Origin of the sequence: Thalassobellus citreus (assembly GCF_044385915.1) — a bacterium.
Taxonomy (GTDB): domain Bacteria; phylum Bacteroidota; class Bacteroidia; order Flavobacteriales; family Flavobacteriaceae; genus Thalassobellus; species Thalassobellus citreus.
On sequence record NZ_JBISCC010000124.1, the window covers coordinates 1 to 115,343 of the forward strand.

At 31.1% G+C, this 115,343-nt stretch carries 96 protein-coding genes, 2 tRNA genes and 1 pseudogene (1 of these 99 running past the window's edge); 61 read left to right on the forward strand and 38 right to left on the reverse strand.

Annotated elements, in window-relative coordinates:
• The 7 genes from ACH5TX_RS08940 to queG all read left to right on the forward strand — a co-directional run.
• Positions 1-1,977, forward strand: a 1,977-nt coding sequence (locus tag ACH5TX_RS08940) for a gliding motility-associated C-terminal domain-containing protein (protein WP_439339162.1), incomplete at its 5' end; no start/stop codon positions are given.
• A 27-nt stretch (positions 1,978-2,004) separates the two neighbouring features.
• Positions 2,005-2,964, forward strand: a complete 960-nt coding sequence (locus tag ACH5TX_RS08945; RefSeq protein WP_439339163.1) for a PorP/SprF family type IX secretion system membrane protein — start codon at positions 2,005-2,007, stop codon at positions 2,962-2,964.
• A gap of 18 nt (positions 2,965-2,982) precedes the next feature.
• Positions 2,983-4,869: an OmpA family protein gene (locus ACH5TX_RS08950; protein ID WP_439339164.1), complete on the forward strand. Its 1,887-nt coding sequence runs from the start codon at positions 2,983-2,985 to the stop codon at positions 4,867-4,869.
• A gap of 178 nt (positions 4,870-5,047) precedes the next feature.
• Positions 5,048-6,070, forward strand: coding sequence for a Holliday junction branch migration DNA helicase RuvB (gene ruvB, locus ACH5TX_RS08955; protein WP_439339426.1), 1,023 nt, complete (start codon positions 5,048-5,050; stop codon positions 6,068-6,070).
• Complete coding sequence (locus tag ACH5TX_RS08960) at positions 6,070-7,407, forward strand: cytochrome P450 (protein WP_439339165.1); 1,338 nt, start codon at positions 6,070-6,072, stop codon at positions 7,405-7,407. The genes ruvB and ACH5TX_RS08960 overlap by 1 nt, the downstream gene beginning before the upstream one ends.
• Positions 7,408-7,592: 185 nt before the next feature.
• Positions 7,593-8,930 carry a cytochrome-c peroxidase gene (locus tag ACH5TX_RS08965; protein WP_439339166.1) on the forward strand — a complete coding sequence of 446 codons (1,338 nt, stop codon included), beginning with the start codon at positions 7,593-7,595 and terminating at the stop codon, positions 8,928-8,930.
• Between the two features lie 63 nt (positions 8,931-8,993).
• Positions 8,994-9,911 (forward strand): tRNA epoxyqueuosine(34) reductase QueG, encoded by a 918-nt coding sequence (gene queG, locus ACH5TX_RS08970; RefSeq protein ID WP_439339167.1) that lies wholly within the window; start codon positions 8,994-8,996, stop codon positions 9,909-9,911.
• Positions 9,912-10,047: 136 nt separating this feature from the next.
• Here queG and ACH5TX_RS08975 read toward each other — a convergent pair whose 3' ends face one another.
• Positions 10,048-11,073, reverse strand: a complete 1,026-nt coding sequence (locus ACH5TX_RS08975) for a LacI family DNA-binding transcriptional regulator (RefSeq protein ID WP_439339168.1) — start codon at positions 11,071-11,073, stop codon at positions 10,048-10,050.
• Between the two features lie 173 nt (positions 11,074-11,246).
• On the opposite strand from ACH5TX_RS08975, the gene ACH5TX_RS08980 reads away from it, so the two are divergent.
• From ACH5TX_RS08980 to tsaB, 28 genes are all read left to right on the forward strand, one after another.
• Positions 11,247-13,880, forward strand: coding sequence for a TonB-dependent receptor (locus ACH5TX_RS08980; RefSeq protein ID WP_439339169.1), 2,634 nt, complete (start codon positions 11,247-11,249; stop codon positions 13,878-13,880).
• A 106-nt stretch (positions 13,881-13,986) separates the two neighbouring features.
• On the forward strand, positions 13,987-14,355 hold the full coding sequence (locus ACH5TX_RS08985; protein ID WP_439339170.1) for a glutaredoxin family protein: 369 nt from the start codon (positions 13,987-13,989) through the stop codon (positions 14,353-14,355).
• Positions 14,342-15,691, forward strand: coding sequence for an MFS transporter (locus tag ACH5TX_RS08990; RefSeq protein ID WP_439339171.1), 1,350 nt, complete (start codon positions 14,342-14,344; stop codon positions 15,689-15,691). Before ACH5TX_RS08985 ends, ACH5TX_RS08990 begins: the two co-directional genes overlap by 14 nt.
• A gap of 44 nt (positions 15,692-15,735) precedes the next feature.
• Entirely contained in the window at positions 15,736-16,674 is a 939-nt protein-coding gene (locus ACH5TX_RS08995) for a carbohydrate kinase family protein (protein WP_439339172.1), read from the forward strand.
• A gap of 12 nt (positions 16,675-16,686) precedes the next feature.
• Positions 16,687-18,420 (forward strand): alpha-amylase family protein, encoded by a 1,734-nt coding sequence (locus tag ACH5TX_RS09000; RefSeq protein WP_439339173.1) that lies wholly within the window; start codon positions 16,687-16,689, stop codon positions 18,418-18,420.
• 145 nt (positions 18,421-18,565) lie between these two features.
• Positions 18,566-20,863, forward strand: coding sequence for an NADP-dependent malic enzyme (locus ACH5TX_RS09005; RefSeq protein WP_439339174.1), 2,298 nt, complete (start codon positions 18,566-18,568; stop codon positions 20,861-20,863).
• Positions 20,864-20,913: 50 nt separating this feature from the next.
• Complete coding sequence (gene ruvA / locus ACH5TX_RS09010; RefSeq protein WP_439339175.1) at positions 20,914-21,495, forward strand: Holliday junction branch migration protein RuvA; 582 nt, start codon at positions 20,914-20,916, stop codon at positions 21,493-21,495.
• 6 nt (positions 21,496-21,501) lie between these two features.
• A complete protein-coding gene (gene sov / locus ACH5TX_RS09015; protein WP_439339176.1) occupies positions 21,502-28,800 on the forward strand; it encodes a T9SS outer membrane translocon Sov/SprA in 7,299 nt (2,432 codons plus the stop codon).
• A gap of 66 nt (positions 28,801-28,866) precedes the next feature.
• Positions 28,867-29,247, forward strand: a complete 381-nt coding sequence (gene gcvH / locus ACH5TX_RS09020; protein ID WP_439339177.1) for a glycine cleavage system protein GcvH — start codon at positions 28,867-28,869, stop codon at positions 29,245-29,247.
• Entirely contained in the window at positions 29,240-29,611 is a 372-nt protein-coding gene (locus ACH5TX_RS09025) for a VanZ family protein (RefSeq protein WP_439339178.1), read from the forward strand. The genes gcvH and ACH5TX_RS09025 overlap by 8 nt, the downstream gene beginning before the upstream one ends.
• Before the next feature lie 70 nt (positions 29,612-29,681).
• Complete coding sequence (locus ACH5TX_RS09030) at positions 29,682-30,404, forward strand: energy transducer TonB (protein ID WP_439339179.1); 723 nt, start codon at positions 29,682-29,684, stop codon at positions 30,402-30,404.
• A 126-nt stretch (positions 30,405-30,530) separates the two neighbouring features.
• Positions 30,531-31,331 carry an energy transducer TonB gene (locus ACH5TX_RS09035; RefSeq protein WP_439339180.1) on the forward strand — a complete coding sequence of 267 codons (801 nt, stop codon included), beginning with the start codon at positions 30,531-30,533 and terminating at the stop codon, positions 31,329-31,331.
• Positions 31,332-31,445: 114 nt separating this feature from the next.
• Positions 31,446-33,545, forward strand: a complete 2,100-nt coding sequence (locus ACH5TX_RS09040) for a gliding motility outer membrane protein RemB (protein WP_439339181.1) — start codon at positions 31,446-31,448, stop codon at positions 33,543-33,545.
• Between the two features lie 14 nt (positions 33,546-33,559).
• Positions 33,560-34,219 carry a hypothetical protein gene (locus ACH5TX_RS09045; protein ID WP_439339182.1) on the forward strand — a complete coding sequence of 220 codons (660 nt, stop codon included), beginning with the start codon at positions 33,560-33,562 and terminating at the stop codon, positions 34,217-34,219.
• Positions 34,220-34,445: 226 nt separating this feature from the next.
• Positions 34,446-35,339: a heme o synthase gene (cyoE, locus tag ACH5TX_RS09050; RefSeq protein ID WP_439339183.1), complete on the forward strand. Its 894-nt coding sequence runs from the start codon at positions 34,446-34,448 to the stop codon at positions 35,337-35,339.
• A gap of 2 nt (positions 35,340-35,341) precedes the next feature.
• Positions 35,342-35,923 carry a cytochrome c oxidase subunit 3 gene (locus ACH5TX_RS09055; protein ID WP_439339184.1) on the forward strand — a complete coding sequence of 194 codons (582 nt, stop codon included), beginning with the start codon at positions 35,342-35,344 and terminating at the stop codon, positions 35,921-35,923.
• Positions 35,924-36,071: 148 nt separating this feature from the next.
• Positions 36,072-37,058 (forward strand): cytochrome c oxidase subunit 3, encoded by a 987-nt coding sequence (locus ACH5TX_RS09060; RefSeq protein ID WP_439339185.1) that lies wholly within the window; start codon positions 36,072-36,074, stop codon positions 37,056-37,058.
• A 53-nt stretch (positions 37,059-37,111) separates the two neighbouring features.
• The gene (locus ACH5TX_RS09065; RefSeq protein ID WP_439339186.1) at positions 37,112-37,492 is read left to right on the forward strand and encodes a cytochrome C oxidase subunit IV family protein; all 381 of its coding nucleotides are present in this window, start codon (positions 37,112-37,114) and stop codon (positions 37,490-37,492) included.
• Positions 37,493-37,589: 97 nt separating this feature from the next.
• Complete coding sequence (locus tag ACH5TX_RS09070; protein WP_439339187.1) at positions 37,590-38,309, forward strand: hypothetical protein; 720 nt, start codon at positions 37,590-37,592, stop codon at positions 38,307-38,309.
• 20 nt (positions 38,310-38,329) lie between these two features.
• Complete coding sequence (locus ACH5TX_RS09075; protein ID WP_439339188.1) at positions 38,330-39,076, forward strand: SCO family protein; 747 nt, start codon at positions 38,330-38,332, stop codon at positions 39,074-39,076.
• Positions 39,069-39,596: a DUF420 domain-containing protein gene (locus tag ACH5TX_RS09080; protein ID WP_439339189.1), complete on the forward strand. Its 528-nt coding sequence runs from the start codon at positions 39,069-39,071 to the stop codon at positions 39,594-39,596. The genes ACH5TX_RS09075 and ACH5TX_RS09080 overlap by 8 nt, the downstream gene beginning before the upstream one ends.
• Position 39,597: 1 nt before the next feature.
• Complete coding sequence (locus ACH5TX_RS09085) at positions 39,598-39,816, forward strand: hypothetical protein (protein ID WP_439339190.1); 219 nt, start codon at positions 39,598-39,600, stop codon at positions 39,814-39,816.
• 88 nt (positions 39,817-39,904) lie between these two features.
• On the forward strand, positions 39,905-40,606 hold the full coding sequence (locus tag ACH5TX_RS09090; protein WP_439339191.1) for an ABC transporter ATP-binding protein: 702 nt from the start codon (positions 39,905-39,907) through the stop codon (positions 40,604-40,606).
• Positions 40,599-41,828: an ABC transporter permease gene (locus ACH5TX_RS09095; protein WP_439339192.1), complete on the forward strand. Its 1,230-nt coding sequence runs from the start codon at positions 40,599-40,601 to the stop codon at positions 41,826-41,828. Before ACH5TX_RS09090 ends, ACH5TX_RS09095 begins: the two co-directional genes overlap by 8 nt.
• Positions 41,829-41,830: 2 nt before the next feature.
• On the forward strand, positions 41,831-43,075 hold the full coding sequence (locus ACH5TX_RS09100) for an ABC transporter permease (RefSeq protein ID WP_439339193.1): 1,245 nt from the start codon (positions 41,831-41,833) through the stop codon (positions 43,073-43,075).
• A 12-nt stretch (positions 43,076-43,087) separates the two neighbouring features.
• Positions 43,088-44,221, forward strand: coding sequence for an efflux RND transporter periplasmic adaptor subunit (locus tag ACH5TX_RS09105; RefSeq protein ID WP_439339194.1), 1,134 nt, complete (start codon positions 43,088-43,090; stop codon positions 44,219-44,221).
• Positions 44,190-45,566, forward strand: a complete 1,377-nt coding sequence (locus ACH5TX_RS09110; RefSeq protein ID WP_439339195.1) for a TolC family protein — start codon at positions 44,190-44,192, stop codon at positions 45,564-45,566. Before ACH5TX_RS09105 ends, ACH5TX_RS09110 begins: the two co-directional genes overlap by 32 nt.
• Positions 45,567-45,668: 102 nt before the next feature.
• Positions 45,669-46,349 carry a tRNA (adenosine(37)-N6)-threonylcarbamoyltransferase complex dimerization subunit type 1 TsaB gene (tsaB, locus tag ACH5TX_RS09115; RefSeq protein WP_439339196.1) on the forward strand — a complete coding sequence of 227 codons (681 nt, stop codon included), beginning with the start codon at positions 45,669-45,671 and terminating at the stop codon, positions 46,347-46,349.
• On the opposite strand, the gene ACH5TX_RS09120 is transcribed toward tsaB, so the two are convergent.
• From ACH5TX_RS09120 to ACH5TX_RS09140, 5 genes are all read right to left on the reverse strand, one after another.
• Positions 46,346-47,161: a mechanosensitive ion channel family protein gene (locus tag ACH5TX_RS09120; RefSeq protein WP_439339197.1), complete on the reverse strand. Its 816-nt coding sequence runs from the start codon at positions 47,159-47,161 to the stop codon at positions 46,346-46,348. The genes tsaB and ACH5TX_RS09120 overlap by 4 nt on opposite strands.
• An 85-nt stretch (positions 47,162-47,246) precedes the next feature.
• Complete coding sequence (locus ACH5TX_RS09125; RefSeq protein WP_439339198.1) at positions 47,247-47,582, reverse strand: DUF1304 domain-containing protein; 336 nt, start codon at positions 47,580-47,582, stop codon at positions 47,247-47,249.
• The gene (locus tag ACH5TX_RS09130) at positions 47,579-49,615 is read right to left on the reverse strand and encodes a thioredoxin domain-containing protein (RefSeq protein WP_439339427.1); all 2,037 of its coding nucleotides are present in this window, start codon (positions 49,613-49,615) and stop codon (positions 47,579-47,581) included. Before ACH5TX_RS09130 ends, ACH5TX_RS09125 begins: the two co-directional genes overlap by 4 nt.
• Before the next feature lie 144 nt (positions 49,616-49,759).
• The gene (locus ACH5TX_RS09135) at positions 49,760-49,960 is read right to left on the reverse strand and encodes a dodecin family protein (protein ID WP_439339199.1); all 201 of its coding nucleotides are present in this window, start codon (positions 49,958-49,960) and stop codon (positions 49,760-49,762) included.
• Positions 49,961-50,050: 90 nt separating this feature from the next.
• Positions 50,051-50,953: a NifU family protein gene (locus ACH5TX_RS09140; RefSeq protein WP_439339200.1), complete on the reverse strand. Its 903-nt coding sequence runs from the start codon at positions 50,951-50,953 to the stop codon at positions 50,051-50,053.
• Positions 50,954-51,126: 173 nt separating this feature from the next.
• On the opposite strand from ACH5TX_RS09140, the gene ACH5TX_RS09145 reads away from it, so the two are divergent.
• Positions 51,127-52,131, forward strand: a complete 1,005-nt coding sequence (locus ACH5TX_RS09145; RefSeq protein ID WP_439339201.1) for a PorP/SprF family type IX secretion system membrane protein — start codon at positions 51,127-51,129, stop codon at positions 52,129-52,131.
• A 33-nt stretch (positions 52,132-52,164) separates the two neighbouring features.
• Here ACH5TX_RS09145 and ACH5TX_RS09150 read toward each other — a convergent pair whose 3' ends face one another.
• On the reverse strand, positions 52,165-53,322 hold the full coding sequence (locus tag ACH5TX_RS09150; RefSeq protein WP_439339202.1) for a vWA domain-containing protein: 1,158 nt from the start codon (positions 53,320-53,322) through the stop codon (positions 52,165-52,167).
• 206 nt (positions 53,323-53,528) lie between these two features.
• Here ACH5TX_RS09150 and ACH5TX_RS09155 point away from each other — a divergent pair, with 206 nt between their 5' ends.
• From ACH5TX_RS09155 to ACH5TX_RS09165, 3 genes are all read left to right on the forward strand, one after another.
• Positions 53,529-55,691: a tetratricopeptide repeat-containing sensor histidine kinase gene (locus ACH5TX_RS09155; protein WP_439339203.1), complete on the forward strand. Its 2,163-nt coding sequence runs from the start codon at positions 53,529-53,531 to the stop codon at positions 55,689-55,691.
• Positions 55,692-56,426: a LytR/AlgR family response regulator transcription factor gene (locus tag ACH5TX_RS09160; protein WP_439339204.1), complete on the forward strand. Its 735-nt coding sequence runs from the start codon at positions 55,692-55,694 to the stop codon at positions 56,424-56,426.
• A gap of 95 nt (positions 56,427-56,521) precedes the next feature.
• Positions 56,522-57,037: a gamma carbonic anhydrase family protein gene (locus ACH5TX_RS09165; protein WP_439339205.1), complete on the forward strand. Its 516-nt coding sequence runs from the start codon at positions 56,522-56,524 to the stop codon at positions 57,035-57,037.
• 76 nt (positions 57,038-57,113) lie between these two features.
• Here ACH5TX_RS09165 and ACH5TX_RS09170 read toward each other — a convergent pair whose 3' ends face one another.
• The 10 genes from ACH5TX_RS09170 to ACH5TX_RS09215 all read right to left on the reverse strand — a co-directional run bounded on the left by ACH5TX_RS09170 (position 57,114) and on the right by ACH5TX_RS09215 (position 69,998).
• Positions 57,114-60,242 (reverse strand): glycosyl hydrolase 115 family protein, encoded by a 3,129-nt coding sequence (locus tag ACH5TX_RS09170; protein ID WP_439339206.1) that lies wholly within the window; start codon positions 60,240-60,242, stop codon positions 57,114-57,116.
• A 193-nt stretch (positions 60,243-60,435) separates the two neighbouring features.
• Positions 60,436-61,323, reverse strand: a complete 888-nt coding sequence (locus tag ACH5TX_RS09175; protein ID WP_439339207.1) for a T9SS type A sorting domain-containing protein — start codon at positions 61,321-61,323, stop codon at positions 60,436-60,438.
• 301 nt (positions 61,324-61,624) lie between these two features.
• Positions 61,625-62,404 carry a glutamate racemase gene (gene murI / locus ACH5TX_RS09180; protein WP_439339208.1) on the reverse strand — a complete coding sequence of 260 codons (780 nt, stop codon included), beginning with the start codon at positions 62,402-62,404 and terminating at the stop codon, positions 61,625-61,627.
• Between the two features lie 69 nt (positions 62,405-62,473).
• Positions 62,474-62,980 (reverse strand): OmpH/Skp family outer membrane protein, encoded by a 507-nt coding sequence (locus ACH5TX_RS09185; protein ID WP_439339209.1) that lies wholly within the window; start codon positions 62,978-62,980, stop codon positions 62,474-62,476.
• A gap of 39 nt (positions 62,981-63,019) precedes the next feature.
• Positions 63,020-64,129 (reverse strand): OmpH/Skp family outer membrane protein, encoded by a 1,110-nt coding sequence (locus tag ACH5TX_RS09190; protein WP_439339210.1) that lies wholly within the window; start codon positions 64,127-64,129, stop codon positions 63,020-63,022.
• A 213-nt stretch (positions 64,130-64,342) separates the two neighbouring features.
• A complete protein-coding gene (gene bamA / locus ACH5TX_RS09195; protein WP_439339211.1) occupies positions 64,343-66,991 on the reverse strand; it encodes an outer membrane protein assembly factor BamA in 2,649 nt (882 codons plus the stop codon).
• Positions 66,924-67,664 (reverse strand): undecaprenyl pyrophosphate synthase, encoded by a 741-nt coding sequence (gene uppS, locus ACH5TX_RS09200; RefSeq protein WP_439339428.1) that lies wholly within the window; start codon positions 67,662-67,664, stop codon positions 66,924-66,926. Before uppS ends, bamA begins: the two co-directional genes overlap by 68 nt.
• 1 nt (position 67,665) lies before the next feature.
• A complete protein-coding gene (gene porG / locus ACH5TX_RS09205) occupies positions 67,666-68,352 on the reverse strand; it encodes a type IX secretion system protein PorG (RefSeq protein WP_439339212.1) in 687 nt (228 codons plus the stop codon).
• A gap of 99 nt (positions 68,353-68,451) precedes the next feature.
• On the reverse strand, positions 68,452-69,336 hold the full coding sequence (locus ACH5TX_RS09210; RefSeq protein WP_439339429.1) for an NAD kinase: 885 nt from the start codon (positions 69,334-69,336) through the stop codon (positions 68,452-68,454).
• Positions 69,337-69,338: 2 nt separating this feature from the next.
• Positions 69,339-69,998 carry a CBS domain-containing protein gene (locus tag ACH5TX_RS09215; protein ID WP_439339213.1) on the reverse strand — a complete coding sequence of 220 codons (660 nt, stop codon included), beginning with the start codon at positions 69,996-69,998 and terminating at the stop codon, positions 69,339-69,341.
• Between the two features lie 91 nt (positions 69,999-70,089).
• Between ACH5TX_RS09215 and ACH5TX_RS09220 the strand changes: the two genes are divergently transcribed.
• The 7 genes and pseudogenes from ACH5TX_RS09220 to clpX all read left to right on the forward strand — a co-directional run bounded on the left by ACH5TX_RS09220 (position 70,090) and on the right by clpX (position 76,679).
• Positions 70,090-70,803, forward strand: a complete 714-nt coding sequence (locus ACH5TX_RS09220; RefSeq protein WP_439339214.1) for a pyridoxine 5'-phosphate synthase — start codon at positions 70,090-70,092, stop codon at positions 70,801-70,803.
• Positions 70,803-71,564 carry an alpha/beta fold hydrolase gene (locus tag ACH5TX_RS09225; protein ID WP_439339215.1) on the forward strand — a complete coding sequence of 254 codons (762 nt, stop codon included), beginning with the start codon at positions 70,803-70,805 and terminating at the stop codon, positions 71,562-71,564. Before ACH5TX_RS09220 ends, ACH5TX_RS09225 begins: the two co-directional genes overlap by 1 nt.
• Before the next feature lie 68 nt (positions 71,565-71,632).
• A complete protein-coding gene (locus ACH5TX_RS09230; RefSeq protein ID WP_439339216.1) occupies positions 71,633-72,715 on the forward strand; it encodes an energy transducer TonB in 1,083 nt (360 codons plus the stop codon).
• Positions 72,716-72,728: 13 nt separating this feature from the next.
• Positions 72,729-73,075: pseudogene (locus ACH5TX_RS09235) on the forward strand (phage holin family protein).
• 128 nt (positions 73,076-73,203) lie between these two features.
• Positions 73,204-74,535 (forward strand): trigger factor, encoded by a 1,332-nt coding sequence (gene tig / locus ACH5TX_RS09240; protein WP_439339217.1) that lies wholly within the window; start codon positions 73,204-73,206, stop codon positions 74,533-74,535.
• A 163-nt stretch (positions 74,536-74,698) separates the two neighbouring features.
• Complete coding sequence (gene clpP, locus ACH5TX_RS09245; RefSeq protein ID WP_439339218.1) at positions 74,699-75,373, forward strand: ATP-dependent Clp endopeptidase proteolytic subunit ClpP; 675 nt, start codon at positions 74,699-74,701, stop codon at positions 75,371-75,373.
• A gap of 73 nt (positions 75,374-75,446) precedes the next feature.
• Positions 75,447-76,679 carry an ATP-dependent Clp protease ATP-binding subunit ClpX gene (gene clpX / locus ACH5TX_RS09250; RefSeq protein WP_439339219.1) on the forward strand — a complete coding sequence of 411 codons (1,233 nt, stop codon included), beginning with the start codon at positions 75,447-75,449 and terminating at the stop codon, positions 76,677-76,679.
• 305 nt (positions 76,680-76,984) lie between these two features.
• On the opposite strand, the gene ACH5TX_RS09255 is transcribed toward clpX, so the two are convergent.
• Entirely contained in the window at positions 76,985-78,622 is a 1,638-nt protein-coding gene (locus ACH5TX_RS09255; RefSeq protein ID WP_439339220.1) for an OmpA family protein, read from the reverse strand.
• Between the two features lie 141 nt (positions 78,623-78,763).
• The gene (locus ACH5TX_RS09260; RefSeq protein ID WP_439339221.1) at positions 78,764-80,278 is read right to left on the reverse strand and encodes a GH3 auxin-responsive promoter family protein; all 1,515 of its coding nucleotides are present in this window, start codon (positions 80,276-80,278) and stop codon (positions 78,764-78,766) included.
• Between the two features lie 42 nt (positions 80,279-80,320).
• Between ACH5TX_RS09260 and ACH5TX_RS09265 the strand changes: the two genes are divergently transcribed.
• Positions 80,321-81,115: a DUF2797 domain-containing protein gene (locus ACH5TX_RS09265; protein WP_439339222.1), complete on the forward strand. Its 795-nt coding sequence runs from the start codon at positions 80,321-80,323 to the stop codon at positions 81,113-81,115.
• Positions 81,116-81,171: 56 nt separating this feature from the next.
• Here ACH5TX_RS09265 and rpsU read toward each other — a convergent pair whose 3' ends face one another.
• The 3 genes from rpsU to ACH5TX_RS09280 all read right to left on the reverse strand — a co-directional run bounded on the left by rpsU (position 81,172) and on the right by ACH5TX_RS09280 (position 85,044).
• Positions 81,172-81,366 carry a 30S ribosomal protein S21 gene (gene rpsU, locus ACH5TX_RS09270; protein ID WP_439335976.1) on the reverse strand — a complete coding sequence of 65 codons (195 nt, stop codon included), beginning with the start codon at positions 81,364-81,366 and terminating at the stop codon, positions 81,172-81,174.
• A 201-nt stretch (positions 81,367-81,567) separates the two neighbouring features.
• On the reverse strand, positions 81,568-84,249 hold the full coding sequence (locus ACH5TX_RS09275) for an AsmA family protein (protein WP_439339223.1): 2,682 nt from the start codon (positions 84,247-84,249) through the stop codon (positions 81,568-81,570).
• Between the two features lie 90 nt (positions 84,250-84,339).
• Positions 84,340-85,044, reverse strand: a complete 705-nt coding sequence (locus ACH5TX_RS09280; protein ID WP_439339224.1) for a queuosine precursor transporter — start codon at positions 85,042-85,044, stop codon at positions 84,340-84,342.
• 155 nt (positions 85,045-85,199) lie between these two features.
• Here ACH5TX_RS09280 and folK point away from each other — a divergent pair, with 155 nt between their 5' ends.
• The gene (gene folK, locus ACH5TX_RS09285) at positions 85,200-86,327 is read left to right on the forward strand and encodes a 2-amino-4-hydroxy-6-hydroxymethyldihydropteridine diphosphokinase (RefSeq protein ID WP_439339225.1); all 1,128 of its coding nucleotides are present in this window, start codon (positions 85,200-85,202) and stop codon (positions 86,325-86,327) included.
• A complete protein-coding gene (locus tag ACH5TX_RS09290; RefSeq protein ID WP_439339226.1) occupies positions 86,328-86,657 on the forward strand; it encodes a hypothetical protein in 330 nt (109 codons plus the stop codon).
• On the opposite strand, the gene ACH5TX_RS09295 is transcribed toward ACH5TX_RS09290, so the two are convergent.
• Positions 86,654-87,313 (reverse strand): class I SAM-dependent methyltransferase, encoded by a 660-nt coding sequence (locus ACH5TX_RS09295; protein ID WP_439339227.1) that lies wholly within the window; start codon positions 87,311-87,313, stop codon positions 86,654-86,656. The two genes, ACH5TX_RS09290 and ACH5TX_RS09295, sit on opposite strands and share 4 nt — an antisense overlap.
• Before the next feature lie 3 nt (positions 87,314-87,316).
• Positions 87,317-87,811: a DinB family protein gene (locus ACH5TX_RS09300; protein ID WP_439339228.1), complete on the reverse strand. Its 495-nt coding sequence runs from the start codon at positions 87,809-87,811 to the stop codon at positions 87,317-87,319.
• A gap of 240 nt (positions 87,812-88,051) precedes the next feature.
• On the opposite strand from ACH5TX_RS09300, the gene ACH5TX_RS09305 reads away from it, so the two are divergent.
• From ACH5TX_RS09305 to ACH5TX_RS09325, 5 genes are read left to right on the forward strand one after another with little or no spacing between them, the layout of a single operon-like run.
• Complete coding sequence (locus ACH5TX_RS09305) at positions 88,052-88,744, forward strand: RraA family protein (RefSeq protein WP_439335970.1); 693 nt, start codon at positions 88,052-88,054, stop codon at positions 88,742-88,744.
• Between the two features lie 14 nt (positions 88,745-88,758).
• Complete coding sequence (locus ACH5TX_RS09310) at positions 88,759-89,514, forward strand: SDR family NAD(P)-dependent oxidoreductase (protein WP_439339229.1); 756 nt, start codon at positions 88,759-88,761, stop codon at positions 89,512-89,514.
• A 21-nt stretch (positions 89,515-89,535) separates the two neighbouring features.
• Entirely contained in the window at positions 89,536-90,828 is a 1,293-nt protein-coding gene (locus tag ACH5TX_RS09315) for an MFS transporter (protein WP_439339230.1), read from the forward strand.
• 1 nt (position 90,829) lies between these two features.
• Positions 90,830-91,105 (forward strand): UxaA family hydrolase, encoded by a 276-nt coding sequence (locus ACH5TX_RS09320; protein WP_439339231.1) that lies wholly within the window; start codon positions 90,830-90,832, stop codon positions 91,103-91,105.
• A 32-nt stretch (positions 91,106-91,137) separates the two neighbouring features.
• On the forward strand, positions 91,138-92,322 hold the full coding sequence (locus ACH5TX_RS09325; RefSeq protein ID WP_439339232.1) for a UxaA family hydrolase: 1,185 nt from the start codon (positions 91,138-91,140) through the stop codon (positions 92,320-92,322).
• Here ACH5TX_RS09325 and ACH5TX_RS09330 read toward each other — a convergent pair whose 3' ends face one another.
• The 6 genes from ACH5TX_RS09330 to ACH5TX_RS09355 form a co-directional block, all read right to left on the reverse strand.
• Complete coding sequence (locus ACH5TX_RS09330) at positions 92,323-93,468, reverse strand: DNA-binding transcriptional regulator (protein ID WP_439339233.1); 1,146 nt, start codon at positions 93,466-93,468, stop codon at positions 92,323-92,325.
• A gap of 70 nt (positions 93,469-93,538) precedes the next feature.
• Complete coding sequence (locus tag ACH5TX_RS09335; protein WP_439339234.1) at positions 93,539-93,964, reverse strand: cupin domain-containing protein; 426 nt, start codon at positions 93,962-93,964, stop codon at positions 93,539-93,541.
• Between the two features lie 43 nt (positions 93,965-94,007).
• The gene (locus tag ACH5TX_RS09340) at positions 94,008-95,558 is read right to left on the reverse strand and encodes a glycoside hydrolase family 28 protein (RefSeq protein ID WP_439339235.1); all 1,551 of its coding nucleotides are present in this window, start codon (positions 95,556-95,558) and stop codon (positions 94,008-94,010) included.
• Between the two features lie 104 nt (positions 95,559-95,662).
• Positions 95,663-96,706 carry a sialidase family protein gene (locus ACH5TX_RS09345; RefSeq protein WP_439339236.1) on the reverse strand — a complete coding sequence of 348 codons (1,044 nt, stop codon included), beginning with the start codon at positions 96,704-96,706 and terminating at the stop codon, positions 95,663-95,665.
• Between the two features lie 2 nt (positions 96,707-96,708).
• The gene (locus ACH5TX_RS09350; protein WP_439339237.1) at positions 96,709-97,245 is read right to left on the reverse strand and encodes an RNA methyltransferase; all 537 of its coding nucleotides are present in this window, start codon (positions 97,243-97,245) and stop codon (positions 96,709-96,711) included.
• A 68-nt stretch (positions 97,246-97,313) separates the two neighbouring features.
• Complete coding sequence (locus ACH5TX_RS09355; RefSeq protein ID WP_439339238.1) at positions 97,314-97,763, reverse strand: DUF1573 domain-containing protein; 450 nt, start codon at positions 97,761-97,763, stop codon at positions 97,314-97,316.
• 204 nt (positions 97,764-97,967) lie between these two features.
• On the opposite strand from ACH5TX_RS09355, the gene mutS reads away from it, so the two are divergent.
• The 3 genes from mutS (at position 97,968) to ACH5TX_RS09370 (ending at position 100,826) form a co-directional block, all read left to right on the forward strand.
• Complete coding sequence (mutS, locus tag ACH5TX_RS09360; RefSeq protein WP_439339430.1) at positions 97,968-100,532, forward strand: DNA mismatch repair protein MutS; 2,565 nt, start codon at positions 97,968-97,970, stop codon at positions 100,530-100,532.
• A gap of 113 nt (positions 100,533-100,645) precedes the next feature.
• Positions 100,646-100,717 (forward strand) — tRNA-Gly (locus tag ACH5TX_RS09365).
• Positions 100,718-100,742: 25 nt separating this feature from the next.
• Positions 100,743-100,826, forward strand: a tRNA-Leu gene (locus ACH5TX_RS09370).
• A gap of 348 nt (positions 100,827-101,174) precedes the next feature.
• Here the strand turns inward: ACH5TX_RS09370 and ACH5TX_RS09375 are convergent.
• From ACH5TX_RS09375 to ACH5TX_RS09395, 5 genes are all read right to left on the reverse strand, one after another.
• Positions 101,175-102,986 carry a glycoside hydrolase family 2 protein gene (locus tag ACH5TX_RS09375; RefSeq protein ID WP_439339239.1) on the reverse strand — a complete coding sequence of 604 codons (1,812 nt, stop codon included), beginning with the start codon at positions 102,984-102,986 and terminating at the stop codon, positions 101,175-101,177.
• 124 nt (positions 102,987-103,110) lie between these two features.
• Positions 103,111-103,689, reverse strand: a complete 579-nt coding sequence (locus ACH5TX_RS09380) for an SMP-30/gluconolactonase/LRE family protein (protein WP_439339240.1) — start codon at positions 103,687-103,689, stop codon at positions 103,111-103,113.
• Positions 103,690-103,698: 9 nt separating this feature from the next.
• Positions 103,699-103,992 (reverse strand): hypothetical protein, encoded by a 294-nt coding sequence (locus ACH5TX_RS09385; RefSeq protein ID WP_439339241.1) that lies wholly within the window; start codon positions 103,990-103,992, stop codon positions 103,699-103,701.
• 133 nt (positions 103,993-104,125) lie between these two features.
• Positions 104,126-104,521 carry a hypothetical protein gene (locus tag ACH5TX_RS09390; RefSeq protein ID WP_439339242.1) on the reverse strand — a complete coding sequence of 132 codons (396 nt, stop codon included), beginning with the start codon at positions 104,519-104,521 and terminating at the stop codon, positions 104,126-104,128.
• A 90-nt stretch (positions 104,522-104,611) separates the two neighbouring features.
• The gene (locus tag ACH5TX_RS09395; RefSeq protein ID WP_439339243.1) at positions 104,612-105,850 is read right to left on the reverse strand and encodes a 3-deoxy-D-manno-octulosonic acid transferase; all 1,239 of its coding nucleotides are present in this window, start codon (positions 105,848-105,850) and stop codon (positions 104,612-104,614) included.
• Positions 105,851-106,036: 186 nt separating this feature from the next.
• On the opposite strand from ACH5TX_RS09395, the gene ACH5TX_RS09400 reads away from it, so the two are divergent.
• Positions 106,037-107,170 carry a DegT/DnrJ/EryC1/StrS family aminotransferase gene (locus ACH5TX_RS09400; protein WP_439339244.1) on the forward strand — a complete coding sequence of 378 codons (1,134 nt, stop codon included), beginning with the start codon at positions 106,037-106,039 and terminating at the stop codon, positions 107,168-107,170.
• A complete protein-coding gene (gene galE, locus ACH5TX_RS09405) occupies positions 107,163-108,188 on the forward strand; it encodes a UDP-glucose 4-epimerase GalE (protein ID WP_439339245.1) in 1,026 nt (341 codons plus the stop codon). The genes ACH5TX_RS09400 and galE overlap by 8 nt, the downstream gene beginning before the upstream one ends.
• A 102-nt stretch (positions 108,189-108,290) precedes the next feature.
• Here the strand turns inward: galE and ACH5TX_RS09410 are convergent, their stop codons facing one another.
• The 3 genes from ACH5TX_RS09410 to ACH5TX_RS09420 form a co-directional block, all read right to left on the reverse strand.
• Positions 108,291-109,313: a sensor histidine kinase gene (locus tag ACH5TX_RS09410; RefSeq protein WP_439339246.1), complete on the reverse strand. Its 1,023-nt coding sequence runs from the start codon at positions 109,311-109,313 to the stop codon at positions 108,291-108,293.
• A 153-nt stretch (positions 109,314-109,466) separates the two neighbouring features.
• Positions 109,467-110,372, reverse strand: coding sequence for a sensor histidine kinase (locus tag ACH5TX_RS09415; protein WP_439339247.1), 906 nt, complete (start codon positions 110,370-110,372; stop codon positions 109,467-109,469).
• Positions 110,373-110,608: 236 nt separating this feature from the next.
• Positions 110,609-111,394 (reverse strand): LytR/AlgR family response regulator transcription factor, encoded by a 786-nt coding sequence (locus tag ACH5TX_RS09420; protein ID WP_439339248.1) that lies wholly within the window; start codon positions 111,392-111,394, stop codon positions 110,609-110,611.
• A gap of 537 nt (positions 111,395-111,931) precedes the next feature.
• On the opposite strand from ACH5TX_RS09420, the gene ACH5TX_RS09425 reads away from it, so the two are divergent.
• Both ACH5TX_RS09425 and ACH5TX_RS09430 read left to right on the forward strand, forming a co-directional pair.
• The gene (locus ACH5TX_RS09425) at positions 111,932-115,066 is read left to right on the forward strand and encodes a SusC/RagA family TonB-linked outer membrane protein (RefSeq protein WP_439339249.1); all 3,135 of its coding nucleotides are present in this window, start codon (positions 111,932-111,934) and stop codon (positions 115,064-115,066) included.
• Between the two features lie 11 nt (positions 115,067-115,077).
• Positions 115,078-115,343: the 5' end (the start) of a SusD/RagB family nutrient-binding outer membrane lipoprotein gene (locus ACH5TX_RS09430; RefSeq protein ID WP_439339250.1), read on the forward strand. 1,204 nt of this gene lie beyond the right edge of the window; only the first 266 of its 1,470 coding nucleotides appear in the window; the start codon lies at positions 115,078-115,080; its stop codon lies off the right edge, out of view.

Genomic DNA, 115,343 nt, shown 5'->3' on the forward strand with positions numbered 1-115,343 from the left:
GGACAAACCTATAATTTATTTGATTTACTAACAGGTGAAGATCAAACAGGAACATGGAGTGATGATGATTCATCAGGCGCTTTAAGTGGAAACACAGTTACACTAGATGGACTTGCACCAGCAACTTATAATTTTACTTATAATGTAGCAGCAATAGGAATTTGTGATGATGTAGATGTAACGGTTCAAATTATAATAAACGATACACCAGCTCCAACTGCAAATACTCCACAAGAATTTTGTGATAGTGCAACAGTTGCAAATTTAGTTACGACTTCAGGAACAAGTATCCAATGGTATGATGCAGCAACTGGAGGAAACCTTTTAGCAGATGTAACAGATTTAGTAGATGGTCAAATCTATTATGCAACACAAACAAATGCAACAACTGGTTGCGAATCTTCTATGAGAACAGCAGTTACAGCTACCATATATCAATCGCCTAATGCAGGAGCACCAAATTCAACAGGTATTGTATCATGTAATGATAGTACAATCGATTTGAATTCAGGATTAGATGGCACTCAAGATTTAGGAGGAACTTGGTATGAAGGTTCAGACAATACAGGTACAGTAGTTACAAATCCAACAGCATATGATGTTTCCGGATTTGCAGCCAATAATTATCAATTTACTTATTATGTAGTAGCTTCAGCACCTTGTGTAGATGATAGTGAAACAATATCTGTAACTATTGAAGGGCCTTTAAATGCAGGAACAGATGGTCTTCCATTAGAACTTTGTAGTAATGATGGAACTATTGATTTGTTTACTCAATTACAAGGTTCGCCTGAAACAGGAGGGGTTTGGTCACCAGCTATGGCTAGTACAACAGGTGTTTTTGATCCATTAGTAGATCCTTCTGGAACATATATATATTCCTTAACAAATGCTTGTGGAACTTTTAGTAGTCAAATAGAAGTAACAGTTTCTCAAGCTCCAAATGCAGGAGTTGATGATGCTATTACAATTTGTGTAATAGATGGTTTAACAGATTTATTTCCTCTTTTAGGAACAGCTGCACAAAGTGGAGGTGTTTGGTCACCAGCTTTAACAAGTGGTACGGGAGAATTTGATCCTAGTGTTGATGTCTCAGGAATTTATACTTATACAGTTGCAGCAACAGTACCATGTTCACCAAATGCAGTGGCTCAAATAACAGTAACTGTAGATGATATTTCTGCTCCTATAGTCGTAGAAGCAAATCCAGAGTTTTGTTTAGTAGATAACCCAATCGTTTCAGATTTAAGCAGTGCTTTAACTTTAACAGGAACTGTTAACTGGTATGAAGATGCTTCATTAACAATAGTAGCAGATTTAACTGACAACTTAATTGACGGAGAAGATTATTATGCAACTCAAACTAATAGTACTGGTTGCGAATCTTCAACAAGTATTCAAGTTACAGCAATTATAAATGATGTAGCAACTCCGACATTAGAAGACCTTAACAAAGAGTATTGTATAAATGATAACCCTGCACCAACTATTAACGATCTTACTTTAAATATTACAGAGCGAGATACTAATAATGTAGTTTGGTATGATGCAGAAATGGGTGGGAATATAATAAGTAGTTCTACAGAGCTTTCAAATTTAACATCTTATTACGCTGTTTTAGTTGATGCTACAACAGGATGTGAAAGTAGTATAAGGTTAGAGGTTACTCCGGATATAACATCATGTGGAAAACTAGATTTACCTGACGGCTTCTCGCCAAATAATGATGGTGTAAATGATACATTCGATTATAACAACTTAGATATTTTATATCCAAACTTTGAAATTGAAATATTCAATAGATATGGTAATGTTGTTTATAAAGGAAATGCTTCAACACCTCGTTTCAACGGAAAGTCTAATCAATCAAGATCGATTGGAAATGGAGACTTACCAGTAGGTGTTTACTTCTATATTTTCAAATTTAATGATAATACTAACAAGCCCGAACAAGGACGTTTATACTTAAGCAGATAATTTTTTAGATAACACAATTTAGAAACTATGAAACATTTAAATATATATCATAAAATAGCTGCGATAGTAGGATTGACATTCTTAATGTCCGTTCAAAGTTTTGCGCAGCAAGATCCTCAATTTACACAGTACATGTATAATATGAGTGTTATAAACCCCGCATATGCAACTGCAGATGAGGCCATTTTAAATCTTGGAGGTTTATACAGAACACAATGGGTAGGGCTAGAAGGAGCTCCTAAAACAGGAACCTTTTTTGCACATACACCTATAAATGAGAAAATAGAAGTCGGTATTTCGTTTGTTAACGATAATATTGGAGACATTGTTCAAGAAAATAACATTTATGCAGATTTTGCTTATGTTTTACCTGTTGGGATAGAATCTAAACTATCGCTAGGTTTAAAAGCAGGATTTACATTATTCGATGTTAATTTTGATGGCTTTAATTTACAATCGGGAAATGTATCTACAGATTTAGCATTTAATGAAAACGTTAATAAAGCATTTCCTAATTTAGGAATAGGAGCCTTTTTCTTTACTAATAAATATTACATCGGTTTATCTGCTCCAAATATGTTGTCATCTAAACATTTAGAAACAGAAAACGGAGTTAGAGCTACAGGTATTGAAAATGTACACTACTTTTTAACAGGTGGTTATGTGTTCGACATCAATAAGAATTTGAAATTTAAACCTGCATTTATGGCTAAATCGGTTAAGGGAGCACCTTTAGCATTAGATTTAACAGCTAACGTTTTAATTAATGAGAAATTAGAAGCCGGTTTAGGTTATAGATTAGACGATGCTATTAGTGGTTTGGTAGGTTTTAGAATTTCACCAGAATTAAAAATAGGATATGCTTACGATTTTACAACCAATAATTTAGGAAGTTATAACTCAGGATCGCACGAAATATTTATTTTATTTGATGTCGATTTATTCGGTTTCAAAGGAGGATATGATCGTTCACCAAGATTCTTCTAAACTTTAATAATAGGAAACATGAAAAAACATATATACATATTTGCAAGCCTTTTATTAGTTAGTGGAATGGCATTAGCACAAAAAGGAAATATAAAAAGAGCCAATAAGCTTTTTGAAATGAGAGCTTATAATGAAGCAGCTGAGACATACGAAACAAAAGAACGTAATCAAGAAGTACTTCAAAATTTAGCCGATAGTTATTATTACAACACCAGTCTTCAAAAGGCTATTAAAACCTATAGGGAGTTGTTTGTAGAGTATGGCGATTCTATTGATATTGAATATCATTTTCGCTATGCACAAGCTTTAAAAGGTGTTAAAAATTATACAGAAGCCGATAAACATTTAAGTTCATATTATAATAAACCAATTAATACGAGTGCGTTTATTCAATCTAACAATAAAACAACACCTCATGATTTTGAATTGAAACAAATTGTGAATGAAAATTCTAGTAGCGATTTTGGTTTATCGTTTTATGGAGATAATAAAGTGGCTTTTGCTTCGGCAAGAAATACTGAAAACCCATCATATTCATGGAATGAGTTACCATATTTAGATTTGTATAGCGCAACCTTAACAGATGATAATAAACTTGAAAATATTCAGCCTTTTTCTGAAGCTATAAATACAAGTTCTCACGAAAGTAACGCAGTATTTACTAAAGATGGTAAAACTATGTATTTTAATAGAACTAATACAACTCGTAAAAAAACGGATGAAGAGCGTATTGCGCATATTAAAATTTATAAAGCAGAATTGGTAGATAGTATTTGGACAAATGTTACCGCATTGCCATTCTCATCAGATAGTTATAGTACAGAGCATCCAGCATTAAGTAAAGATGAAAAAACACTTTATTTTGCAAGTGATATGCCAGGGGCTTTAGGAAGTTTCGATATTTATAAAGTGGCAATTAATGAAGATGGAACTTACGGAAATCCAGAAAATTTAGGAGCTACAATTAATACAAAACATAGAGAACAATTTCCTTTTATAAGTGAATTTAATGTGTTGTATTTTTCTTCAATTGGTCACCAAGGTTATGGTGGTTTAGATGTCTTTAGAAGTAATATGGTGAATGATGCATTTGATAAACCTGTAAATTTAGGTAGTTCTATAAATAGTAATTTAGATGATTTTGCTTATGTTATTAGAGAAAAAGATAATATGGGTTATGTGTCTTCAAACAGAACAGGATTCGACAGATTATTTGGTTTTGCTAGAGAAATAAACCCACTAACAATATATCAAGTTGAAGGTGTTATTCAGGATTTAAATAGTAAAGAATTGTTAGGAGGATCACTCGTAACTTTGTTTGACGAATCTGATACTGTGATTCAAGATACTATAGTTGGAGATGATGCATATTATATTTTTAAAATAGAACCAAATAAAAAGTATAAAGTTCGTGGAACACGAAAAGCGTATATTCCTCAAGATGTTGAGTTCTCAACAGATAGTAAAGGGAAAGTACAACATAATATCTATTTAAATTTAGAGTCTTTTGCAGATGCTGAAGAGCGTGTAAAAGAAAATGAAGAGAAGGTTGTTAAAGTAGAATTAGATAAAATTTATTTTGATTTTGATGAAGCAATTATTCGTGAAGATGCCTCAGTTACTTTAAACGTATTGGTAGATTTAATGAAAAAATATCCGTCAATGGAAGTTGAGGTATCTGCACATACAGATGCACGCGGACCAGATCAATACAATTTAGATTTATCTAAAAAACGTGCCGCTTCAACACTTGAATATTTAGTAAGCCAAGGCATTGAAAGAAACCGATTAAAAAGTATTGGTTATGGAGAAATGCAACCACTTAACGAATGTGTTAAAGAAGGTATTTGTGACGATGAGCAATACGATGTTAACAGACGTTGCGAATTCACAATTTTAAATTAATAATTAGTAACCAACCATAATTTTAACCAAATTATTTGATTAAGCCTTTCCATTTCGGAGAGGCTTTTTGTTTATATTTGCTTTTAGTGAACTTTTTGTCATTCCTGCGAAGGCAGGAATCTATTTCGATAAAATCTTTAACTACTAAAAAAGATTCCTGCCTATGCAGGAAGTTGTTATGAACGAAAACCTAGATCCAACAAACGATAATTTTTCTCCTGAAGAGCTTGACGTTGAAAAAAAGTTAAGACCCTTAGCTTTTGATGATTTTACAGGACAAGATCAAGTATTGGAAAATTTACAGATTTTTGTTCAAGCTGCAAACTTACGTTCAGAAGCCTTAGATCATACCTTATTTCACGGCCCTCCAGGTTTAGGTAAAACTACCTTGGCGCATATATTAGCAAGCGAACTTGATGTAGGTATTAAAGTAACATCTGGACCTGTATTAGATAAACCAGGCGATTTAGCAGGTTTGTTAACTAATTTAGATGAACGTGATGTCTTATTTATTGATGAAATACATCGGTTAAGTCCTATTGTAGAAGAGTATTTATACTCAGCTATGGAAGACTATAAGATTGATATTATGATTGAATCTGGCCCCAATGCCAGATCCGTACAAATTAATCTAAACCCATTTACTTTGGTTGGAGCAACCACACGTTCCGGATTACTTACGGCTCCCATGCGAGCACGTTTTGGAATTCAAAGTAGATTACAATATTATAAAACCGATTTACTAACCACTATTGTACAACGTAGCGCAGGCATTTTAAATATGCCTATTTCTATGGAAGCAGCTATTGAAATTGCAGGAAGAAGTCGTGGTACGCCTAGAATAGCCAATGCTTTGTTGCGTCGTGTTAGAGATTTTGCGCAAATAAAAGGAAATGGATCTATAGACATTAATATAGCAAAGTTTGCTTTAGAAGCGTTGAATGTAGATGCGCATGGTTTGGATGAAATGGATAATAAAATTCTAACAACTATTATTGAGAAATTTAAAGGCGGTCCTGTTGGGCTTTCAACTATTGCTACTGCAGTAAGTGAAAGTACAGAAACTATTGAGGAAGTTTACGAACCTTTTTTAATACAGCAAGGTTTTATTATGCGTACACCTCGTGGGCGTGAAGTTACTGAGCAAGCATATAAGCATTTAGGAAAAGTAAAAGGGCCAACTCAAGGTGGTTTGTTTTAATGTCTAAATATAGGTATCCAAATACAATTCCTTTTTTAAAATTTTTATTAAATGTTTCTTCATTAGCTAAGAACCCTATTCCATTTCATAACAAATGGTTTAACGAAGTTGGAGATACTTTTGCTATAAAATCGCCTTTTTATGGGTATATTGTTTTAACACGCGATGTGGTTGTAACGAAACATATGCTTCAAAAGCATCATAAAGCATATCATAAATCAAAAATTCAAACAACCTATTTATCAAAATATGTTGGTTATGGGCTTTTAACTTCTAGTGGCGATTATTGGTTAAAACAACGTCGATTAATTCAGCCAGCTTTTCATAAAGAGAAAATTCAAAATCTAGTTTCAATAATAAACACAGCAATAGAGTCTAATGTAGAGAATATAAAAGAAGGTGATTTTGTCGATTTATATCCTATAATGAATGAGCTTGCTTTTGATGTTGTTGCCAAATCATTGTTTAATTTTTCTGCTGAAAAAGAGACTTTAAAACGTTTACAATTTATAATTGAAAAGCTTCAATTATTTATAGTTAAAGAATTAAGATTGCCTTATAAAAAATTGTGGTATAAATTGAATGGAGACATCGGTTACCATATGAAATTGGTTAAGGAAAGTCAAGATATTATTAATAGCGTTATTGAAAAAAGAAGAAAATCTGTTGAAGAACATGACGACCTTTTAGACATGCTTTTGAAAGCACAATATGAAGATGGTTCTACGATGACAAACAAGCAATTGATTGATGAAATATTGATTTTGTTTGTTGCAGGACATGAAACTACAGCTAATTCGTTAACATTTACACTTAAACTTTTAGCTCAAAATAAAGACGCTTTAAATAAAGTTGAAGCTGAAGTTAAAAATGCATTTTCTAAAAATTTAACACCACTACAAGAAATAACAGAACTAAATTACACGAAGTGTTGTATTGAAGAAAGTTTACGTTTATACCCTCCTGCTTGGATAACCGATAGAGTAAATATTGAAGATGATAAAATAGATGATTATTTTTTAAAGAAAGGCACTATTTTAGGTGCTTCTATTTATGAGCTACATCGAAATAAAAAATATTGGAATACACCGGAAGCTTTTAAACCCGAACGTTTTTTTGAAGAGAACAGAAAACAAATTATGCCTTATTATATGCCTTTTGGTGCAGGTCCAAGGCTTTGTATAGGAAATAATTTTGCGATGTACGAAATGATTTTGGCAGTAAGCTCCATCATTAAAAAGTTTAATGTTTCTTCTGAGAATGATATTATAAAAATAAATCCTCTAATAACTTTAAAACCAGTAGATGTTAAGATAAAGTTTACTTTAAAAAAATAAAATTCTACTCTAAATTCATTAAAAAACGAGTCAAATTTATTGTCTTTTATAGATAAAAGCAGTTTTTAATCTAAACCTATTTCTTTATAACAGAAATAATTGATTTTTATCAAAAAAAATGTTAGGTTTTAATAAGACAGGTTATTTTTGTACATAAATAATTTATTCAAAAACCCAAATTTGAAATGAATAACCTAAAATTTATTAAGCTATTAGCGCTTTCTATAATTTCTTTTTCATGTGCTACCAACAATGATGATTATATACAAGCGCCACTACAAACAGATTTAAAAAATAAGATTGATGCCATTTATGGGTCTAAAAAGACATTGATCCTTCCAGATTCAGATAGTTATGCCAGCATACCTAAAGATGCTAAAAATAGTATTACTGATGCTAAAGTTGAATTAGGGAAATTTCTTTTTCATGAAACGTTAATTGGTAAAGATTCAAATAAAGAAGAAGGTATGGGTACGTATTCATGCGCTTCGTGTCATCATACATCTGCAGGGTTTCAAAGTGGTTTGTTACAAGGGATTGGAGATGGAGGTATTGGCTTTGGAGATCACGGAGAAGCGAGAGTAAAGTCGCCTAATTATTTAGAAGCAGACTTAGATGTACAGCCTATTAAAACACCGAGTATTTTAAATACAGCTTATCAAAGTGTTATGCTATGGAACGGACAATTGGGTGCAACAGGTTTTAACAGAGGAACTGAAGACCAATGGGTTGATGGTACTCCTGCTGCTAAGAATAACTTAGGATTTGGAGGTTTAGAGACACAAGCTATTGCTGCTTTAGGATTGCATCGATTAATGATTGATAATTCGCTAATAGAGAATACAACATATAAAGCGTTGTTTGATGCCGCTTTTCCTAACATTGCAGAGCAAGATCGATGTACTACAATAAATGCAGGATTAGCTATAGCAGCTTATGAAAGAACTGTTCTGTCAAATGAAGCTCCGTTTCAAAAATGGTTAAAAGGTGATGAATTTGCTATGAGTGATGCAGAATTAAAAGGAGCAATTTTGTTTTTTGATAAAGGACAGTGTTATAATTGTCATTCGGGTCCAGGACTAAATGGTATGGATTTTTATGCGTTAGCAGTGAATGATTTGCAAGGAGATAATGTGATGACAGTAATTGATGAGGCAACAAAAAAAGGAAGAGGTAGTTTTACTAAAAACACAGATGATGATTATAAATTTAAAGTACCTCAATTGTATAATTTGAAAGATGTTAATTTTTACGGGCATGGAGGTAGTTTTACATCTGTAAAAGAAATTATTAGTTATAAAAACAAGGCAATACCAGAAAATAGTGAAGTGCCATCTAATAAAATATCTCCTTTATTTAAACCTTTAAATTTAACAGAAGAAGAAGTAGATTTAATAACAGTATTTGTTGAGGATGCTCTTTACGATCCTAATTTAATACGTTATCAGCCTACAAGTTTACCTTCAGGAAATTGTATGATTAATGCCGATCCTCAATCGTCGTTAGACATGGGGTGCAATTAATTTTAGAGGAAAAGAAATAGAAAATATAAAAGTAAATTGTAGTTTAGGTGTTTTAAGTATCAATTGAAAAAATCAAAACACACGCAACTTATTAAAACCGAAGCCAAACGCCTCGGTTTTTTATCTTGTGGTATAAGTAAAGCAGCTTTTTTAGAAGAAGAAGCACCACGATTAGAAAAATGGTTAAATAATAATATGCATGGGCAAATGCAGTATATGGAAAACCATTTTGATAAGCGTTTAGACCCAACAAAATTGGTTGAAGGTTCTAAAAGTGTTATTTCGTTATTGCTTAATTATTATCCTGAAGAAACTCAAAGTAATGATAGTTTTAAGCTTTCAAAATATGCTTATGGTAACGATTATCATCATGTTATAAAACATAAATTAAAATCACTTTTAAATTTTATTCAAGAAGAGATAGGAGAAGTTCATGGACGTGCTTTTGTAGATTCTGCACCTGTGTTAGATAAAGCTTGGGCTGCTAAAAGTGGTTTAGGTTGGATTGGGAAACACAGTAATTTATTAACCCAACAAGTAGGCTCGTTTTATTTTATAGCAGAACTTATTGTTGATTTAGATTTAGAATACGATTCGGTTACAACAGACCATTGTGGCACTTGTACTGCTTGTATCGATGCTTGCCCAACAGAAGCTATTACCGAACCTTATGTGGTTGATGGAAGTAAATGTATTTCTTATTTTACTATTGAATTAAAAGAAAATATTCCAACTGAATTTAAAGGTAAGTTTGACGACTGGATGTTTGGTTGCGATGTGTGTCAAGATGTGTGTCCTTGGAATCGGTTTTCGAAAGCACATAGCGAGCCTTTATTTAATCCGCACCCCGAATTACTTTCTATGACTAAAAAAGATTGGGAAGAAATTACGCAAGAAGTGTTTAGTAAGGTGTTTCAAAAATCGGCAGTAAAGCGTACTAAGTTTTCTGGGTTACAACGAAATATTGACTTCTTGAAATAATACAGAAATAGTGTAAATATTAAATTGAATACGTTTTTTGCGTTAGGGATTGCAGAGGAAATCCTTTTTGAGAGGCACGAGCAAAAAGATTGTAACGGAAAGCCCGACCCTTGTGGTAACGCCCAAATTATATAACTTACTTTGTAGATTCTCTTTTTACTAGAGCGGTTTCTAATGTAATGGTTTTTGGTGTAATTGGCTTGTTTTTTTTAATTGCTTTAATTTCTTTATAAAGTTGTTTAAAGGCTGTTTTTCCCATGTCGTATCCTGGTTGATTTATGGTGGTTAAAGTTGGAGATATAACCGATGACATAAACCAATTACTAAAACCAACAATACTAATATCTTCAGGAACTTTAACGCCTTGTCTATTAAATTCGGTTAATGCTCCAATGGCAACTAAGTCGGTGTTTATAAAAATACCATCAACATCATTATGATCTTTTAATAGTTGTTGGGCACTTTTTTTGCCTTCTTCAAAACTAATATCGCCACATTCGCATATATAAACTAAAGAGGCATCATAAGGCATGTTATTATCTAGTAATGCTTTTTTGTAACCAAGAAATCTGTCTATAGAATTTTGAGGTAAAAGCGGACCTCTAAAATGTGCAATACGTTTGCAACCAGTATCAATTAAATGCTGTGTTGCATCGTATGCTGCTTTTCGATCGTCTATAATAATTTTTGAACATTTTACAATTTTGGCTATTTTATCAAACATTACGAGTGGCTTATCTAGAGCAATTACATCGGTTAAATGATTAAAATTAGCAGTGCCATTGGCTATGGATATTAAAATACCATCTACACGATGACTTAATAATAAGTCAATTTGTTTTTTTTCAAGTTCGTAAGACTCGTTAGATTGTAGAATTATAACCAAATACCCTTTTTTTTCTGCTTGTGCTACAATACCTTTAATGACACTAGAGAAAAAATGGTGAACAATTACGGGAATAATTAATCCAATAGTTTTAGATTCTTTGGTTCTTAAATTAACCGCAAAAGCGTTGGGTTTGTAGTTTAGTGTTTTAGCTAACTCTTTAACTAGTCCTTTTGTTTTTTTACTAACATCAGGATAATCTTTTAATGCTTTTGAAACAGTTGTAACTGAAATGTTTAAATGTTCTGCTATTTGTTTTAAAGTTACTGGTTTCATAAAAAAATAGATGTTTTTTAATGCTAAATATAGTAAAAAAATCAAAAACGAAAACGTTTTCGTTAATTTCGAAAACGTTTTCGTTGCGAAAATTGTATTTTTAGTATGTTGTAAATGTAAATTGCGTAACAATTAAACTACAAAATTATTAAATAACTAAAATTTAAGACAAAATGAATTCAACTAAAACTAAATGGAGTTTTTTACTCTTTATGTTATTTTCAGTATCGGCAATTTTTGCGCAATCAACGATTTCTGGAACAGTTAATGACCAAAGTGGTGTGCCACTTGGTGGTGTAAACGTTATTTTGGACGGTACTACTAAAGGTTCGGTTACCGATTTTGATGGAAACTACACAATTGCTAATGTAGAAGATGGAGCATATACATTAATAGCAACCTTTATTGGCTACAAAACTTTTACAAAAAGTGTTGAAGCGCAAGGAGGCGATATTACAGTGAGTTTTTCTATGGAAGAAGATGCAGCATCGTTAGACGAGATTGTTGTAACTGGGGTAGTAAATCCAAAATCTAAATTAGAATCGAGTGTATCGGTTTCTACTATGGATGTGAAACTTATTGAACAAGCATCTCCAAGAAGTGCAGGTGAGCTTTTTAGAAACATACCAGGTATACGTGCAGAATCTTCGGGTGGTGAAGGTAATGCTAACTTTAATGTGCGTGGTGTGCCAATTTCTTCTGGTGGATCGAGATACTTTCAAATTCAAGAAGATGGTTTGCCTTTAAACTTATTTGGAGATACGTCTTTTGGAAATGCCGATAACTTTTTAAGAATTGATTCAAATGTTGGTAGAGTTGAAGCTATTAGAGGTGGTTCTGCGTCTACACAAACATCTAATGGGCCTGCAGGTATTATTAACATGATTAGTAAAACAGGTGCTACTGAAGGTGGTTCTTTCGGAACAACTTTCGGATTAGATTACCAAACAAGCAGATTAGATTTTGAATACGGTGCGCCAATTGGTGAAGGGTTGTCATACCATATTGGTGGCTTTATGAGAAGTGGAGAAGGTCCAAGAGAAATTGGTTACCAAGGTAATAAAGGTGGACAGTTTAAAGCGAATCTTACTAAAAGATTTGAAAGCGGATATGTGCGTGTTTATGCTAAGTTTTTAAACGATAAATCGGTAATGTATTTACCAATGCCAATGTTATTAGAAGGCGATAATGCAAATCCAACTTTTTCTAATCTTCCAGGTTTCGATATTACTAATGATGCGGTACAATCTGCTTATTTACAACAAAGTGCTGGAACGTCTCCTTTTGATGGTGGTGGAACACATGTAAATGATGTTAGAAATGGAAATAATCCTATTTCTAAATCTTTAGGAGCTGAGTTTTCTTTTGATTTAGGTGATGGTTGGAAATTAGCAGCTAAAGGAAGATATTCTAACAATAGTGGCGAATGGGTTGCCCCATTTACAGCTGCTGTTGGTACGGTTTCAGAAATTGATGCAACTGCTAGAGCAGCAGCAGGTGCAGGATCTGAACCATTAGTTTATGCTGACGGCGATAGAGAAGCTTTCAATCCATCTAACGGATTAGCTCAAATTATACATATGTTTGATGTAACAGTTGATGATTTAAGTAACTTTTTTGGAGATGTAAAAGTATCTAAAAAGCTTGGTGATAATGTTGGAGTAACTGCTGGTTTATTTACAGCAACTCAAAACACTAAAATTGGATGGCAATGGAACTCTTTCCTTTCTGAAGTTAAAGGAGGAGGGCAAGCTAGATTAGCAGATTTTGATGGTTTTTCAAGAAATGGTCAATATTCTTACGGAACGCCGGTTTGGGGAAACTGTTGTCAACGTAAATACAATACAGTACATAATGTAAATTCTCCTTATGTTGGTGTTGATGCAGATATTACTGAAAAATTAAACTTTGATGGTAGTGTGCGTTTTGAAAATGTTAAAGTAACAGGTAACATTGCAGGAGGACCAACAAGTCAGGGTAATTACGATTATGATGGTGATGGTATAATACAAGGTATTGAGCAATCTGTTCCTGTTATTGCAGGTAATGCTGGTCAAATTGTTAATGATGATTATAACTTTGTGTCGTATTCTGCGGGTCTTAACTATAAGTTAGATGAAGGAGCTGCTGTTTTTGCAAGATACAGTTCTGGTGCTTCTGGTAGAGCAGCCGATAGAAATTCTTATGGAATAGATGGAAAAGCAGATGTGCAGTATGATGAAGTATCTCAATTAGAAGTTGGTTACAAGAAAAGATTAAAAAATGGTGTGCTTAACTTAACAGGATTTATGAGTAATACCGATGAGGGTTTAAGTAACGAATTAAACAGAACAGTTGGTAATCCTTTTAAAGCTTTAGGTTTAGAAGCTGAAACAGCTTTAGCTTTTGGAGATAACTTCTCTGTTAATGGTTCTTTTACTTGGACAAAAGCAGAAATTGATGGTGGTGACAATAAAGGAAATACACCAAGAAGACAAGCCGATTTAGTTTACAATGTATCGCCGTCTTATAATTTTGGTGAAAACAGTCAGCACAGTATTGCTTTAAGTATGTTAGGAACATCTAAGTCGTATGCTCAAGATGATAATGATTTAGTAATGCCAGCTTATGCATATTTTAATTTAATAGGAAGAGTTGGTTTAACAGAAGGACTTTCGGTAGTATTAAGTATGAATAATATTTTTGATACTGTAGGTATTACAGAAGTTGAAGGTAATGGCGATGGAGCTTTTGGAGGAAACCGTTTAGTAAGAGCACGTTCAATTAGTGGAAGCTCTTCTACAATTTCTTTACAATATAAATTTTAGAAACTAGATTAATAGCAAAGTTTGTTTGGTTTTAAGTAAGTAATAAGGGTTGATATAAAGGCAACTTAGTATCAACTCTTTTACTTTAAGTAACACAATAAATACAATGAAATATCTAGCTGTAGTAATTCTGTTTTTTTCAACATATTTTGGTTCTATAGAGCTGTTGAATAATGATTTGTTTCAAGACTCAAAAACAATTATAGTTTATGGTAGTGATACTTGTCATTATTGTATTGATACTAAAACTTATTTAAAGGAAAAACAAATTGATTTCACATATTACGATGTTGATGTAAATTTAGAAAAGCAAAGAGAAATGCTTATAAAATTACAAAAGGCAGGGTTTTCAGTTGATAATTTGTCTTTACCAGTCGTAGATTTAGGTGGTAAATTGATAATGAATACTCCTACTGATTTTGAAGGGTTTCTTAAAAAAATAATAACCAAAAATAGTAAAGATGAAAATAACTAAACCAAATTTATCCTTTTGGCAGATCTTTAATATGAATGTTGGGTTCTTAGGAATTCAGTTCAGTTTTGGTTTGCAGCAAACAGCTGTTAATCCTATATTTTCATTTTTAGGGGCGCATCATGAAGATTTACCTTTATTAAATTTAGCAGGACCCGTTACAGGTTTAATTATACAGCCAATAATTGGAGCTATTTCAGATAAAACGTGGTCTCCTCGTTGGGGTAGACGTAAACCGTTTTTTTTAATAGGTGCAATAATTGGTAGTTTGTGTTTGTTTGCATTTCCTTTTAGTCCTGCACTTTGGTTTGCTGTTGGTTTACTATGGATTTTAGATGTAGGTAATAATATGGCTATGGAACCTTATCGTGCATTTGTAGGCGATAAATTGCCTAGTAAACAGTTGAGTTTTGGTTATCAAATGCAAAGTTTGTTTGTAGGTGCTGGTATTGTTTTGGCTAATGCATCTATCTTTCTTTTTCAAGATTGGTTTGGTGGTTCAGAAACTGTTGAAGCTGGTAGTGGTATTCCTAAATGGTTATATTATTCATTCTTTATTGGTGCTGTTTTGTCTGTTTCAACCATTTTATGGTCAGTTTTAAAAACTCCAGAAATTCCTCCTTCTGATGATGAATTAGAAGATATAAAAAAGCACAATGCTTTGCCGCTTGTAGATAGAATTAAAACACCTTTTTTAGAAATTGTTAATGCGATTAAAGATATGCCTAAATTTATGTGGAAGCTATCTGCGGTCTATTTATTTCAATGGTATGCTTTGTTTGTTTATTGGCAGTTTGTAGCACCTATGTTTGAAGAAACTATGAGTTTTGATAAGTCACAAGCATTAAGTCAAGCAGCAAAGATGAATACAACATATAACGTCTCAACCATGGTTTTTGCATTGGCATTGGTGCCATTGGCATTAAAATTTGGAGGGAAAAAAGTATATGTTTTTAGTTTGTTTTTAACAGGAATTGCCATGCTTTCTATTCCACACATTCAAGATCCACTGTTGGTTATTTTACCTATGATTTTATTTGGTATAGGTTGGGCAGCAATGATGGGTATTCCTTATTCAATGGTCTCTAAAATAGTTCCTCAAGAACGACGAGGCGTTTATATGGGAATATTAAATATGATGATAGTTATTCCTATGGGTATCCAAACGCTCAGTTTTGGTGCTATAGAGAAGCATCTTTTAAAAAATAGTGCAACGAATGCTATCCTGTTTGGTGGTGTGTTTTTTGTTATAGCTGGTCTTTTGGCGTTACGACTTAAAGAGCCTAAACCTGATGAAAATGATGAAGATGTGGTGATTGTAGGTGTAGGTGAACATTGATCTTCCTTGTTTGAAAGGAAGTAAAGAAATTTAAAATAAAAATTTTGGAAAATAATATAAAAGATATAGACATTTTATGTGTTGGCGAAGTCTTGGTTGATTTTATCGGACATCAATCTGGAGTACAGATTAATAACACAAGAGATTACCATAGGTATTTAGGCGGCTCTCCTACGAATGTAGCGATGAATTCTGCTAGGCTTGGTTTAAATGCAATGATGATAGCAACTGTTGGAGACGATGGTTTTGGAGAATATATTTTTGAAAGACTTAACGAAGTAGGCGTTGTTACTAGCAATATTAATAAAATTGATGACAAACCTACCAGTGTTATTTTTGTATCGAGAACAGATAGTACACCAGATTTTATTCCTTTTAGAAAAGCTGATTATTGTATTGATGAAGACCAAATATCGGCAGAGATACTTTCAAGAACCAATATCTTTCACACAACTTGTTTTGCGTTAAGTGAAAATCCTGCGCAGGATACCATTTTAAAAAAGGCTGAAGAAGCCTTTAATTTAGGTTGTAAATTAAGCATTGATGTGAATTATGCAAAAAAACTGTGGAAAAGTCAAGAGGAAGCACTCCGTGTAATTAAAGCCTATTGTAAGTTTAATCCGTTAATAAAAATTAGCGAAGATGATATGCTACGTCTTTTTGAAAAGGAAATGCCTCATGACGATATTTTTAATTTTTTCCATTCAGAAGGTGTCGATACTGTGTGTTTAACTTTAGGAAGTAAAGGGGTTAAATTGTCTCAAAAAGGAAAAGAAATTATTCAGTTACCAGCCATAAAAATTGAAAATGTTATGGACGCTACTGGTGCGGGAGATGCTTTTTGGTCTGGATTTTTATTCGCTTATATTAAAGATAAACCTATAGAGAAATGTTTAGAAGTAGCATTACAATTAGCAGCTTTGAAACTTCAAAATGTAGGCAGGTTGCCAGATAATATTAATATACTATCAGAACTTTTGTAAAGTAATAAAATAATGTCAAAAGAAAATAAAATAGCTAATGGTGTGATGCTAAATGCATACCCAGACAGTATAGGTGGTAATATGAGCGACATAGTTGCTATGTTAAAAAAGCCTGAGTTTAAAGATGTGTTTTCATTGTTTTATGTGTTGCCAACGTTTTTTAATAGCGATTTAGATAGAGGCTTTTCAGTTATAGATTATAATTTAAATAAGGAATTAGTTTCTGAAGCGGATTTAAAAGATTTAGAGGTCCTCAATATTAAATTAAAATTTGATATTGTATTAAATCATTTATCTGTTGCCTCTCCTCAATTTACAGATTTATTAAAACACGGAAATCAATCAAAATATAAAGATTTTTTTATTAATTGGAATACCTTTTGGGAAGGTAACGGAGACCTGGGTGATGATGGTATTGTTGTGCCTCATGAAGAATTTCTTAGTAAATTATTTATGAGAAAATCAGGTTTACCTATTTTAAAAGTGCGTTTGCCTGATGGTACAGAAAAACCATATTGGAATACTTTTTATCAGCAAATAACATACAACAAAATCTCGATTTCCGATTTAAAAAGCATTAAAGAACTCTCTCATGAGAAAGCATTATTAATTTGTTATAAGGTCAATAATGCTATTGATAGTAAAGAAGATGTTAAGACGATTGATTTTGAGGAAAGTAATGAGTTTAAAGATGATGTTTTAAACATAATAGAACAAAATCGTTCTTATTTAGGGCAAATGGATGTGAATGCGAAATCGCCATTAGTTTGGAATTTCTACGAAGAAACACTTAAAAAAGTTAGCGATTTTGGTTGTTCTATATTGCGGTTAGATGCCTTTGCTTATTTACATAAAGAAATAGGGCAAGCCAATTTTTTTAATAAACCTGGTACTTGGGATTATTTAGAACGTATAAAAGAAATTGCCAATAAAAATGATTTAACACTGTTGCCAGAAATTCATGCCGAATACGGATTGCATTTACACGATGAGGTAGCAAAGGAAGGTTATCAAATTTATGATTTCTTTTTGCCAGGATTAACAATACATACCATAGAAAACGGAACAAGTAAAGCGCTTTTAACTTGGGCTAAAGAAATTATAAATAAAGGCTATAAAACTGTTAATATGTTAGGGTGTCATGATGGAATACCTGTATTAGATTTAAAAGGAAAAGAAGTTGATGGTGTGTATAATAAAGGCTTATTAGAGGATGATGAGATTGAAGCTATTATGAGTAAAATCATGGAGCGTGGTGGTCGTGTAAAAAATCTTTACGATCCTTCGGGAAATAAGATTTCTTACTATCAAGTTAATGCTACTTTTTTTAGTGCTTTAGGAGAAAGTGAACAGAAACTATTATTGGCAAGAGCCATCCAAATGTTTATGCCTGGGATACCTCAAGTTTGGTATTTAGATGTTTTTGCAGGTGCTAACGATTATGAAGCTGCCGATAAAGGTGGAAGTGGCGGTCATAAAGAAATAAATAGGACTAATTTAACAATGCAAGATGTTGAGGAGGGACTTAAAAAAGAGATTGTTAAAAATCAGTTAGAAATCATTCGTTTAAGAAATACTTCTAAAGCATTTTTAGGAACTGTAAAAATTAATGATACGTCTGATAATGAAATAAATATTAGATGGGAACATGATATTCATTTTGCGCAACTAAATGCGAATCTTAAAACGCATGTGTTTACTATAACGTTTTCAGAAAATAGAATGTCAAAAATAATGACATTTTAGTAACATATTGTTTGAATATGTTAGATATTTTTAGATAATATTTAATAAGTTTTGGTTAAAAAAGTACCTTCAATAATTCAAAATATTGAAGGTTTCCTTATATAGGATTGTTATATTTGCTATTGTAATTCTTTAATTATTTCCAATGAGCAAACAAAGTAAGCGTAGTGATGCTTTAATGTATCACGAATTTCCAACTCCAGGTAAAATACAAGTAGTTCCAACAAAAAAATATGCAACACAAAGAGATCTTTCTTTAGCATATTCGCCAGGTGTAGCAGAACCTTGTTTAGAGATTGAAAAAGATAATGATAATGCCTATAAATATACAGCAAAAGGAAACCTTGTTGCTGTAATATCTAACGGAACTGCTGTTTTAGGACTAGGAAATATAGGTCCTGAAGCTTCAAAACCTGTAATGGAAGGTAAAGGTTTGCTTTTTAAAATTTTTGCCGATATAGATGTTTTTGATATTGAAGTTGATACAGAGAATATTGATGAGTTTATTGCTACAGTAAAAAATATAGCGCCAACATTTGGAGGTATTAATCTTGAAGATATTAAAGCGCCTGAAGCTTTTGAAATTGAAAGACGCTTAAAAGAAGAGTTGGATATTCCTGTAATGCATGACGATCAACATGGAACAGCTATTATATCGGCGGCAGCATTAATTAATGCTTTAGAAATAGCAGGAAAGAAAATTGAAGAAGTAAAAATAGTTATAAGTGGTGCTGGAGCAGCTGCTATTTCATGTTCGCGTTTATATCAAGATTTTGGTGCTAAACGAGAAAATATGGTCATGCTAGATAGTAAAGGCGTAATAAGAAATGATAGAGATAATTTGTCATCTCAAAAAGCAGAGTTTGCTACAGATAGAAAAATAGATACGCTTGATGAAGCTATGCAAAATGCCGATGTATTTATAGGTTTATCAATGGCCGATATTGTATCTCCAGAGATGCTATTATCTATGTCAAAAAATCCTATTGTGTTTGCTATGGCAAATCCAAATCCAGAAGTAAATTACGATGTTGCTATTGCAACGCGTAAAGATATTATTATGGCAACGGGAAGAAGTGATCATCCTAATCAAGTAAATAATGTTTTAGGTTTCCCATTTATATTTAGAGGTGCTTTAGATGTTAGAGCAACTAAAATTAACGAAGCTATGAAAATGGCTGCCGTTAAAGCTTTAGCAAAATTAGCTAAAGAACCTGTGCCAGAGCAAGTAAATATAGCTTACGGAGAAACTAGATTAGCATTTGGTAAAGATTATATTATTCCTAAACCAACAGATCCAAGATTAATTGCCGAGGTGCCACCAGCAGTAGCCAAAGCAGCTATGGAAAGTGGTGTGGCTAAAAATCCTATTACAGATTGGGATGCTTATAAAGATAAATTAAGAGAGCGTTTAGGTTCAGATAACAAAATGGTAAGGCTGCTTCTTAGTAGAGCTAAATTAGATCCAAAACGTGTTGTTTTTGCTGAGGCTGATCAGTTAGATGTTATAAAAGCAGCTCAAATAGTCTATGAAGAAGGTGTAGCAATCCCTATTTTATTAGGTAGAAAGAAAACTATAAAAAATTTAATGGCAGAAATTGATTTTGATGCCGATATTCTTATAGTTGATCCAAAAACAGACGAAGAAAAAGAGAGAAAAGATAAGTATGCTAAAGTATATTGGGAACAACGCAAGCGTAGAGGTGTAACACTTTATGCAGCAGAACGTTTAATGAGAGAGCGTAATTATTTTGCCGCTATGATGGTGAATGAAGGTGATGCTGATGCATTAATTTCTGGATACTCACGTAGTTATCCATCGGTTGTAAAACCTATGTTAGAGCTTATAGGTATGGCTAAAGGCGCTAATAGAATAGCAACAACCAATGTTATGATGACTAAGCGTGGGCCGTTATTTTTAAGTGATACCTCTATAAATATTAATCCTGGTTCAAAGGAATTAATAAAAATTGCAAAAATGACTTCGCAAGTTGTTAAAATGTTTGGAATGAATCCAGTTATGGCAATGATTTCATATTCAAATTTTGGCTCTTCAAAAAATATTGAATCATTAAAAGTACGTGATGCTGTAGCTTATTTACATCGTCATTATCCAGATATGATTGTTGATGGTGAATTACAAACAGATTTTGCCTTAAATGGCGACATGCTTAAGGAGAAATTCCCGTTTTCTAAACTGGTAGATAAAAAAGTAAATACGCTTATTTTTCCAAATTTAGATTCCGCAAATATTACTTATAAATTATTAAAAGAATTAAACGAAGCAGAATCTATTGGGCCAATTATGATGGGCATGAAAAAGCCTGTACATATTTTACAATTAGGGGCAAGTGTAGATGAAATTGTAAACATGACAGCTATTGCCGTAATTGATGCACAACAGAAACAGCAGTTAGAGCTAGAAAAGGTTGGTGTTAAATAATTTAGTGAAAATAATTTTATTACATTTGATGTTTTAACAGAAACGGCTAAATGATAACACATATTCAAGGAAAACTTGTAGAAAAAAATCCAACACATGTTGTTATTGATTGCAATGGTGTTGGGTATATGTTAAATATTTCATTACACACATTTTCTCAAATACCAGATAGCGAGCTTCTTAAATTGTATACACATTTGCAAGTAAAAGAAGATTCGCATACACTTTATGGTTTTTCATCATTGGCAGAACGAGAAATTTTCAGATTATTACTTTCGGTAAGTGGTATTGGATCAAGTATAGCTCGTACCATGTTATCGTCATTAACACCTAAACAAGTAAGAGAAGGTATTGCTACTAGTGATGTTGCTTTAATCCAGTCTATAAAAGGCATTGGAGCTAAAACGGCGCAGCGTGTTATTTTGGATTTAAAAGACAAAATCTTAAAAATTTATGATATTGATGAAGTTTCTGTGTCTAAAGACAATACAAGCAAAGATGAAGCGTTATCTGCTTTAGAAGTGCTTGGTTTTGTTAGAAAACAAGCAGAACGTGTCGTAGATAAAATTGTTATAGCACAACCAGAAGCGACAGTAGAAACGATAATTAAACAAGCTTTAAAAAATTTATAATAGATTTTGAATATAACTAACCTAATTTTTTATAAATCAAATAAAAAATATAATCAAAAGCGCAGTCATGGTGCTTTTTTAATTTTTTCATTATTATTTTCTTTAATAGGTTGGTCTCAAGAACCTATTGTTCCAGATTCGCTTAAAACGGGTTTTGATTTAGGAACTATTAAATTACCAAATCCTAATAGTGTAGAGTCTAAATATACTTATGACGCTACAACCAATCGTTATATTTATACCGAAAAAATAGGGAGTTTTAATATTAATTATCCTATAATATTAACACCTAAAGAGTATTATGCTTTAGTCGCAAAGGAAAATTTAAAAGCTTATTACAAAGAAAAAACAGATGCTTTTGATGGTAAAAAAGATGGAGCTGACGATGGACAAAAAAATCTATTACCAGAGTTTTATGTAGATTCAGATTTCTTTAAGAGTGTTTTTGGAAGTGATGTTATTGAGGTAATACCTCAGGGTTCTGTTGAAATGGATTTAGGGGTATTATTTTCAAAACAAGATAATCCATCTTTTTCGCCAAGGAACCGAAGTAATTTTACTTTTGATTTCGATCAAAGAATTAGTTTAAGTCTTTTAGGAAAAGTAGGTACAAGGCTACAAGTAAACGCTAATTACGATACACAATCTACTTTCGATTTTCAAAATCTTATAAAGTTAGAATATACGCCAACAGAAGATGATATTATACAAAAAATAGAAGTTGGTAATGTGAGTATGCCTTTAAACAGCTCGTTAATTACAGGAGCACAGAGTTTGTTTGGTGTAAAAGCGCAATTGCAATTTGGAAAAACAACTGTTACAGGCGTGTTTTCTGAGCAAAAATCACAAGCAAATACAGTTGTGTCGCAAGGAGGAGGTACGCTTGAAGAGTTTGATAAGTTTATTTTAGATTATGATGAGAACAGACACTTCTTTTTAGCACAATATTTTAGAGATACTTATGATGCTGCTTTAGAAACTTATCCATTTATTAATAATAAAGGTTTACAAATTACCAGACTTGAAGTTTGGATGACTAATAGAAGTAATAGAACAGATAATGTTAGAAATATAGTAGCTCTTCAGGATTTAGGGGAGTCTTTTTACGACCCTGCTAACCCAGATAACGATAACTTATTATTAGATCCAATTCCAGGTGGATTTATTAATAGTGCTAATGCTTTACCAGATAATACGAATAATGATTTTGATCCAACAGCTATTGGGTCTGGGTCTATTTTAACAGACCAGATCAGAGATGTTGCTACTGCGCAACAAGGTTTTGGCTCATTATCTTCAGTTGTTAGAGAAGGTTCAGATTATAATAAAATTGAAAACGCTAGAAAATTAGTAAACGGACAAGAATATTCTTTTAATAGTCAATTAGGTTATATCTCATTAAATCAACGATTAAATAACGATGAGGTTTTAGCTGTTGCGTTTCAATTTACGGTTGGTGGTAAAGTGTATCAAGTGGGTGAATTTGCAAATGATGGTGTTGATGCAACCAATGTTACTACAAATGGTAATGGTGATGTAACAAATGTTGTTAACTCTAACTTAATATTAAAATTATTAAAAAGTAGCATCACAAATGTGAATCAGCCTGTTTGGGATTTGATGATGAAAAACATTTATGATACAGGTGCTTATAATTTAAGTTCAGATGATTTTAAACTTAATATTTTTTATAATGAAGCTTCGCCATTAAACTTTATTTCTCCGGTCGGAACTACTGCGTTTCCAGCTCCAGGGACAAATGAAGATCCTTTAGACGAAACTCCTTTATTAAGAGTGTTTAATTTAGATAAGCTAAATTTTAATAACGACCCGCAATCAAAAGGAGATGGTTTTTTTGATTTTGTTCCAGGGATAACGGTTATTCCTCAAGCGGGAAGAATAATTTTTCCAAGTGCAGAACCATTTGGAGAATTTCTATTTAAAAAATTATCGCTTAGTTCTGGTGAAAATTATTTAGATCCTACTAGTTATAACGAAAATCAAACAAAGTATGTTTACGATATACTTTATAGTAGCACAAAAGCAGCTGCTTTAGAAGAGGTTGAGAAAAATAAGTTTAAATTAAAAGGACGTTATAAATCTTCTGGAAATAATGGTATTCCAATAGGTAGTTTTAATGTGCCACGTGGTTCGGTAAGGGTTACTGCAGGTGGCCGTGTGTTGGTAGAAGGGATCGATTATACCGTTAATTATACAGCAGGAACGGTTCAAATTTTAGATGAAGCTTTAAAAGCATCAAATACACCTATTGAAGTATCTACAGAAAATAATGCTGTTTTCGGACAACAAACAAGACGTTTTACAGGTATTAATGTAGAGCATAAGTTTAACGAAAATTTTGTGTTGGGTGCAACGCTATTAAATCTTAACGAGCGACCAATAACACAAAAGGCAAACTATGGAACAGAGCCTATAAATAATACTATTTTTGGTTTTAATGGCAACTATGCAACTAAAGTACCTTTCTTAACAAGACTAGCTAATAAGCTGCCTAATATAGATACCGATGCAGAATCTAATTTTTCACTTAGAGGCGAATTTGCATATTTAGCGCCAGGAGCACCAAAAGGAACTAATTTAAATGGAGAGTCAACGTCTTATATTGATGATTTTGAAGGCTCTCAAAATGGTATTGATTTAAGATCGCAACAATCATGGTTTTTATCAAGTAGACCATCAGATTTTGATGGAGATGGGGAAGATGATGGGGAAACAGGAATTAAAAGTGGTTATGGTAGAGCACTTTTAAATTGGTATAGCATCGATCCTATTTTTTACAGCAGTCAGCGTCCAAATGAAATAACGGATGAAGATATGTCTAGTTTGTATACAAGTCGTGTGTTTATTAATGAGCTGTTTCCAGACAGAGAGTTAGTGCAAGGTCAAAACTCGGTACTTTTCACTTTAGATTTAGCCTATTATCCACAAGAAAGAGGGCCTTATAATTTTGATCCAAATGCAGCTAATGAAGTTATTAATAATCCTCAAAAAAGTTGGGCGGGTATTACGCGTCAATTAACGTCTACAGATTTTGAACAACAAAATGTAGAATATATAGATTTTTGGTTACAAGATCCTTTTCAAGACAATGAAACAAACCCTGGAGGAAAGCTTGTATTTAATTTAGGTAATATTTCAGAAGATATCGTTAAAGATGGTAGAAAATTATATGAAAATGGTTTGCCAATAAACGGAGATGTAAGTTTATTGCCAGTTACCGATTATGGTACTGTTGTACCGCAAAACCAATCACTAATTTATGCATTCGATACTACTGGAGAAGAAAGAACAAATCAAGATGTAGGTTATGATGGATATAGTGATGATGATGAAAGGAGTTTTGCTTTAAGAGAAAACTTACCAATAGGGTTTCAAAATTCAGAAGATCCTTCAAAGGATAATTATACTTACTTTTTAAATACAGAGGGTAATATATTTGAACGTTATAAAAAATATAATGGTGTAGAAGGTAATACGCCTGAAACATTCACTAATACAGATCGTGGAGCCAATACACAACCAGATGTAGAAGATATTAATCGTGATAATACTATGAACACGATTGATAGTTATTTTGAATATGAATTAGATCTTACAAGACAAAATTTACCAGAATCTCAAGCCGATTTTGAAAATTTACCTAATAGTAATCCATTAAAAGAGTTTTTAAGAGATTTTAAAGATAGACCACGTGTTTTACCAAATGGAGAAACAAGAAATGTTAGATGGTATCAATTTAGAATTCCTGTTCAAGGAGCTCATGCAAAAGCCGTTGGAGGAATTAGTGATTTAAGGTCGGTGCGTTTTACGCGTATCTTTTTAAAAGAGTTTACACAGCCAACAGTTTTTCGTTTTGGAACATTAGATTTGGTTAGAAGTGATTGGAGACGTTACACACAAGCTTTAGATAAAAATGACCCAACACCAGATGATCCTCAAACAGAATTTTCTGTAGGTGTTATTGGTACACTAGAAAATGAAGGAAGTTATGATAGGCCTCCAGGAATTGAGCCTGAAGAATTGTTTAATAATAATACGGTAGTTCCGCAGAATGAGCAATCATTAGTGGTAAAGGTTTGTAATTTAGAAGCTGAAGATTCTAAGGCTGTTTATAAAAATATAAGTGTTGATATGCGTCAATTTAAGCGCATGAGAATGTTTATGCATGCTGAGGATAATGAATCATTAACACAATTACAAAGTAACGATATTGTTGGTTTTATAAGATTAGGTAATGACCTTACCGAGAATTATTATCAAATAGAAATACCCTTAGAAATTTCAACGTCTACAAGTAGAGAAGGTTTATGGCCAATAAATAACGAAATTAACTTACCAATAGAAGTTCTAGGAAAAATTAAAGCGCAAGGTATTTCAGATATGACCTTGGGTAATGAAGACCCAACTTTTTATGATGTTATAGATGGCGATGTCGTATTAGCTGCAGATCCATTTGGTGGGTATGTTCCTGGTCAACATCGAGTTGGTATAAAAGGAAATCCCAATTTCGGAGATATAAGGACTTTAATGGTTGGGATTAAAAATGCTACAAATAGAGACGATGTTTGTGCAGAAGTATGGTATAACGAACTTCGTTTATCTGATATGGATAACGAAGGTGGTTGGGCAGCTGTTGTTAGTTTAGATACTAATATTGCAGACTTTATGACGTTAAGTGCTACTGGAAGTCAGAGCACATCAGGTTTTGGTTCTTTAGAGCAAGGTCCAAGTCAGCGTAGTTTAGAAGATGTGAAACAATATGATGTTGTTACCAACATAAAAGTTGGACAAATATTACCAAAAAAATGGGGTATTCAGCTGCCATTTAATTATGGGCAAAGTGAAGAGCTTATCACGCCTAAATACGATCAGTTTTATAAAGATTTAACTTTAGAATCAAGACTTGATGTAGCTAATACAAATGCAGAAAGGGAGCTGGTAAAACAAAACTCTGAAGATTATACGAGGCGTCAAAGCATCAATTTTATTGGCGTTAGAAAAATAAGAACTACCGATGCCAAACCTCGTTTTTACGATGTAGAAAACGTAACACTTAATTATTCATATAATAAGGTTGAGCATAGAGATTTTGAAATTGAAAATTCGGTTAATAAAACATTGCGATTAGGAGCCAATTATGCATTTAATTTTAATCCTATAAAAGTGGAGCCTTTTAAAAAGAACGACTCCTTGTTTAGAGGTAAGTATTGGAAAATTTTAAAAGATTTTAATTTAAATTTATTACCAGCGAGCTTTACGGTTAATACAGATTTAAACAGACAATTTAATAGTCAGAAATTTAGAGAAATAGATTTAGGTCAAGGTAATATTGGTATTGAAGAATTATATAGAAGAAATTATACATTCGATTTTCAATATGGTGTTAATTACAATTTAACAGATGCTTTGCAGTTTAATTTTACAGCATCTAATAATAATATTGTTAGAAATTATTATAAGGATAACGATTTAATACGTGGAGAACAAGATGAAACTTTAGATGTTTGGGATGGACTTCTTGATTTTGGTGATCCCAATAGACAATCTCAAGATTTAGGTATAACTTATAAGTTGCCAATTAATAAAATACCAACATTTAGTTTTATAGATGCAACCTATCAATACAGTGGTAATTTTCAATGGCAAAAAGGCTCAGATTTATATGGTGAATTAGAACTTACTTATACAGACCCTAATGACCCTAGTAATCAATTAACAGGAAATTTTGATTTAGGAAATACCATCCAAAATGCTAATACACATAATATAAATACAACTTTAGATATGAAAAAGTTGTATAAATATATTGGCTTAGTGAAGAAACCTATTAAAAGAGTAAGAAGTAGAGGAAATGCAGCAGGAGGGCCACCGGGAGCAGGTCAGAAAAAAGGAAGTCCAAAACCAAAAGTAAAAAACCAATCGGTAACAAAGATATTAAATGCTGGTGTCGATATTTTAACTACAATTAAAAGAATTCAATTTAGTTATAGAGAAAATAATGGAACGTTTTTACCTGGATATTTACAAACACCTGGTTTTATAGGAACCTTAAAACCAACCACAGGATTTACATTTGGAAGCCAAAGTGATATTAGAGATTTAGCTGCAAGACGAGGTTGGTTAACCGTGTTTCCTGAGTTCAATCAGCAATTTACCACTACCAATACTAAAGAATTGGATATGTCTGCGAGTTTACAACCGGTTAGAGATTTAAAAATTGATATTATAGGTAATAGAACCTATTATGAAAATTATACTGAAAACTTTAAAGTTAATAGTGTTGGCAGCGATTTCGAATATCAATCTTTAACACCAAACACTTTTGGGAATTTTAATATTTCAACACTTTTAATTAAAACAGCATTTAGCAAAAGTGATGAAACAACCTCTGATGCTTTTAACGAATTTAGATCAAATAGGTTAGTAATTGCAAGACGATTAGCTGAAGCAAAAGGAGCAGACATTACAGATGTTGATGCCGATGGATACCCTAAAGGTTATGGGAAAAGTAGTCAAGCAGTATTATTGCCAGCTTTTTTAGCCGCTTATTCTGGGCAAGATGCTAGTAAAGTAAAAACCAGTGCTTTTAGAGATGTGCCAATTCCTAACTGGGATTTAAAGTATACAGGTTTTATGAAGTTTAAGTGGTTTAAAAAACGATTTAAACGTTTCTCTTTAACACATGGGTACCGCTCAACATATACTATAAATCAATTTCAAACGAATTTAGATTATGATAGTAATAACCCTGAAGCTTTAGATCAAGGAGGTAATTTTAAAAACGAAACACTGTTTAGTAATATCAACTTAACAGAAATGTTTAGTCCGTTAGTTCGAATTGATTTCGAAATGAAAAATTCGGTTAAGATTCTAGCAGAAATTCAAAAGGATAGAATGATATCATTAAGTTTTGATAATAATTTGATGACAGAAGTTTTGGGTAACGAATATATAATTGGCTTAGGTTATAGAATTAAAGATTTGCGTATTCGCTCTAATTTAGCAGGGCCAAGTAAACGTATTGTGAGTGATTTAAATATGAAAGCAGATATTTCTGTTAGAGATAATAAAACCATTATTAGATATTTAGATTTAGAAAATAATCAAGTTACTTCAGGTCAAACTATCTGGGGATTAAAATATTCAGCCGATTATGCTTTTAGCAAAAACTTAACAGGTATCTTTTATTTTGATTATACATTCTCTGAATATGCTATATCTACAGCGTTTCCGCAAACTACTATTAGATCAGGATTAACAATTAGATATAATTTTGGTAATTAACATATATTCTGTTTGAATTTAAAGTTTGAATAAATACATTTGTGATCTATAAATAAAAATAATAAAATGAATATTCCATCAGAATTAAAATATACTAAAGACCACGAGTGGATTAAAATAGATGACGATATAGCCACTATTGGTATTACCGATTTTGCACAAAGTGAATTAGGTGATATTGTTTATGTTGAAGTTGAAACTCTTGACGAAACTTTAGAAGCCGAAGAGGTTTTTGGAACTGTTGAAGCAGTTAAAACGGTATCTGATTTATTTTTGCCTTTATCAGGTGAAATAATAGAGTTTAATGAATCTCTAGAAGATGAACCAGAAAAAGTGAATACTGATCCTTATGGTGACGGATGGATGATAAAAGTGAAATGTTCAGATATGTCTCAAGTAGATGGTTTAATGTCTGCTGATGATTATAAAACTTTAATTGGTGCTTAAAAAAAAAGCATTATTAATAAGTATAATTTATACACTCGCATTAACTTATGCTAGTTTAGTAAAGCTTAATAATGTTCCTGATATAGGAGTAAGTTTTGGTGATAAAATATTTCATTTTCTTGCCTATAGTTTGTTAGCCTTTTTATGGTTTAGTACTTTTCTTTTTAATTTCAATTTTAAAGAAAAAAAAGCAATTACTTACGCAGCAGTTATTTCAGTAATTTTTGGTATAATTATTGAGGTATTACAAGAAACATTAACTGTTTACAGGTCAATGGATGTTTATGATGTTTTTGCAAATTCATCAGGAGTATTACTAACAGTTCTAGTTTTAGTTCTGAAAAAAAATATTGGCGTTAAATAAATATAAAGGCTTGCTTTTTTTGTAAATAAATAGTTATTTTAGCAATCCTGAGTAAAACAATAAAAAAATTATGGAACCTAAAAAAAATCCTAAAGCAAATGTTGGACGTAATAGTTCACTGTATTTCGCAATTGGCTTAGCTTTAATGTTGTTTTTAACAAATTTTGCTATCAATTACAAAACCTATGATAAGGCAGACATTGATATAGGTCAACTAAATTTAGATGATTTGGATGATGAAGAAATTCCAATTACTGAACAATTACAAACGCCTCCACCTCCACCTCCACCTCCCGCTGCTCCTGAAGTAATTGAGATTGTAGAAGATGAAGTGGAAGTTGAAGAAACTGTTATAGAATCTACTGAGGTTGATCAAGAAACAGAGATTGTTGAAGTAGAAGATGTAGAAATTGGAGATGCGGTAGAAGAAGATGTGGATGTACCATTTTCTGTTATTGAAAATGTACCAGTTTTTCCAGGTTGCGAAAAAGGCAGTAATGCTAAGAAAAGAGATTGTATGTCTAAAAAAATAACTCAGTTTGTGCAAAGGAAGTTTAATACTGATTTGGCAAGTGATTTAGGATTAAGCGGAAGACAACGTATTAATGTTATTTTTAAGATTGATAAAACTGGATCTATTACAGGTATTCGTGCAAGAGCTCCGCATCCAGCTTTAGAGAAGGAAGCGGCAAGAGTTATTAATATGCTACCTAAAATGAAACCAGGGAAACAACGTGGTAAGCCAGTAAATGTTCCATATTCATTACCTATTATTTTCCAAGTACAAGATTAATTTGTTATTACTACGAAAGTAGGAATCTATAATATAAAATCCCGTTACAAGTTTTGTAACGGGATTTCTTTTTTGGTATGCTTATTGTGACTTTATCATAATATTAACATATAAACTTTAATTATTATGAGTAATCAAAAGAAAACTCACGAACTCATTCGGCAAAATGAGCAAATCGTGAAAAAATCACAAAAGCATGATGCAAATTTACAAAAAAACTCCACCCTTTACTTCCAAGTAGGATTAATTGTGTGTTTACTAGCAGCCTATGGTTTGCTTGAGATGAAGTTTGAAACAAAAATACCTCAAGTTTCTGATGTAGTCCAAGTTACTCAAGATTTTACAGATGCACCTGTTGAGAAATTCAAAATTTATGAAGAACCAAAAGTAGAAGTTAAACCTGAAGTTAATAAAAAGGTTTTGTTAACAGATAAAATTAAAGCAGTTGATGATAATTTTGAAATTCCGGAATTTGTAGAAATAATGACTGCAGAACAGAATACGTCTTCAGATTTTTCTTTAGATCCAGATTCAGTAAATGTTATGAAGCTGGAAGAGGAAACAAATATTCCTGTTGCTTTTATACAAAATGTTCCTGTTTATCCAGGGTGTGAAAACAAAAAGTCAAATGATGAAAAGCGTAAATGTATGTCTCAAAAAATTACAAAACTTATTCAAAGGAAGTTTGATGGAAGTGATATTGCTTCAGATTATGGTTTATCTGGTAGACAAAAAATTGATGTTCAATTTACCGTAGACAAAACAGGTCGTGTGGCTAATATAAAAACAAGATCACCACATCCAAAATTAGATGAAGAGGCAGAACGTGTGATTAATATGATTCCAGAAATGACACCAGGAAAACAAAATGATAAAAATGTTGGGGTTCTTTATAGTATACCTATAGTGTTTCAAGTACAGAATTAAAGAATCACAATTTTAAATATTTATAACCGTTATCATCTCAATATGATAGCGGTTTTTTATACCAGTATTTTAAAAAATACTATCTTTCGGCTTTAATTAACTTTTAATAAAATTATGAGGCAATACATTGTACTACTCCTACTTTTAGTTCAATACAATATGTATGCTCAAAGTCATTCTTATTACGAAAAGGCCCCCGTTTTTTCAAACTGTGAAACTGTAGATGTAGATTCTCTTCAAAACTGTTTTGATAAAAATGTATTCACTCATATTTATGAGAATTTTAAAATACCTCAAAAGGTTTTAAACGAAAAATATAAAGGAGAAGTTGTTGTGCTTTTTGAAGTAGATACGACTGGGCAATTTAGAGTGATTTATGTGGATGCCATGTATGATGAGCTAAAAACCGAAGTAAAACGTGTTTTTTCAAGATTTTCAAAAATAAAACCTGCTACATATAATGGCAGAAAGACTTACAAGCAGTATTCTATTCCAATAAAGATTCCTTTAGTTAATCAAACAGTTACAACACAAGATTTAGTAAAGGAAAAAGAAATTTCAAAATTAGAACAGGAAGCAAAATTAGAGTTTGATAGAGTGAATGATGATTTAAAAGTTTTTGAAAACGAAGCTTATAAAAGTCAGTTAAATATTCAGTTTACGCATAGCGATTATTCAAGATTTGATAGACAAATGAACCTTGTTGGCACTAATAGTCATACTGCTTCAAAACCATTTATTTATGAAGACGTATCAAGATATTACGATTTTAAAGCCGAAAAACAAAAATTACTAAAAGAAACAGATACTTGGGTAGAAAGAAAACTTTGGAATGAACATTTAGTGCAATTAGAAGGTAAAGATTATTGGTTTACTGTCGATCCTATTTTCGATTTAGAAGTTGGAAAAGATACCGATGCTGATTTTAATACAACTTATAATAATACTAGAGGTTTTTTAGTGCAAGGAGGTTTGGGTAAAAAGTTTAATTTTTATGCGTCGGTTTTTGAAAGTCAAGGACGTTTTGCACAATATGTAAACGATTATGCTGAAAGTTTAAAAGCATTTGGTCCAGATCCAGCCATTATTCCTGGTCGTGGTATAGCAAAGCGATTTAAAACCGATTCATATGATTATCCGGTTGCAGAAGCTTATATGTCGTATGCTCCTGCAAAGTTTATTAATGTTCAATTTGGGCATGGTAAAAACTTTATTGGTGATGGATACAGGTCGTTATTATTAAGTGATGTTGCAAGTCCACATCCATTTTTAAAATTGAATACCAAGTTTTGGAAAATAAAATATACTAATACTTGGATGTGGTTAAAAGACGTAAGGCCTGAAGTTGAAAATGATAAAGCCTTTTTAACAAAATATATTGCCAATCATTATTTAAGTTGGAATGTGTCTAAACGATTAAATATTGGGTTGTTTGAATCGGTGTTGTGGACAAATACTAACGATAGAGGTTTTGATGTAAATTATTTAAACCCTATTATATTTTACAGGGCTATTGAGTTTGAAACAGGGCAAGGCGCAGGAAATGCTATTTTAGGAACTTCGGGGAAATATAAATGGAATGATAATGTGAATATTTACAGTCAGTTTATTTTAGATGAATTCTCGTTAAGCGATATTAAAGGCGGAGAAAAAAGTTGGAAAAATAAATTTGGGTATCAAATTGGGGTGAAATATTTTAATGCGTTTAAAGTTGATAATTTGATGCTTCAGTTCGAGTATAATCGTGTGCGTCCTTTTACGTATTCTCATAATACCGTTGTTTTAAATTATGCACATAATAACCAATCGATGGCACATTTATGGGGTGCTAATTTTAGCGAAGCGATTTTTATAGGGCGTTATAAATATAAACGTTGGTATGCCGATGCGAAACTTATTTTTGGTGTTCGTGGTTTAGATTTTAATGATGGTACGGATGATTTTAGTTACGGTGGTGATATTTATAGAGACTATAATGACAGACCTTTTGATACAGGCGTAGAAGTAGGACAAGGTATTAAAACTAATATATTTAACGGAAATTTGCAAGCGGGTTATATTGTAAATCCGGCATCTAATTTAAAAGTATTTACAGATATTACTGTTAGAAACTTTAATCCTGAAGCTACAACAAGCACAACGTTTAAAAATGATACGATGTGGTTTAATTTTGGAATTCGCACCGATTTATTTAATTGGTATTTTGATAATTAGAAGATAAAGAATAGATGAAACTTTTTTTAGAGATATTATTACTGGTATTGGTGCTATCTTGTAATCAAAAGAAGAAAGAACTAAAAGTCAAGGAACAGACAACGGAAAAACAAGTTGATACTTTAGGAGTCTATAATGATGTATTGAATGATTTGATTGAGAATTACCTATATAATAATTATTTAGGAGAGAAAGCTCAACTTTTAGTGGTTGATTGGTTTAATAAAAAGATAGACGAGACAACGTATATAAATAAAATAAATGTTTTAAAAAATAAAGTTATTACAGAAGATTCTTTAAAAGGGGTGCTTTATATAGATGGAGTATTCGATGGTTATACCACAAATCTTGAATCTTTAAATTTTGTAGAAAATAATAATTTTTATTTAGAAGAAGTTGTAGTACAAATTAGTAAGGAAAATTTGTATGCTGTAGATTCGTTAAAATCTAATTTTGTTAAAATAAAACGGTTTCGAAATTCTGATGAAAAAAAAGAATTTGAGGTAGGCGATATAAGTTTTTCTAAAATAGTATTTAATAAAAATAAAGATTCAGCCATATTGTATTTTTCATTTGTATGTGGAGGAAAATGTGGAGAAGGTTCATTGGTATTAATAAAAATTATTGATGGAAAATGGAAGGTAGAAAAAAAATATTCACTTTGGGAAATCTAAAATAGCTGTGAATTTAATTCTATAAATGCGTTAGGGATAGCAGAGAAAAACCCACAGCGAGGTAAGAGTGAGGATTTGCAACGTATAGCCCGACCCTTTGGGTAACGCCCAAAATATTTTTATTGATAACCTGCTATTTTAATTTACCTTTAAAAAGCATTGCTCAAAATGGTTTTATAAAGTATCTTTGCACTCGCAATATAAAAGCGATTAAGCAAAAGACATATTGAGTAATTCAAAAACTTCATTATCAGAACCTTCTGTAATTTCAGATTTTAAAGAAATCACAAAAATGCGTTTGGCATTAAGTGTGGTTTTTTCATCTATTGCTGGTTATTTATTGGGCGTAGAAACGGTTGACTTTAAAACCTTAATTTTACTAGCCTTAGGAGGTTATTTTATGGTAGGTGCTTCTAATGCATTTAATCAAATTATTGAAAAAGATTTAGATGCTTTAATGGATCGTACCAAAAACAGACCTATTCCTGCGGGACGCATGTCGGTTAACACTGCTTTTATTATCGCCTCTATTTTTACATTATTAGGTATTATTATATTATATACTATTAATAAGCAAACAGCCATGTTTGGGGCTATTTCTATTTTTATATATACCTGTGTTTATACACCATTAAAAACAAAAACACCTATTTCTGTATTTGTTGGAGCTATACCTGGTGCTATACCTTTTATGTTAGGTTGGGTAGCTGCGACAGATAATTTTGGAATAGAACCAGGGACTTTATTTGCATTACAGTTTTTCTGGCAATTTCCTCACTTTTGGGCTATTGGTTGGTTTTTGTTTGAAGATTATAAAAAAGGTGGATTTTTTATGCTACCAACAGGAAAGCAAGATAAAGGAACAGCAGTGCAAGTTATGATGTATACTATTTGGACGATACTTGTTTCTATTATTCCTGTATTTGGTTTTACAGGAGATTTACATCTATCAATAATAGCAGCTATTCTAGTCTTTATTTTAGGGTTAGGTATGTTGTATTATGCGATTCAATTATTTAAAAAAATGACAGAACAGGCTGCAAAACAATTGATGTTGGCTAGTGTTTTATATATAACACTAATTCAAATTGTTTATGTTGTCGATAAATTTATAAGTTAATCATGGATTTAACTCAAGGAACTCCAGAAGAAAAAAATAGTAGAGCAAAAAAAATGATGCTTTGGTTTGGCATTATTTCACTTATTATGTCGTTTGCAGGATGGACGAGTGCTTTTGTTGTTAGTAGTTCTAGACCAGATTGGTTAAAAGATTTTCAATTACCGAATGCTTTTATAATTAGTACAGTTGTTATTCTTATAAGCAGTGTTACTTTTTTATTAGCAAAATCGGCTTTAAAAAAAGGAAATAGAAACGCTACAACTATTTGGTTAGTAGTAACACTTATTTTAGGTGTTACTTTTATTTTTAATCAGTTTTCTGGTTTTCAACAAATAATTGATTTGGGGTATAATTTTACCGGACCAACAAGTAATGTAACCATGTCTTATATTTATTTAATAGCATTGGTACATGTTTTACACGTTGTTGTTGGGTTGATTTGTTTATTGGTTGTAATTTATAATCATTTTAAACAAAAGTATAATGCCACTAATATGCTAGGGTTAGAATTAGCAGGCACATTTTGGCATTTTATAGATATACTTTGGGTTTATCTATTCCTGTTTTTATATTTTGTTAGATAGTATTTTAGCTCTGTTATTAAATTTTAAAAAAAATAATAGAGAAATTCAATAAAACTAACATTTATCATAGTTTAAAATTTACGGTTGTATATTTCGTCAGATAAATAAAATGATTATTTTTGTGCAACTTAAAAAATAACCAACGTATATGAGTACTACAGTTGTAACTACTGGAACAGAAGGCAAAACTTGGGGAGGCGGTAACGATCAACCGTTAAAGGCAAGTTATGGAAAAATGATGATGTGGTTTTTCATTGTTTCAGATGCTTTAACATTTTCAGGCTTTTTAGCAGCCTACGGATTTTCAAGATTTAAGTTTATTGATGCATGGCCAATTGCAGATGAAGTGTTTACGCACGTTCCGTTTTTACATGGTCAAGACTTGCCAATGATATATGTAGCATTTATGACATTTGTGCTTATTATGTCGTCTGTAACTATGGTATTAGCTGTAGATGCTGGACATCATTTAAATAAAGCTAAAGTAACAGTCTACATGTTTTTAACCATTATTGGTGGTTTAATATTTGTGGGATCTCAAGCTTGGGAATGGGCTACATTTATTCAAGGAGATTATGGAGCTGTTCAAACAAAAGGAGGAAATATTCTTCAATTTGTAGATACCGATGGTCATCGTGTAGCGCTTAGAGATTTTGTTGTAGCCGATGCGCATGCAGAAAGAGGTCAGCATGAAAGAAAAAACGGTTTATGGTTTACTAGTGAAGAAGCATTACCAACTTATACTGTTGATGAAGTTATTCATGGTTTAGAATCGCATGAAAATGTGTTAGTTAGAACTCAAGTTATAAATGAGGAAGGCGAGAAAACAGTTTTATCTAGAGAAGCATCATTAAAACAATTAAAGGCTAATGGAAAAGCTGTTGTAGAAGGAGCTAATTTACATGTAAATGAATATGGTTCGCCATTATTTGCAGATTTCTTTTTCTTTATTACAGGGTTTCACGGTTTTCACGTATTTTCAGGTGTTGTAATTAATATCATTATTTTCTTTAATGTGGTATTAGGAACTTACGAAAGACGTAAAAGCTATGAAATGGTAGAGAAAGTTGGTTTATACTGGCACTTTGTAGATTTAGTTTGGGTATTTGTATTTACATTCTTCTACCTAGTTTAATTATATAATAATATTTTTATTCCTAAATAATCGGGATTTTAAAAGCATAAAAAATGGCACACGAACATAAATTAGAAATATTTAGAGGGCTTTGGAAGTTTAAATCTAATACTCAAAAAATTTGGGGTGTTTTAATCTTTTTAACTTTTGTAACGGCTATAGAAGTTGTACTTGGTATATATAAACCAGAAGTTTTAATGGGGCAGGTTTTAGGTATGAAAGCTCTTAACTGGGTTTTTATTATACTAACTTTAGTAAAAGCATATTATATTACTTGGGATTTCATGCACATGCGTGATGAAACTAAAGGATTAAGACGTGCTGTTGTATGGATAGCAATATTCTTAGTATTATATTTAATATTCATTTTATTACAAGAAGGCGGATACGTTTTTAGAGTATATGATAATGGATTTATTAAAAGAGATTTTTAACTAAATAATAGTTAAATAGATATATTAAGGCGGTTTTTAAACCGTCTTTTTTTATTTTTGCACTTCTGTATTTATTCAATAGAAATACATTTATTTAATGGATTATAAGAAAGTAAGTAGGTATGTAATTTTAGGAATATTATTTTTCCTTCCTGTGTCGTTTTTGTTGATATTATATCCTGCAACACATAATTATACGCCATTAGATATTGTAAACGAATCGGTTTTAGATTTAGAATCATTTTCTTCAGATTCTAATGAGCCTATAGTTTTAAAAGATCATATTACCGTATTAGGTTTCTTTGGTAATAACCCTGCAACAAGTAACACGGTTGCTTTAAATTTAAAAGAATTGGTTTATGATAAATTTAAAGGTTTTAAAAAATTTCAAATAGTTATTCTAATGCCAAATGGTACAGAAGATGCTGTTAAAAAACTTAAACAAGATATTAGTTCTTATGAAGATTTAAGATTTTGGCATTTTGTTTTTGGAACACCTAAAGCAATTCAGCAAGTGTATTTTAGTCTGAAAAGTAAAAGCGATTTAAGCTCCGATTTATCATCAAGACATGTATTTGTAGTTGATAAGGATTTAAATCAAAGAGGACGATTAGATGATAGAACAGATAATGAATTAGAAAGTAAGAAACCAGTTTATAGATTAAACTCTTACGATTGTATTGAAGTGGCTGAAATTAAAAATAAAATGAGTGATGACTTACGTATTTTATTTACAGAATATAGGCAAAAACGTAAAGGAGAATTTAACTCTGATACTCGAAGAGCAAGCGATTTAAACGGTAATAATGATAATTAATAGAAGTTAGAATTTTAGAAATGAGTAAAAAAACTAATTATTCGTATGTAGGTATTGCTTTTGTTATTTTGGTTTTTGGAATCATTTTTATTCCAAAAATAGTTGATAGAATTACTAATGGCGATGTTATTAGAAATGAAAGTAGAAGCGATTTTGCCGATGATAAAAAAACAACACTTTCAGATTTATCTTTTATTAAAATTAATGGTGAACCTAAAAAAGTACCTGCTTTTTCATTCACGAATCAAGATGGTAAAATAATAACTAATAAAGATTACGAAGGTAAAGTTTATGTGGTTGAGTTCTTTTTTACAACCTGCCCTACTATTTGCCCTAGAATGAATGCAAATCTTATTCAAGTTCAAAATGCATTTAAAGATTTTGATAATTTTGGTGTGGCATCATTTACTATAAATCCAGATTACGATACGCCAGAAATTCTTAAAGCTTACGCCGATACATATGGAGTAACTAACCCAAATTGGAATTTAATGAGTGGCGATAAGGATGCTATTTATAAATTATCTAACACAGGTTTTAATATTTATGTGGGTGAAGGGGATGAATCAGCTGGAGGTTTCGAGCATTCAGGAAACTTTGCTCTTATAGATAAAAATGGTTTTATTCGCTCTAGAAAAGATGATTTTGGAAACCCAATTATTTATTATAGAGGTATTGCTTCAGAAGAAGAAAAAGTAGATGATGATGGAGAAACAGAACAAATTAGTGCATTAAAAGAAGATATAAAAAAGTTGCTAAATGAGTAATTCAAAAGAAATATTAGACGACAAAAAATACAATAAATTAATTATTATTTTATCAATAGTTATTCCTGCTGCTGTTGCTATTCTTTTTGGTGTAAAAATAGATTTAGAGTTGCCTGTGTTTTTACCACCAATTTATGCAACTATTAACGGTATTACTTCATTAGTTTTAGTTTTAGCTGTATTTCAAATTAAAAAAGGAAACAGAAAACTGCATGAAAAACTCATGAAATTTGCGATTATATTATCGGTTTTGTTTTTAGTTATGTACGTTTTGTATCATATGACTAGCAATTCTACAAGTTATGGAGGTGATTATAAAATTTTGTATTATTTCATACTAATAAGTCATATTGTTTTATCAATTACAGTTATTCCGTTTGTACTCATAACTTATGTAAGAGCAATAACAAATAATATTGAAAAACATAAAAAGATAGCAAAAATCACATTTCCTTTGTGGTTGTATGTTGCTGTTACTGGCGTTATTGTTTATATCATGATTTCACCGTATTATATTTAAGATGAAACGTAAAATTTTCTTTTTTCTTTTTTCTTTTCTCTTTTTTATAGAGACTAATGCACAGTGCGCTATGTGTCGTGCTGTTTTAGAAAGTGAAGAAGGCCAAACAGCTGCAGAGGGGATTAATGACGGCATTGTTTACCTCATGGCTATTCCCTATATTCTTATAGCAGGAATTGGCTACTTTATTTATAGGAAGTATAATACGTTAAAAAAGTAATAAAAATTTTTTAGTATAACATTTGTAACATTTCTTTGTTTTAATAGTCTAACCTTTAAGTTCTAGAACTTAATTAATCAATCAAGAAATGTTAGAAATAAAACAACTTCACAAATCCTATCAAATAGGAGATTCTAGTTTACATGTTTTAAAAGGTATTGATCTTTCTGTAGAAGAAGGAGAAATGGTAGCAATCATGGGCTCTTCGGGTTCAGGGAAATCTACATTACTAAATATTATAGGTATGCTAGATGTAGCTGAAGAGGGTGAATACATTCTTGATGGTTTGCCTATTAAAGATCTTACCGAAAAGAAAGCAGCCGTATACAGAAATAAGTTTTTAGGATTTATTTTTCAATCTTTCAACTTAATTAATTATAAGAATGCTTTAGAAAATGTGGCTTTACCACTTTATTATCAAGGCTTAAAACGAAAGGAACGTCAAGAGTTAGCATTATTTCATTTAGAAAAAGTAGGACTAGCAGATTGGGCAGATCATTTACCTAAAGAACTTTCTGGAGGTCAAAAACAACGTGTTGCTATAGCAAGAGCCTTGGCTGCAAACCCAAAATTGTTATTGGCCGATGAGCCAACAGGAGCATTAGATACCAAGACATCTTACGAAATTATGGAATTCATTCAGCAATTAAATGATGAAGGAAAAACCATTTTAATGGTAACACATGAAGAAGATATTGCTAATATGTGTAAACGAATTGTACGTCTTCGTGATGGTGTTATCATGGAAGATAAAAAAGTAAATCAAGTTAGAGCAGAACAATATGTTTGATTTAGACCTTTGGAGGGAAATATTTCAAAGTATTAACAAAAACAGAACCAGAAGTTTACTCTCTGGTTTTACTGTGGCGTTTGCTATTTTATTATTTACTATTCTTTTTGGTATTGCAAACGGTTTACAAAACACCTTTAAAGAGGCTTTTGTTGATGACGCAACAAATTCTATATTTATTAATTCTGGAAGAACAACTAAAGCTTCAAAAGGACTTCAGGCAAACAGGCGTATCCAATTTAAGAACGAAGATTATAATTATATAAAAGACGAATTTGGTAACAAAGTAGAGTTTATTACAGGTAGGATTTATAAAAACGTATCTGCTTCTTATAGAAATGAACAAAGTACTTATGACTTAAGAGCTGTGCATCCAGATCATCAATTTTTAGAGAAAACTAAAACTTTTGAAGGACGTTATATTAATCAAAGTGATATAAAAAACAAAACAAAAGTTGTTGTTATAGGAAGATTGGTTGAAGAAGATTTGTTTGTAAAAACAACTGCATTAGGAAAGTATATAAACCTCAGTGGTGTGCTTTATAAAATAGTTGGTGTTTTTGCTGATGATGGTGGCGATAATGAAGAACGAAGAATATATATGCCAATAAGTACGGCGCAGCAAGTATATGGGAATAACGATTATATAGATCAAATAAACCTTACTTATAATCCAGAAATGAGTTATGATGAAGCTTTATCGTTTAGTAATTTAATTACAGATAAGCTTAAAGATCGATTTTCTGTAGCAAAAAGCGATCAGAGAGCCATTAGAGTGCGTAATATGGCAGAAGGCACTAAAGCTGTTGGTCAAATGACTTTTGGACTAACGGTTATTATTTTAGTAATAGGTTTCGGAACCTTAATTGCAGGAATTGTTGGTGTAAGTAATATTATGATTTTTATTGTAAAAGAACGAACAAAAGAAATAGGCATTCGTAAAGCATTAGGAGCTTCTCCTAGATCTATTGTTTTTATTGTTTTATTAGAATCTATTCTTATTACAGCTATTGCTGGCTATGTTGGCTTGTTATTAGGTGTAGGGGTTTTAGAACTCGTAGGCCCAAGTTTAGAAACGTATTTTATAAAAGACCCAGGAGTAAGCAATAGTTTGGTAATAGGTGCAACTCTTACTTTAATAGGTGCAGGAACGCTTGCCGGCTATTTACCAGCAAAAAAGGCATCAAGAATTAAACCCATTGTAGCACTAAGAAACGATTAATTATGTTTAAATTTTTATTCGACAGAGATACTTGGCAAGAAGTTTTTGATAGCTTTAGTAAAAACAAACTAAGGTCAATACTTACTATGGTAGGTGTTTGGTGGGGAATTTTATTGTTAATAGGACTTTTAGGATCCGCTAGAGGTTTAGAAAATTCATTTAATCGTTTATTTGGTGATTTTGCTACCAATAGTGTTTTTATTTGGGGAAAAACTACAAGTAAGCCTTTTAAAGGTTTTCAAGAAGGGAAACGAGTAAGGTTATCATTAACTGATGCTAAAAAAGTTGAAGAAAATGTTGAAGGTATTGAATTTGTAGTTCCTAGAAATCAGAATCAGGCACTTGTTGTTAGAAAATTTCTTTCTGGAAGTTTTAGTGTTGCAGGCGATTATCCATTGCTAGATAAAGTTGAAAAGAAAAAACTTATTCATGGGCGCTTTATTAATCAAAATGATATTAATGATAAAAAGAAAATAGCTGTTATATCTGAAGATATTTATAAGCAAGTATTTCAAAAAGATGAAGATCCTATAGGGAAATACATCCAAATAAATGGTATTAATTTTAAAGTTATTGGTTTATTTGAAGTTTCAAATATAAATATGGGGCCACCCATAGATATCCATATACCGTTTACAACATTTCAACAAATTTATAATCAAGGCGATAAAATTGGTTGGATGATGATTACAGGAAAACCAGAATATGATATTGTTCAAATTGAAAAAGATGCCACCTTATTATTAAAAAATTTAAACGGTATTCATCCAAAAGACAACCGTGCTTTTGGAAGCGCTAATGCTGGTAAAGAATTTGGAAAAGTAACAGGCTTTTTAATTGGTATGCAATTTTTAACCTGGTTTGTAGGTATAGCTACTCTAATTGCAGGGGTATTCGCCATTGGAAATATATTGCTTATTACAGTAAAAGAACGGACGAAAGAAATAGGAGTAAGACGTGCGCTTGGAGCTACACCATTTGAAATAAAAAGGCAAATAGTAGTCGAGGCAGTGTTTTTAACGTTGGTGGCAGGTTTAGTAGGTATTATAACTGGAGGTTGGATTTTAATAGGTATAGATAGCGCTTTCGGGCAAGGTAGTGATGCTGTTATAGTAAATGCATCGGTATCTATAGCAGTCGTATTTATAGCCTTAGTCATATTAGTCGTATTGGGTACTTTAATTGGGTTAATACCTGCATTTAAAGCCACAAGTATAAAACCTATAGAAGCATTAAGAGAAGAATAAACAATCAAAAAAATGAACAAAACAGTAAAAATTATTTTAATATTAGTAGCCATTTTACTACTAGCATTTGTACTAAAGTATTTTAAAGATGCCAACTCTAAAAGTGTAGAAGATTTTAAAGTAGAAGCACCTTTTTATACGTCTATAAATACAAAAGCGGTAGCGACAGGAAAATTAAATCCAGAAGAAGAAATTGAATTAAAACCTCAAATCTCAGGTATTGTAGATGAAATTCTTGTAGAGGAAGGAGATCTTGTTAAAAAGGGTGATTTAATTGCTAAAATTAGAGTCGTACCTAACGAACAAAGCTTAGTAAGTGCAAAGAGTAGAATTTCATCATCTAAGTTATCTTTTGATAATGCTAAAACTTTATATGAAAGAAATAAGGCATTATTTGAAAAAGGTGTTATTTCTCAGCAAGATTTTGAAAACAGTGAGTTGTCTTTCAATCAAGCTAAAGAATCTTTAGGACAAGCTCAGAACGATTATCAAATTATAAAACGTGGATCTATTTCTGGCGGTAGTTCTGCAAACACAAATATTGTTGCTCAAATCCCTGGTACCATATTAGAAATTCCAGTTAGAGAAGGCGATCAAGTTATTCAAAGTAACAATTTTAATGCAGGAACAACCATTGCTACCATTGCAGATATGAGTCATATGATTTTTGAAGGTAAAGTTGATGAAGCTGAAGTTGGTAAACTTGAAGAAGGCAAAGATATTATAGTGATACTTGGGGCTATAAATGACAAAGAGTTTCCAGCAAAATTAACCTTTGTTGCACCTAAAGGAATAGAAGAAAATGGAGCTGTACAGTTTACTGTTAAAGCAAACGTTACTATTGATGCTTCAACAAATGTAAGAGCAGGGTATAGTGCTAATGCCGAAATAGATATTGAAAGTAAAGACAGTGTTTTTGCTATTAAAGAAGCTTTACTTCAATATAATAGAATAACGGAAAAGCCTTTTGTTGAAGTACAAAAAGAAGATGGAAAATACGAAAAAGTAAATGTTAAGTTAGGATTGTCTGATGGAATTAATGTTGAAATAACAGAAGGTGTTGAAGAAGGTGATAAGATAAAAGTCTGGAACAAAGCTTCAAAGGATGATGAAGATGAAGACGAAAATAAAAGACGCAGAGATTAATTTTAGAAATCCTAATATGAAGAATTATTTTATTGTCATACTATTATTAATAAGTGTATCGTCATTTTCACAACAAAAAAAATGGACATTACAAGAGTGTGTAAATTATGCCCTTGAAAACAATATAAAAGTAAAGCAGGGAGAAAATACATTGTTAACTAACGAGCAAAATATTATTGCTTCAAAAGGTCAGTTTTTGCCATCTGTTAGTGGTAGTGCTGGATATAATTTGGGTGTTGGTACACAGCGAATTGATATAGGTCAAAGTCAAGTAGTTGTAGATAGAACAACTAATAGTGCAAGTTTTGGATTGGGTGCAAACCAAACAGTGTTTAACGGATTTAGATTAATGAATTTGTATAAACAATCTAAGTTAAATTTAGAAATTAGTAAAATAGAATTAAATAGAATTAAGGATGATATTTCTTTAAACGTAGTAAATGCCTATTTAAATGTATTATTTAATAAAGAAAACCTTGAAACAGCTAATGCACAATTTAAGTTTAGTCAGCAACAATTAGATCAAGTAAAAAACTTAGTTGAATCAGGAGTACAACCTAGAGCAAATATTTATGATGCAGAAGCAACCTTAAGTGGTGATGCACAAAAGGTAACTATTGCTGAGAATAATTATGATTTGTCATTACTTACACTATCTCAACTATTACAAGTACCTTTTAATGGTTTTAATGTTGAAATTATAAATATAGATAGTCCTTCGGAATCATTATTATATAATAATATTACTCCAATTTTAGATTATGCAAACAAAAATAGAAATGAAATTAAAGTAGCAGAAAAAAATATTGAAAATGCTCATTTAAATACTGAAATTTCTAAAAGTGGTTTTCTGCCTACAGTATCATTAGGATATGGTTTTAATACGAATGCATTTTATTCAAATTTAACTAAAAATGAAGAAGCTTTTTTAGATCAATTGAATAATCAAAAATCACATAGCGTTAATTTAAATGTAAATATTCCTATCTTTTCAAGGTTTCAAAACAAAACAGCTGTAGCTAAATCTAAAATTCAAGAAGAGAATAGTAAGTTAAGTTTAGATCAAGCAAAATTAGATTTAGAGTCTAATATACAGCGAGCATATACTGATGCACAAGCGGCATTAAAAGCTTTTTCTGCAGCAAAAAAATCGTTAGCATCACAAGAATTAGCCTTTAATAATTCAAAAGAACGCTATGATATAGGAGTTATGACTTCTTTTGATTTAGATCAAGCTAGAGTGCGATTAATAAATGCGCAATCGTCTTTAATAAATGCTAAATATGATTTTGTTTTTAAAACCAAAGTTTTAGATTTTTACATGGGAAAATCGTTAACCAATTAGATTTTTTATTTTAACAAAATTGAAATCATAGTGATATAGTTCTTTGGTTGAGGAAATATCAGAACAAAGTGATAGTTTTGCATGGAATAATTTGAAGTTAACATGAGCACATTAATTCTTAGTATAGAAACAGCAACAACCAATTGTTCGGTATCACTTTCAAAAGACGGTGAAACAATTGTTTTAAAAGAAGATTACGATAAAGGCTATTCGCATGCCGAAAGATTGCATGTTTATATTGATGATATTTTAAAAGACGCTAAGGTTGATGCAAAAGATTTAGACGCTATAGCCATAAGTAAAGGCCCTGGGTCTTATACGGGCTTACGTATAGGCGTTTCATCGGCAAAAGGACTTTGTTTTGCTTTAGAAAAACCGTTAATATCGGTTTCTACACTAGAAGCTTTGGCGCACCAAGTGACATGTAATGATGGTGTTATTGTAGCCATGTTAGATGCTAGACGAATGGAAGTATATTCGGCTATATTCGATGCGAATTATAACCAAGTAAGAGATACAGAAGCACAAATTTTAGATGAAACATCTTTTACAGATTATCTTGAAAAAGGAAAGGTTTATTTTATAGGTAATGGTGTTGAAAAAACAAAAGGATTAATCAATCACCAGAATGCCATTTTTATTGAAGATAAATTGCCATCTGCAAACGAAATGGGTTTATTAGCTTATAATAAATACAAAAAAAGCGACACCGAAGATGTCGCTTATTTTGAGCCTTATTATTTAAAAGATTTTGTGGCTTTAAAGCCAAAACCTAAAAATTAAGCTTGTTTGTGTATTTCAACTTGGTGTGGGTAAGGAATTTCAATACCTGCAGTATCAAGTGCTTCTTTTACATTTTCGGTAACATCAAAGTATACATCCCAATAATCAGCAGCATTACACCAAGGTCTTACTGCAAAGTTTACTGAACTATCTGCTAACTCAGATACATTAACAGTAGGTTCAGGTGTTTTTAAAACTTTAGGGTGCGATGTTAAAACATTCATTAGAACCTCTTTGGTTTTTTTAATATCAGAATCATAGCTAACACCAAACGTTAAATCTACACGACGCGTACCTTCAGTAGTATAATTAATAATATTTCCGTTTGATAATGATCCATTTGGAATGATGATTTCTCTATTTGATAAGCCCGTAAGTTTGGTTGTAAAAATTTCAATTTCTTTAACAACACCAAGTTCTCCTTGAGCTTCAATTAAATCACCAATTTTAATAGGTTTAAAAATCATGATTAAAACACCACCTGCAAAATTACCTAACGAACCTTGTAATGCCATACCAATTGCTAAACCAGCAGCAGCTAAAATAGCAGCAAACGAAGTGGTTTCTACTCCCATAGTACCAAGTACTACAACAATTAAAACGATTTTTAAAATCCAACTTAATAAGTTTAATAAAAATTTTTGTAAGCTTTCGTCATAGTCTTTTTTAGACATTAATTTTTTGGTGGTTTTTATAAGTTTTTTTATAACCCATGAACCAATAATCCAAATAACAATAGCTCCAATAATTTTTAGCCCATATTGCAATGCAAGTTCAATCCATTTTTCTGTGTCAATGTTTTCTAAATTCATATAAATTTTAAAGTTAAATTAGATATACAAAATTAAAACTATTATAATTTTTAGCCTTGAAAATTCTACTAAAAAAAACAGCTTATTAAAGCGAATATAGCAGGAACGGCTTGTATATAAATAGTTTAATTTGCTTTGTGGAATAAGACCCATAAATACCTGCGATAGTCACACAAATAAGAAAAAATATAGCAATTTTTATATCATTTTGAATGATAGCGAATATTAAGCCTGTAGCTAAAAAGCCATTATACAAACCTTGGTTAGCTGCCAATACTTTTGTTTGTTCTGCAAACTCTTTAGATTTTAACCCAAATGATTTCATGCCTTTTGGTTTGGTCCATAAAAACATTTCCAATATTAAAAAGTAAAAATGTTCTAAAGCAACTAAGGCTATTAAAAAGATGGTTATTGTATTCATTCTTTTAATAATTTTATAGCTTGGTTTACTTCAGAAACTGGGAGTTTACAGGCTCTGTTTACACATACGTAAATAAAGGTTTCGTTTGGAGAAAATCTGTTTTCTAATAGAGGCATTTTACTTTCTGAAGAACTTCCTGCAATAAGTTTATTAGGAATATAGGTTTTGTTTAACTCCATTATTTTTTGTTTTGCATCATTTCCAACAATGGCTACTTCGTAATAAGGATTCGTATAGTTTAACATTAAATCTAACCAATTAGAATATCCCGATGGGTATTCTAGTATTTCTGGTTTCACATTATTTAACATGGTCATGGCGGTTTTTGAGAAGTGTTCGTTATCAAAGTAATGCGATAACTTAAATAGATTTTTAGCCATGATAGAATTACTAGCAGGAATCACATTATCTCTATATTCAATACTTCTAGAAACTAAAGATTTATCTTGATTAGAAGTAAAAAAGAACATATTGCTATTGGCATCATAAAAATGATCGAATGTGTAGTTTGATAAATCTCTAGCGGTGTTAAGCCATGTTTCATTTAGAGTGTTTTCATAAAGTGAAATAAATGCATCAATAGTAGCAGCATAATCTTCTAAATATCCATTTATGGCACTTTTACCATCTTTGTAACTGTGGTTTAATCCGCCGTCTTCTCGCAATTGATTCTTAATAATAAAGTTGGCATTCTTTTCTGCAGTAGCTAAATAATCGTTATTTTCTAATACGCGATAAGCATCTATATAACCTTTAAGCATTAAAGCATTCCAAGAAGTTAGTGTTTTATCATCTAATCTAGGTTTTGCTCTTTTATTTCGTTCTTTTAAAAGTGTAGATTTCCATTCTTTTACTTTTTCATTTAAAAAGGTATTGGATATGCTATGTTTTTTTATGATTGAAGCATCATTGTCTTTTCTAATTAAAACATAATTATCAGCTTCCCAGTGTCCGTAATCATTAATGTTGTAATAGTCAGCAAATAATTCATAATCATCTTTTAAAATGACCTTTAAAGTGTTTTTAGTCCAAACATAAAAAGCACCTTCTTCAAGATGACCTTCTGTATTATTGCTATCGGCGTCTAAAGAAGAGTAAAAAGCGCCGTTCTCTGTCGTCATATCACGCTCAATATACTCTAGAGTTTGAGTAACAATATCTTTATACAATTCATTTTTAGTGATGAGGTAAGCATCTGCATACAAGCTAACTAATTGCGCATTGTCGTAAAGCATTTTCTCGAAATGTGGCACATGCCATTTAGTATCGGTTGAGTATCTAGAAAAGCCACCACCAACTTGATCAAAAACACCTCCATGAGCCATTTTTGTAAGGGTTAGGTTTACGTAGGTTTGTAATTCTTCGTTATTATTTTGATAAGCTTGCCTTAATAAAAAATGATAATTATTAGGCATCATAAATTTAGGCGATCTGTTGGCGCCTCCCAAATTGTTGTCAAATTCTTTAGACCAATTATTAACAGCAGAATCAATATCATTTTTTTCGAAAACAGGTTCGTCTGTATTTAATTCAACAACATCTAGCGATTTAATACCTTGTTCTAATTTATCGGCATATTCATAAAGTTTTTCAGGCTTTTCAGTATATAATTTTGAAATTTTATCTAAAGCATCTAGCCATTGTTCTTTCTTAAAATAAGTACCTCCCCAAACAGGTCTACCATCAGGTAAGGCAATAACATTCATTGGCCAACCGCCGCTTCCTGTCATGAGTTGAACAGCACTCATATAAACCTGATCTACATCCGGACGTTCTTCTCTATCTACTTTTATATTAATAAAGTTTTTGTTCATTACTTGGGCTACTAAGCTATCTTCAAAGCTTTCATGTTCCATAACATGGCACCAATGGCAAGCTGCATAACCAACACTAATGAGTATTAATTTTTTATCAGCTTTTGCTTTTTCTAAAGTTTTATCGTTCCAAGCATTCCAGTTTACAGGATTGTGAGCGTGTTGTAATAAATACGGACTGGTTTCATTTATAAGATCGTTGGTGTATTTATGATCCATTGATTTTGAATTTTGCCCGTTACAGCTAATAAGGACTGCTAATAATAGTAATTGTAAATACTTCATGGTTTCAAAGTTAGCGAAATTTAGGTATAAAAAAAGCGTTCAGTTTATGAACGCTTTTTTATGATTTTTTATAAGTAGTTATTCTACTTCAAAAGTGATTTTTAAATTCACTCTAAATTCTGTTACTTCTCCGTCTTTTACACTAGCACTTTGATCTTGAACATATACAGAACGAATATTTTTTAAACTTTTAGAAGCGTGCTTTACTCCTTTTTTAGTAGCATCTTCCCAACTTTTTTCTGAATTAGATAAAATCTCTATTACTTTTAATACTGCCATAATTTCTGCTTTTAATTATTAAAATTAAAGTCTCTTTTGTTAGAGACAACTTCTTTTTTGACACATTAAAAAGTAAAAAGTCACATTGTCTTAGCCATTAATAGCTTCAACGGTTTCTATTTTACCAGGTAGCATTTGTTTTAAAGTGTTTTCTATTCCGCTTTTTAAAGTATATGTAGATGATGGACAACCACTACAAGCACCTTGAAGCATCACACTTACATTTTTACTTTTGGCATCATAAGATATAAATTGAATATTTCCACCATCAGTTGCTACCGCTGGTCTTACATATTCTTCAAGTATATTTATTATTTCTTTAGATGTATCATCAAGACTTTCAAAATGAGAATCTATATGTGTTTCTGTCTTTTTAAGCGTTTCAGCTGCTTCAGGTAATACAATATCTTTTCCTTCTTCTATATAACTTCTAATAAATTCGCGAAGTTCTATTGTAATATCTTGCCATTCTGCTATATCGTATTTAGTAATAGACACGTAATTCTCATCAATAAATACGCTTTTTACAAACGGAAAGTGAAATAATTCCGTAGCAAGTGGCGATAATTTAGCATTATCAATTGAGGTAAATTCAAAAAGTGCTGTTACTATCTTTTTATTTGCAACAAATTTCATTACCGATGGATTCGGAGTGCTTTCAGCATATACTGTTACAGCTGTTTTCTTAGTTTCAGCTGTGTTTTCAACTACGATGCCACCATCATTTAAATAGGCTTCAATTTGTTCAGCAACTTCATTTTTTACATCGTTCCATTCAACAATATCATAGCGTTCTACAGCTATAAAATTTCCAGAGATATAAACCTTTTTTACAAATGGTAAATAGAATAATTGTTGTGCTAAAGGCGATGTTTTAGCTTCGTCTATATTATTAAATTCAAAGCTTTGATGTTGCGTTATAAATTGATTTATTTCAAACTTTATTATGGCATTATTGGTTGTTTCTTTAACAGAAACCTTGAAAGTGTTCATTTTAACTAATTTTTTACAAAAATACTAAAAGAAAACTTTAGATATCCATATATTTGAGTTTTGTTGCCCTTTTTAAAGGTTGAAAATAACGAGCTAACCTTTATTGTTTTTATGTGTAATTTTTTAATAATCAAGACGTTTATATAAAACCTAACCTACCTTGTTATAAGTTTATGAAGTTAAAAAATGTTTTTCTACTAGCTATAGCAGTGTTCTTAACAAACATTGCATTTTCCCAAGAGGGATTGCCTATCTATACAGATTATCTTACAGATAATTACTATTTAATTCATCCATCTATGGCTGGTGCTGCAAATTGTTCTAAAGTAAGATTAACAGCTCGCCAACAATGGTTTGGACAGGATGATGCACCCAAGCTTTTAACAATGAACATTAATGGTAGAATAGGAGATTCTCCTTCTGGAATTGGAGGTATCTTATATACTGATAAAAATGGGTATCACTCACAATCTGGAGCATATTTTACCTATGCACATCATTTAATGTTTTCTAGAAGTACAGCAGATTTAAATATGCTTTCTTTTGGTTTAAGCGCTGGTGTTATTCAATATAAACTAGATGAAACTACTTTTTTGTTTGATGGACCAGATCCAATTATTGAAGGTATTGTACAAAGTGCTACAAACTTTAATATAGATTTCGGGTTCTCATACAATTACTTAGATTATTATGTACATGGTACAGTAAAAAATGTGCTTAAAAATGCTGGCGTTAATAACGATATAGAAATTACTAGTAATTTGAGACGTTATTTACTTTCTGTAGGAGGTGTTTTTGGGAAGTTTGGAAGTACATGGAGTTATGAACCTTCTATAATGTTTCAATATAAAGATGGAACAAAAGAAGCTTCTATAGATTTTAATGCCAAAGCATACAAACAAATGGATTTTGGAAAGATTTGGGGCGGATTGTCATATAGAACAAGTTTTGATGGTGCTCAATTTTTAACTAGTTCAGGAGCTGTTGATAGTCAAAAATTGCAGCAAATAACACCAATTATTGGAGTAAATTATAATGAGTTTATGTTTGCTTACAACTATACCTATCAAAATAATTCTGTAGTATTTACTAGTGGTGGCTTCCATCAATTTACTTTAGGGTATAATTTTGCTTGTAAGCGAGAAAAGTATAGCTGTAATTGTCCTGCTGTAAATTAAAAAGGCCCATTTTTAAAAACGAGCCTCTTTATATTATTTCCAAGTATATTTTTTCTTTTTAGCCTGTTCTTTAATAGCTTTAGTCATGGCATTTTCTAAACCATTTGTGTTTTCTGTTTTATGTTCAGCAATATAGACTTTACGTTTTGCGTCTAATTCTTGAATCTTTTTTTGAATATGTTCACGTTCTTTTCGTTTTGTATCAACGTAAGCTTTAATTTCATTGGCCGATTTTCCTTTAAGTTCTTCTGGTAAAACATCATCTTTAAGGTCTTCAATAACAACTTCATCTAGTGTTTCAGCATCTACTAAATCCCAAGTTTGGTTTTTATATAAATGCGAACTTTTACTTACTGTTCTACTTACAGCATTCGATTTACTTAAATAACCTGCTTTAGAATCTTGTTCTGCTTGTAATGCTCTTTTGTCTTTTCCTTTTGAACCATAAATAACATAGGTTTTATTTAATTTTTTATTTAAAATAAGAATTTCATCATCAAAAGGAGACGCAATATATACGGTTTTACGGTTCTGATTGATGGCCATATAATCACCATTCGTTAATTGTGCGCCATCTTTCCATGAACTTGAAATACCTTGGTTATAATCACCGCAAAAAATAGTATTTATAGTAACATCTCTTTCTTTAGCATTTGTAGAAGCATCTTTATAATTTGTTTTCCCTTGTGTAAAAGGCTCGTTACCAGCAATGAAGATTAGTTTTAAATCATCAGGATTATTACCCCAATTTAATTGGTTTAATGATGTTTGTATAACCTGTCCGCAATATTCTTCGCCTCCATTAGTAGTTAATGAAAATAATTCTTTAGATATTTCATCTAAATCATCACTAAATGCTAATACTTTTTTAATATAGCCTTCATCACCGTTTAATCGGTCGTTTCCATATTCATACAAAGCAATTTGTAAATTAGGTTTTTGATTACCACATTTAGCATAAGATAGCTCATTAACTATTTCCCAAAGTTGTGCTTTGGCTTGGTCTATTAACCCGTCCATACTATTACTGGTGTCTAGTAATAGCGCTACTTTAATATACTGCTTATTTGGGGTGTGATTGATGGTTTTGTTTTCAGGAGTATTAATAGCTTGTTTTTTGTTGTTAGCATGACAAGCTGTAAGGCTTATTAAAGCGATGCTAAATAGGAATGTTTTAAAATGTGTTTTCATAAGATTGTTTTTTGATTAATACTGTAAAACTAAAACCAACCTTTTCTATAAAAAAAGTAAAATGAGTGAAGTAGACGTATAAATGAGTAAAGTGAATTTTTGAATGTGTAAAGCAGACTTTTTAGGTCTATATGGAGCTGTTTTTGTGTCATATTCATTTTAATATACCAAGTAAAGTGCGTAAGTTTATCAATATAAAATAGTAGATGAAATTATTTTTAAAACATATATGGTTTATAGGTATTGTATTTAGTACCACTGTTTTTTTTGCGCAAGAAAATGCCAATGAAACGATAGAACCAAGGTTTTCGGTTAGAGGTTCTGTAATTGAAAGCGATACCAGAGATGCTATACCAAATGTAAATATTGAAGTTAATGGAGGTGGGTATACAACTACCGATATGTTTGGAGATTTTAGAATAGAAGTAAAAAAGGGAGACGAACTTACTATTAGACATAAAGATTTTGAAACCGTTTATTATACCATACAAAGTAATGACCGTATTATAGTAGAAGTGCAACCGAATAAATCTGATAAGTATAAAAGCAAATTTTCAAAATCTAGAATTCCAATATTTAAATCGCTTATAGATTCTGCCGATACTTATTTAAAGAAAGATGCAAAAAAAAGTATTCAATTTGTAGCTGATGCTTTATTAGAAAGTAATTCTGTAAAGGATAATAGTGAAGCTTATGAGGTTTTAGGCGATATTTATATGTACTGGAAACAATACGATTTAGCTGTTTCAAATTATAGAATTAGTATTCAAAATAGAGAAACTAATGCCGTTAATTTAAAGCTAGCTAACGCCTATAAGCTCAATAAAAACTATCAAGAAAGTTTACAAACCTATAATGATATTAATAAAAAGGAACTTTCTAATTGGCAATTAGTGTCTTTGTATGAAGGATTAGGAGATGTGTATCTTTTAACAAAGTCTTACGAGCTTTCTGTTAAGTCATATAAAGAAGGATTGAAGTTAGCACAAAAACATTTAATTACACCTAAAATAACCGATTTAAACTCAAAAATTGCTCAAACTTATAATGATAAAGGGGAGGTTGATGAGGCAGAAGGTTATTTTAAAAAATCATTAAAATTAGCTAATACAGAAAACAAAAAACGATCTGTTGAAGAGAAAATTAAAGTAGCAGATTTTGAAAATGCAAATAGTAATTATTCTGATGAAATTCAATTAAGAAAAGAAGCCTTAAATACTATTAGTGAATTAAAAGATTCTATTATTGATAATGAAAGTCCATTAACAATTCAAAAACAGAACTATAAAATAGGTAATGCCTATGCCTTACAAAATGATTTTCCTAATGCTATTTCTTATTTAGAAAAAAGTATTGCTGAAGCTGATAAAAAGGAAGATATTATTGTACAAAAAGATGCCACCAGAAAACTATCTGATGTATATCGGGATGCAGGAGATTATAAAAAAGCATTAAGTATTTATCAAGAATACGTAAGTCTTGTAGACAAAGTTTATATTAAAAAAGAACAAGAAATATCGCAAGCAGCCAGATTTAGTAAAGACATTGTAAGTAAACAAAATAGAATTACAAGCTTAGAAAGCGATAGAGAATTGTCTGAAAGTAAATATCAATTAACAACAGAGCAAGCAAAAAGACAAAAGCTAATTATTTATTCACTAATTGGCGGTTTAATTTTATTGTTGATTGCAGCTTTTTTAATGATAAAATATATAAAACAACAACGTTTAGCAAATAATTTATTGGCTTTAAAAAGTTTGAGAAGTCAAATGAATCCACATTTTATTTTTAATGCATTAAACTCGGTAAATAGCTTTATAGCTTCTAATGACGAGCGAACAGCTAATAGATATTTAACCGATTTCTCATTACTCATGCGTGCTGTTTTAGAAAATAGCGAAGAAGATTTTATTCCGTTAAAAAAAGAAATAGAACTCTTGCAATTATATACCAAATTAGAACATTTTAGATTTCAAGATAAGTTTGATTATAATATTCATGTTGATGAGCATATTAATATTAGCGATTTTGTAATTCCACCAATGCTTTTACAACCTTACATTGAAAATGCCGTTTGGCATGGGTTGCGTTATAAGAAAACAAAAGGGCTTTTAGAAATAAGTATTACACAATTTAAAACAGATGAAATTGTTATTACAATTACCGATGATGGTATTGGGCGACAAAAATCGAAAGCTTTAAAAACTGAGAATCAGCAAAAACAAAACTCAAAAGGCATGGGTAATATTAAAAAACGGGTTTCTATTTTAAATGATATGTATAAAGATAAAGTAGATGTGTTTATTGACGATTTTCAAGATGAAGAAGATACAGGTACTAAAGTTGTTGTAACACTTAAAAAGGATTAAATGAAACTAACCTCAATCATAGTTGAAGACGAAGAAACAAGTAGAGATATTTTAAAAAATTATCTCAAAAAATATTGCCCCAATGTCCATGTTATAGGAGAAGCATCAAACATTGAAGAGGCCTTAGTTTTAATTAGGAATAACGATTTAGATCTGGTGTTTCTTGATGTAGAAATGCCTTATGGAAATGCTTTCGATTTATTAGATAAAGTTGGTGATGTTAATTTTGAAACAATATTTGTCACGGCCTATAATCATTATGCAATTGATGCTTTAAATGCGCATGCTTCCTATTATTTAATGAAACCTATTTCTATAGACGAACTTATAAAAGCCGTCGATTATGTTACCGAAATTAAAACGAAAGAAGACGCGCTTCAAGATGAGGTTTTAATACCAAAAACAAATAGTGTTCATGGTAAAATAACCATCCCTCAACAAAACGGATTTGAAGTTATTAATACAGCCGATATTTTGTATTGTAAAGCCGATGATAATTATACAGATATTTACCTAAATAATAATAAGAAGAAACTGGTAAGTAAAACACTGAAATATTTTGAAGACGCTCTAAACAATGCTAATTTTGTACGTGTACATAAATCGTATTTAGTAAACGTAAACGAAGTGGTTAAATACCTAAAAGGAAAAGGAGGAAGCGTGATACTAAGTAACGGACAAGAAATTATGGTATCTGCATCAAAGAAATCAGATTTATTATCATATTTTAAGTAAGTATTTTTTTGTTATTCCCGTGAAGACGGGAATCTCATAAATAGTGTAAAAACAATAAGATTTCCACTTTTGTGGAAATGAAAAACATATTAATTATGCCAGTAATAAAACCAGTAAAAGGAAAATCACCAGAAATACCAGACGATTGTTTTATAGCCGAAAACGCAACTATAGTTGGAGATGTTGTAATGGGAAGCGAGTGTAGTGTTTGGTTTAGCGCCGTAGTTAGAGGCGATGTAAACTATATAAAAATGGGTAATAAAGTAAACATTCAAGATGGTGCTGTTATACATGCTACATACAAAACTGCTCCAACTACCATAGGTAATAATGTATCTATAGGGCATAATGCTTTAGTACATGGCTGTACAATTCACGATAATGTTTTGGTGGGTATGGGAAGTATTATTATGGACGATTGTGTTGTAGAAAGCAATAGTATTATTGCAGCAGGTGCTGTATTAACTCAAAACACACATGTAGAATCTGGTAGTATTTATGCCGGTGTTCCAGCAAAAAAAATAAAAGATATTAGTCAAGAATTAATATCTGGGCAAATAGATAGAATTGCTAATAATTATATAAAATATTCTAGTTGGTTTAAGGAGTAGTAATTGTTAAAGTAACTAGAGTATTTAGCAAGAGTTGTAATTAAATATTTAATTACAACTCTTGCCTTTTTTTGAATTAGTCTTTAATAATTATTTTTGTTTCAGTAGCTCCTTCTTTAGTAGTTGCTTTAACTAAATATACTCCTTTTGATAGGTTAGAGGTAGAGACTGTTATGCCTTCGTTAGCATGTTTATTCGTCATTCGGTGTTTTTGAAGCTGTTTACCAGTAATATCCAAAAGTATTATGTCTGTATCTTTGCTATCAATGCCTTTAAATTTACAAGTAAAGTTTTCTTTAAAAGGATTAGGGAATACAGAAAATAACTTGACTTCATTTTCTAAGGGTTCTGTATTGCTTAAGGTGTCACCATCATAATAAATCAATACCTTATCAAAAATGATTCCTGGATCGAGCGCATATAGGCGTATTTTGGCAACATCACCTTCGGCCAAATAACTCATTGATGATTTAACATAACCTCTGATTACATTTTTTTCCCAGTCTAATGAAGGATAAGGTTGTTGTATACTAATAACTTTAGGTGTTTCATCATTAATGGAAATAGCCATACGAAGATCTCGACCTTCATATAAACGGCGCGTAGGCAAACACCTTACTTCTAGGCTAAAACCTTTTTGTTTTAAACTGATTTCTTTTTCTATATATGGAGCTAGATCCACATTGTTTATACTTGATGCTGTATAAGGTAAGTTTACTACTGCTTTTTCAGAAGATGATAACCCTTCAATAACCTCCCAAGTAAATCCTTGAGAATTAGTCATTTTATCAAATTCCCAAGCAGGAATAATAAGGCTTGGATTAAGAACATAATTAGAAGAATATTCTACTAAACCAGGTTCAGCAATTTTTATAGCTGCTATTTGAGCATTCGGTTCACGTTGACTAATTGTTATTGTATTTGTTCCACTTGGAAGTACCAACGTATTAACTTTAATCCATTCAAATGTTTCTCCTGTAGCATAATTGTTTTGAATAAATTGAGTTCCATTTATATTAACATGCCACGAGTCTTCTTCTACACTAGGTGTACGTACAAAAAAATAAATATCAGCATTTATAGATTGTGGTATTTCAAAAGAAAATTCTGCCTTACCTCCTGTACTTGGAGATAATAATGCACCCGATTTGTTTCCCATAACAACACCATTTTCATATTTCATAGGAGAAATAAATGTTCCTTCAGAAAGATTGATATCAATTACATCGGCATGTTCTTTGTCTATATCTGCTTGTGTTGCAACCCTTGGCATATCATAGACATTCTGACTTCTAATATCTGAACTTATAATTTTGTTCCATTTTCCATCTTTTATTCCTGTATTATAATACGTTGTTATTTCTTTTATTTTAGCATGTGCGGATTTAGCAGTTTCTGAATATTGTAAGGCTATAGGATCATTTTTAGCAGCTGCACTAAAACTTTTATAGGCATAAAGGAATTTCTGGTTCATATAATCGGCTCCACGAATTGGATAATAAACCATTTCAAAAAAAGCATCTTTTAAATCATCAGGAATTTGGCTATAAGTTGCTTCTACTTTGTTTGATATTTCTCTATAAGCATTCAGTCTATATTCAATTTCAGAATCAGGAAATTTTAATCTGTCTATATGTTCCGGTTTTCCATTTTGCGCCAATTGAAAATATAATGCATAAGCACTTGTTATATCATCTGCATATTCAGCTCCAAAGTTAAATGTAGCCCACTCATTTATATATTCGTTTACATTTGAAGCATCCCATTTATTATAATCATAGGCTAAGTCTAGAGAAAAATTCATTAACATTTCTGCTGGTTTGATATCACCAACATTAAAAATCCAAATTCTATCTCCTCCAAAATCAGCTGCTTTTTTCATTTCAGTAGCTATTAATGCAGGTGGTGTTGAAGCAATCCATAAATAATCTGCAGGACTTCCCCAATAAGAAAGGTGGTAATAAACACCACTGCCACCAGAACGTAATTGTTCTTCAGGATTTGATACTTGACGAATATAACCATGATTATCATCTACCCAGCCTAATGTAATGTCATCAGGCAAATCCATATTGTTATTATATTGATCTAAAACCTCTTTGTAAGGCCAAAAAGCTTGTGGAACTTGTGTGATATCTGAATTAACATATTGAGTTAATAGATTTCTTTGAAGTGTAATTACTTCTTCTAATTTTGCTGTTTTATCATTTAAAGAACCTCCTATACCTGAGTCTCCAGCACCACGAATACCCATGGTATATACATTTTCATATTGTCCATTTGAAGCAACACGACTTTCTAACACAGACATTATTGTATTTAAATTTGTATACGGATTCCATTGGCTTTTAGAGTAAGGCCATTCTTCGGTATTATACAGTAGAGGTTCATGGTGTGAAGATCCCATTATAATACCATATCTATCTGCAACAACCTTATTATTTGCATAATAATTAAAAGGTTTGGTACTTGGGTGCATTGCAGGCCAAATATAATTTGCTTTTAACCTTAAAAGTAATTCAAAAATCTTTTCGTAAGTTGTTGGTCCAATATCTTGTACTGGATCAAAAGTATATTGAGACCATTCTTGTAGTCCCCAATCTTCATCATTAATAAAGATGCCACGAAATTTCACAGTTGGTTCATTTGATGTAAAATTTATTGGACATACATAAAGTGAATCTTTCTGTTGTGGAGTAACATCTGCCCACCAGAATAAAGGAGATACACCAATTGATTTTGATAATTCGAAAGAGCCAAATGAAGCGCCTCGTCTATCGCTACCAATTATTACTAGTGCTTTAGTAATTCCTGTAATAGGAGAGTCTATAGTTTGAATTGTATAACTTTCCCATTTGTTTTCTATTTGACTCACATCAATCTTTCCGCTATCAATAAGTTGTTTTATAAGTCCATTTGACGAAACTGTACCTATAATTACAACATATTCATTAATATCGTCAATGTTATTGGTAACAAGATGACTTATGCCAGTAATCATTTCAATATCTGAACTTAATAGGTTTGCGGTTATTCCTATTAATTCTGAATCATTACTATCATAATATATTTTAGTATCACTTCCGTTTACTGAAAGAGGAAATTCATTTCCAGTGTTACAATTTATAGGGATCTCAGTAGAGGCATTAACTTTTACAATAACCAATAGAAAAAGTATGAGTAATATTTTTTTTAATCTTTTCATCTTTAATTTAGTGAGATATTTTTTTTTGTATAATACTGGAAAGGTAGTTTGTCATTAATTAGCCAATGTCTATTGTGATATTTTAAATTAACTATGATTATTTTTAAGTTAAAAGAGGTCTTTAATAATGAATTATTAGAAGACCTCTAGATTTTTTTAACTAAAAAAATAGTATTCGATAAATTAAATATGTTTAGTATTTAACTATTTTCGTGACGCTTCTTTTGTCACTAGATTGTAAGTCTAAAATATAAGTTCCAGATTTTAATGAATTACCATATTTCTTAACACCTAAACTTAAAACACCTTCTTCTACCTTAGCTCCAAGTAAATTAAATATTTTATAAGAAACTCCTTGCTCAGTAGTTTTTATGTTAAACCCATTTGAAGAAGGATTAGGATATATTTTTACAGATTTTAATGTATTCTTTTTTGTACTAAGTACAATACCCGCCGCACTATTAAGATCTGCTACTGTATATTCAACATCTGATTTTCCAAAAGCAAACACATCAAACTTAATACCATCCTCTCTAGCTCCTATTTGAAAATCAAAGGTTGAATTATTAGCTAGAACACTATATGCAGTTTGTGCTTCAGCTTTAATCATTTTTGAAAGATTTATCCATTTCCAAACTTGATTATTAGTATCAGCAGTCAGTAGTGCTCCATCTAAAACATCTGTTGCTTCTATATAACCATGTCTGTTAGTCTCATTTAATTTTATCCAACTATCTTTATCACTAGAATCTTGAATTCCAAAAGTTGCTGCGCTAAAAAAACTATCATCATTAGGACCATCAGGACCAAGATATACTCTTGCAAACAAATCGTATGTTACACCAAAACCTCCTTCAGGAAAAGTAACACTGTATGTTGAAACTCTAGCATCAGTACCAGGGAAATCACCACCGCCAGTACCTACTATTGTTATGTACGTAACTCCTGCATCTGTTTCTGTTGCAAAGTCAGCTCCAATAGTACCAGTTTCAGCTTCAAAAACTATAGGGGTTGGGTTTTGAGCAAAAACAGTTGTTATACTTAATAAAAGTAAGTAAATTGATAAAGTAATTTTTTTCATAATTTAGTAATTTTAGTTGTTGTTTCAATTTTTGAAGGTCGATCCTTCTGTTAGTTTTTTAACAAAACAAAGGTTTGTTTTGCGTTAGTGTTTTGTTTTAAACAAACCTTTGTTTTATTGGTTATTAAAATTAAACGTAAATATTACGTTTTTTAAATATATTAATAGTTGTAAGTTTATCTATCCTGTACTTACCTGTTTTTTCGCATAATTTGGTTGAAACGACAGGATAATCAGTTTAAAAGTGTTTTGAATAAAGTTTATTTATGATTTTTATTGTATAATTAGTTGTGCGTTACAATTAAAAATCCAAAAATTCTACCTTTAATTTAGATTGTAAGAGGGATTTTAAAACTTCAGGATTCCCATTTGTATAAAACTCATTCTTAGCTTTTGAATAACAAGTGTTTAGTAAACTGTTTTTTTCTAAAACAGCTTTAGTTTGTCTTGCTACAGCTTCACCAGAATCTATAATTTTAACCTGATTTGGTAGTATATTAATGAGTAAAGGCATTAGGTAAGGGTAATGTGTACATCCTAGTACTAAGTAATCAATATTAGCATCTATCATGGGTTTTAAATAGATGTTTAAAAGTGTTTTCATCTCATCAGAAAACAATTTGCCATTTTCAATAAGCTCAACAATGCCCTCTCCTTGTTGTTCTATTGTCTTAACATCATTGGCAAATAACCCTGAGGTTTTAGAGAATAACGCACTAGTTAAAGTGCCTTTAGTAGCAAGAATACCAATGGCATTTGTTTTAGTATTTAAAGCTGCAGGTTTTATGGCGGGTTCTATACCAATGAAAGGTACCTGGTAAGTTTCTCGAAGAAAATCTATAGCATTTGTAGTTGCTGTGTTACAAGCTACAACAATTAGTTTACAACCTTTATTAATTAAATATTCAGTATTTTTAATACTTAAATTAATAATGGCTTCTTGCCCTTTAGGACCATATGGAGCATTCATACTATCTGATAAATAGATAGTATGCTCGTTTGGTAAAAGATTATGAATTTCTTTCCAAATAGAGGTGCCGCCAACGCCCGAATCAAATATACCAATGGGTTTTGTACTCATAGTTTAACAAAAATAAAAAAGCTGCTTTGTAAAAAGCAGCTTTTAATATATTTATTTAAGTAATGTTAATTAGATACCTAATTCTTTTTTAACATCGTCAAGTAAGTTTTTACCATCAGCTAAAATTGTTACTCCTAAAGATGAATCTAAAACATACTCGTATCCTTGAGCTCTTCCAACTTTTAAAATAGCTGCTTTAGCTTTTTCTGTTATTGGTTGAATTAATTCTGCTTGTTTAGATTCTATATCTTTTCTAGCATCAACTTCAAATTGTTGAAGACGTTGTTGTTTTCCTTGAAGCTCTTGAGCTCTTATTGCGTTTTCTTCAGCAGTTTTTGTAGCTGCTTCAGCATCATATTGTTTAACTGTTGTTTGGTATTCTGTAATAGATGCTTGCATATCTGTTTGATATGTTTTACTTAAATTTTCAAGTTCTTTTTGAGCAGCTTTCATTTCTGGCATAGCAGAAATTAATTCTTGCGTGTTTATATGGGCAACTTTACTTTGAGCTTGTGTGAAACTGAAAGTTCCAATACATAATGCAGTTGCTAATAATAGAGTTTTAAATTGTTTCATTTTAAATAGTATTAATGTGTTATAAATTATTAATTGTTTTTAGTTTAAACTGTCTTTTGCCTTTTGGCGTTCTTCTAAAATTTTCTTTTTTCTTTCAGCTAATTCTTTTATACGAGCTTTTCTAGCTGCTAATTTTTTTTGTCGATTTTCTTCAATTAGTTGAGCCCTTGTTTTTGTTTCAACTTTAACTTCTTTTGTGGTTTCAGATTTTGCTGCATCATCTGATTCATTAACTGTCTCTTTATTAGTGCTAGATGATTTTTCTTGTTTTAATTTTTCTCTTTCAGCTAGTTTTTTTTGTCTGTTTTCTTCAATTATTTGAGCTCTAGTTTTTGTCTCAACTTCAACTTTGTTTGTTTCCGATTTAGCTGTTTCAACTTTGTCATTCGCTGTTTCTGATATTGTATTTCTTTCAGCTAATTTTTCTTGTTTTGCTTTTTCTCTATCGTCTAATACTTTTTGACGTCTAGCTTCTGCAGCTTTTACTTTTGCTTCTCTAGCTGCTAATTTTTCTTGTCTAGCTTTTTCAATAGCACTTTCACGTGCTTTTTTCTTTTCTTCTAGTGCTTTTTCTCGAGCTTCTTGTTCATAATTAATTTCTGGAACTAATTCTTCATCTTTAGCGGCTTTTCTTTCTGCTTTTGATGTCGCTTGTGTTCGTTTTGCTGTTCTTGTTATACTTCTTATAATCTGATCGCTTAAATCAAATCTTTTTTCTGAATATAACATAACAGCATCTGATGATTTATCAAAAATAAAATCATATTTTCTTTTCGCTGCTAAATCTTGAACTGCTGCAAAAATTTGATCTTGAATAGGCTGCATTAATTGCTTTTTTTGAATAAACAAATCGCCATTAGGACCAAAACGTTTTTGCTGATAATCTAATATTTCTTTTTCTTCAAAAGAAATATCTTCTTCGCGTTCGTTTATAAGTTCATTTGTTAAAAGCGCTTTTTCGTTGCTTAAATCTTTTCGTTTTTGTTCTATAGTACTTAATTTACTTTGAATCTCATTTTTCCATTTATCGGCTTTAGCATTTAATTGCGTTGTTGCTTCTTGATATTCTGGAACATTCTCTAAAATATATTCTGTATCTATATAAGCTATTCTTACTCCACGTTGAGCATATGAAGAAAAGCTTAGCATAAAAACTATTGTCAGTAAAAAAAGAACGTTGTTTCGCATCTGTTTAATGTTTTTTATAATTTATCAACTCATAAATTCTAAAAAAAGACAGATGATTTATTTTATATCTGTTACTTTTTTGAATTGTGTTTTCAAAATTAACGAATTTTAATCTTAAAAATTTCAATTCTCATTTAAATCATCATAATGTTATTAGAAAATATCGTGCCAAAATTAAAATTGTTGCCCAATTATGAAGTGAGTTTCCCAACCATGCATGCCAGTTTCTCCTTGTAACGAATCGAAACCATGACCAAAATCGATACCTAATAAACCAAAAGCAGGCATGAAAATACGAATACCTAATCCTGCAGATCGTTTAATATCGAAAGGGTTATAATCTCTAAAATTATTAAATGAAGCACCGCCTTCTAAAAAGCCTAAGGCGTAAATTTTAGCTGAAGCAGCTAATGTTATTGGGTAACGAAGCTCTAATGAGAATTTATTATAAATAGTTCCTCCATCTTGATCTGATAACGATTGGTTTGGATACCCTCTTAAAGCAACGGCCTCTCTGCCATCTAAACTGTAACTACCTAGGCCATCTCCACCCAAAAAGAAGCGTTCGAAAGGAATGATACCCCTGTCATTATTATAAGCACCTAAGAAACCAAATTCTACGCTTGGTCTTAAAACTAGTTTTTTCGCTAATTCTGTATACCATTCGCCTTTAAATTTAACTTTATAAAATTCTAACCATTTATAGCGTTCTTGATCTATTTCAGCTATTTTAGTTGATGCATTTGTTTTTTGTACATCAGTTGTTGTGGCATCATTTATAATTGCTTGTTGTGCTTCACGGTCTTCAGCAATTGCTTTGTAATCTATACCATTAAATAAAGAATAGGGAGCAGAAAATTTTGCTGTTGCAGAAAAACTAGATCCACCAGTTGGGAAAATAGGATCTACACTCGTATTGTTTCTACTTAAACCTACAGTGTATGATAAATTGTTAGAATATCCATTTCCGAAAGTAAATAATCCTGTGTTATAATTTTTTAAATCGTAACGTTGAAAACTAATAGCTTGAGATAATGTAAAGAAGTCATCAGGAACTTGTAAACGTTTTGCTAAACCAAAAGTAATTCCTGTAATATTAAAGCTTTTACTTTTGTCTGCATTTCCTGTTTGATAATCATATAAAAATTGCTTAGTATGTGATATCGATGTAGAAAATTGTACAGGACGTTTTCCTCCTAACCAAGGTTCTGAAAAAGAAAAACTATAGGTTTGATAAAAACGACTGGCTTGTAAACGTAGTGCTAATTTTTGTCCATCACCCATTGGTATAGGTTTGTATGCATCTTTTTTAAAGATGTCTTTTATAGAAAAGTTGTTAAAAGATAAACCAAGTGTTCCTATAAAACCACCACCACCATAACCACCTTGTAATTCTATTTGGCTAGATCCTGTTTCTTTAACAGAATATTGCATATCAATAGTTCCTTCGTTAGGGTTTGGGTTAATAAAATCTGGTGATATTTCTTGCGCATCAAAAAAGCCTAATTGTCCTAGTTCTCTAACGGTACGAACCACATTTGCTTTACTGTATAGTTGTCCTGGTCGTGTGCGTATTTCTCTGTAAACAACGTGGTCATTCGTTTTGTCGTTACCTACTATAGTTACGTTATTAAAATAAGCTGGTTTTCCTTCAGAAATTCTAATTTCTAAGTCTATTATATTATCATCTGCACTAACTTCAACAGCGTTAATGCTAGAAAACAAGTAACCATTATTTTGATATTGATTTGTTATGTCAAATGCATCTGGTTTACTGCCGTCTGCAATTCGTTTTTGTAACTCAACACCGTTATAAGTATCTCCTTTATTTATTCTTAAAAGTCTACTTAAATATTCATTACTATAAACAGTATTACCTATAAATGTAATATCGCCAAACTTATAAAGTTCACCTTCTATAACATTAATGTTAAGAGATATAGTTTTATCGTCGTTTATAATAATACTATCTGATATAATACGAGCATCTCTATAACCATTTTCTTTATAGGTTTCTATAATATGACCTAGGTCTGCCTGATAAGCCGAATCAATAAATTTAGATCGTTTTAGTAATCGGATACGATTAATTTTTTTTGTAGTTTTCATGCTCTTTCTAAGCTTTTTGTCGCTTAAAATATCATTTCCACTAAAGGCAATATCTTTTATCTTTACTTTTTCACCTTTATCTATATTAAGAACCATATTAACTCTAGCTGTTTCTATAGAATCTTTTACATCTATGGTGTTAATATGTACTTTGGTGTTTAAAAAACCTTGTTTTTTGTATTTTTTTTCAAGGAAATTTTTGGTAGTTGTAATGAGGTTTTCTGTAACTTTAGTCCCTTTTTTTAATTTATTGTCACTAATAATACCTTCGAACTTAGATTTTTTTACACCATTTATTTTTAATTCATTTAATTGGGGTAAATCTGACAGGCGTATTTCTAAATAAGCAACATTACCTTCAATTTTAGTAATATACAGTTCAATGTCGCTAAAGAGTTTAGAATTCCAAAGTTTTTTTATGGCGGCACTTATTTCTTCTCCAGGAATGGTTATTTCTTTTCCTTTTGTTAAACCAGAATAAGTAATTATGGTTTGTTCATTAAAGCTAGTGTTACCTAATACAGATATGGCTCCAAGCGTGTATTTTTTTCCATTGCTATATTCTAATTCCTGTGCATTAATATTAACACTACAAGCAAAAAAGAGCGTAATTAAAAAATACTTTAAATATTTTAAAGGTAAAATGTTAGTTAAGTTGTTCACTTGTTTTCCCAAATCGTCGTTCTCTTTTTTGATATTCAATAATAGCTTCATACAAATGCTGCTTTGTAAAATCTGGCCACAATACACTAGTAAAGTACAATTCAGCATAGGCAATTTGCCAAAGTAAAAAGTTGCTAATACGTTGTTCGCCACTTGTTCTTATAAGTAAATCTACATCAGGTAAATTTTGCGTGTAAAGATGCTCATTAATAATTGATTCATCAATTTTATCGGGCGAAATTATATTATTTTTAACTTTAATACTAATCTCTTTAACAGTATTTATGATTTCCTCGCGTGAACCGTAGCTTAATGCTAGTGTTAGAGTCATTCTGTTATTGTCTTTTGTTTGTTCAATAACTTCATGAAGCTCTTTGTAAACTTTTTTAGGCAAGGTGTTTAAGCTACCAATAGCTGCAAGTTTTATATTGTTATCTTGAAGTGTTTTAATTTCGCTTTTTAAAGACGAGACTAAAAGTTTCATCAGTGTTTCAACCTCTAATTTAGGTCTATTCCAGTTTTCGGTAGAAAAAGCATATAGTGTTAAGTTTTTAACACCAAGTTCTGCACAAGCTTCAACCGTTTGTCTAACTGATTTTGTGCCGTTTTTATGACCAAAAGCTCTTAGCATGCCTTGTTGTTTCGCCCAACGCCCATTGCCATCCATAATAATAGCGATGTGTTTAGGAAGTCTTGTGCTTATTATGTTTTCTTTTAAATCCATTTTAGTTAATGCAGTAACATGGGTTTTCTCCAAAAGTATAAGTTAATGTAAATCCAGAAAATACATACCAATCGTTATTGTTTATGTTTCCAAATCTATATGGTAAAAGCGATTCGGTATCTGGAACACTTCCATCTATTTCATCAGAAAATGTATACCGAGCACCTACTTCAATTCCTAAAACAAAATTACCAAGGAAATTAGATTTAAAACCTAATGCCATAGGAATACCGTAAGCCCAACTTGAATTGTTTTCAGATGTTTGTATGCCATTTAAAAAATAATAGTTATCATGGTGTGCAACACTAATACCTGTATATAAGTAAGGTGTTGCTATTTTTTTTCCAGAATGCAAATTGAAGTCAACAAAAGTGAATTCCATGCCTGCTGAAATTTCTAATAAATTTGAATCGAAACTATAATCTCTTTGTATACGTCTAGGATCGTCTGATTGGTTGTCTTTAGTTTTTAAATCAGAATATATTAAGGATACTCTCCACGAATGCCTAGAGCTTCTATTCCATTTATATAAAAGACCAAGAGAAGGGCTGTTAGGAGAGATATAATCGGTTGCGCCTACATCTCCAATAAAATTACTGCCTCCTACAAACACTCCTAACTCATTAATTTGAGAATGGCTTAATTGGATGCTTAAAATGCTAAAAATCAATACGCTTAAATGCCTCATAGATATTCAAAAGTTTGCAAATATAATAAATAAGATTAGCCTATTATAATTTGAGCTAATTTGTATGAGTTTAAAACAGTATTTCTATTAAATTATTGTTTAATTTCGTTTGTCTTCTCCCCAAAGTAGTTTTTTACGGAGTGTGGAAAAAAAGCTTTCATCTAGTAAATCAATCATCTTAATTTTAAAATTGGCTTTCTTTATTTTAATGATGGTACCATTTTCTAAAGTAGCAATTCTAGAATCTAAAGACATTAAGTGGTGTTCTTCTCTGCCATTAACTTTAAGTTGTATTTCGGTAGAATCTGGTATAATTAGTGGGCGTGCGCTTAAATTATGAGGCGCAATAGGTGTTAAAACAAAATTATTAGCACCAGGTGTAATTACAGGTCCACCACAACTTAGCGAGTATCCTGTAGATCCTGTTGGAGTAGAAACAATTAAACCGTCACTCCAATAAGAGTTTAAAAATTCATCGTCTAAATAGGTGTCTACAGTAATCATTGCAGTGGTGTTTTTTCTGCTTACTGTTATTTCATTCAACGCAAAATTCATTGAAACGATGTCGTCATTTTTTGGAGATGTTTCAACAGACAGTAAGGTTCGTTCAGATATTTTATAATGACCATCTAAAATATTTTGAATGGCTTGTTCTATAACATCTACCTGAATGGTGGCTAAAAAGCCTAAACGACCTGTATTAATACCTATTATTGGAATGCCTAAATCTTTTACAAAGATGGTCGATCTTAAAATAGTACCATCGCCTCCTATACTTACAAGAAAATCGAACGATTGATCTAATTCACTAAACATATTGTAAGTGTCAAAGTTTTTTATCCCGTGAGATTCTATACTTATAAGTTTGTGAAATTGAGTTTCAATATAAGCATCTACACCTTGTTTGTTTAAATAATTGAAAAGCGTTTCTACAGATGCAGAAGTTGTATCGTTATAATAGCGTCCAAAAATAGCAACCTTCATCATTACATGTTTAAATATTTATTTAAATAATCCGATCGTTCCTTCAAGCTTTCAATATAGCCGTCTTCTTCGTGTCCAGATATTATGTTATAACTATATCTTCTAAATGTTTGAATAATATCGTTAAGGCCAGTGTTGCCAATTTTTATAGTTATTTGAACTAAATCACTTGTCATTTTAGATACAAAGGCACCAAGAAGTTTACCGTTGTTAGATTCTATAATTTGGCTTACTTCACTAAACGAATAATCATTAACACCTTTTTCAACAACTAATATACCACCAGCTTCAGAGAAGAAAGGCGATTCAATAAATAAACTGATAATATCATTAAGTTCATAATACCCCAAATAGTTATTATCATTACTTAAAACAGGCATAATATTAGTCGAATTTGTAGCAAAAGCTTCTAAAACATCTAACCACAAGGTGTTGTCGCGAACAAAAAAAGTTTCAAGAGAATATAGGTGTTCGCTTAAAGATTTTTCGCTATCAAAACAATGAGCGTCTGTTTCAAAAAAAGAACCTAAAAATACGCCTTGATCATTTTGAACAGGGATATGAGAATAGGTTAACTGATTAAATAATAATTGCAAATCTTTAATTTTACTATTACTATTTAATGGCTTAATGTCGTTAATAATGTATTCTGAAAGTTTCATTGTGTCGCTTTAATACCTGTTGCAAATTAATCAAAAAAAAAGTACATAAGCCTGTTCTACTTTGTATTTTTGTCATTTAAAACAGCGATAGATGACAAAGTTAAGTGTAAATATTAACAAGATAGCAACTTTAAGGAACTCTAGAGGGGGCGATATGCCTAATGTGGTTCAGTTTGCAAAAGATGTGCAACGTTTTGGTGCAGAAGGGGTAACGATTCACCCTAGACCCGATGAGCGTCATATTCGTTATCAGGATGCACGCGATTTAAAACCAGAAGTTTATACCGAATATAATGTTGAAGGTAACCCTGTTGAATCCTTTTTAAAATTAGTGCTTGAAGTAAAACCAACACAGGTTACTTTAGTGCCAGATGCTGTTGATGCTATAACAAGTAATGCTGGTTGGGATACGTTGAAACATAAAGATTTTTTGGTTGATGTGATTAAAGAATTTCAACAAAATGGTATAAGAACTTCTATTTTTGTCGATCCAGTTTTAGAACAAATTGAAGGTGCAAAAGCAACAGGGACCGATCGAATTGAATTATATACAGAAGCCTTTGCGCATCAATATGGTTTAGGAAATAATGAGGCTATAAAACCGTATACCGAAAGTGCTGTTTTTGCAGAAAGTTTAGGATTAGGTATTAATGCAGGACATGATTTATCACTTGATAATATTAAGTTTTTTAAAGACGAAGTTCCTAATTTGTTAGAAGTATCTATTGGACATGCACTTATTTCAGAAAGTCTATATTTAGGTGTAGAGAATGTTATTCAAATGTATTTACGTAAATTAAAATAATGCTGTTACATTCAAATATTATAGGGGAAGGCAAGCCGTTTATTATTCTGCATGGTTTTTTAGGAATGAGTGATAATTGGAAAACACTTGGAAGGCAATTTAGCGAACAAGGGTTTCAGGTGCACTTAGTCGATCAGAGAAATCATGGGCGTAGTTTTTGGAATGAGAATTTTAATTATGATATTCTTGCTGAAGATTTAAAAGCCTATTGTGAGGCTCATAAACTTGAAGATATTATTGTATTAGGACATTCTATGGGCGGAAAAACAGCTATGACTTTTGTTTGTGAATATCCTGGACTAATTTCAAAATTAATAGTTGCCGATATTTCTCCACGATTTTACCCTATTCATCACGATGGTATTTTAAACGGATTATCTGCTTTAAATTTTGATGTTATAAAATCTAGAGGTGAAGCCGATAAAGTTCTAGCTGATTATGTGAGTGATTTTGGAACCCGTCAATTTTTATTAAAAAACTTGTATTGGGTTGATAAAGGCCAATTAGGGTTACGTATTAATTTAGAAGTTTTAAAAAATGAAGTAGGCGAGGTAGGAGAATCTTTGGCTTCTCATGCTACTTTTAATAAAGAGACTTTGTTTTTAAGAGGAGATCGTTCTGAATATATTGGTGTTGGTGATGAAGCTATTATTTCTAACCACTTTTCAAAAGCAAAAATAAAGACAATTTCAAATGCTGGACATTGGTTACATGCCGAAAATCCTAAAGACTTTTTTGCGGCTGTAATACAGTTTTTATAATAACCATGTTTTTAAATTTTTATAAAGAAAATTCTTATATTTACTTTCTGTTAAATTAAAATTATTACATGAAAATCGTTACTGTATTATTTGTTTTTTTATTATCAATTAGTAGTTTTTCTCAAAAGAAGCATCCAGATGGTCCTTATAAAGAGTATCATAAAAATAGCCAATTAAGAAAGGTAGGTGCTTATAAAAATGACAAAAAAGTTGGGATTTGGAAACATTATTTTGATAATGGAAACTTACATAAGCGTTATCTTCATGATAGCAAAGGCAAGTTTACCGGTATTGAAGAAATATATTCTAAAAAAGGTACTTTACTTAGTGACACAAAACAAACTGAAACAGGTAGTTTGATAACTAAAAAATTTTATGAAAGCGGTGAACTTTTTGCGGAATATGATGTAGTGTCAGCTAAAAGAAACAATTGGTTTTTTAAAGAAGGCAATTATAAAGAATATTATAAAAATGGTGTTTTAAAAATAGAAAGTTTATATACCAAAAACGAGCTTTATGGTGTATGGAAGCAATATTATGAAACAGGAGAAAAAGAATGGGAAGTTGAATACACAGAAGGCTACAAGCAAGGTGTTTATAAACAGTTTTATAAAAACAAAAAACTTAAAACTTTAGGTTTTCATGACTTAGATTTAAAATCTGGTATAGAAAAAAGATATGATTCTGAAGGAAATGAAACGCACAGTTTGAAATATAAAAAAGGAATTCTCAAAAATGCTGCGAAATTTTCAAATATAACAAGTGTAAATATTCCAGATGGTACTATATTAAGGGTCCCAATATTTCCAGGTTGTAACTTGCCTGGTAATTATTTAAAGAGGAACTGTATGTCTCAAAAAATAGGAACTTTTGTAAGCGAAAAATTTAATAAATCTTTTGCTCCTGATCTCGGTTTAGCAGGGAAGCAACGTATTAATGTTATTTTTAAAATAGATAAAACAGGAAAAGTAGTTGGCATAAGGGCTAGAGCCAACCATAGAGCTTTAGAGGCTGAAGCAATAAGAGTAATATCTTTGTTACCTAAAATGGTGCCAGGTTCTCAGTACGGTAAGCCTGTAAATGTGCCGTATAGTATGCCTATTATTTTTGATTTAAAAATAAAAGAGAAAAAAAAGAACAAATACAATTAAAGAATATTTAAAAATGAAACTAATAATTAAACTCCTATTAAACGCCATAGCCGTATTTGTAATTGCTCATTTTTAACAGGTGTTAGTGTCGATAATTATACAACAGCCATTATTGTAGCAATTGTTTTATCTGTTCTAAACTTATTAGTAAAACCCATATTAGTAATTTTAACTTTGCCTATAACCATTGTAACATTAGGCTTGTTTTTATTAATAATTAACGCTTTAATCATCTTATTAGCCGATAATTTAATTGATGGATTTTCAGTAAGTAGTATTTGGATTGCAGTATTATTTAGTATTTTACTTTCCATCCTGCAATCTTTCTTGCATTCTCTTTTAAAAGAAGGTAAAAAATAGCTAATAATCAAGCAATTAAAAACTTTGTTGGGATGTAAAAATATATTATTTTTGCATCCCAATTTTGGTAGCAAAAATTTAGGCCAAAATCATTTGTTAAATGCCTGTAAAGGTTTTATATCATTAAAATGAATATTACAAGAGAAAACGTAGATGCATTAAATGCTGTAGTAAAAGTAGATATCGCTAAAGAAGATTATAGCGATAAAGTTGAAAAAATCTTAACAGATTATCGTAAAACAGCAAATATTCCTGGTTTTAGAAAAGGTCATGTACCAATGGGAATGGTGAAAAAACAATACGGAAAAGCTGTTTTAGTTGATGAAGTAAACAAGCTTTTACAAGATGCTTTAAATAAATATTTAACTGAAGAAAAGTTAGATGTTTTAGGGCAACCATTACCAAAAACACAAGATGAAATTGATTGGGATGCTGATAAATTTTCTTTTGAATTTGAATTAGGTTTAGCTCCAGAATTTGATGTAGAGTTAAAAAGTAAAAAAGCCATCACACAATATCATATTATTGCTGATGATAAAATGATTGATGAGCAAATAGAACGTATTCAAAAACAATACGGAAAATTAGTTTCTCAAGATGCTGTTGAAGCAGATAGCGAAATAACAGGAGCTTATACAAACGAAGAAAAAGAAATAGATAATACGGTTACTATCACTTTAGATAAGTTTAAAGGAAAAGCAACTGCAAAACAATTTATTGGTGCTAAAGCAGGCGATGTTATTGTTTTGAAAACAAAAGGACTTTTTGAAGATGATCACGATTTAATGCATGCTTTAAAATTAGAGCATGATGCGGTTCATGGTTTAGATATTGAGGTGTCTTTCACTATTTCTGAAATTAATAAAAGAGAATTAGCAGATTTAGATCAAGATATTTTTGATAAACTTTTTGGTAAAGACGGAGGTGTAACTACGGTTACCGAATTAAGAGCAAAAATAAAAGAAGATGCTGAAAAGCAATTTGTTCAACAAGCCGATCAAAAATTATTAAATGATGTTACTGAGTATTTAGTTGATAATACAAAATTTGATCTTCCAGCAGAATTTTTAACTAAATGGATGCAAACATCTGGAGAAAAACAAATTGATGCAGATCAAGCTAGAGAAGAATACGCAAAATCTGAAAAAAGCTTACGTTACCAATTAATTGAAGGAAAGTTAATTGAAGGTAATAACATTCAAGTAACTATTGATGATATTAAAGATCATGCAAGAGAAATGATTAAAGGTCAAATGGCTCAGTTTGGTCAAATGAATCCTTCAGATAAAGAGTTAGATGATATTGCAGCTCGCGTATTATCAAATCAAGATGAAGCACGTCGTATATCAGAACAATTAATCAGTCAAAAGTTAATTACTTTATACAAAGAGAAAGCAAATATTAAGGTAAAAGAATTGAGCTATGAAAACTTTGTAAAAGAAGTTTATGGTGATAAATAATAAGCCTTTTATATAATAATTCCTTATATTTAGGCGCTTCAGTTTAGGAATTGAAGCGCCTAATTTATTAAGTGAATTCTCATTATTCTGATTAAAAGAATTTTATAGTTAAGTCACTTATTTGAAAATTAGAATCTTAACCTAAAAAAGAATAAATAAAATTATGGATTACGCTAAAGAATTTGAAAAATTCGCGATAAAAGATCAAGGTATAAGTAGTACATATTACAATAAAATTGTAAGCAGTATGTATCCTCAAAGTATGACTCCGTATATTATTGAAGAACGTCAATTGAATATTTCTCAATTAGATGTTTTTTCTCGTTTAATGATGGATCGTATTCTTTTTCTAGGAACCGGAATTAATGATAATATTGCAAATATTGTACAAGCACAGTTGTTGTTTTTAGAAAGTGTTGATGCTAACAAAGACATTCAAATGTATATTAATTCTCCAGGAGGAAGTGTATATGCAGGATTAGGTATTTATGATACTATGCAGTTTATAAAGCCAGATGTAGCTACTATTTGTACTGGTATGGCGGCATCAATGGGCGCTGTATTATTATGTGCAGGTGCTCAAGGAAAACGTAGTGGTTTAACACATTCTCGTGTTATGATTCACCAACCTTTAGGAGGTGCTCAAGGACAAGCAAGTGATATAGAAATTACTGCTAGAGAAATCTTGATTTTAAAAGAAGAACTTTATAAAATTATTAGTAAGCATTCAGGTCAAAGTTACGACAAAGTATATGAAGATAGTGACAGAGATTACTGGATGAAAGCCGATAAGGCCAAAGAATATGGCATGATTGACGAGATTTTAGCTCGTAATTAAATAAAAATTTGTAATTTTAAAGAATTGTTACAGAGGGATTTGTGACATTTTACTCTCAAAATAGATAAGATTAATGGCAAAAGAAGAGTTAGAATGTTCGTTTTGTGGTCGTAAAAAGCCTGAAACAAACTTATTAATAGCAGGATTAGATGCTCATATATGTGATAGATGTATAGAGCAAGCACATGGTATTGTTGTAGAAGAATCTAAACAAACAGATAGTAGCGATTTATCTGCAGAGTTAAAATTACGCAAACCACAACAAATTAAAACATTTCTCGATGAGTATATTATTGGGCAAGACATGACTAAAAAAGTAATGTCTGTTGCTGTATATAATCATTATAAACGTTTATTGCAACCGCCTACTAACGACGATATTGATATTCAGAAAAGTAATATCGTAATGGTTGGTCAAACAGGAACTGGTAAAACGTTAATGGCTAAAACCATAGCAAGAATGCTTAATGTGCCTTTAGCTATTGTTGATGCTACTGTTTTAACAGAAGCGGGTTATGTTGGCGAAGATGTAGAGAGCATTTTAACACGTTTATTACAAGCAGCCGATTATAATTTAGAGAAAGCCGAAAAAGGTATTGTATTTATAGATGAAATAGATAAAATTGCTCGTAAAAGCGATAATCCGTCTATTACGCGTGATGTATCTGGTGAAGGTGTGCAACAGGCATTACTTAAACTTTTAGAAGGTACTGTTGTTAATGTGCCACCAAAAGGAGGGCGTAAACATCCAGACCAAAAATTTATAGAAGTTAATACTGAAAATATTTTATTTATTGCTGGTGGAGCTTTTGATGGTATTGAACGTCATATTTCAAAACGTTTGAACATGCAAGCTGTTGGGTACAGTGCTTCTATGTCTGATGATGCTGTAGATCAAAGTAATTTGCTACAATATATTATTCCAAAAGATTTAAAAGATTTTGGATTAATTCCAGAGATTATAGGAAGACTTCCAGTGCTTACTTATATGGATCCTTTAGATGCTAAAACATTAAGAGCGATACTTACAGAGCCTAAAAATGCTATTATTAAACAGTATAAAAAACTGTTTAATATGGATGAAATTGATTTTTCTATTACAGATGGTGCTTTAGACTATATAGTAGGAAAAGCAATAGAGTATAAATTAGGGGCTAGAGGATTACGTTCGCTTTGTGAAGAGATTTTAACAGATGCGATGTTTGAACTACCTAGCAGCGAAGAGAAAATACTTAATGTTACAAAACTTTATGCTGAAGATAAATTAACAAAAACAACGTTGAAGAAGCTTAAAGCAGTTTCATAATTAAAGTTGTATTTAAAGTTATAAAAAAACCACGCTAATAGCGTGGTTTTTTTGTTTTATGGATGTTAATTAATAAAGGACATTATGAATAAATCTAAATGATTATTTTTAGTAAATATTTTATGAGGGATTAAAAATAGTTACGGCCTTTTATTTCAATTTGTTTTTAACACTTCTTCAAAAGTATACTTAATTAGCGCAGATACAAAGCGTTTTGTTTTTGTTTTAGATAAACAAGAAGAAATACTCGTTTAAAAACTTTTGAGGATACACTTAGTCGATTTAAAGGACGATTAACTAATTATTTACCTGTTTATTATCACTAGTTCAACACGTCTATTCGTTTGAAGTTGTTCTTTAGAGCAATTATTTCCGCAATCAATTAATGGCTCCGTTTCACCATAACCTTTAGATCGTAATCTGTCTTTTGAAATTCCATTAGTTACTAAATAATTTAATACAGAAGCAGCTCGATCATTTGATAATTTTAAGTTAAATGAATCTTTCCCTACATTATCAGTATGCGCATTAATTGCTAATTTCATTTCTGGATGCTCATTTAGAACATATATAATCTTATTTAAGATACGATGTAATTCTTTTTTAATATTTGATTTATTAGAGTCAAAGAATATATTATCAGCTACTAATCTTAATTCTCTTTCAACATCATAAGCTGGTTTTGGTTTGGATAATTCTAAGTTTTTAAAATATGTTGTTTCAAAAGATCTATTAGCAAGGAAATCTATATTTAAATCATCAAAATTTTCTTTAGATACTGATATAGTGTAATTCTCAAACGGAATAACGTTAAAGCTATAAGCGGCATCACTATCAGTAATCGATCTAGATATTTCAACACCTTCATCGTCCTTTAATATAACCACAGAGTTAGGAAGAATCTTTTTTGCTTTTAAATCAAAAACTTTACCTTTTAAAGTTTGAATGATTTCTTCATTAATTGCAGTATAGATGTCATAACTACGTCTGCCATTTTTGTATTCTCTATTTGAGGTTACGTATCCTTTATTCTTGGCAGCTAAAGTATAAGCAATTTCATTGTGATATGAATTAATAGTTACACCTAAGTTTCTAGGTTTTCTATATTCATTTTTAGAAGAAATTTTACTAACAAAAACATCAAAACCACCTACGTTTCTATGACCTTTAGATGAAAAGTATAAGTATTTGTCATCTTTAGAAAGTGACGGGTATTTATCATCAAATGGTGTGTTTACTAATTTTCCTAAATTTTTAGGGTTTCCAAGTGATCCATCTTTTTTAATAGTAGAAACATATAAATCAAATCCTCCAATACCATCAGGCATGTTTGAAGAAAAATATAATTTATCTCCTTGATGACTAACATAAGGGTTTTCAATAGAAAAGCCTTCTTTATTAATACTTAATAGCTCTTGGTTTATCCAATTACCATGAGAGTCTTTTTCAAGAATAGCTTTGTATAATTTGTATATCGAAGAATTTTCTTTAATACTTCTTGTGTAGTATACTGTATTTTGATCTGGTGAAAATGATAATTGGCCTTCATTATATTTTGAATTGAGGATTCTAGAAAATAACAAGGGTTTACTTAACCGTCCATTTTTATCAATATCTAAGCAATATAGATCTTTATAACCTTCACCCGTTTTTGGGTCTTTTTTAGCAAAGGGACCTAATTTTTTTGAAGAAACCATAATAGCTTTATTTCTGAAAAATCCTGAGCTAATTTCAGAGTATTCGCTATTAATATTTAATTTTAAAAGGTCAAAATTAAATCCGTTAGGGCCAATTTCATCTGCTTTATTTTTTACTTTACTAGTATACTTTTTGAAAATTTTATTATTGATAGAAAAATGATTTTCAGCAATAATATTTGATGTTTCTTGGCTGAATGATAAAAGCGATAAAAAGAAAATAAGAATGAAAAATTTAGTTTTCATTTTTTGAGAGGGTTTGGAGGATTAATTAGTTGGTAAATATAATTGTTAGTCTAATTCTTGTAAAAAAATATTAGACCAAGCGTTTATATATTCGTTAACTAATTGTTTTAAAGGGTGTTCGGTTTGTAAACTAGTAAGGGGTTAAAAGTTTAGTCCTAGTAAATCCTCCATATAATCTCTAGTATTAGAAAGACGTGGTATTTTGTGTTGTCCGCCTAACTTATCATTTTGTTTTAACCAATCATAAAATAAATTTTCACGGGCAATATTAATTTTTGGTTTATTCAGTGTTATATTGTTATAACGCTTTGCTTCATAATCTGAGTTTAGTGATTTTAATGCATTATCAAATAATTCATTAAAATAATGAATGTCTTCTGGAGGTGTTTTAAACTCAATAAGCCATTCGTGTCCTCCTTTTTCTTTACCTTCCATAAAAATAGGAGCAGCAGTATAATCTACAATTTCAGCTCTAGTACGTTTACATACTTTCTTCAAGGCATCTTCGGCATTTTCAATAATAAGTTCTTCTCCAAAAACATTAATATGGTGCTTGGTACGCCCAGTAACTTTTATCTTGTAGGGGTTTGTAGAGGTAAATCTAACGGTATCTCCAATTTTGTAACGCCATAAACCAGCATTAGTGGTAATAATAACCGCATAATTTTGGTTTAATTTAACCTCACTTAATGGAATGGCTTTTTCATCAGGAGTGGCATAAATGTCTATGGGAATAAATTCATAGAAAATACCATAATCTAACATTAATAGTAATTCACTAGAGTTGTTTCTGTCTTGAATAGCAAAAAAGCCTTCCGAAGCATTATATATTTCGTAATATTTAAAATCTTTTTCAGGGAGTATTTTTTTATACTGATCCTTGTATGGTGTAAAGCTAACGCCTCCGTGAAAATACACTTCTAAATTGGGCCAAACATCATGTAGACTTTGTTTGCCAGTAGTTTCTAAAACATTATTAAGTAAAACAAGCATCCAGGAAGGTACACCTGCTAGACTGGTTACGTTTTCATTAATAGTTTCATCAACAATAGCTTGCATTTTATGTTCCCAATCGCTCATTAAGGATACTCTATTGCTTGGTGTGCTACTAAATTCTGCCCAGAAAGGCATATTGTCAATTAAAATAGCCGATAAATCCCCAAATATAGTCCCGTTTTCTTTAAGTAACTCTTTACTACCACCTAGACGTAAACTCTTTCCTGTAAACAGTTGTGAATCTTCATTATTATTTAAATACATGCAAAGTAAATCTTTACCAGCTGCATAATGGCAATCTTCAAGTGATTCTTGGCTTACCGGAATAAATTTACTTTTTGCTCGAGTGGTACCGCTAGATTTTGCAAACCATTTAATTGGAGTAGGCCAAAAGAGATTGTTTTCGCCTTTCATAGCGCGTTCAATAACATTTTGCCACCCATCATAATTTTTAATAGGAATGCGTTCCGAAAATTCTTTATAATTTTTTATAGATGCAAAATCATATTCTTTACCAATTTCAGTATCTTTTGCAATATCTAAAAGACTTAAAAGCAATTCGTTTTGTACTTCATTAGGATATTTTAAAAACAATTCTATTTGATGAAATCGTTTTTTTAAAAACCAAGAAGCAACAGAATTAACTAATGGTATTGGCATATTTGTTTTATATTTAAGATCTTAAAAATAACACTTTTTTTTATGACCTACCAAGGTGTTTTAACAAAAATGGAAACAGAGTTTTCAAGTCCTATTCAATACTATTTAGTATTTGAAAATGATTTTTTAAATATGAATCAATTGTTGAACAAGAATGTTACGATTGAATTCGTTAAATATCAATGTTTAAATTGCGGATTAGACAAGCCTATTTATAGACAAGGATTTGATAAACAATGCTTTTACGAAGTGCCACAAGCTGCAGATTGGATTATGCGCCCAGAGCTAAGTAAAGCACATTTAGGTATTGAAGATCGTGATTTAGAGTTTGAAAAGAAGGCACAATTACAACCTCATATTGTGTATTTAGCAAATTCTAGTAATGTAAAAGTTGGTGTTACAAGAAAAGGACAAGTGCCAACCCGTTGGATAGATCAAGGCGCACATGAAGCTATTGAAATTGTTGAAGTACCCAATAGGTATTTAGCAGGTGTTACCGAGGTTGCTTTAAAAAGTTATGTAGCAGATAAAACCAATTGGCGCAAAATGCTAAAAAATGAGATTGAAGATGAAAATTTAGTTGAATGGCGCGAACGTTTGAAGCAATACATTCCTGATGAAGCCAAAGAGTATTTTATTGAAAGTAATAGCGAAACGAATATTGAGTTTCCTGTTTTTAAATACCCTGAGAAGCCTAAGAGTTTAAATTTAAAAAAGGAGCTTTCGTATACAGGAAAGTTAGTTGGAATAAAAGGTCAGTATCTTATTTTTGAAGATAATACGGTTTTTAATGTGAGAGCTAACGAAGGTTTAGTTGTAAATATTTCTGTAAACTAAAAATCCCATTTATAAGTTATTATAAATGGGACATATATAGTGTAGAGAGTTAAAGACTAAATATCTTCTTGATCTCTTAAGTTTTGAATGTATTCAGCTTTTTGAATTTGACGACGTCTTTTAACAGAAGGCTTAGTAAAAAACTGGCTTTCTCTTAAGTTTTGCATCACTTTAATGTTTCTGTGTTTACGTTTGTAACGTTTTAAAGCGCGCTCTATGTTTTCGCCGTCTTTAATAATAATTTTTAACATATATAATTTTAATTAATTGATATTTAATCTAAGACGTTTAACTAAAAAAGCCTTTGTTTTTATGTGATAAAATGGTTTTTTCTTGAAAAAGAACGCGACAAAGATAGTACTTTATTTTTGTAATACCCGAAACTAATTGAGTAATCAGCTAAAATAGACCCTATTAATTAATAATAGAAAGGTAGAAAAGCTCAAAAATAGTTATTTTATTGTGTCTTTTTGTTTCTTCTTTCCGCCTAATAAGCCTCCTAATACATTTTTAATAGCTGTATTGGTTTTGTTTTTTGTCGAATCTGTTTTAGTAGTTGTTTTGTTACCACCAATAATACCTCCTAAAACATCTTTAACAGTATTGTTTTGTTGTTGTTTTACAGAGTCTGTTTTTGTTTTGTTACCTCCAATAACATCTCCAATTAAATCTGCTACCTTGTCTTTTCCTTTGTTAAGAAGTTTTTGTTTTTCAATTTCAACAAGTTGTTTGGTCAGGTTTGAAACACCACTTGTTAAATCTGTTTTAACTGTAGGGCTTGTGTAAGACCCACCAATACTTGCAGTCACAGGAATTGTGATGTTTTTAGCGTCCTCACTATCAATTTTTCCAATTAATTGATTGACGTCACTTCCTAAATATTTTGCAGGCACATTAAAAATGGCATTGTAATCCAGTGTTTTGTCAAAACCATGGCTTCCAGAAACGGTGATGGCAATATCTTCATATTTTAAATCGAAAGGTTTTACGCTTACTTTTCCGTTTGCAAATTCTAGTTTTGTTTTTAAGTCTTTTAAATCAAGTTTATTAAAATCTATAAAACCTAAAGCGCCTTCTAATTTGCTAAACAATTCGCCTTTATTAGCATTTATTTTTGAAGTTAGTAACTCAGTTAAAGCATTACCCGAAACTGTGCTTAAATTAGGAGAGAATTCAGAGTCTAAATCACCAGATAAATTAATGTTTGTATTTAATTTTCCTTGAAGCAGTTTCGCAATAGGTGCTAAACTTTGTAATAATTCTAAATTTTTAAAAGACTTCCCAATGTCAAATCCATCTATATTAAGGTCTAGATTAAAAGTAGGTGTTTCTTTTTTTGTAGATACATTACCAGCTACAGATAATGCGCCATCAAATAAACTAGATGTTAAATCTTTTAAATTAGCTTGTTGGTCTTTTATTAAAAGCGTTCCATTTACATCTTTTAAATTCAAATTATCATACACAACCGTTTTTGCATTGGCATTAATAGTACAATCTAAAAAGGCTGGTATTTTTAACGATTCTTCAGGAGATGTTGTTTTGTTTTCTGTAGCAACATCTTCGTCTGCCGTCATGAAATCACTAACTTTAAACAAATTTGAATTCACATTAAAATCACCTTTTAAAGTATTATCACTTAATAGAAATCCTAATAAATTTTTAATGCTTCCTGTCGCATTTAAATCGCTATCTCCCGTTTTTGCTTTAAAATTATTTAATGAAACCGTGCTAGGATTAAAGCTCATATCGGCGTTATAAATATGAATAGGGTTTACAATGTCTTCCGAAGAGAATACAAAATCAGTAATACTCGCAGAACCATTATTTTTAATACGTGCGTATGCATTGGTTTCTAGGGCATTCATATCAAACGCCGTATTAATGTTTGCTTTTAAAATACCGCTTAACGTATTGTCTAATTCAACAGGATACACTTTTGTAATGTTTGCTAAATTTAAAACGCCATCAATACTGGCATTAACAAACATGTTTTTAGTAATGTTTTTTATAGTTGCCGATGATTTAAAAACATCATCATCAATTTTAAAATTCAATTTTTCAATAGAAACAAAAGTGTCATCTACGTTTCCAGTTGTGTTTTTTATGGAAGTGTTTATAGAAATGTTTTCAACACGTTTCGGTAAATCTGGATATTTAAAAGAGGCATTGTTTGAAGCGATATTAATATCTAAATGCGGAATAGTATTATCTGAACTAATTCCTTTAATAATACCTTTTACTTTAAAATCGCCAGAAGTTTCAACGTCTTCAATATTTTTTGAATATTCTTTAGGAACTAAGGCTAAGAAATTTTTGAAATCAGATTCTGGGTTTTCAAAAGTAATGTCTATTTCTTGTCCGTTTTCTAATAATTTCAAATATCCTTGAAACTCTAAGGGCAATTGGTTAATAAAGCCTTTATTATCTTTAAAGGTATAAACGCTATTGGTAAGGTCTAAACCAATTATAGCATCTAGTTTTAAGGCGTTATTGTTTAAATAATTCGTGCTATCCATTGCGATACTAATATTTGCATCACTTTTGGTATTTAACTCAGATTTATCGGTAGAAAAAATACCGTTTCCATTATGATTAAGTTCGGAAATATGGACTAAAATATTAGAAGCTTCATCAATATAAGTAAAGGCACTATTATTAATACTATAGTTTTCTAAGCTAAAAGAAAAACTACTTGGGTCTGTTGTGTCTGTAGTAGGGGTTTCATCTTCTTTGGTAATATCGTAATTATTGTTGCCAAATTTATCTGTTTTTAAAGTAATTAAAGCTTCATCTATATCAATAGATTTTACAACAATAGGACCGTCACTAGTACTTTTAAACAATTCTTTTATAGACATGGTAAACGAAATATCTTTAGCCGTAGCAAAGGTTTCGTCTTTAAAAGGTTCAAAATTGGTGATAGCCAAATCGCTTACGCTTACATGTGCTTGCGGAAAACTTTTAATAAAACTTAAACTAACATCGCTAAATTCTACTTGGGCATTTACGTTTTCGTTTATAAAACGTTTCACCATATCTTTTATTTGTCCTTGAAAAGCAAAAGGAATGGCTATTAAAAGTGCTAAAATAATTAGAATGCTAATGCCTAAGATTTTTAAAGCTTTTTTCATAAATTTTCGGTTCTTAACTTTGAATTTTACAAAGATATACGTAAAAATGACGATAAAAGCTTACATGTGCGTTAATCTAATGCTAAATTATTAGAGCATATCTATTTCTTCATTCACTTTTAAGTTGAAGCGTTTTCTAAATAAATACACGCCTAAATATAGAAACGGCGTGTCTAAAAAAGCGATAATTACTTTAAAAAGAAAACCACTAATAAGTAAGCCTTTAAAATTTGCCCAATCAATAATGCCAAAAGAACATAATAGTGTTACAATAGTAAAGGTATCTACAAATTGAGAAAACCAAGTTGAAAAATTATTTCGCAACCATAAATGCTTCCCTTTGGTTAATCGTTTCCAGAAATGATAGATTTGAATATCTATAAATTGCGCAAATAAATAGGTAAGCATACTTGCAAAAACAGCAATAGCCGAATTACCAAAAACGGTATTAAACATATCGTCTTTTACGTAAGACCACGAAGTTGCAGGTACATTACTGGCGGTATAAATAATTAAAAGTGAAAACAATGAAGCAAAAATACCAGTAATAACCACATCGTTAGCTCGTTTTTTACCGTAAATTTCGCTTATTAAGTCGGTTATTAAAAAAGTGATAGGATAAGGTAAGATGCCAACGGAGATTTCGAAAAGTTTGCTTCCAAAAATCTCAATATCTAGCGGGTACCAATAAAAGAATTTTTGGAAAATTAAGTTTGAAACCACTAATGATGTTATAAACAAAGCTCCTAAAAGGATGTAAATATGTTGTGCGGCATGTTTATCTTTTAATGACATATAATTTGTAAATAAATATTTTTGTCAGTTCGATTTCTTATTATGGTGTTAGTTAGAGCTATATGACATAAGAATATTGTTTCGATATAATTTGTGAATAAATAGCTTCTGTAAATATAAAGGAAACCATTTACTTTTCATTATTTTGTCTTTCTATGGTGAAACCAACAACATATCATATCGCATTAGGAAGTAATAAAGGCGATAAATTGAAGCATTTACAAGCTGCCGCTGATGCTATCTATATTCGTATTGGAAATATTAAACTGATTTCTAAAGTCTACAAATCACCAGCATTGGGGTTTGAAAGTGATGATTTTCTTAATTGTTGTTTGGTTTTGGAAAGTGATTTGCAACCCCAAGAGGTGCTCGATAATTTGTTGGATATTGAAACGAAATTAGGTAGAACACGAAGTGAAGGAGCTGGTTATGAAGCCAGAACAATAGATTTAGATATTGTTTTAGTAGAAGATAAAATTATAGCTACTGAAACCTTGCAAGTGCCACACCCAGAAATGAGTAAGCGCAAGTTTGTATTACAGCCGCTTAATGATATTGCTTCAAAAGTGAAGCATCCAAAATTTGGAACAGAAATATCTGTTTTGTTAGATGAATGTGAAGACGAATCGGTTTTAGAACCCATTAAGATTTGGCTTAAAAACCCTAGAAAAGTTTGTAATTTGGCTAAGTATAATTACATAGCAATTGAGGGTAATATTGGATCTGGAAAAACCAGTTTAGCAACCAAAATAGCGCACGATTTTAATGCGAAATTGATTTTAGAACGTTTTGCCGACAATCCGTTTTTACCAAAATTTTATGAAGATGCGCAGCGTTATTCGTTTCCTTTAGAAATGTCTTTTCTTGCTGATAGGTATCAGCAAATTTCTGACGATTTATCGCAACTCGATTTATTTAAAGATTTTATTATAAGTGATTACGATGTGTTTAAGTCACTCATATTTTCTAAAATAACCTTGCAAGGCGATGAGTTTATGTTATACCGAAAACTCTTTTATTTAATGTATAAAGAGTTACGTAAACCAGATTTATACGTGTATTTATACCAAAATACAGCACGTTTGCAAGCGAATATTAGAAAACGCGGACGCGATTATGAGCAAAATATTGCCGATGATTATCTTGAAAAAATAAACACAGGCTATTTAGAGTTTCTAAAAACTCAAACAGATTTCAACGTTAAAATTATTGATGTCTCTGACAGAGATTTTGTTGAGAATCGAAGTGATTATTTGTGGGTTTTGAAAGAAATTTGCGAATAAATGGAAACCTTAATTTTAAATAATGAAGAACGTAAAGCGATCATTTATTTATTAAATATTCGTTTAAAAAGAATACCTATTGAGTTTCCTAAATGGACTGAGAATTCGAAGAGTTGGAAGAACGAATATTATTATCCAATATTGACAACTAGAGGTAAACTTGAAAAAGGTAAAAGTAATTTTAAAAATATAGAAATTGGAATAATGCTTAGTTGTGTTAATGAATATTCACCAGTTGAACATTTTGTAGATGATATTACTGGATTTGAAAATACTAAATTTAAAGAACCTTTTAAGTCAATTTATAAGAAAATCAAGTTTTTTTATTAAAACACTTCAAATAAAGTTGTCACAATTCTCCCTTTCCCGTCCTCTAAAACATGTTCCCCAAGCTGTTTTTTTTCTTTAATCTTCAAATTAAAAGGAGCTTCTAATATATTAACACCACTGTTTTGTTTTAGTCTTATGCCTTGTCCCGAAATAATGTCTTTGTTTGGTGTAAAGTTTCCAAATGGGATATGTTCCGTTAGAATAATGTATTTGTAAGCTGTTAATTTTTTTGCTACTTCTTCAATCTCTTTATTAGATAAATGTTGAAGTACTTGCCTAAGTATAATACAATCTCCATGTGGAAGCTCATCTTTTACAATATCCAAACAATAAAATTCTAGGTTTTCTTCTTTGAATATTGTTTTGTTTCTTTCAATAAGATTTTCAACAATATCTATGGCAATATATTTTTTGGAATGTTTAGTGAGGTATTTTCCAATATTAAAATCGCCACAACCTAAATCGCAAACAACTAAGTCGTTGTTGTGCGATTTTAAAAATGCTGTTATAACTTTTAAATAAGGATTTATAATTTCTGGATTATGAGAACCTGCTCCAGAATAAAAATCGAATTCCTCTCCACCCCAAAGATGCATGTCATAAATCTGGTTCATGACATCTTTTGTTGGCCAAGGCGTTTTTACTTTTTTTGTCACTTATTATATTAAATATCTTTGTTTAATTATATCTAAATGATGCATTTCATGTCCGATAGTAGCTTTTAAAAACTCTTCAATAGTTAATTCGAATTTCCAAGCTTTACCAGTTAGTAATAATTGCTCTGGAGAAAGAGACTCTATAAAACTTAAGGACGCATTCCTTACATTATCTAAATCAGTTAGTAATTGACTAAAAGGCTGTTCGTTAAATCTACTATTTTCAACATATAAATTTTGTTCATATCCAGGTAAAAGGGTTTTGTCTTTTCTACTAAAGCACAAAGCACGATACATCATAATTCTTTCATGGTCGGTAATATGACCAATGATTTGCTTGATACTCCATTTGCCATCAGCATAACGATAGGTTGATTGGTCTTCTGTTAAAGTGCCTAGTAATTTTATATACTGTTTAGATTTAAAAACTTGTTTATAATCGTTGTTGCCTACACATTCAATGTAATAAGGAAATCCATCACTTATTTTGTGTTTCATATTAATTGTTTTTCAGAAGTTTATAAAGGGTTTGGATCTATTTCAATTATTTAAATTCACCGATAGCGAAGTTAGATTTTTTAAGCTTTAGAATCAAGTTATTCCATTTTATGATGTTTTTCTACAACAGAATTACACAAAATGGATGTAAAATAACAAATATAGGTTAGTGTAAAATTGTTATGCTTAATTATTTTTGAAGCATACTTATGTTCTAAATACGACACTAAATATAAACAAATGAAATATTACAATAGCTTTAAGGAGCTTAAAGACATTGCACATACAGAACTCTTTACGGCTTTGGTAGGCGATGTTATGGATAAAATGGGGTATTTACATCAGTTTTTACCCGCTGGAATAAAACCAGTAAATTCAAAATCGATTGTTTTTGGTAAAGCTATGCCAGTGCTAGAAGCCGATGTTTTTGGCGAGCAATTAGATAAAACATCTAACAATTATATTAATAAGCCTTTCGGAATCATGTTTGAAGCGCTTGATAGTCTTCAGGAAGACGAAGTATACATTTGTACGGGCTCTTCGTTACGCTATGCACTTTGGGGTGGTTTAATGAGTACAAGAGCTATGAAATTAAAAGCATCAGGAGCTGTTGTAGATGGTTATTCAAGAGATACAAATGAGGTTTTAAGACTCGGTTTTCCTGTTTTTAGTATGGGAACTTATGCACAAGATCAAGGGCCGCGAGGAAAAGTGATAGATTACAGAGTACCTATAGAAATAGGCAATGTTAGAATTAATCCAGGCGATATTATTTATGGCGATTTAGATGGCGTTGTTATTGTTCCGCAAGAAATTCAAGATGAAGTTTTTGAAAAAGCTTTAGAAAAAGCACGCGGAGAAAAATTAGTTTTAAAAGCACTTCAAGACGGTATGAGTACCGTAGAGGCTTTTGAGAAATTTGGTATCATGTAATAAATAGAATGAAAATGAAAGCATTTAGTTTAGAAGGAAAAAAAGCAGTCATTACAGGAGGTGGAAGCGGTATAGGTTTAGGTATTGCGAATACATTTATTGATGCTGGCGCTGAAGTTTTAATTATTGGAAGAAACGAGCAGAAGTTAATTGATGCTAAAGAAACATTAGGAGATAACTGTAAGTATAAATCGTTTGATGTAAGTGATTTAGATAGAATTCCAGAGCTTGTTGAAGACATTGAAAGTAATTGGGGAGCTGTTGATATTTTAATAAATTGTGCAGGTGCTCATTTGAAAAAAAATGCAGTTGATACTACTGATAGTGAGTTTTTAGGTATTTTGAATGTGCATTTAATGAGTGTTTTTGCGCTTACCAGAGCATTTTCAAAACGAATGATAGAAAGACAACACGGATCTGTTATTCTTATTAGTTCTATGACAGCTATTATGGGAATGAAACAAGTAGTGGCTTATTCTACTGCTAAAGCTGCACTTTTAGGAATGACGAGAGGCTTGGTTGCAGAACTTGCTGTAGATAATGTGCGCGTAAATATTATTGCTCCAGGATGGATAGAATCGCCCATGTTGCATAAAGCTATAGATCATGATTTACCGAGAAAAACTAAAATTTTAAGCAGGATCCCTACAGGTAAATTTGGAATGCCAGAAGATATTGGTAATGCTGCTCTTTACTTAGCGTCTGATGCTGGAAAATATATAAACGGTGTATTCCTTCCTGTTGATGGAGGTGCCGCTGGAGGATTCTAATAACCAACTAAAAACCATAAAATGCCAACTAAAACCACCACCACAAATACTAACACAAAAGATTCTAAAATAAGATGGGTTATTGTTGCCTTACTATTTTTTGCAACTACTATTAATTATATAGATAGGCAAGTTATAGGGTTACTGAAACCTTTTATTGAAAAGGATTTAAATTGGACAGAGGCCGATTACGGATACATTGTTACAGCATTTCAGATTGCCTATGCTATAGGGCTTTTAATTAGTGGGAGACTATTAGATAAGCTAGGTTCTCGACTAGGCTATACGTTAGCTATTATAGTTTGGAGTGTTGGTGCTGTATTACATGCCGTTGTAAATTCAGTTATGGGTTTTGGTATTATGAGGTCTATTTTAGGTGTTGGAGAAGCAGCTAATTTTCCAGCAGCCGTAAAAACGGTGGCAGAATGGTTTCCAAAAAAAGAACGCGCTTTAGCGACTGGTATTTTTAATTCAGGCTCCAATATTGGTGCTATTGTGGCGCCTTTAATTGTAGTAGGTATTACACTTTCTTTAAATTGGAAATGGGCATTTATTATTACCGGATTATTAGGTTTTATTTGGATTATTTTTTGGCTTTTAATTTATAGAACACCAGAAAAACATAAAAAAGTTTCAGCCAAAGAATTAGCTTATATTTTATCTGATAATGATTCTGAAGAGGAAGACATAGATAGTAAAGAAATTACTTGGGGTTCTTTATTTAAACACAGACAAACTTATGCTATTTGTTTATCGCGATTTTTTACAGATTGGGTTTGGTGGTTTTTCCTTTTTTGGGCACCCGATTTTTTAAATAAAACTCAAAATATCAATTTAAAAGATTCCATCATGCCACTTATTGTAATTTATACCATGGCTAGTATTGGCGGTATTTTTGGTGGTGGATTATCTTCTAAATTTATAAAAATTGGTAAATCAATCGATTTTGCCAGAAAAACAGCCATCTTAATTTGTGCCATGTTGGTATTGCCTTTAATTTTTGCTACTCAGTTTAATAACCTTTGGATTGTTGTTGTTATTATTGGGTTTGCCACAGCAGCTCACCAAGGATGGGCATCTAATATTTTTACAGTAGTTTCAGATATTTATCCTAAAAAGGCAGTGGCTACTATGGTAGGACTTTCAGGGTTTACAGGGGCTATTGGTGGTGCTTTCGCAGCATCGTTTGTGGGGCTTGTTTTAGACATTAGTGGGAGTTATACCCTAATATTTGTTATTGCAAGTACCATGTATTTATTAGCGTGGTTGATATTAAAACTAATGATTCCAGAAATAAAACCTATTGAAAACTAAGATGGAAAATTTTGTTCAGTTACATCCTAATGATAATATTGTTATTGCTTTAAAAAACTTTGAAGACGATACTGTTATTAGTGTAAACGGAAAAGAAATACAATTAAAAGTAGCTATTGGTTTTGGTCATAAAATAGCTATAAAGTCCATTGAAAAAGGAGAGAAAATATTAAAATACGGACTTTCTATTGGAAGTGTTACGCAACACATATCTGCTGGCGAGCATGTACATAGTCATAATCTAAAAACTGATTATTTAGTTGTTAATGAGAAATAATATTTTTTTTCTATAAAAGTTAAGTTTATAAAATGCAGGGATATTTAAGGAAAGACGGAAGAAAAGGCATTCGAAATGTTATTGTTGTTACTTACTTAGTGGAGTGTGCGCATCATGTAGCACGATTAATAGTTTCTGAGTTTAAAGGACAGGAAGTTCATTTAATAGGTTTTAGTGGTTGTGCTCCTAATGATTATGCACAAAATATGATGGAAAATCTTTGTACGCACCCTAATGTTGGTGCCGTTCTTTTGGTGTCTTTAGGCTGTGAAAATTTTAATAGAAATGAATTGTCTAAATGTATTTCCGAGTTAGGAAGACCTGTTGAAAAATTAGTAATCCAAGAATCTGGAGGTACACTAACGTCTGTACAATCTGGAATTGCTATTGTAAATGGTTTTATTTCTGAGCTAAAAAATACGAAGAAAGTCGATTTTAAAATTTCAGACTTGATGGTTGGAACTATTTGTGGAGGATCTGATGCGACGAGTGGATTTACTGCAAATCCATCTATTGGAAAAGCATTCGATAAACTAATTGCAAACGATGCTATTTGTATGTTTGAAGAACCAGGAGAATTAATGGGTTGCGAACATTTAATGGCAGAAAGAGCCGAAAATGATGAGGTTGGAAACCAATTAGTAGCCTGTATTAAAAAAGCGGATAACTATTATAAAAAAATGGGCCATGATAGTTTTTCTGCAGGCAATGCTGTTGGCGGTTTAACAACTATTGAAGAAAAATCTTTGGGATCGTACTCGAAAAGTGGTAGTTCGCCAATTAAGGCTTTAATTCGCCCAGGAGAACGACCAACAGAGGCTGGTTTGTATTTTATGGATGTGGTTCCAGATGGTGACGCTTTATGGGGATTTCCTAATATTAACGACAATACTGAAATTGTAGAAATGATTGCTAGCGGTTGTCATATTATTCTATTTTCAACAGGTAGAGGTTCTGTAGTAGGTTCTGCAATATCTCCAGTAATTAAAGTTTGTGGAAACCCAAAAACTTACGAGAATTTAGCAGGGGATATGGATATAAACTCAGGTAAAATAATTACTGAAGGCGCTTCATTAGATGCATTGGGAGATGAAATTTATATGCTTATTGAAGAGGTAATTAATGGGCAACAAACCAAGTCTGAAATGTTAGGGCATCAAGAATTTGGATTAGGCTATAAGTATTTCGAGTACGGAAAGAAAAACTGCGATATGTAATTATAAGTTTTCATTTCGCCATTTATTAGGAGGAATGCCTTCAATGGCAGAAAACCATCTACTTACGTGGTTGGCATCTTCAAATCCTAGACGGAAGGCAATTTCTTTAACTGATAAATTCTGGTTTTTAAGAAGCTCTTTAAACTTTTTGAGTTTATTAAATTGAATTTCTTCGTAAATAGTATTCTTTGTTACTTGTTTAAACCGTGTATACAAGCTTTTCCTGCTAATGTTGGTGACATCAACAACATTAGTTACTGTTAAATTTAAATGTGTGTTGTTTCTAATATAATGGAGTGCTTTTATAACTTCGGGGTCATTGCAGGCAATAATGTCTGTAGAACTGCGCTCAACAATACCTAAAGGTTCTGTTGGAATCATAAAGTCTTTTGTAATTTCTCCATGCATCATGCGGTCTAAAACTTTACAAGCATTATAAGCTGCTTTGGAATGATTTCGTGAAATACTAGACAATTTTGGATGTGTCATATTGCATAATAGTTCATCATCATCAATGCCTAAAATGGCTATTTCATACGGGATTTTCAAACCGCCAATAGAGCATGCATTAATTAGCATCTGTCCAAAATCATCATTACAACATAATATACCAATGGGTTTGGGTAAAGATTTTAACCAGGCTATTATATTTTCAAAATCATATATTAATGCTTTTTTCGATTTTACTTCAGCTAAATAGCTAGAAATAGTAATACCGTTTAATGCTGCATGATTTTTAAAACTTATTAATCTGTCATCAGACCAAGCTAAATTTTTCAAACCAAAAAAGGCCAGGTTCTTAAAACCATGAGATAAAAAATAATCAACAGCCATTTTTCCATCTGCTTCATAGTTACCTTTAAGATATGGCGAGCTATCAATATATGCCATACTGTTAGCCTGTATAAAAGGTACACCAAGCTCGGTAATTACAGACATATTATCAATATTCTCAAGAATACAACCGTCAGGTTTCATGAGTTTTATGAGTTTGCCAATATCTTTTGTTTGTGATGTTTTAAGGTAGTAAGCAGGTTCAAAAATAATTTCCCAATTAGAAAATTGATTATTGTATTCATGAATTCCTTTGAGTAAATCACGTCCATAACCACGACCAGATTCTAATTGAACAAAAACCTTTTTCATTTATTTATATTTGGTTTGTTAATTAGTTTTGATCGAATTAATTTACAATTTGAATCTAAAAAGAAGGTTTCTACTTCTGGTACTTCTTGATTACTAAGTATTTCAATTCGGTTTCGCCAACATTTTTAATGCCATGTTCCATCCAAGAAGGACAGTAAAAGGTACTGTATGCGCCAGCTACTTTGGTTTTTCCGTCTAAATAAAATTCGGCAGTGCCTTCAACTATAAAAAAGAATTCGTCTTCAACATGTTTATGTGGTGGGTGTGTTGCTTTTCCTGGTGCCACAACACTCATTTTTAAAGTTCTGCCATCTAAAAAATCTTTATCGGCAAACCAATATTGATAACCCACTTTGGTTGGTGTGGTTTTGTCCATTGTGAGTGTAGAAACGCAGTTTTCAATAGAGTATTCTTTTTCAGTTTCTAATGTTTCTTGAGCTGATAAAGAGAAACAAACAGAAAATAAAAGGCACAGACTTAAAAATAGATTTTTCATGAGTATATGATAAATGATTTTAGCTAATTTATCAATTTTTAGATTAATCAACTGTATTGAAATGAATATCATTTAGTTGAATGCTTTCATTTGGCATACTTAAGGCTTTAGCATTGGTGTTAAAAACAATATTATCAAGCGTTACGTTTTCGCTTCCAACAACATCTACTATAGATTTTGTTGTTTGTATCGTACTGTTTTTAATTTGGATGTTTTTAATGTCGTTAGCCAGTATAAGGTCAGAACATTTTACATCTACATTATCAATAGTTAAGTTGTTAAGTGGCGATTCTGGTATGCCATAAACTTTTAGAAAATGGGTGCTATTTTCTATAATAATGTTGGTTATAGAAATGTTTCGGTAAAACGGTGTTAAGTTATTTACTTCTCGTATAGGAAGTCTATCTGCTAATAAACCTACGTAAGATCGTTTTCCTAACATATCCCATTTTATGGCTGTAAATTCCAGATTCATTCTAATTCTATCATAATACAAGTTTTCACCACCACCGCCTCTTGGTCGTCGTGTTTTAAATCGGATACCTACACCAGTGCCATCAAACACACAATCATGTACATATAAATTGCGAATGGTTCCTGCTGTTTCGCTTCCGCAAGTAATACCACCATGCCCTTTTCGAGCTAAGCAATAACGTACCACGACGTTTTCGGTAGCTTTGTTTACTTTTAAACCATCTTCACCACGTCCAGATTTCATTGTAAATGCATCATCACCTGTACTTAATGTGCAATATTCAATAAGGACATTTTTTGATGATTCAATATCAATACCATCGCCACGAGGAATGCCTTCAGAATTTACAGAAACCCCTCTTATAATTACATTATCGCAATACACAGGAACAATATTCCAAAAGGCTGTGTTTTCTAATGAAACACCTTCAATATAAACCTTTTTACAATTAATAGGTGATATGAATTTTGGAGGAAATATCCAATCTTCTTTCGAGCCATCATGAATACGTTCTTTAGCAGGTTTGGTTAAATCTAGAAGCCCTTCAATAGGTTTCATATAAGAGCGTTCTTTTATTTCGCCACTGTAAGGCCCAATAAGTTTTCCTTTTCCTGTAATGGCTATATTTTCTTGATTATTAGCATATATACAAGCTGCAAGCGACATGACTTCTAAGCTTTCTATGCGTGTAAATACGGCTGGTTGATAATCTTTTACGTTGGTACTAAAATTTAAAATAGCGCCTTCTTCAAGATGAAGATTTACATTGCTTTTTAATGAAATTCGACCTGTTTTCCAATCACCTTTAGGTATAATAACAGTCCCACCTCCTAAAGCACTTATCTCATCTATTGCATTTTGAATCGTGGTTGTAACTAGTTTTGAAGTATCTGCACCTTGGTCTAAAATATTAATACTTTTATCTGGAAACGTAGGTTTTTCAAATAAGGGCATTTTAAAAGGAGCAGATACAGGTGCAATAGTATCTGGCAATACTAACTGTCCTACTTGTTCTTTAGTTGGGATAGATTCTAATGTGGTAAAATCTACTCCAGAATGCGTTTCATTTTTACAATTAAAGAATAATAAAATTGAAGTTAATACAAGTAAAGCTCTCATTTAAAGTGTTCATTTAGTTTAGAAAGATAAAACTATACTTTTAAAAACTAAATAGATAATTGTTTTGTTCAACGGTTTATTTTATAAGACCGATTTGTTTTGTATTAGAATTCTAAATTAAAAGAAGTATGTTTTATAAATTCTCTATTATAAGTGTATAAAATATGAATTTTTTTATCTGAAGTTTGAATAATAGCCGGATAACTAAACTCTCCTTTCTCTTCATTTTCTAAATCAAAAAGCGGTTTCCAGTTTAAGCCATCATTCGAAAATTCTACATCTAGAATATTACGTCCGTAAAACCACTCGGGACCTTGTTTTAAAGGGTTGTTTACTAGTAAAAAGGCATTTTTAGAAATTGTTAATGCGTCAATGCCAGAGTTAGAATTAATTACATTAATACTATCTGTTTTAATCCAATGTTTACCATTGTCTTCAGACCAACTTGCTATTATTTTATTGTGTTTGCTTCTACAAAGCATTTGAATGGTATGCTTAGAATGTAATAAAAAAGTAGGTTGTATAATTTCAAAATTATTTTTGTCTTCAATATTTATCTTTTTCCATTTATTTGTCGATTCGGTAAATTCTTCTAGATGTACGCGCCATTCATTTGTATCGATGCTTTCTGTACTACTACCGCATAAAATAACACCAGATGATGTTTCAATGGGTTTGTTTCTAATAGGACCTAAAAAGCCTTCTGGTAAATATTCTGGCTTACTCCAGTTTTTCCCATTATTTGTAGATTTAACCATAGCTCCAAACCATTCTCTAGGGTTTTTGCCAATTTTATAAAATAAATATAAAAGGTTGCTTTTGCTTTTAAATAATACAGGATTCCAACATGGTAAGGTGTCATTTTCTGTTATTAGAGGTTTTATAATATTGTTTGGCGTCGTCCAAGAGTTTCCATCAAAAGAAGCTGTGTATATACCAACATCTTTTGCGCCTTCGTAGCTTCCACCAAACCACGCTGCCATTATTTTGTTAGGGGTAACTTCTACTAAAGTTGATGCGTGACAGCTTTTAGTAATTGGAACATTAAAAATATTAGTTTGTTTTATATTTTTAATTTCTTGATTATTTTTAATTGAAGTACAAGAAACACTAGCAATTAATAAAAGGAATAATAAATGTTTTAGCATAATTAATTATTTTGCTTCAACTTACTAAAAACATCCCAAACAACCACGCCACAACTCACAGAAATATTTAAAGAATGTTTGGTGCCAAATTGAGGTATTTCGATAACAACATCACTAGAACTAACCACATCTTGAGCAACACCTTTTACTTCGTTACCAAATACTAAGGCGTATGTTGTGTTAGCTTCAGGTGTAAAATTATTTAGCATGGTAGCGTTTTCGGCTTGTTCAATAGAACAAATTTTAACGTTTTCTGCTTTTAATTTTTCAATTAAACCTATGGTGTTTTCAGCATATTCCCAATCTACCGTATCAGTACTACCTAAAGCTGTTTTGTGTATGTCTTTATGTGGAGGCGTAGCTGTTATACCGCAGAGGTAAATTTTTTCAATTAAAAAAGCATCACTTGTTCTAAATACCGAACCAATATTATTAAGGCTTCTTATGTTGTCTAGTACAATAATAATGGGTGTTTTTTTAGCGCCTTTAAAAGCATCAACACTTAGTCTGTCTAATTCGTTATTTTTTAGTTTCCGCATGTTACAAATATCCAAAAAAAAACTTCCTTTTAAAAAGGAAGTTTTAATATGTTATAAAATAGAATTTACTATTTAACCTCTGTCTCTTTTACAGGATCTGGTTTAACTTTTCCTTTAATACGAATTATTTTTGTTGGTGCGTTTACGGCATTAGAAGTTAAAGTGACACTTTTAGAAAAAGCCCCAACTCTGTTTGTTGCGTATTTAACTTTAATTACAGCAGATGCTCCTGGAGCAATTGGCTCTTTTGGCCATGTAGGAACTGTACATCCGCAAGATCCTTTTGCTTTTGTTATTACTAAAGGTGCATTACCTGTGTTAGTGAATTTAAACTCTCTTTTTCCATCGGCATTGTGCTCAATAGTACCGTAATCTATAGTTTCAGATTCGAATTCAATTTTTGCTCCATCTTTATTAGTAGTAGCCTCTTCAGTAGCTGTAGTTTTTGTAACGGTTTGAGCAACACTTATAGTTGTCATTGCTAGTAAAGCAAAGCTTAATAAAATTACTTTTTTCATGTTTGTATGGGAATATTATGTTAATATATATGTCAAAACTAACAAAACTTATTTAATCTCTTAAGTATTGGTAAGCAGAATTTTATTTTTAACATAATTTTATAACATCTTTTGAATTGACTAAATTCGCCATGAGACAAAAATCCAAATTAAAATTTTATTTTTTTGACAGCAAAAACTAAGACTAAGAAGGAAACACCGTTAATGAAACAGTATAATGCTATTAAGGCAAAATACCCTGATGCTTTGTTGTTGTTTCGTGTGGGCGATTTTTATGAAACCTTTGGAGAAGATGCTATTAAAACAGCAGGAATTTTAGGTATTATTTTAACTAAACGAGGAGCTGGTAGCGAGAGTGAAATTGAGTTGGCAGGATTTCCGCATCATTCTATAAACACCTATTTGCCTAAGTTGGTTAAAGCAGGACAACGTGTTGCTATTTGCGATCAGTTAGAAGACCCTAAGCAAACAAAAACTATTGTAAAACGAGGCGTTACCGAATTAGTAACACCTGGAGTGGCTTTAAATGATGAGGTTTTAGTTTCTAAGTCTAATAACTTTTTGTGTTCGGTTTATTTTGATAAAAAATATATAGGAATTTCGTTTTTAGATATTTCTACAGGCGAGTTTTTAACGTCTCAAGGAAATGCCGAGTACATAGATAAGTTATTGCAAAATTTTAATCCGAGTGAAGTGTTGGTTTCTAAACAAAAACGAACCACTTTTAACGATACTTTTGGAAACGATTTTCATACATTTTATTTAGAAGATTGGATTTATCAAACCGATTATGCAAACGAAACTTTAATAAAACATTTTGATACTAAAACTTTAAAAGGTTTTGGTATTGACGATTTGCATGAAGGTATTATTGCATCGGGTTCTATTTTACATTATTTAGGCGAAACACAGCATAATAAATTACAACATATTGCTTCCATATCTAGAATTGCTGAAGATGATTATGTGTGGATGGATAAATTTACCATTAGAAATTTAGAGCTTTATAATTCTACCAATAATAATGCGGTAACACTTTTAAATGTTATTGATAAAACCATTTCGCCTATGGGCGGAAGGCTTTTAAAACGTTGGTTGGCATTGCCTTTAAAAAATGTTGAAAAAATAAAACAACGTCATGAAGTGGTTAGTTTTTTAACAAAGGAAAACACCGTGCTTCAAAAAATACAGAATCATATTAAGCTTATTGATGATTTAGAACGTTTAATTTCTAAAGTAGCCACATCAAAGGTGAGTCCTCGTGAAGTGATTCAACTTAAAAACTCTTTAGAAGCTATTGTGCCTATAAAATCATTGGCATCAAACTGCGATAATGACTCTTTAAAAATTATTGGAGATACTTTGCAAAGTTGTGAAGTGCTTCGCGAAAAAATAAAAGAAACACTTAACGAAGAAGCTCCCGTAAATGTTTTAAAAGGGAATAGTATTGCTGCTGGTTTTTCTGCTGAGTTGGATGAATTACGAGGGTTATCTAAATCTGGAAAAGATTATCTTGATAATATGTTGGCACGAGAAAGCGAACGTACAGGAATTACCTCGCTTAAAATAGCTTCTAATAATGTTTTTGGGTATTATATTGAAGTACGTAATAGCCACAAGGATAAAGTGCCAGAAGAATGGATACGTAAGCAAACTCTGGTAAATGCCGAACGTTATATTACTGAAGAACTTAAAGAATACGAAGCTAAAATTTTAGGAGCAGAAGATAGAATTCAAGCCATAGAGCAACAATTATTTTCAGAGTTGGTTAGTTGGTTAAGTCAATATATAAAACCCGTACAACAAAATGCATTTTTAGTAGGACAGTTAGACTGTTTGTGTGGTTTTGCGCAACTGGCAAAAGATAATAAGTATGTATATCCAGTTATTGATGATTCTTTCGATTTAGATATAAAAGATGGTCGCCACCCTGTTATTGAAAAACAATTGCCAATTGGTGAAGCTTATATTGCTAATAATGTGTTTTTAGATAGAAGCACTCAGCAAATTATCATGATTACAGGACCTAACATGTCTGGTAAGTCGGCAATTTTACGTCAAACAGCACTTATTGTGTTATTGGCACAAATGGGAAGTTTTGTTCCCGCAAAAGAAGCTAGAATAGGTTTAGTAGATAAAATTTTTACTAGAGTAGGAGCTAGCGATAATATTTCTATGGGAGAATCGACCTTTATGGTAGAAATGAATGAAACAGCTTCTATATTAAATAATATTTCAGATAGAAGTTTGGTGCTGTTAGATGAAATTGGTCGTGGTACGAGTACTTATGATGGTATTTCTATAGCTTGGGCTATTAGTGAATATTTACATGAGCATCCTGCAAAACCCAAAACACTTTTTGCAACACATTACCATGAGCTTAATGAAATGAGTGAAACCTTTGAGCGTATTAAAAATTTCAATGTTTCTGTAAAAGAATTAAAAGATAATGTGCTTTTTTTAAGAAAGCTAGTTGAAGGAGGTAGCGAACATAGTTTTGGTATTCATGTTGCAAAAATGGCAGGAATGCCACAGCAAGTTTTACGACGTGCAAATCAAGTTTTAAAGAAATTAGAGAAGTCTCATTCAAGCGAAGAGCTTACAAATAAGGTGAAATCGATAGAAGATGAGATGCAGCTCAGTTTTTTTAATTTAGACGACCCTTTGCTTGAAAATATTAAAGACGAAATACTACATATTGATATTGATACACTTACGCCTGTTGAAGCGCTTATGAAATTGAATGAAATTAAGCGAATGTTGGTTTAGAAAAAGCGTGATTAAAAATAGTTTTATTTTTTTTGCAAAAAGGCTTTGCAGTTTCTATAAAAGTTTTAAATTTGCATCCGCAATAGCGATGTTGCTTCGTTCATTAAAAGACTGCGAAAGTAGCTCAGGGGTAGAGCATCACCTTGCCAAGGTGGGGGTCGCGGGTTCAAATCCCGTCTTTCGCTCTGAGACTTTCTTAAAATATACCAAGCTGAAGTGGTGGAATTGGTAGACACGTTGGACTTAAAATCCAATGTCCATTAGGACGTACGGGTTCAAGTCCCGTCTTCAGTACAAAAGCCTTATCTTTTATTAGATAAGGCTTTTTTTGTTTAGGTAAATTATTAATTAAACTTTCTGAATGTTATTGTAGGTCTTTGTAATAGATAAGTAATTAAGACTTTATTATAAGTAAAGCATTTTGTGTATTTTGCCGAATAAATAAGTATTTAAACGATTATTTTAAATATTTTTACTATCTTAGATGTGAGAATTAAAAGAGTGAAACATAAAGAGATAGCGAATAGCTTCTAAAAGAAACACTCATTTTTCTATATTAAAGGCTCTATTTGATGGCTTGATGCCGGTATAGAGCCTTTTCATTCGTTTTGTTTATTGCTAAAGTTTTATCTTTTTTATACACTACTTTATCTTATAATAATCTTGTAGTATATAAAATGCTTTTTTCTTAATCCCTTTTTCTGAAATTAAGCCTTTTCTGTTCCATCCGTCTTGCACGTTTGGTAATTGTCTAAGAGGCGACATAAAATCTACTAAAATCCAAGGCGTCATACCAGCCAATCCATCTATTTTATTAAACATAGCAAGGTTTTCTATATATAAGTTTTCTTGGTATTCTTCGCTCCAACGGGTAAGTTTATCGGCATAAAACCCTTGTAAAGCCCCACCACCAAACTCACTCACTATAATAGGTTTATCAACACTCGATGTAATCGTTTTTTTTCTACATTCTTCAGGTAAGCCTCCATACCATCCTAAATATTCATTAAAGCTCACAATATCGAGATATTTCATAATAGGATCGCTAATGGTATAGTGGTTTTCAGGGTTTCCATCACCTGCCTGGTCTTTTTTACAGGCAGCACTTAGTAAACGTGTATTGTCAATAGTTTTGATATGTTCTGCTATAGCTTTTAAGAATTCGTTTCGGGCATTTGTTGGAATGGTTTCATTAGCAATTGACCAAATAATAGAGCTCGCTCTGTTGTAATCTCGATTTATAAGCTCTGAGTATTGATTTTTTGCTTTCTGAAGTACTTCTGGGTTGTCCCATTCAATCCCCCAATATAAGGGTAGTTCTTCCCAAAGCAGAATGCCCATTTCATCTGCTAATCTTACAATGTTTTCTTGGTGAGGATAATGCGCTAAGCGAATAAAGTTACATCCTAATTCTTTTGCCCATCCTAGCACTAATTTTGCATCATCAATAGAGTTTGCTCTGTCTCTGCGGAGCGGATTCTCATCATGAAGCGAAATTCCTTTTAAGAATACAGGATTGCCATTTAGTAGTATTTGTTTGCCTTCTGTATCAATGGTTCTAAACCCAATATTGTCATCAATTGTTTCCGTTTCCGTTTTAATAGAAACCTTATAAAGTTTTGGGGTTTCAGGCGACCAAAGTTTTAGGTTTTTTACATTAATAGTAAAGTTGCAAGTGCCAGTTGAATCAACAATAATTTCTTTGTTAACTTTTAATTCAGGGATTATAATCTTTACCTTTTGAGAAAGTGATGCCCCAGTAAGTATTATACTTCCATCAATTTGTTTGGTTTTGAGATTAAGTGTCGATTTATTAAGTGATAAAAAATAATTACTAACAAACGTTTTTGGTACTTCTAATAGCTTAACATCGCGTGTTATTCCTCCATGGTTATACCAATCGGTTACTTTTGCAGGAATTTGATCTTTAGAGCGGGTATTGTTTACGCCTACAATTAAATAGTTGTCTTTTTCTTTAATAAGATGCGTAACTTCGAAGCAAAAAGGGGTAAAACCACCTTCGTGTTTTCCTAGAATTTCTCCGTTGAAAGTAATCGTGCTATTGTAATTGGCAGCTCCTAAGTAAATATAATAACGCTTATCTTTAGCAATGTTTTCTTTATCAAAAGTTTTACGATACCAAATACTACCTTCATAATATAAAAGTTCAGGTTTTTGAGCATTCCATCCACCAGGAACCCATAGTGTTTGTGCCGAATCAAAACTATATTCAACTCTGTCTGTTTTATCCTTTTGTTTCGTGTTTTTATAAAGCGGCATAAAACCAATTTGACCCCTCTCATAAGGATCCATTACGTATTTCCATTTACCGTTTAAACTGGTGAAAGTTCTATTTTGTGTATTAGAAATAAATACTTCTTGGCTATTTACTTGAGATATACTTGTAAGTAATAATAGTAAAAATAATAATAAGGGATTTTTAATTTTAAACATAGTGTATTAATTAAGATACCTCAAATATAAATACTTACTAATAGATATATGGTAAGTTATTTAAGTTTTTGATGTTCCAATATCTTCTATATATTTATTTAAGAATAGCCTTTTATGTTATTTTTTATTCATTAACCTTGTAAGCAACCAATTTGTTGTTGAAAAAAGTAGGTATGAGAAGCGTGTTTTCATCTTTTATGATGCCTATATCAGCCGTTTCAATATTATTTTCTTTAGTTGAAAGTAAAGATGTTAGTTTTCCGTTTTTAACTAAAAAAACTTCCCCTTTCCAGTTAGAAACTAAATAGCTTCCAGAGTTCATTCTTTCAATGCCATCACCTTTAGAGATGCCTTCGCAAATAACGGTTGCTTTTTTTGATGTTTTATTATATGAAGTGAATTTCCCGTCAGAAGAAGCTATTAAAACACGATTTTCTTCAACAAAAATACCATTTGGTTTAACGATATCTGATTTCCATAAAGAAATAGTATCGTCTTTTAAAATTAAAATTTTACCTGTATCCATATCTGTAATAAAAACGGTTCCGTCTTTATCAATAGAAATATCATTTAGCATTCCTGCATCAGTAACTGGGTGTTTTTTAATGATAGCATTAGTTTCGACGTTAATAGATATGACTTCGTCAACGTCAGTAACATAGAGTATATTACCAAAAAGACCAAGACCTTTTGGAGAACTCATGTCTTTAACCTACTCTAGTTCAGTAATATTACCATTTTTATCTAGTTTGGAAATGAATCCATTTTCATCTTTTTTTCTTGGATTTAGATTGACATTTGATACATAAATAACTTGTCGGGTTTCGTCATACAAAGCAGATTCTGGTGTTTTAAATACAGAGTCTGTTTCCCAAAGAAATTCTATACTAGGTGCTGTATCTTTTTTTATTACAGCTATAGATTCATTAATTTCTTTTTCTTTTTTATTGTTTTTACAAGAACAAAATAAAATAATACTTGATAAAATAACCGTTAAAAATTTCATTTTGCATTTCATAGAAATTAAATTTAAATATTGATTTTATATAAAAATACTAAAAATTAATTTTTGAAAAGAAAAAGGCAAAAAAAAAGAGAAGCTAAATGCTTCTCTTTTTTTTTACTTGATTTAAACGAAATTATTTAATCTTAATTCCGTCAATTTTATTGTTTACAGCATCTTTAGCGTCATTTACAGTTTTACCTGCAGCATCAGCAGCATCGTTAACTGCATCACCAGCGGCATCTACAGTGTTGTCAATAGCTTTTCCTGCAGCGTCTACAGCATCTCCAGCAGCATCAACAGTTTTGTCAATAGCATTTCCAGCAGCGTCTACAGCATTTTCAACAGCATCTCCTGTTGCTTCGGCAGCGTTTTCAACGGCATCACCTGTAGATTTAGCAGCATTTTCAACGGCATCACTTGCATTTTCAACAGCGTCTTCAACAGATTCTGCTTTTTTTGTATCTCTACATGATGTGAAAGAAAGGCTTAATACTAATAATAAAGCGGTACTTAATAATAATTTTTTCATTGGTTTTTGTTTTAGTGTTTTTTAATGGTTACTAATTTACTAACTTTTGCTTTATTTAGGTATGATATATACTAAAATTATTAACAAATGTTAATTAATACGTAGATAATTAAGTATTTGGTTTACGGCCCCTATATTATCTTTGATATATTCTGAATTATTAGACCCACTTTCTTTACAAAAGTCACTATTATCAATTAATTTATTTAAAATAGTATCAAAATCAGCTTGATTAGAAATAGAAAACATCCCCTGATTATCAATTAAAGCTTGTGCTTCAGGGAATTTAGAATGGTTATTTCCAATAATTATGGGAACTCCAAAAACAGCCGGTTCCAACGTATTGTGTAGGCCCGTGTTTCCAAGTGCTCCTCCAACATACGCAATATCTGCGTAATTATAGATTTTAGTTAGAATGCCAATAGTATCTATTATAAATACGTTGGCACCAGCAATATTTACTGCCTCTTTTTCTGAAAACAAAATAGTTTTTACTTTCAGTTTATTCTTTAAATTATTTATTTGAGAGCTTTTAATATTATGAGGCGCAATAATAAATTTTACATCATTAGATGCGTTTGAGTTTATATAATTAATAAATAATTCTTCTCCTTCAGGCCAAGTACTACCTGCAACAATGCATAGTTTGTTTTGTTTAAATTCTGAAATAAAATCTAAAGTATTGTCTTGCTCTAACTGGCTATAAACACGATCAAAACGAGTGTCTCCAGAAACGGTAACGTTTTTATAGTTTATAGATTCTAGTAGCTGCTTAGATACTTCATTTTGAGTAAAAATATGATTGAATGCAAAAAGAGCGTCTCTTAATTGTTTACCATAAAATTTAAAAAACGATTGATTCTGTCTAAAAGCTGCAGAAATTAATACAGTAGGTAATTTTCGTTCTTTTAATTCATTTAAAAAATTTGGCCAAATATCATATTTAACAAAAACAGTAAGTTCTGGGCTAACGATGTCTAAAAATTGTTTAGCATTTTTTTTAGTATCTAAAGGAAGGTAAACAACAACATCTGCAATAGGCGTGTTTTTTCTTATTTCATAACCAGAAGGCGAAAAAAAGCTAAGTATAATTTTATGGTTTGTATAGTGTTTTCTTAGTTCTTTAAAAACAGGAAGTCCTTGTTCATATTCTCCTAAAGAGGCACAATGAAACCAAAGAGTCTTGTCGTTTTTATTTAAGCTGTTTTTTAGTGTTTCAAAGGTGTTTGATCGCCCAATCGTACCTTTTTTTATTTTCGAATTAAAAGGAGCCACACATTTTAATCCAAAATGTGTTAAGTGTATGCCTATGTTATATATAAAACCCAATTTTTTTATTTGCTGCTAAAATACATTTCTTTAAAATAAAATTCTTTGTTAAATTAATATTATTCATAAATGTTTCATTGGTTAACGTTATTGAATTTTGTAATTTCGTTTGCTACAAATTGCCCAATAAAGGGTTTTCGTTAAAAGAGTCTTATTTCTAAAAATATAGGCTATAATTTTTTTTACATGAAGAAAATTCAAATGGTTGATCTTAAAGGTCAATATGAAGGAATTAAAGACGTGGTAAACACATCTATTCAAGAAGTTTTAGAAACAACATCATTTATAAACGGTCCAAAGGTTCATCAATTTCAAAAGAATTTAGAGCAATATTTAGGTGTAAAACATGTGATTCCTTGCGCCAATGGAACAGATGCTTTACAAATAGCTATGATGGGTTTAGGTTTGAAACCAGGAGATGAGGTTATTACAGCCGATTTTACTTTTGCTGCAACTGTTGAGGTTATTGCTTTGCTTAATTTAACACCGGTTTTAGTTGATGTTAATGAAGATGATTTCAATATAAATATTGAAGCTATAAAAAAAGCAATTACACCAAAAACAAAAGCTATAGTACCTGTGCATTTGTTTGGTCAATGTGCCAATATGGAAGCGATTATGGAACTTGCAAAAGCGCACAACTTATATGTAATAGAAGATAATGCGCAAGCTATTGGTGCTAATTACACTTATAAAGATGGTTCTAAAGCTAAAGCTGGTACAATCGGACATGTAGGATCTACATCATTTTTTCCATCAAAAAACTTAGGTTGTTATGGTGATGGCGGTGCTATATTTACAAATAATGATGATTTAGCACATACTATTAGAGGTATTGTAAATCATGGTATGTACGAGCGTTACCATCATGATGTTGTTGGAGTAAATTCTAGACTAGATAGTATTCAAGCGGGTGTTTTAGAAGCTAAATTACCTAATTTAGATAGCTATAATAAAAAACGTCAAGCATCAGCAAATAAATATGATGCTGCTTTTAAGAATATTGATGCTATTGAAACGCCGTATAGAAATGGTGCTGAAGACAATCATGTATTTCATCAGTATACTCTAAAAATAAAAGAAGGAGATAGAGATGCTTTAGTAAAGCATTTAAATGAAAAAGAGATTCCTTGTGGCGTTTATTACCCAATTCCGCTTCATAACCAAAAAGCGTATGCAGATGCACGTTATAATGAAGCCGATTTTACGGTAACCAATCAGTTAGTTAAAGAAGTTATTTCATTACCAATGCATACCGAATTGGATGATGAACAGATTGAATATATTACTTCAACAATTATAAACTTTATAAATGGATAAAATTTTAGTTACTGGCGGATTAGGTTTTATAGGATCGCATACCGTTGTAGAATTACAAAATGAAGGTTACGAAGTTGTTATTATTGACGACTTATCAAATTCTTCAGAAAAAGTATTAGATGGTATTACAGCCATTACTGGAAAAACACCCATTTTTGAAAAATTAGATCTTAAAGAAAAAGATAGGGTTGAAGCATTTTTTAAAACACATAATGATATTAAAGGTGTTATACATTTTGCCGCTAGTAAAGCTGTTGGTGAAAGCGTAAAAGAACCGTTATTATATTATGAAAATAATATAAGCACGTTAGTTTATATTCTTAAAGAATTACAAAAGTTACCATCGGCAGGCTTTATATTTAGTTCGTCTTGTACGGTTTACGGACAAGCAGATGAATTACCAATAACAGAAAACGCACCTGTAAAACAAGCCGAATCTCCTTATGGAAATACAAAACAAATAGGGGAAGAGATTATTAGCGATACTTGTAAAGTAACTCCATCATTAAAAGCGATTGCTTTAAGGTATTTTAATCCGGTAGGGGCTCATGAATCTGTTGAAATTGGAGAGCTACCAATTGGAGTTCCTCAAAATTTAGTACCGTTTATTACGCAAACAGGTATTGGGTTACGCGAGCAATTATCTGTTTTTGGTGATGATTATCCAACACCAGATGGTACGTGTATTCGCGATTATATTCATGTAGTCGATTTAGCAAAAGCACATGTTATTGCATTAAAACGATTATTAGAAAACAAGAATAAATCTAATTATGAGACTTTTAATTTAGGAACAGGAACAGGAAGTTCTGTTTTAGAAGTTGTTCAAGCTTTTGAAAAGGTTTCTGGTAAAAAACTGAATTATAAAATTGTAGATAGAAGAGAAGGCGATATTATTTCAGCTTATGCCGATACTACAAAGGCCAATGACGAATTAGGTTGGAAAACCGAATTGTCTTTAGATCAAGCTATGGATTCTGCATGGAAATGGGAACAGAAAGTTAGAAGTAAAGAATAAAAATTATAAAACAGAAAAAGAGAGGTAGTTAGTTTAAATTTTACAACCTTTTTTTGTTTCTACAAATATATTTTTGGTCGTTTTTGATACCTAATAAATTATTTAAGATAAGCTATATTCTGTTATTGTAATAGGAAGCATAATTTTTACAATTACGTACTTGTTTTCATTAGTAATATTAAAACTAAAATTATCTTTAAATAACATTTGTAGCCTGTCATGAATATTTTTTAATCCTAGCCCTTTTTTTAAATTTTCATTAAAAGTACCAGGAAAAGGTTTTCCATTATTTTCAACGATTATTAATAATTTATCATTAATTTTTTTAACACTGAGAACGATTTTTAGCTTTAAGTTTTTTTGTGAATAACCATGTTTTATAGCATTTTCAAAAATAATTTGTAAAAGCATCGTAGGAAGAAGTACATTTTCTAAATTATTGTCAATATGTTGTTTGATCTCTAGGTTTTTAGAAAATCTAATTTTAATGATATTTATATATTTGTTTAATAGAGTTAATTCATCTTGTAATTCAGATAGATTATCAATTTTATAATCTAATGTTATTCTTAAAAAATCACTTAAATCGACTAGCATAGATTTTGATTTATTTCCATCAATATCAATTAAAGTATGAATGTTGTTTAGGGTATTGAATAAAAAATGGGGGTGTATTTGAGATTGTAGCACTTCCATTTTTGCTTGTTCTAGTTTTTTAATCAATTCGATTTTTTGAATATGATTTTCTTTAAGTAGTTTTTTGTTTAAATAAATATGAGTTATTACTACTATAGAAAGATATATTAAAAAATTAAGGTCTAGAACATTGATGTAATAATAAATAATTTTTGAAAAAGTTAGATTTTGAACTGAAGAAGACCCAAGTAGTGTTTGCGTAACCACTAATCCGAAAAAGATAAATAACCCTAAAGAAAATGAAAGTAATAAATGAGTAGTTACAATGGTACTCCATTTATAATGATTAACTACTAGGTATTTTGTAATTATTGAAACAATAGACATAAAAAAAATGACTAGCATATAATCAATAAAATAGGTTTGAAAAAACATATACGACCAAGTATCATTAACAAACCTATCTCCTATGCTTTTAAAATAAATCATTTTTAAAAGAGCAAAAAAAGAAAATACAGAGTAAAACCCTAGAACAATGTAAAAGAGCTGTTTGTCTAAGTAAGGCTTTATTCTTTTTAAAAACATTTTAAGTCTATTTTTAAGTTTTTGCATTTTTTTGATAAAAACTAGTTAATTAACTAGTTAAAATTCATCAGATATTTCAGAAACCGAGATTTCAATAGGAAAGCCGATTTTTGTTATTACTTTATTATAATTATTATAAATACAAAACTCATGTTCACTTTTATATAAGGCTTCTAGTCTTTCTTTTATATTGTTTAAGCCAGATCCTTTTTTTAATAATGTTTGAAAGTTTTCTGTTAATAGTTTGCCATTGTTTTCTATCGTTATAATAAGTAGGTTGCCTTTCTTTTTAATAGATAAATAGATCTCCATGGTTGTATGGTTTTTGTTATAACCATGTTTGGTAGCGTTTTCTATAATAGGTTGAATAAGCATATTAGGAACTAGAATATTTTCTAAGTTCTCTTCTATATTAATATGAAATTTTAATTGATCTGAAAACCTTGTTTTATTTAAGTTTATGTATTTTTTAAGAATAGTTAATTCTTCTTGAAGTTCTATAAGATTTTCATCTTTTTTATCGAGGACATTTCTTAAAAGGTCACTTAAATCTACAATCATAGTTTTAGATTTATTAATATCTATATCCATTAATGAATGAATACCGTTTAGTGTGTTGAAAAGGAAATGTGGATGCATTTGAGATTGTAAAAATTTCATCTTTTCATTTATTAATTTTATTGATAAACCTGCTTTTTCTTTTTGTACCTGTTTTATATACTTTATATAATTGTATGTTAAAATAATCCCTAACATGGATGTATATATCAGAAAATTAAAGTCAATAACACTCATATAATGCTTAAAGGATAAGCTAGCTAGAATTTTATCATAATTTAATTTAAAACCTTCTACAAACAGTGTTATTATAATTGCTATTAAAAAGATTAACCAGCTAAATGCTAGAGATATAATTGAATGAATAATTATGATGTTTTTCCATTTAACTTTTTGATTGATCATTTTTTTTGTAAAATGGGCCACACATACCATTAGGAATATAACCACTATCCAATCAAAAAAGATATTGTAAATAATTATTGATAACCAATCTGAAGTAATAAATCTTTTATTTTCAATGTCTGGTGTTGTTACTTGTAGCTTCCAAAAAATTTTTTTTATCAAGCTTAAAATAACCACGCTGGTATAATACCAAAATAAAATTTTGATTAATTTTTTATCAACACTTTTAAACATTTTCATTTAATACCCATTTTTTTCTGAAACTCTTTTTTATGTGTTTTACTAATTCTAAATAATTTTTCATCATTCATTTTTACGTCAATTTCTCCAAAGCTAGAATATAAAACTTCTTTAATTAAAGATGTGTTTATAATAGTAGAGCGGTGAATTCGGATAAAACTAAAAGATTTTAATTGATATAGTAATGAGTTGAGAGATTCTCGTAATAGATATTTTTTTTCATTGGTATAAATTTCAGCATAATACCCAGACGCTTGTATATATTTAATTTGATTTTTTTCAATAAAAGAGATTTTACCATTCGCTTTAATAGCTAGTTTATTTTGTTTTACTTCCGAGAAATTTTCATTTGGGTCTTCAATATATCTTAGTAAATTATTTAATTGTTTAGTTAAATCATTAGATTTATTAGAAAGTAATAATTCTTTAACCTTGTTTGTCGACTTATAAAAACGTTCATCTTTGAAAGGTTTTAATAAATAATCAAAAGCAAAAAAATCAAATGCTTTTAAGGCAAATTCATCAAAGGCAGTAATGAATATAACTAGTGGTCTAATGGCAGGAGGTATTTGTTTTAAAATATCAAAACCTGTCATATCTGTCATTTGAATGTCGAGAAAAATAAGGTCTGGTTTTTTTTCATTAATAGCATCTATAGCCTCTTTACCAGAACTACATTCATCAATTAGATCTATTTCTGGAACATCATTTAACAAATTTGCAACTCTTTTTCTTGCTAAAAACTCATCGTCTATAATTAGAGCTTTAATCGTGGCATTCATAGGGTTTAATTAATTAGGGATTCTAAACTTAAAACAAATATTTTAATTCATTGATTATGTGTGGAGAACTTACTGCAATAAAATGCGTATTCAAATCAATAGTATATCAATATAAATCAAAAAAAGGATTGTTTAAATCAAATTAACACAGTTTAACCGTCTATTAACCTTTTGTTATGAATAATGACTACGAATTGCCACAGATGTTACAAAACCAGAGTGTTTCTCCTTTTTTCTGTATATGTGCAAGCTTTAGTTTTTAGCGGTATATATGTTTAGAGCCTTTGTCGATATATTAATATATGTTAATTCATATTATAGTTACTTCAATTCATTGCATCGAGCTAATCAAGTATAAAAATGTTCTTTTACTAATGCAATTGTATAAGGATAGGCAGATAAAGGCTTTACTGTTAAGCATAGTTTCGTTAAACTTTGTATTCATTTTGTAAAGTAATTTTTTGAATTAGTCACTTAAAAAACTTTACTGCCTTTCTTTTTTACTTTTTGTATTGACTAACTCAAAACATTTATTTTATGAAATTAAAAAACTACTATTGTGTGTTAGTGTTTATGCTATTTAGTACGATGGCAACATTAGCACAAGAGAAGACAATTTCGGGTGTTGTGTCTGATAAGAACGGACTATCATTACCTGGGACGACTGTTATTGTAAAAGGAACATCTAATGGTGTTTCTACAGATTTTGACGGGAATTATACTATTAAAGCTAATACAGGAGCGGTTCTTGTTTTTAGCTTTGTTGGTTATGAAACTCAAGAAGTAAAGATTGGCTCATTAAATACTATTAATGTAGTATTGCAAGAGGACACTCAGGCATTAGAAGAAGTTGTTATTACAGCTTTAGGTCTTTCTAAAGAAGAAAAAACATTAGGGTATTCTGCTCAATCACTTAAAACTGATGCGCTAAATGAAGGTGGACAATCTAATATTGTAAATGCTATAAACGGAAAAGTTGCAGGTGTAAGCATTACAAACTCAAGTGGAGCTCCAGGTTCTTCGTCTAATATTGTAATTAGAGGTTCATCAAGTATTTCAGGAGAAAACCAACCTCTTTTTGTAGTTGATGGTTTACCTATTAATAACAATACAGATAATGGATCTAGCTCGGGTGTTCTTACAGGAACCGATTATAGAGATTATGGAAAAACAGTAGGTACTAATCGTGCAGCAGATATCGATCCTAATGATATTGCTTCTTTAACTGTTTTAAAAGGTGGTGCTGCAACTGCACTATATGGAAATAGAGCTGTAAATGGAGCTATTATTATTACCACAAAAAAGGGTAGAGCTGGAGCTGGGTTAAATGTTACTTTAAACACCAGTTATACGTTTGAGCAAGTAAATAAAATACCCGAGTTTACTTACCAATATACTAGAGGTAGAAATGGTGCTTATTCTAATGTTACGCATTGGAGTTGGGGAGCTGCTTATGCAGCAAATCCAACGTTTCCATCTGGAACAACAACAGATTTAGCAGGAGATGGTTTTGTTACAGATGTTTCTGGACAAGCGATTCCATTATTTAAAAATAATTATAAGAATTTTTGGAATAATGGACATACATTACAATCATCTGTTTCTATTTCTGGAGGAGATGAAAATGGAAATTTTTATGCTTCTATGGGACGTCATGATCAAGAAGGAATTGTTCCTAATAGTAAATATGAAAGGATTAATACCACTTTAAGAGGCGAATATAAAATTACAGATAAGTTCAAGGTAGGTGGCTATGCTACTTATGTTAATTCTAGAACAGGAGCAATTCAAGGAGGAGATACAGGTTTTCAAGGCTTAGGATATTTTCACCATATGTGGGATATAAATACTCGTAAATGGAAAAGTCCTCAAGGTACAAAAACATGGTTTAGTACTACTGTTGCTGAACCGAATTGGGTTGTTAATGAAGAGGTGGAAGATGGTGAAGTAAATAGATTTATAGGTAGCGTTAATTTTTTATATAAGTTTACCGATTGGCTTAATTTATCATATAAAGTGGGTATGGATACTTATAGTGATGATAAAAGTATGGTTAGACCTATTAGTTCTGTTAATACAACAAATAATTTAGGAGATTTATATGAAATAAGAATTAATAATAAAGACTTCAATTCTGATATTTTGTTAACAGGAAAATTTAACTTAATTGATGATCTTGGGATAAATTATTTAGTAGGAAATAATGTTTATGAGACTTTGTATGATAGGTTGTTTGTTCAAGGTGACGGGTTATCAGTTGGAGGGTTTGAAGATGTTTCTAATGCTGTAACTGTAACTTCAAATAATTTAACTCTTAGAAAACGTACTATTGGTGTCTTTGGAGAATTAAGTTTCGATTATAAAGACACTTATTTTTTATCTGTAACAGGAAGAAATGACTGGTCATCAACATTACCTGAAGGAGCTAATTCATTCTTTTATCCTTCTGTTAGTGGAGCTGTTGTAGTATCTGAGTTTATAAAAGATCAAAGTTGGCTTTCGTTTTTTAAGCTTAAGGGGTCTTGGGCAGAATTAGGAAATGATTCTCAAGGGTTATATGGTACCACTAATACTTTTGCAAAAAGAGATCCCAATGTATTAGGAAATCCAAAGTTTACAGTTAGTAATGTTCAGGGAAACCCAAATATTAAGCCTGAAATATCTAATACATGGGAGCTTGGAACAGAAATTAAGCTTTTTGATAATTTAGTAAATTTAGATTTTACCTATTACAATAGATCAACAATAGATCAAGTTGTTCAAGTGCCTTTAGCTCCTACTACTGGATATGCAGCTTATTTTGATAACGCAGGAGAAGTAGTAAATAAAGGTGTTGAAGCTATTTTAAGTTTTAATAATATAATTAGATCTTCAGATGTAAATTGGGATGTTTTGTTCAATTTCACTAAAAATGAAAGTGAAGTAATTTCAATTCCTGATGGATTAGATGAAATCATAATTGGTTATGGATATTGGAATGGCGCTAGTATTGTAGCTAGACCAGGGTTGCCTTATGGAACTTTTGTGGGTTCTGGTTATAAAAGAAATAACAATGGAGATTTGTTGTTAGATGATAGCGGATATCCTCAAGTTGCAGATGAAAACTTAGTATTAGGGGATCCAAATCCAGATTGGATACTAAATATTAATAATAGCATAAGTTATAAAGGTTTTACGCTTAGTGGAACTTTAGAATTTAGGCAGGGAGGTGAAATATTAAATGATTCTGAAGCTTTTTGGGTTTATGCTGGTCTTAGTAAAACAACTGAAGATAGATTTTACAGTTCAAATGATCCAAATGCAAATGCTACAGCTGTATTTGATGGTATTGTAGAATCAACGAGCCAACCTAGCAATATTGCTGCACCATTAAATAATGGTTATTATCATAATTTAAATTCTTTTGTTGATGAAGCTCACATTGAAGATGCTTCTTGGATAAGATTAAGAAATATTAGTTTGTCTTATTCTATACCCGAAAAATGGCTTAAAAACACCGGTTTTACTGGGGTAGATTTAACGCTTTCGGGTAGAAATTTATGGTTAGATACTAATTATAAAGGTGTTGATCCAGAAACTAATGCATTGGGTGCTGGTAATGTACAAGGTGTTGACTTAATAAATGCACCAGGTACAAAAAGTTATGGTTTTGCAGCAAAAATTAAATTTTAAAAGATAATAAAATGAAAAAAATAATATTAATAATATTTCTGTTTTTCTCTTTAGTTTTAATAAACTCTTGTCAAAAGGAGTCTTTAGCAGAACTAAATATAGATCCAAATAATCCTTCTACAGTAAATATAGCTTTATCATTTACTGCAGCAGAAGATTATATACTTTATAGATATGGAAGGTTTACAAATGCATCAGATTGGGATTGTTGGGCAGGTTTATTTGTTCAAACATTTGCAGGAAATCATGGTAGTGGTATTAATTTTGATCAATATGA

Bases quoted from the DNA above. Each gene is read 5' to 3' on its own strand.
- ACH5TX_RS09150 (WP_439339202.1), bottom strand. From the start codon at position 53,322: ATGAAAACACATTTTAAAACATTCCTATTTAGCATCGCTTTAATAAGC.
- ACH5TX_RS08980 (WP_439339169.1), top strand. From the start codon at position 11,247: ATGAATTCAACTAAAACTAAATGGAGTTTTTTACTCTTTATGTTATTT.
- ACH5TX_RS09140 (WP_439339200.1), bottom strand. From the start codon at position 50,953: ATGAACACTTTCAAGGTTTCTGTTAAAGAAACAACCAATAATGCCATA.
- ACH5TX_RS09035 (WP_439339180.1), top strand. From the start codon at position 30,531: ATGAGTAATCAAAAGAAAACTCACGAACTCATTCGGCAAAATGAGCAA.
- ACH5TX_RS09330 (WP_439339233.1), bottom strand. From the start codon at position 93,468: ATGAAAAAGGTTTTTGTTCAATTAGAATCTGGTCGTGGTTATGGACGT.
- ACH5TX_RS09060 (WP_439339185.1), top strand. From the start codon at position 36,072: ATGAGTACTACAGTTGTAACTACTGGAACAGAAGGCAAAACTTGGGGA.
- ACH5TX_RS09030 (WP_439339179.1), top strand. From the start codon at position 29,682: ATGGAACCTAAAAAAAATCCTAAAGCAAATGTTGGACGTAATAGTTCA.
- ACH5TX_RS08985 (WP_439339170.1), top strand. From the start codon at position 13,987: ATGAAATATCTAGCTGTAGTAATTCTGTTTTTTTCAACATATTTTGGT.
- ACH5TX_RS09290 (WP_439339226.1), top strand. From the start codon at position 86,328: ATGGAAACCTTAATTTTAAATAATGAAGAACGTAAAGCGATCATTTAT.
- ACH5TX_RS09385 (WP_439339241.1), bottom strand. From the start codon at position 103,992: ATGAAATTTTTAACGGTTATTTTATCAAGTATTATTTTATTTTGTTCT.
- ACH5TX_RS08975 (WP_439339168.1), bottom strand. From the start codon at position 11,073: ATGAAACCAGTAACTTTAAAACAAATAGCAGAACATTTAAACATTTCA.
- ACH5TX_RS09260 (WP_439339221.1), bottom strand. From the start codon at position 80,278: ATGCCAATACCATTAGTTAATTCTGTTGCTTCTTGGTTTTTAAAAAAA.
- porG (WP_439339212.1), bottom strand. From the start codon at position 68,352: ATGAGGCATTTAAGCGTATTGATTTTTAGCATTTTAAGCATCCAATTA.
- ruvB (WP_439339426.1), top strand. From the start codon at position 5,048: ATGAACGAAAACCTAGATCCAACAAACGATAATTTTTCTCCTGAAGAG.
- ACH5TX_RS09135 (WP_439339199.1), bottom strand. From the start codon at position 49,960: ATGGCAGTATTAAAAGTAATAGAGATTTTATCTAATTCAGAAAAAAGT.
- ACH5TX_RS09215 (WP_439339213.1), bottom strand. From the start codon at position 69,998: ATGAAACTTTCAGAATACATTATTAACGACATTAAGCCATTAAATAGT.
- ACH5TX_RS09345 (WP_439339236.1), bottom strand. From the start codon at position 96,706: ATGCTAAAACATTTATTATTCCTTTTATTAATTGCTAGTGTTTCTTGT.
- ACH5TX_RS09375 (WP_439339239.1), bottom strand. From the start codon at position 102,986: ATGTTTAAAATTAAAAATCCCTTATTATTATTTTTACTATTATTACTT.
- ACH5TX_RS09415 (WP_439339247.1), bottom strand. From the start codon at position 110,372: ATGATCAATCAAAAAGTTAAATGGAAAAACATCATAATTATTCATTCA.
- galE (WP_439339245.1), top strand. From the start codon at position 107,163: ATGGATAAAATTTTAGTTACTGGCGGATTAGGTTTTATAGGATCGCAT.
- rpsU (WP_439335976.1), bottom strand. From the start codon at position 81,366: ATGTTAAAAATTATTATTAAAGACGGCGAAAACATAGAGCGCGCTTTA.
- ACH5TX_RS09380 (WP_439339240.1), bottom strand. From the start codon at position 103,689: ATGAGTTCTCCAAAAGGTCTTGGTCTTTTTGGTAATATACTCTATGTT.
- ACH5TX_RS09340 (WP_439339235.1), bottom strand. From the start codon at position 95,558: ATGAGAGCTTTACTTGTATTAACTTCAATTTTATTATTCTTTAATTGT.
- bamA (WP_439339211.1), bottom strand. From the start codon at position 66,991: ATGAAGCTATTATTGAATATCAAAAAAGAGAACGACGATTTGGGAAAA.
- ruvA (WP_439339175.1), top strand. From the start codon at position 20,914: ATGATAACACATATTCAAGGAAAACTTGTAGAAAAAAATCCAACACAT.
- ACH5TX_RS09305 (WP_439335970.1), top strand. From the start codon at position 88,052: ATGAAATATTACAATAGCTTTAAGGAGCTTAAAGACATTGCACATACA.
- ACH5TX_RS09125 (WP_439339198.1), bottom strand. From the start codon at position 47,582: ATGAATACAATAACCATCTTTTTAATAGCCTTAGTTGCTTTAGAACAT.
- ACH5TX_RS09315 (WP_439339230.1), top strand. From the start codon at position 89,536: ATGCCAACTAAAACCACCACCACAAATACTAACACAAAAGATTCTAAA.
- murI (WP_439339208.1), bottom strand. From the start codon at position 62,404: ATGAGTACAAAACCCATTGGTATATTTGATTCGGGCGTTGGCGGCACC.
- ACH5TX_RS09105 (WP_439339194.1), top strand. From the start codon at position 43,088: ATGAACAAAACAGTAAAAATTATTTTAATATTAGTAGCCATTTTACTA.
- ACH5TX_RS09005 (WP_439339174.1), top strand. From the start codon at position 18,566: ATGAGCAAACAAAGTAAGCGTAGTGATGCTTTAATGTATCACGAATTT.
- tig (WP_439339217.1), top strand. From the start codon at position 73,204: ATGAATATTACAAGAGAAAACGTAGATGCATTAAATGCTGTAGTAAAA.
- ACH5TX_RS09225 (WP_439339215.1), top strand. From the start codon at position 70,803: ATGCTGTTACATTCAAATATTATAGGGGAAGGCAAGCCGTTTATTATT.
- ACH5TX_RS09355 (WP_439339238.1), bottom strand. From the start codon at position 97,763: ATGAAAAAAGTAATTTTATTAAGCTTTGCTTTACTAGCAATGACAACT.
- ACH5TX_RS09230 (WP_439339216.1), top strand. From the start codon at position 71,633: ATGAAAATCGTTACTGTATTATTTGTTTTTTTATTATCAATTAGTAGT.
- clpP (WP_439339218.1), top strand. From the start codon at position 74,699: ATGGATTACGCTAAAGAATTTGAAAAATTCGCGATAAAAGATCAAGGT.
- gcvH (WP_439339177.1), top strand. From the start codon at position 28,867: ATGAATATTCCATCAGAATTAAAATATACTAAAGACCACGAGTGGATT.
- ACH5TX_RS09170 (WP_439339206.1), bottom strand. From the start codon at position 60,242: ATGAAAAGATTAAAAAAAATATTACTCATACTTTTTCTATTGGTTATT.
- tsaB (WP_439339196.1), top strand. From the start codon at position 45,669: ATGAGCACATTAATTCTTAGTATAGAAACAGCAACAACCAATTGTTCG.
- ACH5TX_RS09310 (WP_439339229.1), top strand. From the start codon at position 88,759: ATGAAAGCATTTAGTTTAGAAGGAAAAAAAGCAGTCATTACAGGAGGT.
- ACH5TX_RS09400 (WP_439339244.1), top strand. From the start codon at position 106,037: ATGAAGAAAATTCAAATGGTTGATCTTAAAGGTCAATATGAAGGAATT.
- ACH5TX_RS09075 (WP_439339188.1), top strand. From the start codon at position 38,330: ATGAGTAAAAAAACTAATTATTCGTATGTAGGTATTGCTTTTGTTATT.
- ACH5TX_RS09300 (WP_439339228.1), bottom strand. From the start codon at position 87,811: ATGAAACACAAAATAAGTGATGGATTTCCTTATTACATTGAATGTGTA.
- ACH5TX_RS09045 (WP_439339182.1), top strand. From the start codon at position 33,560: ATGAAACTTTTTTTAGAGATATTATTACTGGTATTGGTGCTATCTTGT.
- ACH5TX_RS09410 (WP_439339246.1), bottom strand. From the start codon at position 109,313: ATGATTTATTTTAAAAGCATAGGAGATAGGTTTGTTAATGATACTTGG.
- ACH5TX_RS09320 (WP_439339231.1), top strand. From the start codon at position 90,830: ATGGAAAATTTTGTTCAGTTACATCCTAATGATAATATTGTTATTGCT.
- ACH5TX_RS09085 (WP_439339190.1), top strand. From the start codon at position 39,598: ATGAAACGTAAAATTTTCTTTTTTCTTTTTTCTTTTCTCTTTTTTATA.
- ACH5TX_RS09420 (WP_439339248.1), bottom strand. From the start codon at position 111,394: ATGAATGCCACGATTAAAGCTCTAATTATAGACGATGAGTTTTTAGCA.
- ACH5TX_RS08990 (WP_439339171.1), top strand. From the start codon at position 14,342: ATGAAAATAACTAAACCAAATTTATCCTTTTGGCAGATCTTTAATATG.
- ACH5TX_RS09265 (WP_439339222.1), top strand. From the start codon at position 80,321: ATGACCTACCAAGGTGTTTTAACAAAAATGGAAACAGAGTTTTCAAGT.
- ACH5TX_RS09185 (WP_439339209.1), bottom strand. From the start codon at position 62,980: ATGAAACAATTTAAAACTCTATTATTAGCAACTGCATTATGTATTGGA.
- ACH5TX_RS09130 (WP_439339427.1), bottom strand. From the start codon at position 49,615: ATGGATCATAAATACACCAACGATCTTATAAATGAAACCAGTCCGTAT.
- ACH5TX_RS09190 (WP_439339210.1), bottom strand. From the start codon at position 64,129: ATGCTAAGCTTTTCTTCATATGCTCAACGTGGAGTAAGAATAGCTTAT.
- ACH5TX_RS09155 (WP_439339203.1), top strand. From the start codon at position 53,529: ATGAAATTATTTTTAAAACATATATGGTTTATAGGTATTGTATTTAGT.
- ACH5TX_RS09390 (WP_439339242.1), bottom strand. From the start codon at position 104,521: ATGAAAAAATTATTATTAAGTACCGCTTTATTATTAGTATTAAGCCTT.
- ACH5TX_RS09275 (WP_439339223.1), bottom strand. From the start codon at position 84,249: ATGAAAAAAGCTTTAAAAATCTTAGGCATTAGCATTCTAATTATTTTA.
- ACH5TX_RS08960 (WP_439339165.1), top strand. From the start codon at position 6,070: ATGTCTAAATATAGGTATCCAAATACAATTCCTTTTTTAAAATTTTTA.
- ACH5TX_RS09175 (WP_439339207.1), bottom strand. From the start codon at position 61,323: ATGAAAAAAATTACTTTATCAATTTACTTACTTTTATTAAGTATAACA.
- ACH5TX_RS09255 (WP_439339220.1), bottom strand. From the start codon at position 78,622: ATGAAAACTAAATTTTTCATTCTTATTTTCTTTTTATCGCTTTTATCA.
- ACH5TX_RS09160 (WP_439339204.1), top strand. From the start codon at position 55,692: ATGAAACTAACCTCAATCATAGTTGAAGACGAAGAAACAAGTAGAGAT.
- ACH5TX_RS09280 (WP_439339224.1), bottom strand. From the start codon at position 85,044: ATGTCATTAAAAGATAAACATGCCGCACAACATATTTACATCCTTTTA.
- folK (WP_439339225.1), top strand. From the start codon at position 85,200: ATGGTGAAACCAACAACATATCATATCGCATTAGGAAGTAATAAAGGC.
- uppS (WP_439339428.1), bottom strand. From the start codon at position 67,664: ATGGATTTAAAAGAAAACATAATAAGCACAAGACTTCCTAAACACATC.
- ACH5TX_RS09425 (WP_439339249.1), top strand. From the start codon at position 111,932: ATGAAATTAAAAAACTACTATTGTGTGTTAGTGTTTATGCTATTTAGT.
- ACH5TX_RS09120 (WP_439339197.1), bottom strand. From the start codon at position 47,161: ATGAATTTAGAAAACATTGACACAGAAAAATGGATTGAACTTGCATTG.
- ACH5TX_RS09335 (WP_439339234.1), bottom strand. From the start codon at position 93,964: ATGAAAAATCTATTTTTAAGTCTGTGCCTTTTATTTTCTGTTTGTTTC.
- ACH5TX_RS09220 (WP_439339214.1), top strand. From the start codon at position 70,090: ATGACAAAGTTAAGTGTAAATATTAACAAGATAGCAACTTTAAGGAAC.
- ACH5TX_RS09165 (WP_439339205.1), top strand. From the start codon at position 56,522: ATGCCAGTAATAAAACCAGTAAAAGGAAAATCACCAGAAATACCAGAC.
- clpX (WP_439339219.1), top strand. From the start codon at position 75,447: ATGGCAAAAGAAGAGTTAGAATGTTCGTTTTGTGGTCGTAAAAAGCCT.
- ACH5TX_RS09090 (WP_439339191.1), top strand. From the start codon at position 39,905: ATGTTAGAAATAAAACAACTTCACAAATCCTATCAAATAGGAGATTCT.
- ACH5TX_RS09095 (WP_439339192.1), top strand. From the start codon at position 40,599: ATGTTTGATTTAGACCTTTGGAGGGAAATATTTCAAAGTATTAACAAA.
- ACH5TX_RS09210 (WP_439339429.1), bottom strand. From the start codon at position 69,336: ATGAAGGTTGCTATTTTTGGACGCTATTATAACGATACAACTTCTGCA.
- ACH5TX_RS09065 (WP_439339186.1), top strand. From the start codon at position 37,112: ATGGCACACGAACATAAATTAGAAATATTTAGAGGGCTTTGGAAGTTT.
- mutS (WP_439339430.1), top strand. From the start codon at position 97,968: ATGAAACAGTATAATGCTATTAAGGCAAAATACCCTGATGCTTTGTTG.
- ACH5TX_RS09040 (WP_439339181.1), top strand. From the start codon at position 31,446: ATGAGGCAATACATTGTACTACTCCTACTTTTAGTTCAATACAATATG.
- ACH5TX_RS08965 (WP_439339166.1), top strand. From the start codon at position 7,593: ATGAATAACCTAAAATTTATTAAGCTATTAGCGCTTTCTATAATTTCT.
- ACH5TX_RS08945 (WP_439339163.1), top strand. From the start codon at position 2,005: ATGAAACATTTAAATATATATCATAAAATAGCTGCGATAGTAGGATTG.
- ACH5TX_RS09100 (WP_439339193.1), top strand. From the start codon at position 41,831: ATGTTTAAATTTTTATTCGACAGAGATACTTGGCAAGAAGTTTTTGAT.
- ACH5TX_RS09325 (WP_439339232.1), top strand. From the start codon at position 91,138: ATGCAGGGATATTTAAGGAAAGACGGAAGAAAAGGCATTCGAAATGTT.
- ACH5TX_RS09055 (WP_439339184.1), top strand. From the start codon at position 35,342: ATGGATTTAACTCAAGGAACTCCAGAAGAAAAAAATAGTAGAGCAAAA.
- ACH5TX_RS08950 (WP_439339164.1), top strand. From the start codon at position 2,983: ATGAAAAAACATATATACATATTTGCAAGCCTTTTATTAGTTAGTGGA.
- ACH5TX_RS09080 (WP_439339189.1), top strand. From the start codon at position 39,069: ATGAGTAATTCAAAAGAAATATTAGACGACAAAAAATACAATAAATTA.
- ACH5TX_RS09350 (WP_439339237.1), bottom strand. From the start codon at position 97,245: ATGCGGAAACTAAAAAATAACGAATTAGACAGACTAAGTGTTGATGCT.
- ACH5TX_RS09145 (WP_439339201.1), top strand. From the start codon at position 51,127: ATGAAGTTAAAAAATGTTTTTCTACTAGCTATAGCAGTGTTCTTAACA.
- ACH5TX_RS09070 (WP_439339187.1), top strand. From the start codon at position 37,590: ATGGATTATAAGAAAGTAAGTAGGTATGTAATTTTAGGAATATTATTT.
- ACH5TX_RS09110 (WP_439339195.1), top strand. From the start codon at position 44,190: ATGAAGACGAAAATAAAAGACGCAGAGATTAATTTTAGAAATCCTAAT.
- ACH5TX_RS09000 (WP_439339173.1), top strand. From the start codon at position 16,687: ATGTCAAAAGAAAATAAAATAGCTAATGGTGTGATGCTAAATGCATAC.